The sequence below is a fragment of the Sphingomonas sp. genome, assembly GCF_965200135.1.
In the GTDB taxonomy this organism is placed as follows: Bacteria; Pseudomonadota; Alphaproteobacteria; order Sphingomonadales; family Sphingomonadaceae; genus Sphingomonas.
The window spans coordinates 330067-441088 of the sequence record NZ_CBDATK010000007.1 but is presented as its reverse complement, the minus strand read 5'-3'; the positions used below and the strand labels follow the sequence as shown (position 1 = coordinate 441088).

Genomic DNA, 111022 nt, shown 5'->3' with positions numbered 1-111022 from the left:
GCCACGGCACGATGCGCGGGCTGGTCGCGGGGCTGGAGGCGGTGCTGCCCGACGGCTCGATCCATCACGGGCTGCCGTCGCTCAAGAAGGACAATCGCGGTTACGACCTGAAGGAGCTGCTGGTCGGGGCGGAGGGGACGCTGGGCATCGTCACGGCCGCGACGCTGCGGCTGGCGCCGGCGGTGACCGCGCGCGCCGTGGCGTGGCTGGGGGTCGCGGACCCGGCGACCGCGCTGGCGCTGTTGCGGCGGCTGGAGGCGGCGACCGATGGGGTGGAGAGTTTCGAGCTGCTGCCCGCCGAGTCGCTGGCGGCGGTGCTGGCGCATCTGCCCGACGCGCGCGCGCCGCTCGCGGACACGCATCCGTGGCATGTGCTGGTCGAGGCGGTGGCGACCGCGCCCGATGACGAGCCGCCCGCCCGATTGCTGGAACGGCTGCTCGGCGACGCCCTGGCGGACGGCCTCGCGCGCGACGCGGTGATCGCTGCCAGCGAGGCGCAGGCGGAGGCGTTCTGGCGGCTGCGCGACTCGATCTCGGCGGGCGAGCGGGCGCAGGGGCCGGCGACGCAGCACGACATCTCGGTGCCGGTCGATGCGATGCCGCGTTTCCTGATCGACGGCGCGGCGACGGTCGAGGCGCGCTTTCCGGGCACGCACGCCTCGGGCTTCGGCCATCTCGGCGACGGCAACGTCCACTTCCATGTCCGCGCGCCCGCCGGGGCCGACCCGGAGCGCTGGTATGCGGAGGCGGCGCCGACCGTCACCCGGTTCGTCCACGACCTGGTCGTCGCGGCAGGTGGGTCGATCTCCGCGGAGCACGGCATCGGCCAGATGAAGCGCGACGAACTCGCGCGTCTGTCCTCGCCGGCGCGGATGGCGGTGCTGACCGGCATCAAAGGGGCGCTCGATCCGCACGGGCTGATGAACCCCGGCAAGCTCGTCCTTGCACCCGGTGCCGCGCGCCAATAAGGGTTGCGGTCTAGCGGCGGGCTTCACGGCCCGCCCTTTTCATATGTGATCGCGGAGAGTGATGTCATGGCCAGCGCGCCCCAGCTTCCCCTGTTCTACAAGGGTCTCGAGCCGCTTTCGAGCGAGACCCACGCCAATTATCGGGTCCGCCAGCAGGACAAGGCGCCGTGGCTCGCCGGGCAGCATGCGATCCCGATCACCGTGGACGAGTTCCCGATGGTGCAGCGCTACATGCCGATCGTCTTCTCGGTGGGCGACGAGGCGATCCCGCTGGCGCTGATGGGGCTGAACGAGGGGGTCAACGTGTTCGTCGACGACGAGGGCACGCTGACCGAAAACGCCTTTTATGTCCCGGCCTATATCCGTCGCTATCCGTACATGCTGGCGAAGCTGCGTCCCGAGGCGGACGAGCTGTCGCTGTGCTTCGACCCGACCAGCGATGCGATCGGCGCGTTCGACGACGGCGAACTGCTGTTCACCGACGGCCAGCCCAGCGAGCTGACCAAGAACATCCTCGCGTTCAACGAATCGTTCGAGCAGGCCGGGCAGCGCACGCACAACTTCATGAAGGAGCTCAGGGAGATGGAGCTGCTGATGGACGGCGAGGTGTCGATCCAGCCCGAGGGCAACCAGCAGCCGTTCATCTATCGCGGGTTCCAGATGGTGAACGAGGAGAAGCTGTCCGACATGCGCGGCGACCAGCTCCGCAAGATCGCCAAGTCGGGGATGCTGCCGCTCCTCTACGCGCACCTGTTCTCGCTCAGCCTGATGCGCGACGTCTTCGCGCGCCAGGTGCAGCTGGGCCAGCAGCCGCAGCCGACCCTGGGCTGAGCGCTCGCGCGCGATCGTGGTCCGCACAAAAATGTGCGGGGGGATTGAACCATCGCCGCGCTCGCCCATTTAGCTCTCGTACCGTTCGTGTCCCCCCTTTCACGAACGTGTACGGCACGCCGCGCGAACCCCCTTCCCGGCGTGTCTCCTCCCTGAACCTTGGCCACCCTGTGCGAAAGCACGGGGTGGTTTTTTAATAGGCGAAGCGCATTCCGCGACACGGCGCCGGGCACAACGTATATCCGGCGAAAACGGACTCCGGCTTGCCGGTCGGCTGTTCGACGATCGTCCACCTCCATCCGCCCGTCAGGCGGACGAAGCGGTTGACGTAGACGGCGTCGGCGAAGCGATACCGCTGGACGAAGCCGTCGGGCGTGGTCTCGCCCAGGCCGAGCGAGGGTTCGTACAAGCCGCCGAACGTGTCGGAGAAAACGGAGCCGAGCGCATCCGGCCGCTCGCCCGCGCCGTATGTGATGGCGGCTTCGTAGGGGCGCGGGCCTGTCGCGCGCAGATGGAGCGTGAAGTAGCGCCGTCCGAGATGCCATTCACCCTTGGCGATCGAGGCCGCGTCCCTGCCCCGCACCTGGCCGGCGACGCGCCAGCACCCGGCAAGTCCCGCCACCGTGGCCAGTCCCGGCGGCGGCACGTAGACGGGCAGGGTCGCCATCATCACCAAGGTCAGCATCATCGTCCTCCGCTATTCCGCCGCAAGGGGCAGCCCCGCCGCGAGCGCCTCGTTCGCCAACGCGGCCATGACATCGCGGATCACCCCTGCGATGCGGGTGAGCCCCGGACCCGGCCCACGCAACGCCGTGTCGAGGTAGAGGCTGCGATCGAGTTCCAGCTGGATAGCATGGATGCCTGCCGCCGGATCGCCATGACGGTCGAGGATGTGCCCACCGGCATAGGGGCTGTTGAGCGCCACGCAGAGCCCGGCGGCGGCGACCACCGCCTCCGCCCGCGCCACGAACCGCGTGCCCGCCGCGCGCGCCCAACGATCGCCCAGCACCACCCGCGTGTGGCGCGCGGCACCGGTCAGCGGTGGCATCGAGTGGAGGTCGACCAGCACCGCCACGCCCCACCGCGCGCGCGCCGCCGCCAGCGCATCGGCCAGCGCGGCGTGATAGGGCCGGTGATCGGACGCGATCCGCGCGTGCACCTCCGCATCGCTCCAGCGCCGCCGCCACAGGTCGTCCAACAAGCCGCTGCGGCGCGGGATCAGCCCGAGGCCGTGACCGACCTTGGCGGAGACGACCGGTCCCGGTGACGCGCCCTCGTCGACACGGGGATCGCGTTCGTCTTCGGCGCGATTGAGGTCGATCCAGGCGCGCGCGCGGCGCTGGACCAGCAGCGTCTCGTCGCCCCGCGCCGCCAGTGCCACCGCGTCGACGAAGCGGTCTTCCAGTGCCGCCAGCGTCGCGAGCGAACCTCGCGCCGCTGCCCGGATCGGCAGTGGATAGTCGCGTCCGGCGTGGGGCACGGAGAGTACGACCGGACTGGCCGGCACCGCGTCGCCCCAGCGTTCGAAGCCGCCGCTGTCCGCCATCGTGCCCGGCCTGTCCATCGCCGGGACGCTAACGGTGGGCGCGATCCGCCGCAACGCTCTCCCCTTTCTTAAGGAATAGGCGCATAGTCGGGCGGTTACACCCAGGGACGAGCGCCAAGATGATCCGGATTTTGCTGGCCGAGGACGACCAGGTGATGCGCGAGTATCTGACGCGCGCGCTGGAACGGTCGGGCTATGCCGTCACCGCCGTCGACCGGGGCACGGCGGCACTGCCGCTGCTGGAGACCGAGCGGTTCGACCTGCTGCTGACCGACATCGTCATGCCCGAGATGGACGGCATCGAACTGGCGCAGCGCGCGGGCGAGCTGGCGAGCGACCTGAAGGTCATGTTCATCACCGGCTTCGCGGCCGTGACGCTGAAGGCGGGTAAGGCGATGCCCAACGCCCGCGTCCTGTCCAAACCGTTCCACCTGCGCGACCTGGTGCTGGAGGTCGACCGCCTGTTCCAGGGCGCGAGCTTCGGCGAACTGTAACGGGGTTGCGCCCCTGCGTCGGCGCGGGTAGGGCGCGACACAGCGTGGGCGTGTAGCTCAGTGGTAGAGCACTGTGTTGACATCGCAGGGGTCGCAAGTTCAATCCTTGCCACGCCCACCATCTAAAATCCCGCCAGCCTGGTCGGTTGGCGGGATTTTCGTTTAGGGCGAAGGTCTGGGCGCGTGTCGACGTCCGTGCCGAAGCGTCGCTTGATCTTCCTCGGCTTGGCGACCCGCAGGGATTGGCCGACCAGGCGCTGCCGGGCTTCGTCGGGCGTCAGGCAGTCGAGGGCCGAGTGTATGCGGTGCCGATTGCGATAACCCTCGACCTGTTCGAACAACGCCTGCCGCGCTTGGACCTGCGTCGTCCATCGGCATTGATGGACGAGTTCGACACGGGGGTACGGAAGAGGCGTTCGATCCGGGCCTTACTGCGGCGGACTCCGGCGCGATCTACCGTGAGGTTTGCGAAGTTCCGCACCACCGCTCGCCGCTAATCAGATGCCCCAGTGTCGCATCGCCGCGAGCACCGCGGGCGCGTCCTCCCACGGCACGAAATGCCCGGCACCCTCGACGCGCGCGATCGTCAGGTCGGGGACCAGCGCCGCCAGCCCGTCCATCTGCACCGGCAACAGCGCCTTGTCCGCCATGCCCCAGATCACCAGCGTCGGCGGCGTGACGGGCGGGAAGGGGGCGTCGAGGAAGGCGGGGCGGGGCGGGTCCTCGCCGGGTTCGGGCACGACCACGGCGCTGGCGCGATACCAGTTGAGCATCGCGGTCATCGCGCCCGGCTGACCCCATTCGTCCAGATACGCGGCCTTGTCCTTGCCGACGACCGCGCTGGTCAGCACCTGCGCGAAGGTGGAGGAGAAGAACGCCTCCAGCCCCTTGCCGATCAGCCCGCCGTCCAGGCTCGTGTCGCGGAAGCGGCGGATATACTGGCTGGCGGCGCGCTGCGCGGGATCGTCGTAGAGCGAGCGCTGGAAGACCAGCGGGTGCGGCGCATTGACGATCACCAGCCGCGCGATCCGGTCAGGGTGCTGCAACGCCGCCATCCACGCGATCGCCCCGCCCCAGTCGTGACCGACCAGCGTGAACCGGTCGAGGTCGAAGACGTCGGCGAGTGCCAGCAGGTCGGCGACGATCCGGTCGGGCGCGTAGTGCTCGACCCCCGCCGGCTTCGACGACCGCGCATAGCCGCGCTGGTCGGGCGCGAGGACGAAATGGTCGCGCGCCAGTTCGGGCACGACGTCGCGCCACGTCCGGTGCGATTCGGGAAAGCCGTGGAGCAGGATCACCGCCGGCCGGTCGCGCGATCCGGCGACCTGCACGTCCAGCTCGACGCCGGTCGACAGGCTCACGCGCTGCAGGGCGTCGGTCATGGGCGGATCCTCCGGTGCGATGGGAAGGTTCGGGGCTTAGGGATAGCTCACGGTCAGCGGGCGGTCGGGCAGGGGGATGAACTCGTCATGGTCGTCGGGCACCGTCGGGAACTCGCCGGCGCGCCAGTCGCGCTTGGCCTGTTCGATCCGCTCGGGCCGGGACGAGACGAAGTTCCACCAGACATGGCGCGGCGTCGGATAGGCATCGCCGCCGCACAGCATCACGCGGCCGCCCGAGGTCGATGCCAGCGTCGTCGCGATCCCCGGCCGCAGCACATACAGCCGCTGCGGCATCAGCGGCATGCCGTCCAGCGTCGCCTCCCCCTCCGCCAGATAGACCGCGCGTTCCTCCGCGCCGTCGTCGACGGGGATGGTGCCGCCGGGGGCGAGGTCGATGGCGGCATAGATCGTGCCGGCATGCGCGGTGGTCGGCGCGGTCGCGCCCCATAGCGTCCCCATCACGACGCGGGCGCGCGCGCCGCCCTGGTCGATCACGGGCAGGGCGGCGGCGGCGATGTGCTGGAACGCCGGGTCGCTCTCCTCCAGCGCATCGGGCAGCGCCAGCCAGGTCTGGATGCCCGACAGCACCGGGCCGGTCGCCCGCTCGTCACCCGGCGAGCGCTCCGAATGGACGATGCCGCGCCCCGCCGTCATCAAATTGACCGCGCCCGGCTCGATCCGCTGGCGGGTGCCGAGCGAGTCGCGATGATCGATCGCGCCGTCGAACAGATAGGTGACGGTGGCGAGGTTGATGTGCGGGTGCGGGCGCACGTCCAGCCCTTGCCCCGCCGCCATCGTCCCCGGCCCCATCTGATCGAAGAACAGGAACGACCCGACCATCGTCCGGTCGCGCGCGGGCAGGACGCGATGCACCTTGAACCCGCCCAGGTCGTGGGTGACGGGGGCGAGGATCTGATCCACGAAATCATCGAGCATGGGCGGGTTCCGTCTGGTCGAGCAGGGCTTGCAGATCCTCGGGATAGACCCGTTCGTCGAGCGTCGCGAGGTCGGCGCGCGTGAACCAGCGCCACTCGCCCATCACGCGCCGTTCCAGTTCGGTATGACCCGCGCTGTCGACCTCGCACGCGCCCACGTCGACGCGGAAGTAGCGCTCGTCCGCGGTCACCTCGACGCCCTCGATGGTCAGGAAGTCGCACCAGCGCTGCGCCACCTGCGGCCCGCAATCGAGGTCGAGCCCGACCTCCTCGCGCAGTTCGCGGCGCGCGGCGACCTCATAGGTCTCGCCGTCGTCGACCTTGCCGCCCGGCGTGCACCAGAAGGCGGGGCGACCGTCATAGGGCGTGAACCGGAACAGCAGCACGCGGGCCTCGCCATCGACCAGCAGGATGCGCGCGGCGGGGCGGGGCTGTCTGGCGGTGGGCCGGCTCATGCCGCGTCCAATTCGGGATAGTGGCGGAAGATGCCGTCCTCGTTGAACGCGATCCGCCGGTCGCTCGCCAGATAGGCGCCGACGCCGGGCAGCGCCGCCACCGCATCGCGGATCGCGACGACGCGCGGATAGTCCGCCTCGATCGCCGCCATCCGCTTGGGGAACATATAGCGCAGCCCCTCGATCAGCTGGAACAGCGAGGTGTCGACGGGGCTCCAGCGATCGCCCGCGACGAAGACGCCCGGCACGGTGCCGGCGGCGGCCTCGAAATATGCGAGGAACTTGGGCAGCCGCTCGGCGCGGAACTGCTCTGCCGCGCGCGCCGCCTCGGGCTTCTGCTCGTCGTAATAGGCCATCGCGGCGACCGGGTGGTGGACGTTGTGGACCTCGGCGACGAGGTCGGTGACCGTCAGCTGCAGCTGGGTCAGCCACAGCTTCGTCGGCTCGTCTGGCGGCGTCAGCTCGTGGCGGTCGCTCAGCCAGGCGAGGATGTGCGCGACCTGCGCGACCGCGACGCCGTCGCCGACCAGATAGGGCGCCGCGAACGGGCCGCGCGGCCCCCGCGCCTTCAGGTCCGCCATCAGCGCCTCCGCGCCCTCGTCTCGCGCGCGGTCGCGATAGGCGATGCCTGCAGCTTCCATCGCCAGCCGCACGAACTCGCCGCGGCCCTGGATCGTCGGCCAGTACCAAAGGTCGTAGCTCACGCGGCGTCTCCCGGTGCGCGGGCGCGGATCGCCAGCGCGTGGATGCCGCCCGGCGCGAGCAGGTCGCCGACCGCCTTGTTGACCAGCCGCTGCCGCGCGACGCGCGACTGGCCGGCAAAGGCGGCGCTCTCCACCTCGACTTCGAAATGCGTCTCGCCCGAGCCGTCGTCGCCCATGTGCCCGGCGTGCTGCGCGCTGACGTTGCGGACGACGAGCGCGGTCGGCGACAGCGCTGCGCTAAGTCGTTGTTCTATCTGGTCGGTCATGCTGGAAGGGGTGGTCATCGCGCCTATATACGCGCTTTTGCGCGGGGAGCACGAGTGACGGACGGACAGCGCGCGGGCCCGCGGTTCCATGGCCGGATCGAGGCGGACGGACGGCTGTGCGCGGAGGCGGGGTGCGACGGGCCGGGCGAGTTCCGCGCGCCGCTGCTCGACGGCGCGCCCGATCGCCGGGACGGTCCGCCGCCGTTCCGCTGGCTGTGCCTGGACCATGTCCGCGCGTTCAACGCCGGCTATAATTTCTTCAACGGCATGAGTGCCGACGAAATCCACCTGGCGCAGCGGCCCTATGCCGGCTGGGAACGCGAGACGCGCGCGTTCACGGGCGAGCCGAGCGGCCCGCGCTGGGCCGATTTCGCCGACCCGCTGGACGCGATCGCCGCCCGCTATCGCCGCGAGCCCGCGCCCGAGCGCGGCGACGGCAAGCCGTTGTCGGGAGAGGACCGCGCGAACCTGAAGGTGCTGGGGCTGGCGCCGGACGCCGACCGTTCGGCGTTGCGCAAACGTTATTCGGCGCTGGTCCGCCGCTATCACCCCGACCGCAACGGCGGCGACCGCAGCCACGAGGCGGCGTTGCAGAAGGTCATCGCCGCGTATCAGAACCTGCGCCAGGCGCCCGCCTTCGCCTGAGTCGGCCGCCGGTCAGTCGCGGTCGGGGGCGCCCAGCGGGAAGAAGCCGCGATACGGCCGCGCCGCCTCGACGCAACGCGCGACCGAGGGTCGGGCGAGCAGTCGGGCGCGATGCGCGCGCAGCGTCGCTAGCCCGGCTGGGATCGGCCGGACCCAGTCGGCGTAGAACAGCGCCGGTGCCGCCGCGCAGTCCGCCAGCGTGAAATCGTCGCCCGCGGTCCACGCCCGCCCCGCCAGCCGCGCGTCGAGCCAAGCATAGATCGCATCCAGCTCGCCCGCCGCCTGCGCGACGCCGAACGGGTCCCGTGCGTCGGCCGGGCGGAGCGCATCGCCGACATGCTTGTTCATCGGCGCCATTACATAGTCGTCGAACAGGCGGGTCATCATCCGCGTCTCGACGGCGGCGGCGGCGTCGCCGGGCAGCAGGCGGACGGGGCCGGGATGGACGCGGTCGAGATGCTCGACGATCGCGTCGGTCTCCACCACCACCCGCCCGTTATCGACCAACACCGGCATCTTTCGGAGCGGCCACGCCTGCGTCCAGGCGGCGTCGTTGTCGGGCTGATCCGGGCCGAGCGTGCGGAAGGTGAACGGCGTCGCGTTCTCGTACAGCGCGATCAGCACCTTCCAGCAATAGGACGAGAAGGGGTGTGCGAAGAGTTCGATCACCAGCGGCCCTCCCGCATCGCCTGCTGGCGTGCCGCCTCGCGGTCGCTGGTCGCGGGCGGGCCGATCTCGCCGCTCGGGGCCGGGCCGTTCGGCTCATAGGTCGCGATCACCGCGCCGCCCGACGTCACCTGGTGCTCGACGAGGCGCAGCGAGGCGGCCGGGGTGCCGTCGCCGAACAGCCGCTTGCCCTGCCCGAGCACCAGCGGAAAGCTCATCAGCGTCAGTCGGTCCAGCAGCCCCGCCGCGAGCAGCGCCGGGTAGAGGGTGCTCGACCCCTGGATCAGCAGGTCGGGGCCGTCCGTCGCCTTCAGCGCGGCGACGTCGTCCATCCCCGACAGGCGATGGCTGTTCGCCCACGGCAGGTCCTGACCGCCACGGGTCAGCACATGCTTGCCCGCCGCGGTGAAGGCGTCGCCCATGATCGCGTTGTCGCCGGTCTGATACGGCCAATAGGCGGCGAAGATGTCGTAGGTGCGCCGCCCGAGCAGCAGGTCGTAGGGACGGTCGAAAAAGGCGCCGATCGCCGCCCCCGCCTCCTCGTCGAAGATGCCGCCCAGCCAGCCGCCATGGCCGAAACCGCCGGTCGGGTCCTCGGTCGGTCCGCCCGGCGCCTGCATCACCCCGTCGAGCGTCAGGAAGACGCTGCCGATGACCTTACGCATGCGCGTCGCCCCGGCGCGCCGCTGCGATGGCGGCGACGTCGATCTTCTTCATCGTCATCATCGCCGCGAACGCGCGCTGCGCTTCCTCCCCGCCCGCCGCCATTGCCTCGGTCAGGACCCGCGGGGTGATCTGCCACGACAGGCCCCAGCGGTCCTTGCACCAGCCGCACTCGCTTTCCGTGCCGCCATTGCCGACGATCGCGTCCCAATAGCGGTCGGTCTCCGCCTGATCGTCGGTCGCGATCTGGAACGAGAACGCCTCGCTGTGCCTGGCGTAGGAACCGCCGTTGAGGCCCATGCACGCGACGCCGCAGACCGTGAAGTCGACGGTCAGCACGTCGCCCGCCTTGCCGGCGGGATAGTCGCCGGGCGCGCGGTGGACCGCGGTCACCTCGCTGTCGGGGAAGACGCCGGCATAGAAGCGCGCCGCTTCCTCCGCGCCGCCGTCATACCAGAGGCAGATCGTGTTCCTGCTCATTGCCGCTCTCCCGACACGAACCCGACCGACGCGCCTTGCGGATCGACCGCCAGGATGATGCGCTGCCCGCCCGGTACGTCCATCGGCCCCATCACGATCTGACCGCCCAGCGTCTTCACCTGCTCGGCGGCGGCGTCGGCGTCGGGGACGTGGAAGTAGAAGGTCCATTTGAGCGGCTGGTCGGGACCGGCGCGGTTCATCATCGCGCCCAGCCGCACCTCGCCGGCGTCGACGAAGGTGTAGTCGCCCATCGCGCCCATCGGCATCGACTCGGTCGAGGTCCAGCCGAACAACTTGCTATAGAACGCCAACGCCGCCTGCTGGTCGCCGGTGACGAGCTCGTTCCACGAACATCGACCGGGCAGGACCGGCGAGAAGCTGGTGCTCTCCCCCTCCATACCCGGCGGGGGTGCGGGCGTCATCAGATAGAAGGGGACGCCCTGCGGATCGGCGACCAGCGCGATGCGGCCGACATTAGGCAGGTCGGTCGCGGGCATCAGCGTGGTGCCGCCCGCTGCCTCGACCTCGGTCAGCTTGCCGCCGACGTCCTCGACATGAAAATAGGCGAGCCAGCCGGGTGCCATCGGCGCTGTCGCAGGCGGCATCGCGAGCCCGGCGACGCCCGTCTCGCCGACGTTGAAGATGGTATAGGGCGTGCCGCCGGGCGACGGATGGACGATCGTGGTCCAGCCGACGATCTCGCCATAGAATTGCTTCGCTGCATCGACGTCGTCGGTCAGCAGCTCGTACCAGATCGGGGTGCCAGGGGGATTTGCCATGTCAGCCTCTCCTATCGATCGACGATCGCGCGGAACCCGCCATAGATCATGCGTGGCCCGTCGAACGGCATCGGGTCGCCGGGGTTCATGCGCGGGTCGTCCATCACCTTCTTCATGCCCGCGTCGCGCGTCGCCTTGTCGGGCCACTCGACCCAGGAGAAGACGACATGCTCGCCCTCCTTCAGCTGCACGGCGCGGCGAAAGTCGGTCGTCTTGCCGTCGGGCACGTCGTCTTCCCAGCATTCGACGACGCGGGTCGCGCCATATTCCCTGAAGATCGGCGCCGCCTTGTCGGCAAAGGCGCGGTACGCTTCCTCGTCCGAGGTCGCGAGGACCGGGGCGAGGAACCCGTCGACATAGGTCATTGCTTCTCTCCTTGGGTTGGTTCCTACCACCCTGCGGGCGGCGTGCCGGTGAACCCGGCCATCTGCGCGGCGAGCGCGCGCCGGAAGGCGGGGCGGTCGGTGCCGCGTGCGACATAGGCGACCAGCGTCGGGTGTTCCGCCAGCAGCGGATCGTCCTCGATGATGCGGAGCACCGCGACCATCATCAGGTCGCCGGCCGAGAAGTCCCCGTCGAGCCAGTCGGCGTCGCCGAGCCGGCGGGCGACTTCCTTCAGGCGACCGCGGATACGCTCTTCCACCGCCGGGCGACGCGGCTTCGACCAGGGCTTGTCGGCCTCGAACAGGTCCACATAGGACAGGTCCATGATCGGCGGCTCGACCGTGTTCAGCGCGGCGAAGACCCACTCGACCGCGCGGGCGCGGCCACCGGCATCGGCGGGCAGCAGCGTGCCTTGCCCCTCGGCGACATGCAGCACGATCGCGCCCGACTCGAACAGCTTCAGGTCGCCCTCCTCCAGCGTCGGCACCTGCCCGAACGGCTGCAGGGCGCGATGCGGCGGCGCCTTCTGCTCGCCCTGCGACAGGTAGCGCACGTGGTAAGGCCGGCTGACCTCCTCCAGCGCCCAGCGTACCCGCAGGTCGCGCACCTGACCCTTGGCGAAGTCGGGCACCCAGTCGAAGGCGGTGATCGTCACGGTCATCGGCGTTCTCCCTCGGGGTCTTGGGTTCAGGCGGCCGCCGGCGCGGCCTTCATCGCCTCGAACGCAGCCATGTCCATGGTCATCGCCTGCCAGCCATGCCCGTCGGGATCGGCGACCGCGCGGCTGTACATGAAGCCGTGATCCTCGGCGCCGTGCAGCTCGCTGCCGCCGGCACCCATCGCCGCTTTCGCAAAGGCGTCCACGGTAGCGCGATCGTCGAACGACAGGCACAACAGCGCGCCGCTCTGCCGGTGCGCGTCGATGATCTCCTTGTCGGTGAAGGTCGCATAGAAGTCGCGGTGGAGCAGCATCACGGTGATCGCGTCCGACCACACCATCGACGATGCCTTGTGGTCGTCGGAGAAGGTCGGGTTCCGCTCGAACCCTAGCGCCGTGTAGAAAGCGGTGGCGGTGGCGACGTCCGCGACCGGCAGGTTGACGAAGATCGACTTGGTCATCGCGAAGACTCCGTTTGCGACTCAATGTTTGTCTTTGGTGCGCTCACTGGTTATAAAAGACAACCATGAAGTCAGAAAAAGTGACAGAAGCTGGAAAGGACACGGAAAAGCGTTGGTACGACGATGCCTGCGGCACCGCGCTCGGGATGGAGCTGGTCGGCGAGCGCTGGTCGCTGCTGGTCGTGCGCGAGCTGATGTTCGGCCCGCGGCGCTTCGGAGAGATCAAGGCCAACCTCCCCGGCATCAGTGCCAACGTGCTGACGCAACGGCTGGACGGACTGGCCGTGTCGGGCATCGCCGTCCGTCGTCGGCTGCCGTCACCGGCCAACGTGCAGGTCTATGACCTCACCGACTGGGGTCGCGAGGCGGAGACCGCGATCCGCGCGCTCGGCCGCTGGGCGGCGCGGTCGCCGCGCCACGACCCGATGCTGTTCATGTCGCCCGCTTCCGCGATGGTGTCGCTCCGCACCCTGATCGATCCGGTGAAGGCGCGGACGCTGAGCGCGACGGTCGCGTTCCGGCTGCCGACCGACGGGTTCGTGGCGATGCTGGCGGACGGGGAACTCGCGATCGGGCGCGGCGTCGACAGGCCCGTCGACGTGATCTTCACCGGCGATACCATGGCGCTGCGCCGCAGCCTGTACGGCAAGGAGGGCTTCGACCGCGAAGGGCTGCTCGCCGTCGAGGGCGACGGTGCGGTGGCGCAACGTTTCGCCGATCTGTTCGCGTTACCCGCCAAGCTGGCGGCTTGACGCGGCCCCCATCCGTTCGCACTGAAAGGGCCAACGCTTTTTCCCAGGCCCGTTTCGATGACCGACATCTCCAACACCCAACCCGACAGCCGCGAGTCGACGATCCTCGACGCGCCCGACCGGACCGTCAGCGTGCGCGAGCTGTTCGGGCTGGACGTCGACATGAAGGTGCCCGCCTTCAGCGAGGCGGACGAGCGCGTCCCGGACCTCGACCCGGCCTATGTCTTCGATGCGGACACGACGCTGGCGGTGCTGGCGGGCTTCGCGCACAACCGCCGCGTGATGGTGCAGGGCTATCACGGCACCGGCAAGTCGACGCATATCGAACAGGTCGCGGCGCGGCTGAACTGGCCGTGCATCCGCATCAACCTCGACGCGCATATCAGCCGCATCGACCTGGTCGGCCGCGACGCGATCGTGCTGCGTGACGGGCAGCAGGTGACCGAATTCCGCGAGGGGCTGTTGCCGTGGGCGTTGCAGACGCCGACCGCGCTGGTGTTCGACGAATACGACGCGGGACGGCCCGACGTGATGTTCGTGATCCAGCGCGTGCTGGAGACCGAGGGCAAGCTGACGCTGCTCGACCAGAACCGCGTGATCCGGCCCAACCCCTGGTTCCGCCTGTTCGCGACCGCCAACACGGTCGGGCTGGGCGATACGAGCGGGCTGTATCACGGCACGCAGCAGATCAACCAGGGGCAGATGGACCGCTGGAACGTGGTCGTCACGCTCAACTACCTGCCCGCCGCGGTCGAGGCGCAGATCGTCCTCGCCAAGTCGGGCGAGTACGATCATGCCGGCGGCAAGAAGGAAGTGGACGCGATGGTCCGCGTCGCCGACCTGACCCGCAAGGGCTTCGTCAACGGCGACATCTCCACCGTGATGAGCCCGCGCACCGTCATCACCTGGGCGCAGAACGCGCTGATCTTCGGCGACGTCGGCTTCGCGTTCCGCCTGTCCTTCCTCAACAAGTGCGACGAGGCGGAGCGGCCGCTGGTGGCGGAATACTACCAGCGCGTGTTCGGCAAGGACCTGCCGGAGAGCGTGGTGGGGAAGGCTTGAGGCCGGGGGTGGACCAGGGTAGTTAGTCCACCTTGATGGAGGCGAGCATGGCCGAGGCCGACCCGCAGAAGACGTTCAACGTGCACGAGGCCAAGACGCAGTTCTCCCGGCTGGTCGATCGCGCCCATGCCGGCGAGGAGATCGTCGTCGCGAAGGCGGGCGTGCCATGGGTACGGCTCGTCCCCTATGCGCTGCCGACCAAGGTAAAGCGGCGGCCGGGGGGCTGGCCGCTCGCCGGCGATATTCCCGACTCCGTGTGGTTCGATCCGATGCCGGAGGAAGAGCTGGCGTTGTGGGAAGGCGAACGGCTGGAAAAGCACGGCTTGTGAGCGGCTATTTGCTCGACACACACACGGCGCTGTGGTGGTGGACCGATCTGCCCAAGCTCGGCGCCGATGCGCGTGCGCTGTTGGAGGAATCGGACGAACGCTTCGCGGTGAGCGCGGCGTCCGCGTTCGAGATCAGCCTGAAGTGGCGGCTGGGAAAGCTGCCCGACCTCGGCGATCCGCGGCTCAGCTTTGCGCCGCTGATGGCGCGAAACGACTTTACGGAGTTGCTGATCACCGGCGCGCATGCGGTGCGAGCAGGGACGCTGGATGGGGCGCATCGAGATCCGTTCGATCGCCTGATCGCAGCACAGGCCTTGGACGAGGAGTTGACGGTGGTGACCCGCGACAGGGCGATCGCGGACTTCGGCTGCAAGGTGGTCTGGTAATGGCAGCCGACACCCCTCTCGACCGCTTCAAGGCCGTGCTCGCCGGCACGGCGCGCGCGATCGCGGACGAGCCGGAGGTGGAGCTGGCCTTTACCGCCGACGCGCCGGTGCAGTCGGGCAAGCATCTGAAGGTGCCGATGCCGGCGCGGCAGTTGCCGGCCGATCAGGTGGCGGAGGCGCGTGGGTTCGCCGATGGCTTTGCGCTCAGGCTCAAGCACCACGATGCGGCGCTGCATGGGCGTGGCAGCCCGGACGACGCGGTGGCGCGGACGGTGTTCGACGCGATCGAGGGCGCGCGGGTCGAGGCACTCGGATCGCGCGGCTATCAGGGCATCGGCGACAATCTGCAGACCGCGCTGGACGTCCGGCTGCGCGCCGATCCGATCACGCGGGCACGGACGCGCGCCGAGGTGCCGCTGTCGACCGCGCTGTCGCTGCTGGTGCGTGAGCGGCTGACGGGACGGCCATCGCCGGCGGTGGCCGAGCCGGGGCTGGCGCTGGTCCGCGAGTGGGTGGAGGAGCGCGCCGACCTGGATGCGCTGGCGCTGGCGATCGACGACCAGCGCGCGTTCCAGACGCTCGCCACGCGCCTGCTCGAACAGCTGGAGTTGATCGAAGGCGACATGATCCCCGATCAGGCCGACGAAGGCGGCGCCGACGAGGAGGGCACCAGCGACGCCGAGCAGGAAGAGGGCGAGGAAGGCGAGGAGCAGAGCGGCGAGGGCGAGGCCGAGATGGACGCGCGCGGCGAGAGCCGCGAGGCGGAGGACGGCGACGGCGAGGGCGACGAGCAGGGCGAACAGCAGCCCGGCGAGATGGACGGCGAGCCCGGCGACGAGGGCGAGGAGGGGATGCAGCCGGTCCGCCCCAACCGGCCCTTCGCGGACCTGTCGCCGCAGTTCGACTACAAGCCGTGGACCACGCAGTTCGACGAGGTGATCGCCGCGACCGACCTGTGCGACGCCGACGAGCTGATCCGGCTGCGCGGCTATCTGGACCAGCAGCTGGTCCACCTCCAGTCGGTGGTGTCGAAGCTCGCCAACCGGTTGCAGCGCAAGCTGATGGCGCAGCAGAACCGGTCGTGGGACTTCGACCAGGAGGAGGGCCTGCTCGACGCCGCGCGGCTGGCACGGGTGATCGTGTCTCCGGGGTCGTCGCTGTCCTACAAGATCGAGCGCGATACCGACTTCCGCGACACGGTGGTGACGTTGTTGATCGACAATTCCGGGTCGATGCGCGGGCGCCCGATCTCGATCGCGGCGATCAGCGCGGACATCCTGGCGCGGACGCTGGAGCGGTGCGGGGTCAAGACCGAGATCCTGGGCTTTACGACCCGCGCCTGGAAGGGCGGACAGGCGCGCGAGACGTGGCTCGCCGCCGGCCGGCCGCCGCAGCCGGGGCGGCTCAACGACGTCCGCCACATCGTCTACAAGAAGGCTGACGAGCCGTGGCGGCGCGCCCGCGCCAATCTGGGCCTGATGATGCGCGAGGGGCTGCTCAAGGAGAATATCGACGGCGAGGCGCTGTTGTGGGCGCACGCGCGGCTGCTGGCGCGGCCGGAGGAGCGACGCATCCTGATGGTCATCTCCGACGGCGCCCCGGTCGACGATTCGACGCTGTCCGTGAACTCGGGCTCGTATCTGGAGCGGCATTTGCGGCAGGTGATCGGCTGGATCGAGGGCAAGTCGCCGGTCGAGCTGGTCGCGATCGGCATCGGCCACGACGTGACCCGCTATTACGAACGCGCGGTGACGATCATGGACGCCGACCAGCTGGGCGGCACGATCATCGAGCAGCTGGCGAGCCTGTTCGACGCGGACGCGCGCTGACGAAAGCGACGCTGCCGATGGGCGCAACGCCGCCTCGTTCGCGGGCGACGATCGGCCAAAGGTGAGCAAAGGTTACACCGAAACGGGTTTTCCGACGACCCGCCGTTGCGCGATCGTTCCTGCCTCTCGGGGACGATGACTCGGGTGCCGGCGATGCGAAGGAGCGCGACGGATCTAACGAGACCGCAGCCCTGTAGGACAGGCGTTTCGTCGCGCTTGATCGGCCCGGCGGAGGGCGTAGGCACGCGGCATGACGCCCACCCCCTTCGTCGGCCCCGTGAAGCGCTCGATCACGATCGCCGGGCATGCGACGTCGATCAGCCTTGAGCCGGTGTTCTGGGCGGCGCTGGAGGCGGCAGCGGAACGACGATGCGTGCCGCTGTCGGCGCTGGTCGCCGAGATCGACGCGCGGCGGGCGGCGCAAGCGACGGCGCCCAATCTAGCCTCGGCGTTGCGGAGCTGGCTGTTGCAAGAGAGTGACAATCATTCGCAACAAGGTTGACGCTGCGAACGACTCTCATTAGCGAGCCTCCCGACAAGGGGATTGTTCGTGACCACCAAGACCGTTTCGTTTCTGGCGCTATCGTGTGTCGGCGCCTTCACCACCGCGCCCGCGCTGGCCGCCACCGATCCGACCGACGTTGCCGCGCCGGAGGATCAGCAGCGGCCCGGCGACGTCGTCGTCAACGGCGATCGCGTGCAGGAGAGCGATGGTCCCAAGGCCGTCGCGCCGCTGGTCAACACGCCGCGATCGATCGTCGTGCTCCCCGCCGAGGTGATTCAGCAGACCGGCTCCAACAGCCTCCAGGACGCGCTCCGCACCGTGCCGGGCATCACCTTCGGCGCGGCGGAGGGCGGTAACCCGATCGGCGACCGGCCCTTCATCCGCGGCTTCGATTCGCAGGGCTCGATCTATGTCGACGGCGTCCGGGATCTCGGCGCACAGACGCGCGAGGTGTTCGCGATCGATCAGGTCCAGATCGTGCGCGGGTCGGACTCGACGCTGGGCGGACGCGGCTCGGCGGGCGGCACGATCAACATCATTTCGCGCCTGCCCCGCGTCGGCGACTTCGGCAGCGTCTATGCCAGCTATGGCGAGGCGGACTACAAGCGCGTGTCGGCGGACCTGAACCTGCAGGTCGCCCCGAACGTCGCGTTCCGGGTGCAGGGCGTGTGGCACGATCAGGACGTCGCCGGCCGCGACGCGGTCAACGCGCGCCGCTGGGGCGTGGCGCCGTCGGTGACGATCGGCCTGGGCGGCCCGACGCGGCTGACCGCGAGCTATTACCATCTGGAAAGCCACGAGCTGCCCGACAGCGGCATCCCCTATATCTACACGATCGGCAACGCGCCCGGCACCGGCGTCATCTATTCGCCGCCGGCGCTCGGGCGGGTGACGACCGCGGGCGGTGCGACCGGATTCGTCGATCGCTCCACCTTCTACGGGCTGCGGTCGCGCGATTTCCGCGATGCGACGGTCGACCAGGCGACGATCCGCGCGGAGCACGATTTCGGCGGCGTCACGCTGCGTAACACCGCGCGCTACACGCACAGCTCGCAAGCCTATATCTATACGCAGCCCGACGATCAGCAGGGCAACGTCTATGGCACCACCGCGGTCAACACGGGCGCCAACCTGACCAGCGGCGGCTATGTCTGGCGACGCGCGAATACGCGGTACGGCTATGTCGAGAGCATCATCAACCAGACCGATCTGTTCGGCACGTTCCGCACCGGCGGGATCGAGCACAGCTTTTCGCTCGGCACCGAGCTGGCGTGGGAAAAGGCGCGGCGCGGCACCTTCGTCACCCGCGGTTACCTGAACGCGGGCGGCACCGAGATCCTGTCGCAGGGTTCGACGATCAGTCCGCGCTGCAACACGACGACGGTGGCGCGCTACTATTGCACCAGCCTGTTCGCCCCCAACCCGTCCGACCCCTGGGTGAACTACGCCAGCGATACCTCGACCGTGCCGTCCCCGATCGTCCGCACGCTGCCGAGCGAGGAGACGCAGAACGACGGCAACACCCGCGCGCTGTACGCGTTCGATTCGATCACCATCGTGCCGGCGGTGATCCTGAACCTCGGCGCCCGGTACGACCGCTTCTCGTCGACCATCCGGCCGGCGGGCACGTTCACCACGCCCAACACGACGCGGCTGACCCGGACGGACGAGCTGTTCAACTGGCAGGCGGGCCTGATCGTCAAGCCGACCGCCGACACGTCGGTCTATGCGAGCTATGCCACCGCAGCGACGCCGCCGAACAGCCTGCTCGGCGAGGGCCAGGAGGCCAATGCGCTCCCGACCACCGGCACGGCGGCGAACCTGCTGCTGCTCGACTCGCTCAAGGTCGAGAAGAGCAAGACCTATGAGGTCGGCGCCAAGGCGAGTCTGTTCGGCAGCCGGCTCCAGCTGGGGCTGGCGGCGTTCCAGACCAAGACCGACAATGCGCGCGTCACCGGCGAGAACAACACCGTCGCGTTCATCGGCGAACGACGCATCCGCGGGATCGAGCTGAACGCGAACGGCACGATCCTGCCCGGCTGGACGGTGTTCGGCGGCTATACGCACCTCGATCCGACGATCGTCGACGGCGGCTTCACCGCGCTGACCGCGCCGGCGGTCGGCACGCAGCTGGCGCAGGTGGTGCTGGTGCCATCGGTCAACACCGGCAAGCAGGCGACGCAGACCGCGCGGGACAGCTTTACCGCGACCACCAACGTGACGCTGTTCCGTGCCTTCCAGATCGGCGGCTCGGCGCTTTATACCAGCCGCGTGTTCGGGGGTTACTCGGACAACCGCAGCGCGACGCAGACCGCGGCCGGCGTGGTGACGGTCAACCCGGCGACCAAGGTGCTGTACCGGACGATCCCCGGCTATTGGCGCTTCGACGCCCGCGCCAGCTATACGATCAACGATCGCGTGGAGTTGAGCGTCAACGCGCAGAACCTGACCGACAAGGTGTATTTCACCCAAGCCTATACCGCGCACTATGCCGCCATCGCGCCGGGGCGGACGGTGTTCGGGACGGTGGGGCTGAAGTTTTGAGCGTGTGGGCGACCATGTCGCCGGCGGCGGCGCGCGAGGCGCTGGCCGGGCCGGCGCGGGTCGCGCTGATCCGCGATGCGGCGGAGAGCGGGCTGGCGGAGGCGCAGGCGGTGCTGGGGCAGATGCTGCTCGACGGCACCGAGCTGCCCGCCGACGCGCGTGCGGGCTTCGGTTGGTTCATGCGCGCGGCGGCGCAGGAGTATCTGCCGGCGCTCAACATGGTCGGGCGCTGCTATGAGCTGGGGTGGGGCGTGACGCCCGATGCGGCGCGCGCGGCCGAATGCTATCGCGTCGCCGCCGAGCGCGGCTCGACGGAAGCGATGTACAATTACGCGACGCAGCTGGCGCTGGGGCGCGGTGCGGCGGAGGACAAGTCGGCGGCGCTCGCCTGGCTCCGCAGGGCGGCGGCGCGGGGGTTTGCGAAGGCGGAGAACTTCGTCGGCTCGTTCCACGAGGACGGCTGGGCGACGCCGGTCGACCTGCTCGCCGCGACGCAATGCTATGCGCGCGCCGCGCATGGCGGCGATTTTCGGGGCTGTTTCAACCATGCGCGGATGCTGGTCGGCAAGGGCCGGGTGCGCGAGGCGCTGGCGTGGATCGGCAAGGCGGCGATGCTGGGCACGCCGCGCTTTCGCGAACAGCTGCGCGACTGGCTGGCGGGGCAGGGTGATGCGGAGCTGCGGCTGCGCGGGGTGGCGGTGCTCGACCGGTGTTGACGGTCGTATCCGGGCTGCTCGATCAGGCGGGAGTGGCGCGGGTGCGCGCGCTGATCGACGCGGGGCCGTGGGCGGACGGTAACGCGACGTCGGGGCATCAGTCGGCACTCGCCAAGCGCAACGAGCAATTGCCCGAGGACTCCGACGCGGCGAACGCGGCTGGCGCGCTGGTGCTCGATGCGCTGGCGGCGTCGCCGCTGTTCGTCGCGGCGGCGCTGCCGCTGAAGGTGTTTCCGCCGCTGTTCAATCGTTATGGTGCGGGGCAGACCTTTGACACCCATGTCGACGCGGCGATCCGCATCCGGCGCGGCAGCGACTTCCGGATCAGGAGCGACCTGTCCGCGACGCTGTTCCTAGCCGACCCCGACAGCTATGACGGCGGCGAGCTGGTGGTGGAGGGGCAGTTCGGCGAAAACCGCGTCAAGCTGCCGGCGGGCGACCTGGTGATCTATCCGGCGTCCAGCCTGCACCGGGTCGAGCCGGTGACGCGGGGGACGCGGGTCGCGAGTTTCTTCTGGGTCCAGTCGATGGTGCGCGACGACGGCGCGCGCCGGATGCTGTTCGAGCTGGACGAGGGCGTGCAGGCGGCGGCAGGCGCGCTGGGCGCGGGCGATCCGGCGGTGGTCAAGCTGACCGGCGTGTATCACAATCTGCTGCGGCGCTGGGCCGAGCTGTAGGAAGACGGATGACCAAGGTGAAGTGGCGGCGGACCTGGTTTTCGGTCCACAAGTGGATCGGCCTGATCCTGGCGATCGCGATCCTGCCGCTATGCGTGTCGGGCGCGGCGCTGGTCTATGGCCACGCGCTGGACCGCGCGGTGAACCCGCAGCGCTATGCGACCAGCGGCGAGGCGCTGCTGACGCCGGACCGCTACGTCGCCGCCGCGCAGGCGCGCAGCCGGCCGGGCGAGCGGATCGCGCAGCTGAGCTATCCGGACGAGGGCGGGGCGGTGACCGTGGCGCTGTCCCCCGCACCCAAGCCGGGCGAGGCGGCCGGCCCGCCGCGTGCCGGCCCACCGCAGCGGACGGTGGTCTATCTCGATCCGCCGACCGCGCGGGTGCTGGAGGTGGCGGCGAGCGGCGGTGGGCTGGTGCGGTTCTTCCACGTGCTGCACGGCTCGTTGCAGATTCCCGGCGGCTGGGGGCGGTCGATCGTCGGCTGGATCGGGGTGGCGATGATGGTGTCGGCGTTCACCGGGCTGTGGCTGTGGTGGCCGACGGTGGGGTCGCTGAAGCGGGGATTGCGGTGGGGGCGGCATCGTAATGTCGACACCAACCTGCATCAGACCTTCGGTTTCTGGATCGCGCTGCCGTTGTTCGTGCTGTCGCTGACGGGCGCGTGGATCAGCTTTCCGCAGTTCTTCGGCGGGCTGGTCGGCGAAGGGCGGCCGCGCGGGCCCGACCGGATGGCGCAGGCACGCGCGCGGCCCGTGGAGGCGGCGCGCCTGTCCGCCGGGGCGGCGATCGATCGCGCGCGGGCGTTGACGGCAGGCACGGTGCGGCAGGTGACCTGGCCGACCGAGAAGAAGCCCGACTGGAGCGTCCAGCTGCGCCCGCAGCGCGGCGCGCCCGTAACGGTGTCGGTGGCGGACGACGACGGCGTCGCGGCGGTCGCGCCGGCGATGGGCGGGCAGGGCGGCGTCGGCCGCTTCATGCGCCAGCTGCACGAGGGCGAGATCGGCGGGACGGTCTGGGCGGCGATCGTGTTCCTGGGCGGGCTGATCCCGGCGATGCTGGCGGTGACGGGCATCGTCATGTGGTGGCGTGCGCGCGGGTGGAAGGCGCAGCTGGCGGCGCGGCAGCGGGCGCGGGCGGCCTGAGCTCCTCCGCCGGAACGGTGAGGTGACCGAAGGGACCGCGCGCCACCTCCCCGCAGGCGGGGAGGATCAGCGGCCGAGTAACACCCGCGCCTGGCCGGCGATCTGCGCCAGCATCGCCGCGTTGGGCTGCGCGGCGTGGCGGGCGCGGTCGACGACGGCCTTGAACTGCTGGACGCGCGCCGTGTTCGCGGCGAGCCAGGTGTCGACCGTTGTTTGCGGGTCCGCCGCGCGGCCAGTGGCGAGGAACTGGAGCCGCAGCTGCTGAAAGTCGCGCGCGAGGCCGGCGAGGAGCAGGCGCTCCCACGGGTCGCTCGATGCGATCCGCGCGGCGGTCGCCTGTGCCCAGTCGAGGCCCAGTGCCTGGCCGAGCGCGGTGAAGGCGCGGGTCAGCACCGTCTCATCGAGCCCGAGCCGCTCGCCCAGATCGGCGAGCCCGACCGCGCCGTCGATCTCGAACAGCCGCACCACCCGCGCCGCGAGGTCGGCGGGGGCACCGGCGGCCTCCAGCTCGCGGGCGATGCCGTCGCTCTGCGCGCGGCCCTCCTCCAGCAACAGCGCCTCGGTGGCGCTGTCCAGCGTCGCGATGCCGCGCGTCAGCCGGGCCAGCACCGGCCCGATCTGCGCGCCGGCGCCCGTCGCGCGGAGCAGGTCGGCGATATGCGAGCGCGTCGCCGCCGCGACCTCGTCGAACAGCGCGAGCCGCGCCGCCTCGGGCATCGGCGTGGTCTCGATCGCCGCCCATAGCGCGTCGAGCCCGAACAGCCGCTCGGCGACGACGAACATCGTCGCGATGTCGCCCAGCGCGGCGCCCTCCTCCTCGGCCAGCTCGAACGGGTAGAGTACGCCCATCCGGTTGACGAGGCGGTTGGCGAGCTTGGTCGCGACGATCTCGCGGCGCAGGCGATGTGCGTCGATCGCGGCGCCGAACCGTTCCTGCATCGCGCGCGGGAAGGCGGCGTGGAGGTCGGGGAGCAGTTCGGGCTGGTCGCCGAGCGCCGCGACCTCGATCGCGTCCTGCAACGCCAGCTTGGCGGTGGCGAGCAGCACCGCCAGCTCGGGGCGGGTCAGCCCGCGCCCCTCCTGCCCGCGCCGCAACAGCTCCTCGTTGGGGCCGAGCCCCTCGACACGGCGGTCGAGGCGGCCCGACGCTTCGAAGATCTCGATCGCGCGGACATAGCTCGGCACGGTGGTGGCGCCGTCCGATTGCATGACCGACAGGGCCAGCGTCTGGAGGCGGTTGTCCTCCAGCACCAGATGCGCGACGTCGTCGGTCATCGACGCGAGCAGCGTGTTGCGGTCGGCCTCGGCCAGCCGCCCCTCGGCCATCTCGCGGTTGAGCGCGATCTTGATGTTGACCTCGTTGTCCGAGCAGTCGACGCCCGCCGAATTGTCGATGAAGTCGGTGTTGATCCGGCCGCCCTTGCTCGCAAAGGCGATCCGCGCCGCCTGCGTGACGCCCAGGTTCGCGCCCTCGCCGATCGCGCGGACGCGCAGTTCCTCCGCATCGACGCGCAGGCGGTCGTTGGCGGGATCGCCGACCGCGACGTTGTTCTCCGCCGCCGCCTTCACATAAGTGCCGATGCCGCCGAACCAGAGCAGGTCGGCGGGCGCCTTCAGGATCGCGGCGATCAGCTGCGTCGGCTCCATTTCACCGGGCAGGATGCCGAGCGAGGCGGCGGCTTCGGGCGTGACGTGGATCGACTTGGCGGCGCGGCTGTGGACGCCGCCGCCCGCCGAGACGGGGGCGCTGTAGTCGGCCCAGGAGGAACGCGGCAGCGCGAACATCCGCGCCCGCTCGGTCCAGCTCGTCGCCGGATCGGGATCGGGATCGAGGAAGATGTGGCGGTGGTCGAACGCCGCAACCAGCCTGATCGCCTTGGATAAGAGCATGCCGTTGCCGAACACGTCGCCCGACATGTCGCCGCAGCCGACGACGGTGATGGGGTCGGTCTGCACGTCGATGCCGGCCTCGGCGAAGTGGCGCTGGACGGAGATCCACGCGCCCTTGGCGGTGATGCCCATCGCCTTGTGGTCGTAGCCGACGCTGCCGCCCGATGCGAAAGCGTCGCCCAGCCAGAAGCCGCGCTCCAGCGCCAGCGCGTTGGCGACGTCGCTGAAGGTCGCGGTGCCCTTGTCCGCGGCGACGACGAAATAGGGGTCGTCGCCGTCGTGGATGCGGATGCCGTCGGGGTGGACGACCGCGCCGTCGACGATGTTGTCGGTGATCGACAGCAGCGCGCGGATGAAGATGCGATAGCTCTCCGTCCCCTCCGCCAGCCAGGCGTCGCGGCTGGTCACCGGGGGCAGCTGTTTGGGATAGAAGCCGCCCTTGGCGCCGGTCGGTACGATCACCGCGTTCTTGACGCGCTGCGCCTTCATCAGCCCCAGCACCTCGACGCGGAAATCGTCGCGCCGGTCGGACCAGCGCAGGCCACCGCGCGCGACGGGTCCGGCGCGCAGGTGGATGCCCTCGACGCGGGGCGAATAGACCCATACCTCGCGCCACGGCACCGGCGCGGGCAGGCCGGGGATGAGGTGGCTGTCGAGCTTGAACGCGAGCGCCTCCTGCCCGGCGGGAGCGAAGGCGTTGGTCCGCAGGCACGCGGTGACGAGCGCGCGGTAGGCACGCAGAATGCGGTCGTCGTCGATCGCGGCGACCTGATTCAGGCCGATCTCGATCGTCGCGTCGGTGCCCGTCGTGTCGCCGCCGTCGGGACCGTGCGCGGCGGCGAAGCGCGCGATCAGCGCGGTGGCGACGCCGGGGGCGCGGCGCAGCGCGTCGACGACGGTGGACAGGCCATAGGGCAGCCCCGCCTGACGCAGATAGCGGAACCAGGCGCGGAACAGCAGCACCGCTTGCGGTGCGAGACCCGCGTCGACGATCAGGCGGTTGAACTGGTCGTTCTCGCTGCGTCCTTCGAGCACGGCGGCGATCGCATCCTCAAGGATTTGCTGTTCGCCGGTCAGCGGGGCGTCGGCCTCGACCAGGAATTCGTGGACGTAGGAGCGCGCCTCATCGGTCAGCGCGGTCGGGATCTCCTCGATGACGCGGAAACCGAAGTTTTCCAGCACCGGCACCGCGTCCGACAGCGCCAGCGCGCCGCCCTGACGATAGATCCGCAGCCGCGTCGTGGTCGCGTCGGTGGAGAGGCGGACCGAGCGAGTGCCGGCGTTCTCCAGCGTCGCCAGCCGGATCACGTCGGCGGCGGCCTCGTCGGCGGACACCGCGTTGCGGTAACCCTGCGGGAAGCAGTTGGCGTGGCGCAGCGTCAGGCGCGCGGCGCGGGCGGGGCCGACGCGCGCGGACAACGCCGCCTCCACCGCCGGTGCCCAGCCGCGTACCATCCGCTCCAGCCGCGTCTGCAACGCCGCCGTGTCCGGGACGCGACCGTCGTTGCGCAGATCGATCGTGTAGCGGATCAGCGCCAGCGCGGAATCCTCCATGGCGATCGACCAGTTGAGCACGGGGCCGTTCGCCGCCTCGGCGATCATCTCGCCGATCGCGACGCGGCGCGCGGTCGTCAGCTCGTCGCGCGGCAGCCAGCAGAACGCGAACAGATGCCGGCCCAGCGCCGAGCGGACCAGCACCAGCGCTGGACGCGGCCGGTCGGCGAGCGACATGGCGGTGAGCGTCAGCGCCTCCAGCTGTTCGGGTTCGAATGCGGTGGCGAGGTCGTGCGGCAGCGCGGCGAGCGCGTGGGTCAGCGCCTTGCCGGTATGACCCTTGGGATCGAAGCCCAGCTTCGCCTCCAGCGCGGCGAGGCGGGTGCGGAGCACGGGCACCGCGGCGGGCGCGGTGGCGAGCGCGGCCGACGTCCACAGGCCGGCATGGATCGACAGGCCGGTGACGCGATCGTCGGAGCGGACCGGGACCAGTACCAGATCGAGCGGCGTCGCGCGGTGGACGGGGGAGATCAGCGACGACTTGAGCAGCAGTGGCGCCTCGCCGCCCGCCTCGAACCAGCGGATCGCGAGATTGCGCGAATATTCGGCGAGGATCGGGGTCGGGTGCTCGTTGCGCGCGATGCCGAGCGCCTCTCCCGGTGCCCCGTCCGCATGCCAGCGCTGATGCCCGAGCAGCGTCAGTCGCCCATCGAGGAACCATTGCAACAGCGCCGCGCCCTCGCCGGTCGGCAGCGACGCCTCGTCGGCGGCGACCGCGCGCTGCAGCCGGGGCCAGTCGTCGACCGCCGCGCGGACGTCGGCGAGCACCGACGTCAGGTGCTGGAGCAGGTCGCGGCGCTCCTTCGCATCGGCGCGTTCCAGCTCGATATAGATCATCGATTCGGGCTGGCCGGCGCCCCCGACCGCCTCCAGCGTGCCGTCGGCGGTGCGGTGGGCGCGGATCACGGGATGGATGATCCGGTCGACCGCCAGCCCCGCCTCGCCGATCGCGGCGGCGATCGAGTCGACCAGGAAGGGCATGTCGTCGTTGACGATCGCGAGCCGCATCCGGCGGCGCGTGTCCTCGCCGCTCTGGATCGGCTCCAGCTGCAACGCCGCCTCGCCCGGCACGCGGCGCGCGGCGGTGGCGGCGACGAAGCGCGCGGCCTCCGCCACCTGCGCCGGTTCGAAACCGGCCAGCTCGCCGGGCAGCGCGCCGCGCGTCAGGCGGGCGGCGAGGTCGTCGGCGAGGGACGGGGGAGGGGAAAGGTCGGCCATGGCGGACCTATGCGCCCGGCGGTTTGGGGGCTCAACCCTTGTGGCGGTGCAACATCGCCGGCCCGGTCAGGCGGCGGCCTTGCGAACCGCCTGCTGGACGAACCCACCCTCGATCTGCGCCACCACGCTTACGCCATCGCCCTCGCGCCGGGCGAGCAGCACGACGAACTCGCCGTCGCCGGCGATGGGCAGCGCAAGCTGCGCCAGGACGGGGCGGGCACGCAGCTCGGCTCGCGCCTGTTCGTAGAGATCGACCGTGGGCGCGGGCCGGCGTGCGGCGCGCTCGGCGGCGACCACCGCCTTGATCCCGCCGCGGTGCAGCTCCAGGAACTGCGGCAGGGCACCCGCGCCGACGTCGCTGCGGCGGGCGTTGTCGAGGACGGCGGCGAACTCGGTCAGCCGCGTCTTGTCGTAGTCGGCACCGAAGACCAGCTTCACCACCGGCGTCATCGGCGCGCGCGCCTGTGCCTTGATGCAGGACTCGGCGAGCAGCGTGGCGAAGCCATCGGGATCGTCGGCGGCGGCGAGCACGAAGTCGTGGGCGCGGCCGAGCGCGCGATACAGCGCGGCGCGGCTGCGGGTGTCGGTGGCGCGGACGGCGGCGGCGGACTCGCGCGCCATGGCGAGCTGGTCGGCCAGCGTGCCGATCGTCGCGGCATGATCCGCGGCGGGGCCGTCAGCCCAGACCGGGATGTCGGCCGCGACCGGCTCCGGCACCACGCGGGCGGCGGCGAGTTCGGCCTCCAGACCCGCCTTGGTCGCGGCGTCGACCAGCTCCTTCCAGTTGATGACGCCGTAGATGAAGTCGATACGATCGCCGTCGGACGAGAAGGGCATCAGGATGCCGCGATACAGCGTCGGCTTGCCGCGCGTGCCGACGAACTCCGCCTCGAACCCGATCGGCGCGCGGTTGGCGATGATCTGGAGATAATGGTCGGTCAGCCGCGACAGCAGCGAGCGGCTGGGCACGTCGGCGACGCGCTCCGGCGACCCCTCCAGCCCGCATTCCTGTCGCAACGTCGCGCCGAGCCAGGCGATCCGCGGGTCGTCGAGGCCGTGGGTGAAGTCGAGCAGCACGCTGTGCGGGCCGAAATCGGCGATGTTCGACGGTTCCAGATCGTCGATCGCCGGATAGGGCCGCCCCTTCAGCAGCGACACCCAGTGATTGTAGGCGCGGACGTGCATCCGCCGTTCGTCGCCGCCGAGATCGAACATCTGGTCGGCGACGCCTTCGTCGGCGCCGTCGTCCGTGGTTTCCACCGACAGGGGGGCATCGACCTCCATGTCGTCTAGCGCTCGCATGTCCATCGTGCCGGGTGCCTTCATCTTTGGCCTGGGTGGTGCCCGACGGCGGTGTGGACCCGACATGGTAAAGACCGCGTAAAGGATGTGAGCACTGCCGACGGGTTGAAAGCCTGCGGCACCGCTGCTATCGCATCCCGACCTGACCGGGCGCGCCCCGGCCGGCCGCCTTAGCTCAGCTGGTAGAGCATCGCATTCGTAATGCGGGGGTCACAGGTTCGAGTCCTGTAGGCGGCACCACCTTCTTTATGACACTTACACAAGGGATGCGGCGGCGACTAAGGCCAAAGCGGCGCGGCGTGGGAAGCTGGGTGGGTCCTACATGGGGCACCTTCAGATGGGCGCGGCGCTGGGCTGGGCGCCAGTGCGGGCCTTGCATCATCAGCGCCGGGTGCCGGCGGCATGAAGTCTGCGTCCCGGAGAGTAGCGGTGACCTGCTCCCCGTTTTCAGGCCGCTGATAACTTAGCTTCAGTGTCCATATGCCCCTGGCGGGGGCAGTTGGTGAACTCGGCGGGTGCCAACCCGCCAAGGCTGCTGTGCGGACGCACGGTGTTGTAGTCCGTCCGCCATGCCTCGATGATCCGTCTTGCCGCGGCCAGCGATGGGAACAGGTGCTCGTTCAGGCACTCGTCGCGCAAGCGACCATTAAAGCTTTCGACGAAGCCGTTCTGCTGCGGCTTGCCCGGCGCGATGTAATGCCAGTCGACCCCGGTATCCTGGCACCAGGCAAGAACGGCGTGACTGGTCAGCTCGGTGCCATTGTCGCTGACCACCATGCACGGCAGCCCGCGACGTTCGGCGATAGCGCTCAGCTCACGAACGACCCGCCGACCGGACAGCGACGTATCGACGATGCAGGCCAGGCATTCCCGGCTGTAATCGTCGATGACGTTGAGCAAGCGGAACCGCCGGCCGCAGGCCAATGCATCCGATACGAAGTCGAGCGACCAGCGCTGGTTGGGCTCCTGCGGGATTGCCATCGGCGCCCGCGTGCCCAGCGCGCGCTTGCGCCCGCCACGCTTGCGTATCGTCAGCCGCTCCTCGCGATACAGCCGATACACCTTCTTCAGGTTCATGCCCTTGCCCTCACGCTGCAGCAGGATCGCCAGCCGCCGGTAGCCGAACCGACGACGCTCGTTCGCGATCTCACGCATCCGCTCGCGGACAGCATCGTCCTTCCCGCGAAGCGGCTCATATTGCCATGCCGACCGATTGACCCCGATCAGCCTGCAGGCGCGACGCTCGGAGAAGCCGTGATCGGCCATCAGCTTCTCCACCGCAGCATAGCGCTCTGCAGACCGGGTCAGTTTTTTCCCAGCAGATCCTTAAGCGCCGACACGTCCAGCATCGACTCCGCCAGCAGCTTCTTCAGGCGTCGGTTCTCATCCTCGAGCGCCCGCAACCGCGCCGCGTCGGACACCGTCAGCCCGCCGTACTTCGACTTCCAATTGTAGAACGTCGCATCGCTGATCCCGTGCTTGCGGCACAGGTCCGCCGTCTTCACGCCAGCCTCGTGCTCGCGCAGCACGCCAATGATCTGATCCTCGGTAAATCGGCTTCGCCGCATCGCTCGTCTCCATCTGACGAGCTAACTTACCAATGGCATGATTTCCGGGGAGCAGGTCACCGTTGGCCTAGATTCGCGCGTAGCGGAAGTACCACACCTCATGCCCGTGCCGCCGCGCCTTGCGTTCGTAGCGGGTTTCCGGCCAGTCCTCCGGCCGTTCCAGGAAATCGCGCGCGCTGTCGGCGGTCCAGCGAAAGTCGCGGCGCTGCCCCATCACCATCATCGCCCAGCGGCAATAGGTCGGGTCGTCGGTGCCCAGCCGGAACTCGCCACCGGATTTCAGCTTCGCCGCGATCGCGTCCAGCGAGCCGTGATTGACCATCCGCCGCTTGGCATGCCGCGCCTTGGGCCAGGGATCGGGGTGGAGCAGGTAGACGCGATCCAGGCTCGCGTCGGGCAGCCGATCGATCACGTCGCGCGCGTCGCCCATGTGCAGCCGGACGTTGCCCAGACCCCCGTCGCGCAGATGCCCCAGCGCCTGCACGACGCCGTTGAGGAACGGTTCGCAGCCGATGAACCCCGTGTCCGGCCGCGCCGCCGCCTGCGCCGCCAGATGCTCGCCACCACCGAAGCCGATCTCCAGCTCCAGCGGCATGCCAGTTCCGAACAGCGTCACGGCGTCCAGCGGCCCCGCCTCTGGCACGCTTACGGCCGGCAGCATCGCGTCGATCAGCGCCGCCTGCCCTTGGCGCAGCTTGTGGCCCTTGCTGCGGCCATACAGGCGGCGGCCGGAATGTTCGGGCGGGATCGCGGGCTCGTCCATCGCGCCGCCTTAGCCCCGGACCCATCGGCCCCGCCACCCGTTCGGGTGCGATGAGCGAGACCAGAACACGAAAGTCGGCGGTGAAGACCAAGGCGGCGCAGGTCGGCAAGCCCGCCACGGCGGCGGTGAAGGCGGTCAAGAAGGGCGGCACCAAGGTCGCGCGCGCCGATCGGCAGGTTACCCACGCCAGTGCGCGGTTCCGCGACCGCCCGGCGATGAAGCTCTTCGCCACGCTGATCGAGGCGGGCGACCAGCCGCCGCTGATCGTCGCGTCGGCGGGGACGTTGCTGGTGGGCTTGCTGACGCGGCGCGGCGACTTAATGCGCGGCGGCGTGCGGATGCTCGCCTCGCACCTGCTCGCGACCGGCGCGAAGCTCGCGATCAAGCACCAGTTCGATCGCACCCGCCCCAGCGAGGCGCTAGCGCACGGCCACCGCTTCGAGAAGGGCGATCGCGGCGGCCACGAGGAGAAGAGCTTCCCGTCCGGCCACACCGCCGGTGCGGTCGCGGTAGCGCGCGCCGCCGCGCACGAGATCGACGGCTCTGCGATCCCCGCGACGATCGCCACCGTCGCGATCGCGGCGGGGCAGGCGCCGACCGGCAACCACTATCTGTCGGACATCGTCGCCGGTGCCGCGATCGGCTGGGCGGCGGAGGCGGTGGTCGGGACGGCCTTCGACTGGTTCGATGACAAGCTGGCACCGGCCGTCGCGACGTCGCAGCCCGACTGAAGCGGCGCGATAGTCCGTTCCGTTCCCCGCTAGTCGCGGGCCGGCTGCAGCCGTAATGCCACGTCGTTCATGAAGCGGACGTCGTCCCCGTCCGCCAGCCACCCGGCCTCCGCCGCGACCGCGCCCAGCATGTCGGTCAGCGAGTCGATCTCCACCTTCGCGAAGCCGCCGAGCACATGGCCCGTTACCCGGTCCTTGTGCCCCGGATGGCCGATGCCCAGCCGCACGCGGCGAAAGTCCGCTCCCAGATGCTGGACCGTCGAACGAATGCCGTTGTGCCCCGCCGCGCCGCCGCCGACGCGCACCCTGACCTTGAACGGCGCCAGATCGAGCTCGTCGTAGAACACGGTCAGCGCGTCGGGTTCCAGCTTGTAGAAGCGCAGCGCCGCGCTCAGCGACTGGCCGCTTTCGTTCATGAAGGTCGCGGGCTTGAGCAGCAGCACCTTGTGTGCGCCGACGCGGCCTTCCTGCGTCCAGCCCGCGAACTGCTTCCTGACCGGCCCGAAGTCGTGCAGCGCGGCGATCGCATCGACCGCCATGAACCCGACATTGTGCCGGTGCATCGCATATTGCGGCCCCGGATTGCCGAGGCCCGCCCAGATCTGCATGCAATCCTCTCCCCTGTAGAGGAGAGGGAGGCGCGTAAGCGCCGGAAGGAGAGGGGCCGCCACCAGCGGCACCGCCCGGAACTGCCCCTCTCCCGGCGCTCTCCCCCGAGCGAGGGAGAGGGCAACAACTCAGCTCTCGGTCGTGTCCTCGTCGCCCTCAGCCGCAGCTTCGGCTTCGGCGGCCTCTTCTGACTCGGCGGCCTGCGCCTCGGCGACCTCGGCGTCAGCGGCATCGTCGGCGGCGGTCGGCACGGTCGGCGGCACGATCGTCGCGATCGCCTCGTCGGCGTCGAGCACGGCCACGGCGCCGGCCGGCAGCGACAGGTCGGAGACGTGGATCGCATCGCCCACGACGCGGCCCTTCAGGCTCACGGTCAGCTCGCTCGGGATGTCGGCGGCATCGACCGTCAGCGACAGCTCGTGATGCGTGACGTTCAGCACGCCGCCGGCCGCCAGGCCCTCGGACTCGTCCTGATCCGCGAACACGACCGGCACCGCGACGGTGACGGTGGTGTGCTCGCCGATGCGGAGGAAGTCGACATGGAGCGGACGGTCGGTGACGACGTCGAAGGCGACGTCCTTGGGCAGCGTGCGGACGCCGCCGACGGTCACGACCGTGTTCATGAAGTGCCCGGTGCCGAGCGCGCGGACGAGCGCCTTTTCCTCCAGATGGACGGCGGTCGGGGTCTGATTCTGGCCGTAGATCACGGCGGGGACGCGGCCTTGACGGCGCAGCAGGCGGGAGGCTCCCTTGCCAACCCGCTCGCGTGCCTCGGCTGCGAGCGTCAACTGGTCGCTCATTGCAGTTCCTTTGGGTGCGAGTGTGTTTTCCGGCCGCTCCTCCAGGGATGTAGCAGGGTCGGAAGCGGGCGCGCATAGCGGGAGAGGGCGGAAAAGGCAACCATCCGCGCCTCCCGCAAGCGACCGCGCGGCCTTGGCCGCGACCCCGCGCCTTAGTAGCGCACTCGCTGCGCGCGCACCCCGCGCCGCGCCAGTTCCGCCTGGACGCTCGCCGGCCCGGCCAGATGCCCCGCGCCGACCGCGACGAACACCGTCCCCGGTTGCGCCATCCGCGCCGCGATCCAGTCCGCCCAGCGCTTGTTGCGATCGGTCAGCAGCACGCGCATCGCCTCGGGCGAGCGGGTGATGCCGTCGTTCAGCTCCTTGGCGATCAGGTCGGTCTTGCCGCGCGCCCACTCGTCGACCATCCGCCCCATCGACCGTTGCAGCGTCGGCATCTCGTCCAGCGTCTCGTCCAGCATCGCTACCTGCGCGCCATCGGACAGCCCCGCGAAGAAGCCGATCTGCTGCTCGACGGTCTCCAGCCCGGTGACCGGCTTGCCCGCCGTCTTCGCCGCCGCGGTCAGCACCTGTTCGGGGCCGCTGGCGGGATCGTAGCCGACCTGCACCAGGCTCTGCACCTGCAACATGCTCGCCGCCAGCCACGGCCGCATCCGGTCATAGGCGGCGGGCGGCAGCCCGATCTGCTTCATCCATCGCGTCAGCACGGGGCGGTCGGCGGCGGGCAGCTTCTCCGTCAACGTCGGCCCGGTCGGGCTCAACCCCTGCGTCCTTACCAGCGTCGCCATCGTCGCCGGGTCCGCCTCGACGATCTCCAGCTTCAGCTCGTCCGACCGGTCGAACGCCTGACGCACCGCCTCGTCGAACCAGGTCAGGCCGGGCTTGAGCACATGGATCGTGCCGAACAGATAGATTGTCGTGTCCGCATCGCGCACCACCCACAACGCCGGATCGGCGTCCTGCACCGCGGCGGCGCGCGCGGTCGGCGCCGGCTGCGCGCAGGCGGGCAGGGGTGCGGCCAGCAGCAGCGTCGGCAGAACGGCACGGAGCAGGCGGGGAAGGCGGGTCATGGTCGCCTCCCTACACGCCCGCGCGGCCCTTGCCAGCGCCAATCCCATCCGCCAAAGCCCGCGCGCTTATGCCTGCCCCGCTCTCCTTTCAGCGCATGATCCTGACGCTGCACGATTACTGGAGCGATCGCGGCTGCCTGATCCTCCAGCCCTATGACATGGAGATGGGGGCGGGCACCTTCCACACCGCGACGACGCTGCGCGCGCTCGGCCCCGACCCGTGGAACGCCGCCTTCGTCCAGCCCTGCCGCCGCCCCACCGACGGTCGCTATGGGGAGAATCCCAACCGGCTCGGCCATTATTACCAGTATCAGGTCATCCTGAAGCCCAGCCCGCCCGACCTGCAGGAACTGTATCTCGGCAGCCTGGCGGCGATCGGCATCGACTTCACCACCCACGACATCCGCTTCGTCGAGGACGACTGGGAGTCGCCGACGCTGGGCGCCTGGGGACTGGGCTGGGAAGTGTGGTGCGACGGCATGGAGGTGACGCAGTTCACCTATTTCCAGCAGATGGGCGGCTTCGACTGCAAGCCCGTCGCCGGCGAGCTGACCTACGGGCTGGAACGGCTGGCGATGTATATCCAGAACGTCGACAGCGTCTACGACCTCGCCTTCAACGATGCGGGCGTCACCTATCGCGACGTGTTCCACGAGAACGAGGTCGAGCAGTCGACCTGGAACTTCGAGGTCGCGGACACCGACACGCTGTTCGACCAGTTCCGCAAGGCGGTCGCGGAGTCGGAGAACTGCCTCAACCGCGACACGCCGCTGCCGATCCCCGCCTACGAACAGGCGATCAAGGCCAGCCACACCTTCAACCTGTTGCAGGCCCGCGGCGTCATCTCGGTGGCGGAACGCCAGGCCTATATCGGCCGTGTCCGCGACCTCGCCAAAGGCGCCTGCGCCGCGTGGATGACGAAGCACGGGTGGGCAGCGTGATGGCGGCCCCTCAAAATCCTCCCCGGCACGGGGAGGGGGACCGCGCGAAGCGTGGTGGAGGGGGCTCGCGATCACTCCGTCGCCCCGAAACATACGAAGCGCGCACGGACAGGCGAGACATGACCCTGCCCGAAGTGCTCCTCTGGCAGCGTCTCAAAGGCTCCCCCAGCGGCATCGCCTTCCGCAAGCAGCACCCGATCGGCCCCTACCGCGCCGACTTCTACTGCGCCGCCGCGCGACCGGTCGTAGAGGTCGACGGCGCGGCGCACGACATGGGCGATCGACCGCCGCGCGATGAGGCCCGCACCGCGTATCTGACCGCCCAGGGCTACGCGGTCCTGCGCGTCGCCGCGCGCGAGGTGCTCCGCGACGCGGACGAAACGGCGAACGCGGTCGTGGCCCATGCCGCCCGCCCCCTCCGTCAGCCGCTGCGCGGCCGCCACCTCCCCGCGAGCGGGGAGGACCGCAAATGACCGACTTCCTCCTCGAACTCCGCTCGGAGGAAATCCCCGCGCGGATGCAGGCCCGCGCCCGCGACGACCTCGCCCGCCTGTTCGCGGCCGAGCTCGCCAGGGCCGGCCTCGTCGCGACGCAGACCGTCACCTACGCCACCCCGCGCCGCCTCGCGCTGATCCTGCGCGGTCTGCCCGACGCCACCGAAGCGTCGCGCGAGGAGGTCAAGGGCCCGCCCGCCGACGCCCCGGACGCGGCGGTGCAGGGCTTCCTCCGCAAGCTGGGCGGCGTGTCGCGCGACGTGCTGGAGACGCGGCCCGATGCGAAGGGTCGCGCGACGCTGTTCGCGGTGATGAGCACGCCCGGCCGCGCCACCGCCGCGCTGTTGCCCGCCGCGATCGAGGCGGTGATCCGCGCCTTTCCGTGGCCCAAGTCGATGCGCTGGGGCGCGGCGTCCGCCGCCGCCGACTCGCTGCGCTGGGTGCGCCCGCTCCACGGCATCGTCGCGCTGTTCGGCGACGATATCGTGCCGGTCGAGATCGCGGGCGTCACCAGCGGCGCCGCGACGCTCGGCCACCGCTTCCACCACCCCGGCCCGATCACGATCGGCTCGGCGGACGATTACGTCGAGAAGCTGCGCGCCTGCCACGTCGTCGTCGACCCCGACGAGCGCGCCGCGCTGATCCGCGACCGCGCCCACGCGCTCGCCGCCGAGGACGGGCTGGAGCTGATCGAGGACGAGGGCCTCGTCGCCGAGAACGCGGGCCTCACCGAATGGCCGGTGCCGCTGCTCGGCCGCTTCGACGAGGCGTTTCTGGATGTGCCGCCTGAGGTCATCCAGCTCACCGCGCGCGTCAACCAGAAGTATTTCGTCTGCCGAAATCCCATTCCTCCCCGGGACGGGGAGGTGGCAGCCCGAAGGGCTGACGGAGGGGGCGCCGATCCGGGCCTACCGCCTGCGGCTGCCCCCCCTCCGTCAGCCGCTGGCGCGGCCGACACCTCCCCGTCCCGGGGAGGATTGGCCAACGTCTTCATCTGCACCGCGAACATCGATGCGGCCGACGGCGGCGCGAAGATCGTCGAGGGCAACCGCAAGGTGCTCGCCGCCCGCCTGTCCGACGCGCGCTTCTTCTACGAACAGGACCGCAAGGTCTCGCTGCAAGAGCACGCGGCGAAGCTCCAGCGCATCGTCTTCCACGAAAAGCTGGGCACGGTCGCCGACAAGGTCGACCGCGTCGCCAAACTGGCGCGCTGGCTGGTCGAGGAGGGCATCGTCAAAGCCTCCCAATTCTCCCCGCACGGCGGGGAGGGGGACCAGCCGCAGGCTGGTGGAGGGGGGGCTGCCACGCGCGCTGCCGCCGGTGGAGAGCCCCCTCCACCACTCGCTACGCGAGCGGTCCCCCTCCCCGCGAGCGTGGAGGATTTGGCCACCCTCGCCGAACGCGCCGCGCGACTGGCGAAGGCGGACCTCGTCACCGGCATGGTGGGCGAGTTCCCCGAGCTTCAGGGCGTGATGGGCGGCTATTACGCGCTCGCACAAGGCGAAGACCCCCAGGTGGCCGCCGCCATCCGCGACCACTACAAGCCGGTCGGGCAGGGCGACGACGTGCCCACCGCGCCGGTGACGGTGGCGGTGAGTCTGGCGGACAAGATCGATACGCTGGTAGGCCTGTTTGCGCTTGCCGAATTGCCAAGCGGCTCAAAAGACCCCTTTGCACTTCGCCGCGCCGCCCTTGGTGTGCTCTCGATAGTTCTCGCGAACCGTCTCCGGTTCTCGCTTGAATCTGCAATCCTCAAATCGGCCGACTTTCTCCGACCGTTGCTACTTGATCGACGTAAGCACATCGATGAAGATATCATTCCTCGAACAATTGAGCATTTAACGGCTGCGGGAGATATTTTCGTTGGATTGGACACTGCTAGGTGGAAACCTTTAGAGTTTGTAATTCGGCGGGGTAATGAATTCCATCACGTTTTGTCGGCTCAAAGCCATATAATCGTGTTTTATCACTCAAAAGATAGTTTGTTTGATTTCGTCGACGCGCGGGGTATTTGGCTGCTAAATTTCTTCGCCGACCGCCTCAAAGTCCAACAACGCGAAGCCGGCGTCCGCCACGACCTCATCGACGCCGTCTTCGCGCTCGGCGGCGAGGACGACCTCGTCCGCCTCCTCGCCCGCGTCCGCGCGCTTCAGGCGTTCATGGCGACCGAGGACGGCGCCAACCTCCTCACCGGCTACCGGCGAGCCGCCAACATCCTGAAGAAGGAGGGGTACGGCGCAGCGGAAAAATCCCCTCACCCCGGCCTTGAGCCGGGGTCCATCGCGCCACAGGCGGCGACGCCCGAGGCGGCATGGATGCCGGGTCAAGCTCGGCATGACGATATTTCGCTGTTCTACACGCCCGAACCCGCCGAAGAGGCCTTGGCTGCCGCCCTCGACGCCGCCGAACCAAATGCCGCTCAAGCGGTCGCGGCGGAGCGGTTCGAGGACGCGATGGCGGCGCTCGCAAGCCTGCGTGCGCCGATCGACCGCTTCTTCGACGAGGTAACCGTGAACGATCCCGATCCCGCCAAGCGCACCGCCCGCCTCGCGCTGCTCGCCCGCATCCGCGACGCGGTCCACACGGTCGGCGACTTCTCGAAGATCGAGGGCGCGTAGATTCAACCCGTTGGGTCAACATGGTCAACGTCGCTCAGACGCGGCGCCGTCCGGGGATACTAGATATGGTGTACGTGTACAGGTTCGGCGGCGGCGTGTCCGACGGCGGGAGAGGCGACCGCAACCTGCTCGGCGGCAAGGGCGCGAACCTCGCCGAGATGGCGTCGATCGGCCTGCCCGTGCCCCCCGGCTTCACCATCTCGACCGACTTCTGCTCGGTCTATTACGACGAAGGCGGCAGCTTCCCGCAACGCCTGCGCGACGAGGTCGCCACCGGCCTCGCGCATATCGAATCGGTCACCGGCAAGCGCTTCGGCGACGCAGCGGACCCGCTGCTCGTCTCGGTCCGCTCGGGCGCGCGCGCGTCGATGCCGGGCATGATGGACACCGTCCTCAACCTCGGCCTCAACGACGAAACCGTCGCTGGCCTCGCTACAACCTCGGGCGACGCGCGTTTCGCCTGGGACAGCTATCGCCGCTTCATCCAGATGTATGCCGACGTCGTCCTCGAACTCGACCACGGCGCGTTCGAGGAGGCGCTGGAGATCGCCAAGGAGGACAACGGCTTCCACCTCGATACCGAGCTGACCGCCGATCACCTCCAGGCGCTGGTCGCCGAATACAAGCAGCTGGTCGAGGCCGAGTGGGGCAAACCCTTCCCGCAGGACGTCCACGATCAGCTGTGGGGCGCGGTCGGCGCGGTGTTCGGCTCGTGGCAGTCGGAGCGCGCCAAGGTCTATCGCCGCCTCAACGACATCCCCGCCAGCTGGGGCACCGCCGTCAACGTGCAGGCGATGGTGTTCGGCAACATGGGCGACACGTCCGCGACCGGCGTCGCCTTCACCCGTGATCCGTCGAAGGGCGACAACGCCTATTATGGCGAGTTCCTCATCAACGCGCAGGGCGAGGACGTCGTCGCCGGCATCCGCACCCCGCAATACCTGACCCGCGCCGCCCGCGAGGAAGCCGGCGCCAGGCCGGCCTCGATGGAAGAGGCGATGCCCGAGGTCTACGGCCAGCTCGCGCAGGTCTTCGCGACGCTGGAAAAGCACTATCGCGACATGCAGGACATCGAGTTCACGGTCGAGAAGACCAAGCTCTGGATGCTCCAGACCCGCGCCGGCAAGCGCACCGCCAAGGCGGCGCTGAAGATCGCGGTCGACATGGCGGAGGAGGGGCTCATCACCCGCGAGGAGGCGATCGCGCGGGTCGATCCCGCCGCACTCGACCAGCTGCTCCACCCGACGCTCGATCCCGACGCGCAGCGCGACGTGATCGCCAACGGCCTGCCCGCCAGCCCCGGTGCCGCGTCGGGTGCCGCGGTGTTCGACGCCGACACCGCCGAACGCTGGGCCGCCGACGGCAAGGCCGTGATCCTGATCCGCACCGAGACCAGCCCGGAGGACATCCACGGCATGCACGCGGCGAAGGGCATCCTGACCGCGCGCGGCGGCATGACCAGCCACGCCGCCGTCGTCGCGCGCGGCATGGGCCGGCCGTGCGTGTCGGGCGCCGGCTCGCTCGCCATCTCGGCGAAGGACAAGGTGATGCGGGTGGCAGGGCGAGAGGTGCGCGAGGGCGACACGCTGACCATCGACGGCGCCACCGGCGAGGTGATGGCGGGCGAGGTCGCGACCGTGCTGCCCGAGCTGTCGGGCGACTTCGGCACGCTGATGGGCTGGGCCGATGCGATCCGGCGGATGAAGGTCCGCACCAACGCCGACACCCCCAACGACGCCCGCACCGCGCGCGATTTCGGGGCGGAGGGCATCGGCCTTTGCCGCACCGAGCACATGTTCTTCGACGCCGAGCGCATCACGGCGGTCCGCCAGATGATCCTCGCGTCGGACGAGAAGGGCCGCCGCGTCGCACTCGACAAGCTGCTGCCCGAACAGCGCGCCGACTTCGCCGCGATATTCGAGGTAATGGCCGGGCTGCCCGTCACCATCCGCCTGCTCGACCCGCCGCTGCACGAGTTCCTGCCGCACGAGGAGGCCGAGTTCGCGGAGGTCGCGAGGGCGTCGGGGCTCGACGTCGAACAGCTCAAGCGCCGCGCCGCCGAGCTGCACGAGTTCAACCCCATGCTCGGCCATCGCGGCTGCCGGCTGGGCGTCACCTATCCCGAGATCTACGAGATGCAGGCCCGTGCGATCTTCGAGGCCGCGATCGACGTCGCGGACAGGACCGGCGACGCGCCGATCCCCGAGGTGATGATCCCGCTGGTCGGCACCAAGCGCGAGCTGGAGCTGATGAAGGCGGTGGTCGACCGCGCCGCGCAGGCTGTGTTCGCCGAGCGCGGCCGCGAAGTCGAATATCTGGTCGGAACGATGATCGAACTACCCCGCGCCGCACTACGCGCGGGTGAGATCGCCGAAGCGGGCGCGTTCTTCTCGTTCGGCACCAACGACCTGACCCAGACCACGCTCGGCGTCAGCCGCGACGACGCCAGCCGCTTCCTCGCCGCCTATGTCGAACAGGGCATCTACGCCAAGGACCCGTTCGTCAGCCTCGACGTCGAGGGCGTCGGCGAGCTGGTCAGCCTTGCGGTCGATCGCGGCCGCGCCACGCGCCCCGACATCAAGCTAGGCATCTGCGGCGAACATGGCGGCGATCCCGCCAGCATCGCCTTCTGCGAAGAGGTCGGCCTGGATTACGTCAGCGCCAGCCCCTACCGCGTCCCGATCGCTCGGCTGGCGGCAGCGCAGGCGGCGCTGAAGCGGCGGGGCTAGCTCCGGCGGTTGCCCCAATCGAACCACCCGCGCCGCTCACCCGGCGCATAGACCGGGCGCGTCACGACGGTCCGGGTCGGCGCCACGGTAGCGGCGGTCACCGGCGCCGCCGCGGCGAGCCGGGCGTGATCCCGCTCGATCTCGCGTGCCCGCGTCTCGGCCGCGGCGACGCGCGTGTCGGCATCCGCTCGTGCGGCGGCGACCCGCGCCTCGTCGTCGCGGCGATAGGTGGCATGAGCGTCGCGCTCGGCGGCGTAGCGCTCGCGCCACTTGCGGCCGCCCGCGTGGCTGGCGAGCCCCAGCAGCCAGCCGGCGACGAACACCAGCGCCAGGATCGCCCATTGGGTGACGGTGAACGGCTGCATCGACAAACCTCCTGTTACGCAGGCTCAACGATCCGGACCGGTCACGTATCCATCAATGGATCAGCGCGTCCTTGATCGAGCAGGCGGCGGGGCCGAGGATGACGATGAACAGCACCGGCAGGATGAACAGGATCAGCGGGATGGTCATGATCGCCGGCAGCCGCGCCGCCTTTTCCTCAGCCCGCATCATCCGCTCGTTGCGGAACTCCGCCGACAGCACGCGCAACGCGCTAGCGAGCGGCGTACCGTATTTCTCGGTCTGGATCATGGTCGTGACCACGCCCTTGACCGCGTCCAGGTTGACGCGGTGCGCCAGGTTCTCGAACGCCTGGCGCCGCTCGGTCAAGAAGCCCAGCTCGATCGCGGTGAGGGTGAACTCGTCGCCCAGCTCCGGATAGGCGCGACCCAGCTCGCGGGCGACGCGGTGGAACGCGGCGTCGACGGTCAGACCGGCCTCGGCGCAGATCACCAGCAGGTCGAGCGCGTCGGGCAGGCCCTTGCGGATCGCGTCCGAGCGTTTTGAGATCTTGTTGTTGAGGAAGATGTCCGGCGCCTTGTAGGCGAGGATGAACACGCCAGCGACCAGCCCATAGCGCTTGAGCGGTCCCCAGGTGGGAAAATAGTCGTGAACGTAGACCAGCCACAGAATGAAGGCGCCGAACACGATGGGCAGCACCAGTCGGCCGAAGATGACCGCGACCGCCCATTCCTTGGACCGGATGCCGGCCTGCAACAGCTTGCGCTGCGCGACCTTGACTTGGCTGTCCTGCAGCACCTTCATCGACGACAGCAGCGTCCGCATGCGGTCGGCGGTGTCGTTGCGCTGGACCAGCTTGGCGCGGCGCTTGGTCGACGCGGTGATGCCCGCCTTCAGCTGCTCGCGGCGATCGTTCAGCGCCTTGACGCGCTTCGCCATCGGATCGCGGACGGTGGTGACGGCATAGAGCGCGACCAGCACCGCGAAGGCGGCGACGCCCGACAGCAGCGTCGCGACCCAGATCACGTCGATACCGAGCAGCGTCGGATGGGGAGGGGTCATCATCTGCCGCGCCTCAGATTTCGAAGTTGACCATCTTGGCCATGATGAAGGCGCCGAGGCTCATCCACACGAGCCCGCCGATGCCGGCGATCATCAGCCGCTGATCGATAAAGAAGTTCTGCATGTATTCGGCGTTGATGAACCAGATCAGCGTGAACACGATGAACGGCAGCGACCCGACGATATAGGCAGACGCCTTCGACTCCGACGACATCGCCTTGATCTTCAGCTTCATTTGGCCGCGCATCCGCAGGACGTTGGCGAGGTTGGCCAGCGTCTCCGCCAGATTGCCGCCGGTCTCGCGCTGGATGGCGATGGTGATGACGAAGAACTGGAACTCGGGCGTGCCGAGCTTGTCGGCGGTATCCTGTAGCGCCGCGTCCATCGAGCGGCCGATCTTCATCCGATCGGACACCGCGCGGAACTCCTCGCCGACCGGGCCGTCGACCTCGGCGCCGACGACCTGCATCGTCTCGGAGATCGGCAGACCCGAGCGCAGGCCGCGCACCAGCAGCTCGATCGCATCGGGGAACTTGGCGGTGAACTTGCCGACCCGCCGACTGATCACCTTGCTCACGAAGAAGTGCGGCAAGCCCAGCCCCATCGCGAGGCCCGCCGGCGCCGCCAGCATCAGCGGCATGCCCTTGAGGCGCAGCAGCAGTGTCAACACGACGAGTAGCCCCGCCGACGCGCCGCCATATTGCCCGACGGTCCAGCTCTTGCCGGTCATCGCCAGCCGCTTCTGCAGCAGCGCGCGATTGGGCAGGATGCGACCGAACGCCAGATCCCAGCTCGTGGCGCGATTGGCGGTGATCCGCCGCATCCGCTCCGCCTGGATCATCGGCATGCTGCCGTGCCGCTCGCGCAGCACGCCCATCCGCCGGGCCTGCGCGCGGGCCGGAGAAGGACCCGCAAAGGCGAGCCACACCAGCAGCACGATCAGCGAGGTGCTGCATGCGAGGAGGATGACAGGCAACATCGGAGGCTACTTCTTCTTGCTCAGGAGTGCCTTCAGGTCGAACTTGCCGAGGAGCGAACCGCCCTTGCCGACGACCTTCTTGCCCTTCTTGTCGTCGGGCGCGGGCGCCGCCTCGTCGGCGGTGGCGAGGAGGAAGTCGGAGAGCGCGACCAGCGGTGCGACGGTCTTGGTGTTCTTGCCGGCTTCCGCGAACGGCTTGCCCAGCTTCGCCGCCTGCGCCGCGAGCTTCTGGTCATAGGGGATCGCATGATCGATCTTGCGCTCGATCGAGCTTTCGAAATCCTTGCGGCCGATCTCCAACTGCCCGCCGGACGCCTGCATCCGGTTGACGACGACCTGCACCACCGTGTTGGGCGCGTTGCTCTTCAGCCACGACAGAATGCGGATCGTGTCGCGCGCCGCCGCCAGCGTCAGGTCGGTGACGACCACCGCCAGCTGCACGTCGCCGACCAGCGACGGATGCTGCACCAGCATGCCGCGCGGCAGGTCGATGACGGTGCATTCGAACGCCGTCCGCATTTCTTCCTGTAGCTGGTAAAAGGCGGCGCCGTCGGTCAGCAGCGGCGAGTTGATCGGCGCCTCGGCCGACAGCACCGCCAGCTTCTCCGACGCCTTGACCATGGCGCGTTCGATGAACAGCCCGTCGATGCGGCTGGGATTCTCGATTGCGTCGGTCAGCCCGCGGCCCGGTTCCAGATCGAGCGCCAGCGCCCCCGTGCCGAAATGAACGTCCAGGTCGAGCAGCGCGGTCGAGCGCCCTTCCTTGGCCGACAGCAGCCAGGCGAGCGAGGTGGCGACCGTCGACGCGCCGACGCCGCCGCGCGTGCCGATCACCGCGATCGAGCAATGCGGCCGTTCGACGCTCGCCTCGGCCAGCTTGGGCGCGTTGATCATCGCCTGCGCCGACGAGAACGCCTCGCGCAGCATATCGGGGTTGAGCGGCTTCAGGAGGTAATCCTGAATGCCGGACGCGACCAGGTCGCGGTACAGCCGGACGTCGTTGACCTGTCCCGACGCGATCACGACCGTGCCGGGTTCGCAAACCTCGGCCAGCCCGTTGATGTCGTTGAGCGGATCGCCAGACTCGGCCAGGTCGACGAACAGCACCTGCGGGCTGGCGGAGACCGACAGGGTCTGGACCGCATTACGCAGGCCGCCCTTGTGGATCTTCTCCACCGACCAGCCGAGTTCCGCGACGACGGGCCGCAGCGACTCCGCGGTGGTGTCGTCGCAGACATAGGCGACGAACGGCTCGCGCGTGCCGGCGCCCGCGGCTTTCCAGGGTGCGTTCATGCTCAGTTACCTCCCGGACTTGCGACCGTGGTGCCGCCGCCGCCGGACGGCGGTGCCTTGCGATAGGCGTCGATCGTCTTCACGGCGCGCCGCGTGTCGTTGGCGCCCGGGCCGGTGCCGTGGACCAGGTCCTCCGGCTGCGCGATCATCGCGGCCAGGCTCGAATTGACGGCGCAACCATAGTTGGACGACGTGTTCTGATTGTAGTCGACACTGGAGTCGCGGCTCCAATCCGGACAACCGGGGACCGTGGCCCGGCTGTGGCTGACGACCACGCGCACCGTTCCCGGCGCGATCGGCGCATTGGTCACGGGATGCTGGTCGGACAGCAGCACGCCGAAGTTGGCGACGCTCTGCGCCACGTCGTCCCGCACGCCGCCGTCGTTCCCAGGATCGTCGATCGAAACCCGGTCGCCATAGCTCAGCCGCAGAGCGGCTAGCCACCCGTTCAGCCGCGCCTGTTCGCCGGCGCCCAGTCGGTTGCCAGCGGTCTGGAGGTCGAGGAGATAGTCCTGGCGGGTAACCACCGGCTGGTGAACCGATTCCACGCCTCGGTTTTCGGTCCCCCCCATGCACCCGCCGAGCAGCAGCGAGGGCGCGACGAAGGACAGGAGCAGCGAACGCTTGAGCATCGGGTGAGTCCTCTGCAGCATCAGTTGGAGAAGCCGGGCACCGGCGTGGCATTGCGCCGGACCGGCGGGGCGCTACGTGCGCCGACCGAGCTCCCGCCCTGCATGGGCATCGGCTCTCGCGGCGCCATCGGCGTCGCCGCGCCGGATGAGGGCGCCATTGTCGGGACCGGTCGGCGCTGACCGCTGACACCCGAGCCGAGTTGGCCCAACAGGATGCGCTGAGCATCGGTGGTAGTCTGCGCGCCGTCGGTCGGCAGCACGATATCGCCGGGATTGTCGACCGGCCGCACGAGATAGGGCGTGATGACGATCATCAGCTCCGTTTCGTTGCGCCGCCATCCATTGGACCGGAACAGCGCGCCGAGGACGGGCACGTCGCCCAGCCCCGGCGTCTTGTCGATCGAGTTCTGGTTGTCGTTCTGAAGCAGTCCCCCGATCACCATGCTCTGGCCGGACCCGAGTTCCAGCGTCGTTTCCGCCCGCCGGGTCGTGATCGCCGGGATCGTGGTGCCGGCGATCTGAACAGCGCCCTGCGCCGACAATTGCGACACCTCGGGCCGGACATGCAAAGCGATGCGACCGTTGGAGAGGACCGTCGCGGTGTAGGCGAGTCCGACACCATAGGATTTATAGTCGACCGAGACAGCGCCCAATCCCTGGCTGACGGGGATCGGGATCTCGCCGCCGGCGAGAAAGGTGCAGGTCTCGCCCGACAGGCAGGTAAGGTTGGGGTTTGCGAGCGTGGTGACCTGGTTGATTGTTTCGCCGAGATCGAGTGCGCCGAGGATGTCCAGCCCCAGCAATCTGGTCAGACCGCCGATGGTGGTGCGCTGGGTGCCCGGTGTGATCGTGGTGCCGGGGCGCTGAACGATCAGACCGGTGATGGGGTCGCGCGTGAACCCCTGGACGGCTTGGCCGACACCCAGCGGCAGGTTGGGGTCCGTCGTGTAGGTGCTCGCGGGCGACCGACCGCTGCCGATTCCGAACTTGAAGCCTCCCGACCCGTCGATCGTCGTCAGGTTCGCGCCGACGTTCTTGACGAAGCTGCGGCTCACTTCCGCGATCCGGACCTGCAGGTTGACCTGCAACGGCGTCGCGGTCTTCAGTCGGCTGACGACGGTGATCGGCAGGGCGGTGGTGCTCGCCGGGTCCGCGCCCGGATTAAGCATGGAGGTCACCAGGCGCTGGGCCTCCGCGGCATCTTCCGGCGTGCCGACGGTGCCGACCAGCACCGCGATGCGGCCGGCGGTGACGACGCGGATGTTCGCTTCGGGCATCGCCAGCTTCAGCATCGCGTCGACCGAGTTGATGTTCGGGCTGACGCGGACGCTGGTGGCGTAGATCACGGCGCCGTTGGCGCTGGTCGCGAAGATCGTCGTCTCGCCCAGCCCCTTGCCGAACAGATTGATCTGGCGGGAATTGGTGATGTAGACGTCGGCGGCGTCGGGGTTGGATACCCAGATGTCAGCGACGGGCGAGGGGAGCGTGATGAGCTCGCCCTGGCCGACCGAGAGCAGCACCTCGGTGGTGGGCCGCTGCACGCCGGGGGGCTGCTGCGCCAGGTGACGGCTGACCGAGGGCCGGCTGGCGGGCCGAGCCTTGCGCGGGGCACCGGCGGAGGCCGCCGGGCCGGCGATCAGCGCCACCGCCGCAGAGGCGACGAGCAGGCGGTGGATGGAACGAGGCTTGAGCATCTTAGCGAGACCCCCCGACCGGAACGGCCGTCATGGAATTGCCGCGTGCGACCCGCACGATGGGACCGGTGGGCGCAGGACCCCCACCCGGGAAGCTGGAGCCCGTGCCGGGCGTCGGCGCACCGGCCGGGGCACCGCTGGGTGCGACCGGCGTCTTGCCGGGCACGGTGCGGCGCTGGTAGCGGGACACGTCGGCACCGGTGGCGAAGCTGGGGTTGCCGCTGGCGGGCTGCGTCGCGAGCTGGACCATCATGGCGTGCTCGGCCTTGGGATCGGCGCCATCGGGCACATGGATCGAGCCGGACGCGATCGCCTGTTCCAATTCGGTCGAATTGTCGGCCAGCGAGCGCAGCGACAGCGACAGCGACCCCAGCGTCTGGGCGACGGCGATCTGCTCCGCGATCTTAGGCGTCGCCTCGACGGTGACGGAGGTGAAGGTCTTGACCACTGTCTTGCCGTCCTCGCCGACGACGTTGTCGGTCCGCTGGTCGGTGGCGAGCACGCGCATGTTCCGCACGATCGTCTCGGATACCTTGAGCGGCGGACCATCGCCGCCGCCCGGCACCGCCTGGGTCAGGACGAGATCGATCCGGTCGCCCGGAAAGACGAAGCCGGCGACGGCCGCCTGTGCCTGCACCGGCACGGTGACCGCGCGCATGCCCGGTCCGAGTGCGGCGGCGAGGAAGCCTCGGTCGCCCGGCTTGACCAGCGCACCCTGTGTCAGCGGTTGGCCGGCGGTGATCGCGGTGCGGACCACCGTGCCTTGCAGCGCCTGGATGTTGGTGCCGGTCCGCAGGAAATAGGCGTTATCGACCAGTTCCTTGGGCCATGGCTTGAACGCCAGCGCCGTGGCGTCGATGATCGTGCCGACCGGCAGCGCCTTGGTGGCGACGAGCACTTCCGGTCCGTCGACGGGCGCGGCGACGGGCATACCCATCGCGACGGCCTGCGGCGAGCCGCTGCCCATCAGCAGCGTGCGGGCGAAGAAAGCGGTCAGCGCGGCGACGATCAATGCGCCGACCAGCAATACGACCTTGCGACTATCCATGCTTCACTCGCGCCTTTCCGGGGATGGCATCGGTTGATGTGCGGTTAAGCATCACGCCAAATGGTTAAGGATCGGTTCGCGCAGGCTGAGCAGCCCGGCAAAGGCGATCGCGACGCCGTAGGGGATCTCCAGCGCGCCGGTCTTTCGGCGTAGCCGCCGCTCGATCATCATCACGACCGTCACCGCACCGCCGGCGATCGACATCACCAGCAGCAGCGTCACCAGCGGTCCGATCGGCAGCCACAGCGCCAGTGCGCCGATCAGCTTGACGTCGCCGCCGCCCATCTGGCCGAGCGCGAACGCGCCGACGAACAGCAGGAACACGACGCCCGCGAGCAACAGCTGCAACGGCACGTCGGGCCAGGGCGCATAGCCCTGTGCCCACCACCAGGCGGGCGCGAGCGCCGCGACCGCGAGGTTCGTCCAGTTGCTGATGGTCCGTCGATGCGCGTCCTCGATGCCCGCCGCCAGCAGCAGCAGCACCAGCGTGCCGAGCAGCACGAGCGGCAAGACGGTATTCCCCATCAGGCTGGGTCTAGACGTGCACCCTTGCGAAAACGTAACCGGCGCGGGCACCATGACCCACGTCGCGCCCCTCCCGACCGAACTGCCCGCCGGCACGCGGCTGTCGCGCTGGCACGCGGGGGACGGGTGGGATCACCGCCGCTTCGATTCGGGCGACGGTCGGCGAGGGCGCGTTCTGATCCTGGGCGGGCGTGCCGACGTGATCGAGAAATATGCTGATGTGGTCGGGCACCTCAACGCGCGTGGCTGGGGCGTGACGTCGTTCGAGTGGCGCGGGCAGGGTGGCTCGGGGCGGCTGGTCGCGGGCGATGTCGGTCATGTCGAACGGTTCGATGGGTGGGAGGACGATCTCGCCGCGTTCTGGACGATGTGGCGCGATGAAGGTGCGGGGCCGCTGGTGATCCTGGCGCATTCGATGGGCGCACACATCGTACTGCGCGCACTGGCGGCCGGGCGGATTTCGCCGGACGCGGTCGTGCTGAATGCGCCGATGGTGCAGGTCCGTTCGCCGCTGGGGCAGGTGGTCGGCGGCCGGGTGGCGCGGTGGATGTGTGCGACGGGCGCGGCGAAGCGGGCGGCGTGGCGGCTGTCGGACGAGCCGGCGGCGGTCAACCGCCGGCTGCGTCGGTTGACGGTGGACAGCAGTCGCGGGCAGGACGTGCGCTGGTGGGAGGCGGACGCCAGCCTGCGGCTGGGTGCGCCGAGCTGGGGATGGCTCGCCGAGGCGTTCCGATCGGGCGCGGCGTTGCGCGCCGACCCCCGGCTGGACGCGGTGCCGGTGCCGGTGCTGTTCCTGGTGCCCGAACACGACCGGCTGGTCGATGCGCGCGCGGCGCTGGCGGTGGCCGCGCGGATGCCGGCGGCGGAGGTGGTCCGCTTCGGCGCGGAGGCGGGGCATGAGGTGCTGCGCGAAGGACTGGCGGTGCGCGAACGGGCGTTCGACGCGATCGACCGCTTTCTCGATCGAAAGGCTTTAGGGTGAGCAGGTACGATTTCGCCATCGTCGGCGCGGGCATCGTCGGCGCGACGCTCGCCGCCGAGGTCGCGCCGCATGCGTCGGTGCTGTTGCTGGAGGCGGAGGACCAGCCGGGGTATCATTCGACTGGGCGCTCGGCGGCGTTCTGGTCGGAGACATATGGCGGACCGGGCATCCAGCCGCTGACGGCGGCGTCGACCGAGGCGTTCCGGGCGGGCGGGTTCCTGCAACCGCTCGGTTCCCTCCATATCGGGCGCGCTGAGGACGAAGGCGCGATCGATGCGTTCATCGCAGCGTTCGCGGACACGTCGGTGGTGCTGGAGCGGGTCGATCCCGCGCGCTTCGTGCCAGGGCTGCGGCCCGATTGGGTGCATGGCGTGTTCGAGCCGAGCTGTGCCTACATCGATGTTGGTGGGCTGCACGCGGCGGCGCTGAAGGCGGCGAAGCAGGCGGGTGCGGTGCTGGCCACGCGGGCGGGGCTGGAGCGGGCCGAGCGGCGCGGCGACGGCTGGCGACTGACGACCGGCGCGGGCGAGTTCACGGCGGGCGTGCTGGTGAACGCGGCGGGCGCGTGGGCCGATCCGGTGGCGACGCTGGCGGGCGTGGCGCCGCTCGGTATCCAGCCCTATCGCCGCACGGTCGTGCAGCTCCGCACCGAACCCGCTCCGCCGGAAGGGATGCCGCACATCGCCGACATCGCCGGACGCTTCTATTTCAAGCCCGAAGCCGGCGGCCGGCTATGGCTGTCGCCGCACGACGAGACGCCGGTGGACCCGCACGACACGGCGCCCGAAGAGCTGGACGTCGCGATCGCGATCGATCGGTTCGAGGGCGTGGTCGACTGGCGCGTCGCGGCGCTGGAGCGGCGCTGGGCGGGGCTGCGCTCGTTCGCGCCGGACCGGCTGCCGGTCTATGGCTACGACCCGGACGTGCCCTCGTTTTTCTGGGCGGCGGGGCAGGGCGGCTTCGGCATCCAGACCGCACCGGCCGCGGCGCAGCTGGCGGCGGCGCTGTTGCTGGGACGCGGCGAGATGCCGGCGGGAGTCGAGGCTGCACGCTATGCGCCAAAGCGATTTAGTGGTAACCCAAGTTAATCCAAGAGGAGAGGCGATCATGGCGCACAAGTTCACGATCAAGAAGAACAAGGCCGGCGAGTACGTCGCCCGCTTCGTCTACAACAGCGAGACGATCTTCTGGACGGAAGGCTATTCGTCCAAGGCGAGCGCCCGCAACGCGATCGCCTCCGTGCTCAATAACGGGCCGGGCGCGGCCATCGACGAAACCGACGAATAACCCAACCGCGGCCGACGCGACGCAGATGCGCGGCCGACGTCAGACGGCCCCGAACCCCAGGTCGGCAGGTCCGAAGGCGTGGGGTAAGAGGGCCGAAAGGCGATGTTCGGCCAAGGCGTCGCCGGTCAGGCCGGCGCAATAGATCGGCAGGTCCCGCCCGCCGAGCTGCGCCGCTTCATTGAGTACCTGACGGCACCGCCCGCACGGGCTGACGGGGGTCTCGCCACCCCCGTCCATCGGCCCGCCGACTACGCCGATCGCGACCACGTCGGCGAGGCGACCCTGAGATGCGGTCGTGGCGATCGCCACCGTCTCGGCGCAGAGCGACAGGCCGTAGCTGGCGTTCTCGACATTGGCGCCGGTGACGACGCTGCCGTCGGTCAGCAGCACCGCCGCGCCGACGGCGAAGCGCGAATACGGTGCGTGGGCGTGACGCGCGGCGGCACGGGCGGCGGCGATCAGTTCCTCCGGTGTCACGGCGCCACCACGTCCCAGTTCACCGCACCCTCCACGCCGTCGATCCTTCGCATGTCGCTCGCCCGCCACAGCCGCCAGGGCCGCGCCGCATAGCCGGGGCGGAAGAAATTGCCCTGGAGCCATAGCGGCCGGACGAGCGCGGTCGAGAAGCCGTAGCGACGCTCGACGGCACGCGACAGGCGCAGCAGCACGGGCTTGCCGGTATGCGTCTCCACCCGCGTCACGAACGTGCGGAGCGCGTTCGTCGCGGCCGGGCCGGGCGCGGGCGGATCGCAGCCGTCGCGATCGTCGATATCGACGGTGGCGGGGAGTGCATCGGCGGTACGCGGCACGACCGCGTTGAAGGCGTCCGCCTGCGCCGCGCCGTCCTCGCACAGTGAATAGAGGTGGACCGCGCCGCGCCGCAGTCCCGCGTCGGGCAAAGCCTGCCAGTTCGCCTCGAAACCGGGGTCGCGCCCACGCGCGCCGCTGGTGGCGACGAGATAGGCGAAGTCGGCGCCGGCGGCGCGGACGCTGCCCCACTCGACGGCGGGTGGCTGCTCGCCGAGGTCGATGCCCTGCAGGGGGTAGGTAGCGGGCGAGGGACGCCAGTGGACCGCCGCCGCATGGCCGCCGATCGCCAGCCCGACCGCGAGCACGGCCCCGACCGCGAGCCGCCAGTCAGCCACGGATGTGGAGCACGCAGATCAGCGTGAACAACCGACGCGCGGTGTCGAAGTCGACCTCGATCTTGCCCGCCAGCCGCTCCTGGAGCAGCTCCGCCGCCTCGTTGTGGATCGCGCGTCGGGCCATGTCGACCGTCTCGATCTGTTGCGGCGTGGAGGCGCGGATCGCCTGGTAATAGCTGTCGCAGATCGCGAAATAATCGCGGATCGGCCGGCGGAAGCGGCCCATGGCGAGGATCAGCACCTCCAGCGGGGTGTCGTCCGCGCGCTTGATCTGGACCGCCAGGCGGCCTTCCTCCACCGACAGCGCGATCCGGTAGGGCCCGGCATAGCCGTCGGGATGCTCGCGTTGCGGCGCGAAGCTGTTGCCCTCGATCAGGTCGAAGATCGCTATCCGCCGCTCCTGTTCGACATCGGCCGAGCGCCACAGGATGGTGCGGTCGTCCAGCTGGACGTCGATGATGCGCGGGTCGGGCACCGTCTTGCGATAAAGCGCTTCCATGCTCCCGTCACCCCGGCCTTGAGCCGGGGTCCCGCTGCCCGGCAAGAGCGCAAGAAGAAGCGGGATCCCGGCTCAAGGCCGGGATGACGGGAAGATATCCACGGGTTACTCGTTTGAGCGGATCGGCTCAGCAGGTAAGAACAGGCCCATGGCCACGCTCGCATTCCCCACCCCCGCGCCGCAGCCCGAGCCGCAGCTGCTGCCGCGCAACGTCGAGGCGGAGGCGGCGATGCTGGGCGCGATGATGATCGACAACCGGCTGGCCGACGACCTGCTCGACCGGCTTGACCCGGCGCATTTCTACGAGCCGCTGCACGGCCGGGTGTTCGCCGCGATCCGCACGCTGCGGTCGAACGACATGCTGGCGACCCCCGTCACGCTGCGTCCGATGTTCGAGGCGGACCAGGGGATGAAAGAGCTGGGCGGGCCGGCCTATCTGGCGGGGCTGACCGGATCGGGCGCCGGGCTGATCGGTGCGCGCCAGTTCGCGACGCAGATCTACGATCTCGCGATGCTGCGCGCACTGGTGACCGTCGGCCGGACGCTGGTCGACCGGGCGATCGACACCAGCGAAGAGGTCAACCCGCGCGCGCAGATCGAGCTGGCCGAGGAGGAGCTGTACAAGGTCGCCGGCGACGGTGGCGCCGAGTCCAGCGTCAAGACCTTCGCGCAGGCGACGACGATGGCGGTCAAGATGGCCGAGCGCGCGTTGCAGTCGGGCGGCAACCTGTCGGGCGTCACCACCGGGCTCGATTCGCTGAACGGCAAGATCGGCGGCATGCATCATTCCGATCTGATGATCCTCGCCGGGCGACCGGGCATGGGCAAGACCTCGCTCGCCACCAACATCGCGTTCAACGCGGCGCAGCGCTGGATGCGCGACATGCGCGACGGCATCGCGCCCGCCGACTCGGTGGGCGCGAAAGTCGCGTTCTTCTCGTTAGAAATGAGCGCCGATCAGCTGGCGACGCGCATCCTGTCCGAACAGTCGGGGATCAGCTCCGAGGCGCTGCGGATGGGCAAGATCAGCAAAGCGGACTTCAGCCGCCTGGCGACCGCGGCGGCGGAGCTGGAGAACCTGCCGCTGTTCATCGACGACACCGGCGGGCTGTCGATCTCCGCGCTGCATACCCGCGTGCGGCGACTACAACGGCGGCACAACAACGAGATCGGGCTGGTGGTGGTCGACTATCTCCAGCTGCTGACTGGCTCGGGCAAGCAGTCGGACGGCAACCGCGTGCAGGAGATTTCCGAAATCTCGCGCGGGCTGAAGACGCTGGCCAAGGACCTGAACGTACCGGTGCTGGCGCTGTCGCAGCTGTCGCGCGCGGTCGAGCAGCGCGAGGACAAGCGGCCGATGCTGTCGGACCTGCGCGAATCGGGCTCGATCGAGCAGGACGCGGATATGGTCTGGTTCGTCTATCGCGAGGACTATTACGTCGCGGCCAAGGAGCCGAAGCGGCCGAGCGAGGGTGACGATTCACGTACCTTCGACGATCACGCGAAATGGGCGGCGGATATGGAGCGGGTCTATGGTCTGGCCGAGCTGATCGTCGCCAAGCAACGCCATGGCGCGACGGGCAAGGTGACGATGAAGTTCGATCCGACGGTGACGAAGTTCAGCGATTACGCGGGCTATTAGCGCTGCCGTTCGGCGACGGTTCAGGTCAGGGCGCTCAGCCTTGCACCTCGTTCTGGAGGACTCATGCCGAGATTGATCTTGCTGGTGGCGGTGTGGCCGGGCGTGGTGGCCGCACAGATCGCAGGTCCGCCGAATATCCCGCAAGGCCGGGCGCCTCAGAGCTACCGGATCGAGGTCGATCGCGGACCGTCGGATATCCGTGAGCGCATTCGAGACGGGCGCCGTTCGGGACAGCTCAGCCGGACCGATGCTCGGCAAGCGCGGCGCGAGGCGGGGCAGATCGACACGCTAAGCGAGCGGTATGGTGCGGGCGGTCTGTCCGATGCCGAGGCACGCGAGTTGCAGACTCGTGCTCTGGTCCTACAGGACCAGGTGGATAGTCGGCGAACGCAGGGATTCGGGCAGGGCAGCACGCGTCGGCGCGGACGATAGGCTTTCGCCTACCACCTCTCGCCGAGAACGCGGCGATGGTCGACCCTGAAGGCAAGGTGGCTGTCGGCGTCGCCGCCGCCTCGATGGTGGCACCGCCGGGAGTAACGAACGATGGGCACCGCACCCACGGCCATTGCGGTCAGCACCGGCGCCGCCGTCACCATCGGTGCAGCCGCAGCGCTGACATTCTCCACAGCGTCCAGTGCCCCGGCGGCGATCACAAATTCTCGACGCAATCTATGTATCGCGGGCGAGCAGCCGCTGTTCGCCTGCCCGATCGGACGCAAGCTGGTGTCGGTGTGCGGCGACGGCCGGGGGGCCACCTATAGGTTCGGCGTGCCGGGCCGGGTCGAGCTATCGTCCAACCGGCTGACCACCGCCCACGCGATGTATTCCGGTGGCGGCGAGCGGCAGGTCTCGTTCGCCAACAACGGCTTTTCCTATATCGTGTTCGACCGGGCGGTTCGGCAGATGTCGGGCGGCGAGTTGGGTGGAACCGGGTTCAGCGCGGGACTGCTCGTGCGCAGGGGCGAACGAACGGTGTCGGAGGCGCGCTGCTTGGGCGATGCCACCATGAGTTCGGACGTGGAGAAGTTGCTGCCGGCGGGCCCGCTCGTCTACCACAATTAAGGGGCAGCGCCGGTTAGTGTGGTCGGTAGGCGATCGTCGCCGCGCCGCTCGCGCGGACGGGCAAGAACAGGCCTTGGCCAGTGACCGCCAGCGTGCCGGTCTCCACCTGCGTCACGCGCGCCGACAACAGGAATGCGCCCTCCTGACGTGACGCGATCGCGTCCTTCGCCTTGCCCAGCACGCGGGTGTAGTCGGGGGCGAAATCGTGGCGCAGGCCCTGCGCGATCGAGTCGCGCACGCTGCCGTCGCCGAAATATTGGATCAGCAGGTTGGCGATGCCGTTGTCGGTATCCGCCGCGAGCTGCACGTCGCGGGCCTCGATCAGCTGCGAATTGGGGCGATTGAACGGCAACGCGGTCAGCCAGACCCGACCGGTGGTGTTGAGCGACGAGTGATCGCGCGACGTCACCTTGGCCTCGACGCCGACCGCGAGCCGACCGTTCTGCGTCGCGTAGATGGTGACTGCCCCGATCTGTGCGTCGACCAGTCCGACGCCGGACAGGTTGATGCCCCTAGTCGCGCGCTTGAGCAGGGCGCGGCGCACGACGGGTTCGAGCTGGTGGAAGTCGGCGAGGACGGGGACGAAGAAGCGCAGGCCGCGCTCAGGCGGGATCGGTGACGGCGGTGGCAGCGCCGTCGCTGGCGGATCGGCTGGGCGCGGCCCGACGAAAGTCTCGGTCAGTGCCTCCGCCGCCAGCGTCAGCTGGAGCGTGCGACCCTGGACGCGGTAGCCGCCGAAGCCGAGCCGGCGCGGCGTCACCCGCATCCAGGCGGGCGGGTTGTCACGATTGAGGCTGAGCACCGTGAAGCCCTGCCGCCACACCGCCGCCAGCCGGTCGCGCAGCCGCAGCGTCGCCAGCTTGCTCGGCAACGTCCGTTCCAGCTGCGCGACGATCGGCTGGAGGCGCTGATCGGCCTTGTCGGTGAACTTGATCCGTTGGCCGAGGAAATCGATGCCGGGTTCCTGCCGCCAGTCGTAATCGATCGTGACGCGCGCCGTCGGTTGCCAGTTGCCGGTGATCGAGAGCCGTGCGTTGGCGTGGACGATCGCCGCGCCGGTCGCGGTCTTCGACGCTAGGCCACCGACCTTGTCGGCCTTGATCGTCGCGGTGACCGGGATGGTGATGAGCAGCCGGTCGCCACGCCCGGACAGCCGCAGCCGCCCGCGCGTGACCTGGCCGACCACCTGACAGCCCAGCGTCGGCAGCACCTTCACCCTGGCGATGCCGAGGTTGATCCGCTGCGCGGGCACGCAGCGATCTATGTGCTGGTTGATCGCCCACAGCCGGCGCGGGATCTCGCGATCGAGCGCCGCCTCCAGCTCACCCAACGGGGCGGCGAGCGGCACCACCAGCGTGGAGCTTTCGGCGGGTAGGTCGGCGGGGCTGTCGACGCGCGGCGGCGCAGGCACGACGACCGCTCGGTTACAACCGGCGAGAAGCAGGGCGAGCAGCAGAGCGCGGCGCATCGTCTGCCTGATACACGTCCGATCAGCCGCCGTAACGCAGTTTCCACACCGGCACGGCATCGTCGGCGGCCGTTTGATAATGCTCTTGGTAGCGGCCGAGCGCACGTTCCAGCGTCGCGGAGTCGATCGGTGCCTCGGGCGCGAAACTGTCGAACCCGCAGCGGCGCATGAAGGGCAGCTGGTCGACCAGCACGTCGCCGGCCGCGCGCAGCTCACCGGTATAGCCCGCCTCGCGCAGGATGCGCCCGGCGGAATAGCCGCGCCCGTCGCGGAAGCTGGGGAAGCTGACCTCCACCAGCGCGAGTTGCTCCAGATGCGGGACCAGCGCGCGGGCATCGTCGCCGGCCTCCAGCCGGACCGCGTTGGCGTTGGTCTGGCCGTCGAGGAAAGCGTCCAGCGTGACGGCGGGCTCCTGATGCTCGACGTCGTCGCGGAAGCGGAGCGGTGCGTCGCCGCCGCCGGACTGGGTCATCGTGCTGCGATCGGGATCGGTCATGCGGGCTCAGCCATAGATCGCCGCCTTGAACGGCTCCATGCCGACGCGGCGGTAGGTGTCGAGGAAGCGCTCGCCCTCGCTGCGCTCGACGAGATAGCGGTCGGTGACGCGCTCGATCGCGTCGACGATACCATCCTCGTCGAAGCCGGGGCCGGTGATCTTGCCGAGCGAGACGTCTTCCGCGCCCGAGCCGCCGAGCAGCAGCTGGTAGTTCTCCGTCCCCTTCCGGTCGACGCCGAGGATGCCGATGTGGCCGGCATGGTGGTGACCGCAGGCGTTGATGCAGCCGCTGATCTTGAGCTTCAGTTCGCCCAGATCGCGCTGCCGCTCGGGCGAGGCGAAGCGGGTCGCGATCTTCTGCGCGATCGGGATCGAGCGGGCGTTCGCCAGTGAGCAGTAATCGAGGCCGGGGCAGGCGATGATGTCGGTGATGAGGTCGAGGTTCGCTTCGGCCAGCTCGGCGTCGCGCAGCGCCGACCACACCGCATGAAGGTCGGCGGCGCGGACGTGCGGCAGGACGATGTTCTGTGCGTGCGTGACGCGCAGCTCGTCGAAGCTGTAGCGCTCGGCGAGGTCGGCCATCAGGTCGATCTGATCCGCCGAAGCGTCACCGGGAATACCGCCGATGGGTTTAAGGCTGATGTTGACGATCGCGTAGCCCGGCTGTTGATGCGCGATCGTGTTCTGGTCGAGCCAGACCGCGAAGTCGGGGTCGGAACGGTCCGGCGTGGCGGGCGCGGCGGTGTCGAAGGCAGGCGCGCCGAACATGGCGGTGATCCGCGCCAGCTCGGCGGCGGGCGGGTCGATGCCGAGCTGCTTGACGGCGGCGAACTCGTCTTCGACCTGACGGCGGTATTCCTCCGCGCCGAGCTCGTGGATTAGGATCTTGATCCGCGCCTTGTAGATGTTGTCGCGGCGACCGTAGCGATTGTAGACGCGCAGGCACGCCTCCAGATAGCTCATCAGGTCGTCGGCGGTGACGAAATCCCTGATCTCCGGCGCGATCATCGGGGTGCGGCCCATGCCGCCGCCGACGAAGACGCGCGCGCCGAGCACACCTTCGCGCTTTACCAGTTGCAGCCCGATATCGTGGAGCCGCATCGCCGCGCGATCTTCGTCGGACGCGATCACCGCGATCTTGAACTTGCGCGGCAGGTAGCTGAACTCGGGATGGAAGGTCGACCATTGCCGGATCAGCTCCGCCCACGGGCGCGGATCGGCGACCTCGTCGGCGGAGGCGCCGGCGAACTGGTCGGACGAGATGTTGCGGATGCAGTTGCCGCTGGTCTGGATGGCATGCATCTCGACCGTCGCCAGGTCGGCGAGGATGTCGGGCGCGTCCTCCAGCTTGATCCAATTGTACTGGATATTCTGGCGCGTCGTGAAATGCCCGTAGCCGCGATCGTACTTCCGCGCGATGTGGCCGAGCATCCGCATCTGCCGAGAATCCAGCGTGCCATAAGGCACCGCGACGCGCAGCATGTAGGCGTGGAGCTGGAGATAGAGGCCGTTCATCAGCCGGAGCGGCTTGAACTGGTCCTCGGTCAGCTGTCCGGCAAGGCGACGCGCCACCTGATCGCGGAACTCGTCGACGCGGGCGTCGACGATCGACTGGTCGTATTCGTCGTATCTGTACATCAGATCACCCAGCTTCCGGCGGTGGGATCGCTCGGCTTGAGCGTCAGGTCGAGGCGCACGGTGGGGCCGAGCGCGCGGATGCGGTCCTTGATGTGCGCCGGACGGGGGCCGTCCGGGGTTCCGGTCGCGTCGATCACGTACGGCCCGGTGACGCGGCGCGCACCCTCCTCGGCCTGGGCGATCGGGTCGCCCTCGGCGCCGACGTCACCGGCGTCCTCGACATGGCGCGACCAGCCCGTACCGGTCCACCAGATCACGTCGCCGCTGGGCAGGTCGTTGCCGGTCAGGAGTTTCATACCGCCACCGCCTCCGCCGCGCGTGCCCAGCGGGCGAGCTTGTCCTGTGCGTCCGACAGCTCGACGACCTCGCCGACGACGATCACCGCCGGGCTGCACACCGCCTCGCGCTCGACCATCGGGCCGAGATCGGCGAGCAGCGTTCGAAGCGCGCGCGAGCCGGGGCAGGTGCCGCGTTCCAGCACCGCCACGGGCATGTCGGGGGCGACCCCGTCGGCCATCAGCTTGTCGGCGATCGCCGATGCGGTCGCGACGCCCATGTAGATGACGAGCGTGCGGCCCTGACCGGCGAGACCGGACCAGTCCTGTTCGCTCAATCCCTTGCACTGGCCGGCGACGAACGAGACGGCGGAGCTGTGATCGCGATGCGTGAGCGGCAGCATCGCCTCCGCCGCCGCCCCGAGCGCGGCGGAGATGCCGGGCACGACCTCCACCGGCAGGCCGGCGGCGCGCACCGCCTCCACCTCCTCGCCGCCGCGTCCGAAGATGAACGGGTCGCCGCCCTTCAGCCGCACCACGATCGCGCCCGTCTTCACATGCGCGACGATCAGCGCGTTGATCGCCTCCTGGGGCAGCGTGTGGCGCGCGCGCTGCTTGGCGACCGAGATGCGCTGCGCCTCCGGACGGGCGAGGTCGAGCACGCGCGGATCGATCAGCCCGTCGTGGACGACGATATCGGCGCTCGCCAGCGCCTTCACCGCGCGCACCGTCAGCAGTTCCGGGTCGCCCGGACCCGCGCCGACCAGGACGACGCGCCCGCGCGCGGTGGGATCGAGAAGGCTGACCATGTGGGTAGCGATGCGCGCCCTATCGCCTCGGCGCAACAACAGCCGTGCTTCGCGACGCGGTAGAGGAAATTGTGATCAGCTCACCACGGCCGTGAACCGCCTGCCTGTCCGCAAGGCGCGGGCGATGCCCAGTCGACGCTGAAGCCGTGTGCGTACCGGCCCATTGTGGGGAACGCCCATGTCCATGACGCGACCGCGATCGTTCAAGTAGCGGAACCACTCCTGCTCTCCGCCGCAATCATTCGCGTAGCCGGGGTCAACGGCACAGGCATAGCCAAGCACGACGTAACTTGCTCCGGTCACGCCCTTCACGCAGCCCCAGTTGGCCAGAAAACGATTTCGGACCTGGCGCTCCTCTACATCCACGATGCGCGTGGGTTCCAGGGGAACACTCCTGCGTGTCTTGGCGACGGTGACGCTGAGCGACTGCGTCGCGGGCGCGAGCGGTGCCTGGTCGCCAGCCCAACGCCGACTTTCCGCGATGAACGTCCCCGCGCCGCACGCCAGCGTGGCAGTCTGAGGCGCGCGGAGGTTCGCATCCGCCATCGCCAGCAGGATCAATGCGATCATGTCTTGAGTGTACCCCCGTAACGGACGAACGCCGCCTCGGCGATCGCCATGGTCATCCGGCTCTGCGACCCACCCGGTAGCGAGACCCACTCCCGCACCAGCTTGCCGCAGGCTCCCCTTACGTCTCCGGCGCAAACGAAGTCACGCGCGCCGCGCGTGCCGATCTTCCAAAAAGCGAAGCGGTCCTGCGACGCAGGCGTGAAATCGGTCATGATGCCGCGGCTATGCGCGTCATTGTAGGTGGCGATGAGGATCTGGTACGCACCCGCGGCCGTTGATGTCTTTCCCCATCGTGTCTGAGGACTGTTTGGGTGTGTTTGGTACCCCACGAACCTCTTGCCGCCATAGAGCGAGTCGTACCAATTGTCGCTCTCTACCGGGTAATGCTCCGCATAGCGGATCAGTTTCAAGAACGCCTTCACGTTCGGATCGTCGACACCACAAGTCATGGTCGCGCCCTCCCTTTCCGCCGCAACGCGCGACTGGGTCGGGAGTTCACGCGTCGCGCAGCCCGATGCCGATGCTGGCGCGCGCCGCGTCCGCCTCGTTGCTGACGACCGGATAGGCGCAATAGTCGGCGGCGTAATAAGCGGACGGGCGGTGATTGCCCGACCAGCCGACGCCGCCGAACGGCGCGTTGGAGGGCGCACCGTTGGTCGGGCGGTTCCAGTTGACCACACCCGCACGAACCCCGGACCAGAAGCGGTCGAACAGCGACGGCGTCTGGCTGATGAGCGACGCGGCGAGGCCGTAGCGGGTGCGATTCGCCTCCGCGATCGCCTCGTCGAACTCGTGAGCGCGGACGACTTGCAAGATGGGGCCGAACAGCTCGATGTCCGGCCGTTCCGCGACCTCGGTCACGTCGATCAGCGCGGGCGACAGGAACGGCTGGTCGGGATCGGTGCGCTCCAGGTGACGGATCGGGCGGCCGCCGCGGGTCAGCAGGGCGACGAACGCCTCCTGCAACTGGTCGGCGGCGGCATTGTCGATCACCGGGCCCATGAACGGGAACGGGCTGTCGTGCGGCGCGCCGACGATCAGCCGACCGGCGAGCGCGGTGAGTTCGGCCATCAGCCCGTCGTACAGGGAGTCCTGGACGATCAATCGCCGCGCGGCGGTGCAGCGCTGGCCGGCGGAGAGGAACGCCGATTGTGCGACGATCGTCGCGGCAGTCGAAACGTCGGGTGTGTCCCAGACGACGATCGGGTTGTTGCCGCCCATCTCCAGCGCCAGGATCTTTTCGGGTGTGCCCGCGAACTGGCGGTTGAGCGCGAGCCCGGTACGCGCCGAGCCGGTGAAGAGCAACCCGTCGATGCCTGCGTGTCCCGCCAGCGCCTTACCCGTTGCCGGTCCACCCGTCACCAGCCGGATACAGGCCTCGGGCACCCCGCCGGCACGGTAGCAGTCGACCAGGAACGCACCGGTGGCGGGCGTCTTCTCCGATGGCTTGAAGATCACCGCATTGCCCGCGATCAACGCGGGCACGATGTGACCGTTGGGGAGGTGCGCGGGAAAATTATACGGCCCCAGCACCGCCAATACGCCGTGCGGCTTGTGCCGGACGGCGACACGGGCGCCCATCGGCGAGTCGTGGCGACGTTGGGCGCTTCGCTCGGCGTAGGCGGTGACGGATATGTCGACCTTGCCGATGACGGACTCGACCTCGGTCTTGGCTTCCCACAACGGCTTGCCGGTCTCGCGCGCGATCAGGTCGGCGAAGTCGTCGGCGCGGGCGCGGACGATGTTGGCGAAGCGGCGCAGCGTCTCGATGCGGAAGGCGAGCGGTCGCGAGGCCCAGGTCGCCCAGCCGGCGCGTGCGGCGGCGACCTCCGCGTCGACGTCGGACTCCTCGCCCTCCCAGAGCAGCGCCCCGGTGGCGGGTTCGTGGGATTGGAGGAGCGGCATGGCGGACCTATCGCTTGACAAGTGTTACAGGGCAAGCGGCTCGGTCATCGTAGCGCGTCTCCCATCGCCCTGATCGCCGCGACCTTGGCGTGGAGGGCGGACCAGTCGTCATCCGCCGCGATCCGCGACCAGATCGCTTCGACTTCGTCGATCAACATCGCGCAGGGTTCGCCGAGCCAATAGGCGTCGTCGCGAGGCTTGCGCGATGCATAACCGTCGAGCGCGGCGCGTAGGTCCGCCCATTCGTCACCGTAGTGTGCGGGCAGCGTGCCGCCGAATGCGTCGAAGAAGAAGCGGTCGAGCGGAGCCGCCGTCGTCCGCAAGGTGCGTTCGACGGCGCGGGCGAGTTCGCGGTCGCTCGCCTCGTCGCGCGCCGTCACGCCGAGCCGCCACAGGATCGCCTCGGTCAGCGCCGCCTGGAACGCGGGACCGAAGCCGTCGAGTGCCGCGATCAGCGGCTCGCTGTCGACCAGCAGGCGGAGCGACGCCGCGAGCTGCGACACGTCCCAGCCGATCGCTTCCGGCTGGCGGCCAAAGGCGTACAGGCCCTGCTGGTCGAAATAGGCGGCGGTAAAGCCTGGGTCCCAGGTCGGCGCGAACCGCCACGGGCCATAGTCGAAGCTTTCGCCCGTCACGTTGATGTTGTCGGAATTGAGCACGCCATGCACGAACCCCGCCGCCATGTAGCGCGCCGCCAGCGTGGCGGTGCGGCCGACGACGAGGTGGAGCAGGCGGATAGGGTCGTCGCCGTCCTCGCCGTAGAGCTGCCGCAGGACGTAGCCGACGAGACGGCGCATGTTCGCCTCGTCGCGCTCGAAGGCGAGACGTTGAAACGTGCCGATGCGGATGTGACCGTGGCTGAGACGAACCAGCACGGCAGCGCGGGTGGGGGAGGGCTCGTCGCCGCGATCCAGCGCCTCGCCCGTCTCGATCAGCGACAGGGTGCGGCTGGTCGGCACGTTGAGCGCCTCCAGCATCTCGGTCGCCAGGATCTCGCGAACGCCGCCCTTCAGCGTCAGCCGCCCGTCGCCGAAGCGGCTGTAGGGCGTCTGGCCCGACCCCTTGGTGCCGAGGTCCATCAGGCGCCCCGATCGATCGTGCAGTTGCGCGAAGGTGAAGCCGCGGCCGTCGCCGATATCGGGGTTATAGTTGCGGAACTGATGGCCGTGATAGCGTAGCGCGAGCGGCTGCGGCAGCGTGTTCGGCAGCGGCGCGAACCGGCCGAAATGGGCGATCCACTCGGCATCGTCCAACCCGTCGAGACCGACCTGCGCGGCGGCGCGATCGTTGCGGAAGCGCAGGCGGGTCTCGGGGAAGTCGGCGGCCGCGACCGGGTCCCAGAAGGCGGAGCCGAGGCCCAGCAACGCGGTAGACGGGCGGTAAGCTTGCGGGGGCGGCGGCATCCGGCGATATGGGGGAAGGGAGACGCACGGCGCAATGGCTTCGGCATATCAGGACCGTTTCGTCACCGCTGCCGACGGCGTGCGCCTTCACGCGCGCGACTATCCCGGCGACCCGGCGCGGCCGGCGCGGCCGGCGCTGGTCTGCCTGCCCGGCCTGACGCGTAATGCGCGCGACTATGCGGCGCTGGCGGAGCGATGCGCGGGCGCGTGGCGCGTGGTCGGCGTCGACTTTCGCGGCCGGGGCGAGAGCGGGCGGGCGGAGGACTGGTCGAGCTATGCGCCCGCCACCTATGCCGAGGATACCCGCGTGCTGCTCGCGGCGCTGGAGATCGACCGGTTCGTCGCGATCGGCACCTCGCTGGGCGGGATCATCACCTTGATGCTGGCGGCGGACGAGCCGGCACGGTTGGCGGGTGCGGTACTCAACGACATCGGGCCGACGATCGAGGCGACGGGAATGCAGCGCATCCGCGGCTATGTCGGCCGACCGTCGAGCCACCCGACCTGGCTCCACGCGGCGCGCGCGGTGCAGGACGGCAATCGCGACGTCTATCCCGACTGGGAACTCGACGACTGGATCGCGATGGCGAAGCGGGCTTATCGGCTGACCGACAAGGGCAAGGTCGTGCTCGACTACGACCTGCGGATCGCCGAGCCGTTCAAGGTGACGGGCGAGGAAGCGCCGCTGGATCTGTGGGCGGCGCTGGACGCGCTGGCGGCAGTGCCGGTGCTGCTGGTGCGGGGCGAACGGTCCGACGTGCTGGCGCCGGCGACGGCGGCCGCGATGGTGACGCGGCTGCGGCAGGCGGAGCTGGTGACCGTGCCTCGCGTCGGACACGCGCCCACGCTTCAGGAGCCGGTGGCGATCGCAGGCATCGACCGGCTGCTGGCGCGCGTCGGGGAACCGGCGCGCGTCTGAGGCGCTACGCGGGGCATGACCGATCCCGCCAGCGAGGCCCATACCGCCGTCAAGCCGCTCAAGGGCCGTCGCGCCCTCATCACCGGCGGCACCACCGGCATCGGCCGCGCGATTGCGGTGCTGCTGGCGAGCGAAGGCGCGCGGGTCTTCGTCTGCGGTCGCGACCCGGCGCATCTCGCCGACGCACTCGCCCATATCCGCGAGGTCGGCGAGGGCGACGGCGTCGCGATCGACCTGGCGGAGGCGGACAATGTCGGCGCGTTCGTGACGCAGGGTTGCGGGTGGCTAGGCGGGCTCGACATCGCGGTCGCCAACGCGGCGGTCGGCGCGGAGGGGCTGGGCGACACCGACGAGGCGGCGTTGCGCCGGGCGATCGCGACCGACTTCACCGCCTATCTGCTGTTCGCGCACGCCGCGCTGCCGAGGCTGGGCGGGAAGGGCGATATCGTACTAACCGGCTCCATGAGCGCGCATGTGCTCGGGCCGGGCTCTACCGTCTATGCCGGGATGAAATACGGCATCCAGGGTTTCGCCGAGGCGCTGCGGCGCGAGCAGGGGCCCAAGGGCGTTAGGGTGACGCTGGTCGAGCCGGGGCTCACGGGCTCGGACATGATCGAGAAAAGCGACGACGAGAAGCGCGAGGCGATCGTCAAGGAGGAGATGCTGCGCGCCGAGGATATCGCGGTCGGCGTCCATTATGCGCTGACCCAGCCGAACCGGGTGGTGGTGCAGCAACTGACGATCGCGCCGCGCGGAGTGGGCTCCGAATGACGCCTTCCGTCATTCCCCCGAAAACGGGGACCCATCGCCGGCCTTCTGTCGCCACGCCAGCGCTGCGAATGCTCGACGGGTGGGAGTTCGGTCTTCGCTTCCGCGGGGCTGACGAGGAACAGCGTCACGGAGGAAAGTTCGCGGGCCGTAACCAATGGTGTTTGGCATGACCGCCTCTTCCCTCGACCACCTGATCTTCACGCCCGACGACGTCGACCTTGCGCGCTCGCCGCTGGCCGGAAGGATCGACGCCGAAACCTATGTGCTCGGCGCGTTCAATCCCGGCATGACGCGGCTGCCCAATGGGAACCTGCTGCTGATGGTCCGCATCGCCGAAGCGCTGAGGCAGCCGAAGCATGACGGGCATGTACATTCGGTGCGGTGGGATCAGGGTGCCTACCACCTCGATGCCTGGCCGCTGTCGCTGGTCGACACGTCCGATCCGCGCGCGTTCACCATGGCGGGGGGTGGCTGGAAAGCGCAGGCGCTGACCAGCCTGTCATGGCTGCTGCCGGTCGAGCTCGATCCGGAGGGTCGCCGCATCGAGCAGGTCCATTACGACCGCGCGATCGCCCCCGCCGCCTCCTATCAATGCTATGGCATCGAGGACGCGCGGATCAGCCGGGTAGGCGAGCGCTGGCTGATGACCACCTGCTCGGTCAGCCCGGAGCGGCAGTGCACGACGCTCTATACCAGCGACGACGCCCGCGACTGGCGGCTGGAGGGAATCGTCCTGGATCACCAGAACAAGGACATGCTGATCTTCAACGGGCTGATCGGCGGCGAATATTGGGCGCAGACGCGGCCGCTGGGCGACGGCTGGTTCGCCTATCCGCCCGACAGCGTGTGGCGCGCGGGGCCGTCGATCAATCTGGCGCGCTCGCCCGACGCGCTGCACTGGAAGCCGCACGACCGTCCCGGCCTGCGTCCTCACGCGCGCACCGTCTCGACCGCGCGGATGGGCGGCGGCGCGCCGCCGGTGCTGACCGATGGGGGGTGGTTGTCGCTGTGGCACGGCGTCGAGCCGTCGGGCGCGGTGGGCATCTATCGCACCTACTGGTCGCTACTCGACCGCGACGCGCCCGACACGGTGGTCGCGACCGCGCACCCGCCACTGATCGAGCCCGCGCCGCACCTGACCGAAAGGCTGAAGCACCAGATGTACGTCGACGACGTCGTCTTCACGACGGGGCTGGTCGATGGGGGGGATCACTGGATCGTGGCGAGCGGTGAGGCGGACATTGCCTGCCGGGTGACTTGGCTAGACAAGACAGAAGTTGGTTAGGTATTTGCGATGCGGGCCTCTCCGGCACCGTGAGGCGATCGCGACCAATGTCTTTCTGGATTAGAGATATCCCGGCCGTGATGCGTGGTCGCGGCTGGCGCGTCGGGGCGGACTGTATGGAGCGCTGGTTTCGAACCCCTGCCCGAGAGATGTCGCGTTTGGAGAAGATCGGCAGTGTTGACTATCGGATTCTACCTGCCAGCGCCTTGGAGCTTCGCCTAGTAACGATGGATTGGGCGCTGAGCTTCCCTCGCGTGTTTTCCACTGCCTATCGGCTCCACGGGAGTGGATCACGCAGGCATCGGCCAATGTCCTGCGCGGTAGGATAGCGACGTGGCAGGCGGCGCACGGTGTAAGGAAGAGCGAATTTCGCTTTGGGGACCTCTCCGCGCCGACTCCTGTCGTAAATGCTACCTGTCAGGCGAATAGCCGCAGCGTTGGATCGCCATTTGATCCATTTGACGATTTCTATGCCGCTTTGGGACGTGCAACGATGCATCTTGCAGTCGCTGGCACATACCACACGAGTCTACGCGGGAGGGCTACCTTGGTGGTCGATCAGATGGGTGTCTACCTGCGGGACAGTTATGATTTCACCGGGGATCAGGGCTTGGGCTTTTGGAACAAGGGTGGTGTGACGACTTATGCCAGCAACACTCTCGACATTCCCATCGAGCGTCCAGCCGCTGGGAACGATGCAAACTGGACGATCGGCATCGGCTCGTTAAGCGTGAACAGGCCACGGTATTTCAGCGTCAGCAACGGCTCGTTTGACCAATACCGTAACGCGACCAAACACGGGGGGGATTTCACGATTTTTAGCGACGTTCACCGGCTAGCGATGCTTCCACAGAACGTTGAGATTTATTTGTGAGGTCGAAGAGCCGCTGGATCGGCGTGATCGTTGCGCTTGCCTTTGCCATCACCACCTCGGGACTAGTAGTATATAGTTGCGGCGGCTGGAATTATTCACACTCTTCGGTATCGCCGGATGGCAAGTATCGTGTCGATCTTTATACCGCCAATCGTTGGCAGTGGATGACGCATATCCTGTCCTACGAGGAGCCCGGCTTTGCCAGGCTCTCCCGAACCAGTGACAATCGCATGATCGATACGTCAGGTGTGATCACCCTAATGGACAGTAATGTGACATGGCTGCCCGATGTCGTGGTGGTGGGCACGCAAACGCGGCATAAGTTGCCGGAAGGTAGATGGGAGTAGCGGAGGCTTGCGCGTCTGCTAAATCGCGTCATGCCCGCGCCGGTCCGCATCCTCCACCTCCACTCGTCGTTCGATCTCGGCGGCAAGGAAGCGCGCGCGGTGCGGCTAATGACGGCGTGGGGTGATCGGGCGCGGCATGTGATCGTGTCCGGCGTGTCCGATGCGCTCGGCGCGCGCGATGCGATCCCGGCGGGGGTCGCATACGAAATCGCGCAGGACCCGCCGCCGTTGACCGGCAAGCCTTCCGTCGCGCGCTACGAGGCGATCGCTAAGTATATGCGGCGCTTCGACCTGGTGCTGACGTATAATTGGGGTGCGATCGACGGAGTGATGGCGCGGCGAGCGTTTCCCAAGGGGATGCCGCCGGTGGTGCATCACGAGGACGGGTTCAACGCCGACGAGGCGGGCGGGCTGAAGGTGCAGCGCAACGTCTATCGCCGCATCGCAATGGCGGCGGCGGACGCGCTGGCGGTGCCGTCGCGGACGCTGGAGCGGATCGCGCTGGAGATCTGGAAACAGCCGCGCGCGCGCGTCCACCGCATCGTCAACGGCATCGACACCGCCGCCTATGCACGGCCCTGCGCGCCCGATGCGATTCCGGGATTGGTCAAGCGCGACGACGAGGTGGTGATCGGTGCGCTGGCGGGGCTGCGGACGGTCAAGGACCTGCCGATGCTGGTGCGCGCGGTCGGCGGGCTGGCGTCGCGCGTGCGGCTGGTGATCGTCGGCGACGGACCGGAACGCGCGCGGATCGAGGGCGCGGCGTTCGCGATGGGGCTATCCGACCGGCTGGTGATGCCTGGCTTCCTGCCGGCGCCGCACCGCTATGTCGGGCTGTTCGACCTGCTCGCCTCCTCCTCGTTGTCGGAGCAGTTCCCGATCTCGGTGGTCGAGGCGATGGCGGCGGGGCTGCCGATCGCGGGCACGAGCGTCGGCGACGTGCCGGCGATGGTCGCGCCCGAGAACGCGGGCTATCTGATCCCCGCGCACAACGAGGTCTTCCTGCGCGACGCGCTGGACACGCTGGTCCGCGAACCAGCGCTCCGGCGGTATATCGGCGACGCGAACCGACGCCGCGCGACGGCCGAGTATGACGAGACGCTGATGATCGCGCGTTATCGGGCGTTGTACGAGACGGCGCTCGGTCGCCCCGGTGCGCTGAGCGGCTGATCTAGGTTTCTCTCGCGTCGCGGCACGGTTTGGCTATACCGGCGTTCATCCATCCGAAAGGTAGTTCCGCCCGTGTTCAAAGGCCTGAAGCCCATCACCTATGCCGGTCGCGAAGTGTGGCCGTTGGTCGAGGGCGGCAAAGGCGTGGCGGCGACGAACCATGCGTCGGCGGGCGCGTGGGCGGCGGCGGGCGGCATCGGCACGGTCAGCGCGGTCAATGCCGACAGCTACGACCCCGACGGCAAGATCATCCCGCAGGTCTATCATGCGCTGACGCGGCGGCAGCGCCACGACGAGCTGGTCGAATACGCGATCGAGGGCGCGGTGCAGCAGGTCAAGCGCGCCTGGGACATCGCCGGCGGCAAGGGCGCGATCAACATCAACGTGCTGTGGGAAATGGGCGGCGCGCCGCGCGTGCTCCACGGCGTACTGGAGCGGACACGCGGGCTGGTCTCCGGCGTCACCTGCGGCGCCGGCATGCCGTACAAGCTGAGCGAGATCGCGGCGTCCTACAATGTCAGCTACCTGCCGATCATCAGCTCCGCCCGCGCCTTTTCGGCGTTGTGGAAGCGTGCCTATTCCAAGGCGGCGGAATGGCTGTCGGCGGTGGTGTACGAGGACCCGTGGCTGGCGGGTGGACACAACGGCCTGTCGAACGCCGAAGACCCGCTGAAGCCGCAGGACCCTTTCCCCCGCGTCAAGGCACTGCGCGACACGATGCGCGCGGGCGGCATCTCCGACGACACGCCGATCGTGATGGCGGGCGGCGTGTGGTATTTGCGCGACTGGAACGAGTGGGTCGACAACCCCGAACTGGGGCAGATCGCGTTCCAGTACGGCACCCGGCCGCTGCTGACGCAGGAAAGCCCGATTCCGCAGGACTGGAAGGACCATCTGACGCGGATCGAGGCGGGCGAGGTGCTGCTCCACCGCTTCTCGCCGACCGGCTTCTATTCCAGCGCGGTGCGTAATCCCTTCCTGCGCGCGCTGGAGGCGCGGTCGGAGCGGCAGATCGCGTTCTCGACGCAGGAAGCGGGGGACCATGTCTTCCAGCTGGACGTCGGCGTGAAGGGCAAGAACTTCTGGGTGACGCGCGGGGACCTGTTGCGTGCGCGCGAGTGGTTCGGGCACGGCTTCACCGACGCGCTCAAGACGCCCGACAACACGCTGGTGTTCGTGTCGCCGCCCGAAAAGGCGGAGATCAGGAAGGACCAGGCGGACTGCATGGGCTGTCTATCGCAATGCCTGTTTTCGAGCTGGGCCGACACGGAGACCAACTCGACCGGGCGGCTGGCCGATCCGCGCTCCTTCTGCATCCAGAAGACGCTGCAGGACATCGCGCATGGCGGCGACATCGAGCAGAACCTGATGTTCGCCGGGCACGCGGCGTACAATTTCAAGCGCGATCCGTTCTATTCGAACGGGTTCGTGCCGACGGTGAAGCAGCTGGTCGACCGCATCCTGACCGGGGATTGAAACCACCCCTTGTGAGTAGCGCGCGAGCGGCGCAGTCTTGCCGACAGGGAGAACGGGTATGAGCACGATCAGGCCGCCGATGTGGTTCTGGGTCCTCGCGTCCGTGCTGCTGCTCTGGAATCTGCTCGGTGCCTATGTGTGCGTCCAGCAATTCAGGCTTGGCGCCGACGCCTATCCGCCCGCGACCGATTACGACCGCCAGCTGTTCGCGAGCATGCCCGGCTGGTACGATTGGAACTTCGCCTTTGCAGAGGTCACCGGCGTCGGCGGGGCCGTCGCGCTGCTGGCCCGCCGGTCGATCGCGGTGCCGTTGTTCGTACTGTCGCTTATCGGGGTGGTGATCCAGTTCGGCTATGTGTTCACGCAGACCGACGTGATCGCCCACAAGGGCCTCCGGACAAGCTATTTCCCGCTGTTCATCGCCGCCGTCTGCCTTTTCCAGATCGCGGTGGCGCGGCTGGCGCGGCGGCGGGGGTGGATCGGCTGACGCGCGAGGCGTAGACGCCCACGCATGTCCACGACCTTCACGCTCGACACCTCCACCAGCCGCGCGACGCCGGTCGCCGCGCCGATGAAGCGGCTGACGGTGCCGGCGGTGCGCCGACGCAAGGCGGAGATCGCGGGCGGCACGGGTGAGCCGCTGGTGATGCTGACCGCCTACACCGTCCGTACCGCGCAGCTGCTCGACCCGCATTGCGACCTGTTGCTGGTCGGCGACAGCCTGGGGCAGGTGGTCTACGGTCTGCCCTCCACCGTGCCGGTGACATTGGAGATGATGGCGGCGCACGGGGCGGCGGTGGTACGCGGCAGTTATCATGCTGTGGTCGTGATCGACATGCCGTTCGGCAGCTACGAAGCCTCGCCCGAGCAGGCGTTCGGGAGTGCCGCGCGGCTGTTGAAGGAGACAGGCGCGGCGGCGGTGAAGATGGAAGGCGGTGCCGCGATGGCGCCGACCGTCGCCTTCCTGACCGAACGCGGCATTCCGGTCATGGGCCATGTCGGGCTGACCCCGCAGGCGGTGAACATGCTCGGCGGCTATGGCGCGCGCGGCCGGGCGCCCGAGGAAGCCGCGAAGATCGTCGACGACGCGCAGGCGATCGCGCGCGCCGGCGCCTTCAGCCTGGTGGTGGAAGGCGTGGTCGAGCCGGTCGCGCTCACGATCACCCGGTCGATCGATTGCCCGACGATCGGTATCGGTGCGTCGGCGCAATGCGACGGCCAGGTGCTGGTCGCCGAGGATATGCTGGGGATGTTCGAGCGGGTGCCGCGCTTCGTGAAGCGGTTCGACGATCTGGGCGCGCGGATCGGCGCGGCGGCACAGACCTATGCCGCCGATGTCCGGTCGCGCGCCTTTCCGGGACCCGAGCAGGTCTACGCGCCGAAGGCGTGAGGCTTCCGTTTGCGGCGGCCCGCCGCTAAGGACCGGGGCCTCATCCTATTTCCGGAGCATTTCTTGGCTCGTCCGCCCGCCACCGATCAGGCCTTCCTACGCGAAGTCGACGAAGAATTGCGCCGCGATCAGGTCGCCGCCGCCGCCCGCCGCTGGGGGCTCGGCGCCGCGATCGCGATCGTCGCGGCGTTGCTGCTGTTCGGCGGCTGGCTGTATTGGCAGCACCGGCGCGAGCAGGCAGCGGGCGTCGAGGGCGAGCAGCTCGCCGCCGCCTATGACCAGATCAACGCCGGCAGCATCCCGCAGGCGACGACATCGCTGGCCGCGCTCGCGCAAGCGGAGGGTAAGGGCACCCGTGCGATGGCGCTGATGACGCAAGGCGACCTGCTGCTAAAGAAGAACGACGTGCGGGGCGCGGTGGCCAAGTTCGCGGCGGTCGCTGGCGATGCTTCGTACGGTCAGCCGTTCCGCGATCTCGCGACGCTGCGTCAGACCGCGATCGAATTCGACACGCTGCCGCCGCAGCAGGTGATCGAGCGGCTGCGGCCGCTGGCGGTGCCGGGCTCGCCCTGGTTCGGCAGCGCCGGCGAGATGACCGCGATCGCCTATCTGCGCCAGAACCGCCGCGACCTGTCCGGCAAGCTGTTCGGCCAGATCGCACGCGCCGACGACGTGCCCGAAACCATCCGTCAACGCGCGGTTCAGATGGCCGGCGGCATGGGCGTCGACGCTGCCCCGTCCGCCGCCGTTTCGCCCGCAGGAGCTACCCCGACCCCATGAGCAGATACTTTCGCGCGCCCGTCATGGTCGCGGCGCTGGTGGCGTTGGCCGGGTGCGGCATCTTCACCGGCAAGGGTGGCAAGCGCACCCCGACCGTCGGCAACCGCGTGCCCATCCTGGTCGCCGAGAACGCGATCGAGAACGACCGCACGATCGCCGACGTTCAGGTGCTTCTCCCCGCCGCCGCCGCCAACGACAGCTGGACGCAGCCGGGCGGCAACGCGGCGAAATCGATGGGCCAGCTGGCGCTGGGTGCATCGCCCGCGCAGCTGTGGACCGCGCAGATCGACGCCGGCTCCAACCGCGAGCGGTTGGCGGCGACGCCGGTCGTCGCGGAGGGCAAGCTGTTCGTCGTCGACGTTCAGGCCAACGTCCGTGCGTTCGACGCGACGACCGGCGCGGTGTTGTGGACCGTTGCGATCCCGAAGGACGGAGAGAACCGGCCGTCGCGCTTCGGTGGCGGCGTCAGCTATGACGAGACGAGGGTCTATGCGACCGACGGGCTGGGCGAGGTGGTCGCGTTGCAGGCGGCGGACGGCAAGGAGCTGTGGCGCGCCAAGCCCGGCGGCCCGCTGCGCGGCGCGCCGACGGTCGCGAACGGCGTCGTCTATGTCCTGAGCCAGGACGATCAGCTGTTCGCGCTCGATCAGGACAAGGGCACCGTCAACTGGTCCGGCCAGGGCACCGCCGAGTCGCAGGGCGTGTTCGGCGTCGCGGCACCGGCCGCTGGGCAGGGGTCCGTCGTCGCCGGTTTCTCGTCGGGCGAGCTCAACGCCTATCGCTACGAGAACGGCCGCCAGTTGTGGCAGGACGCGCTGTCGCGGACATCGATCTCTACCTCGGTGTCGTCGATCGCCGACATCGACGCGGCACCGGTGATCGACAACGGCCGCGTCTATGCGGTCGGACAGGGCGGCCGCATGGTCGCGCTCGACCTCGGCACCGGTCGGCGGTTGTGGGAGCAGAACCTGGCCGGGATCGCGACGCCGTGGCTGGCGGGCGAGTGGCTGTTCGTCGTCACCGACGATGCCCGGCTGATCTGCCTGTCGGGATCGAGCGGCAAGGCGCGCTGGATCGCGCAGCTGCCGCGGTTCCGCAACCTGAAGAAGCGTAGCGGGCCGATCATCTGGTTCGGACCGGTGCTGGCGGGCAACCGGCTGGTGCTGACCAACAGCCGGGGCGAGATCGTCTATGCCAACCCGAGCGATGGCGCGGTGACGACGACGGTCAAGGGCAAGGACGCCTTCGCGCTCGGACCGGTGGTGGCGAACTCGGTGATGTACACGGTCGATCAGAAGGGGCGGCTGACCGCCTGGCGTTAGGGTTGTTCCTGGTCGTGGACGGGGAGAGGGAAGACGTGGGCCGCCTATCCTGCTAGCAGGCGCCCATGTCCCTACCCACCGTCGCGATCATCGGCCGGCCCAATGTCGGCAAGTCGACGCTGTTCAACCGTCTGGTCGGCAAGAAGCTGGCGCTGGTCGACGATCGGCCGGGCGTCACGCGCGACCGGCGCGAGGGCGACGCGCATCTGGTCGGCCTCGACTTTCGCGTCATCGACACCGCCGGGTATGAGGACGAGGACCCGCAGTCGCTACCCGGCCGGATGCGTCGCCAGACCGAGGCGGCGGTGGCGGAGGCCGACGTCGCGCTGTTCCTGTTCGACGCGCGCGCCGGGCTGGTGCCGCTGGACGAGGAGATCGCCCGCTGGCTGCGCGGGTCGACGACGCCGGTCGTGCTGGTCGCCAACAAGGCCGAGGGCCGTGCGGGCGAGGCGGGCATCCTCGACTCGCTGTCGCTGGGTTTCGGCGATCCCGTCCAGCTTTCCGCCGAACATGGCGAGGGCATGGGCGACCTGTTCGAGACGATCCTGCCGCTGCTCGACGGCAAGGAGACGGTCGAGGAGCCCGAGGACGACGAGAGCCCCGACGCGCCGCTGAAGCTCGCGATCGTCGGCCGCCCCAACGCGGGCAAGTCGACGCTGGTCAACCGGATGCTCGGCGAGGAACGGATGATAACCGGGCCGGAAGCCGGGATCACGCGTGATTCGATCGCGGTCGACTGGCTGTGGTCCGATCCCAAGGGCGGCACGCGGCGTGTGCGGCTGATCGATACCGCCGGTATGCGCAAGCGCGCCAAGGTGCAGGACAAGCTGGAGAAGCTGTCGGTCGCCGACGCACTGCACGCGGTCGATTTCGCCGAGGTCGTGGTGCTGCTGCTCGACGCGACGCTGGGGCTGGAAGCGCAGGACCTGCGGATCGCCGACCGGGTGCTGGAGGAAGGCCGCGCGCTCGTCATCGCGCTCAACAAATGGGACGTGGCGGAAAACGCGTCGTCCTTGTTCAACGGCGTCAAAAAGGCGCTGGAAGACGGGCTGAGCCAGGTGAAGGGCGTGACGGTGATGACCGTCTCGGCCGCGACCGGCAAGGGCATCGACCAGCTGATCGGCGCGGCGTTCGACACGCGGGAGGCGTGGTCGAAGCGGGTCGGCACCGGCGAGCTGAACCGCTGGTTCGAGCGTGCGATCGAGGCCAATCCGCCACCCGCGCCGGGCGGCAAGCGGATCAAGATGCGCTACGTCACCCAGATCAAGTCGCGGCCGCCGTCGTTCGTGATCTTCGGCACCCGCGTGGATCAGCTGCCCGCCAGCTACGAACGCTATCTGGTCAATTCGATGCGGCGCGAACTGGGGTTCGGGGCGGTGCCGGTGCGGCTGACCTTCCGCGCGCCGAAGAACCCGTTCGATCAGACCAAAGTCGCAGATCGCGGCCGTTCGCGCGGTTGACGCGAAACCAACTGTTTACCGGCGGACCTTAAAGAGGGGGCTGGACGCGGCCGCCCCGACGGGTGGAGCGCGCGGAGGAGTCGCCGGTGGGTTTCGAGGGCAGCACGTTGGTGGACTGGGACGCATTCGGACAGGCGCGCAGCGAACTGGGCGCCGGCTTCGTTCGCATTCTGGGCTATTTCCGCGAGGACGGCGTCAAGTCGGTCGCCGCGATCGAGCAGGCGATGCGCGCCGAGAGCGCGGCCGCGATGGTCATCCCCGCGCACACGCTGAAGGGCGAGGCGCGGCAGTTCGGGGCGGAACCGCTGGGCGCGCTGGCCGAGACGATCGAAGCGATCGCGCGCGATTGCGTCGAGCTGCAGGATACGCCCGAAGTCGCGCTGGAGCACATCGTCAAGCTGCGGCCGCTCTTCTCGGAGACACTGACGCTGCTGGAACGCGAAGCCAATCCGCTGGTGGCGCGCAAGCCGCAGGGCGGGGGGTTCGGACGCAAGACGGCCCATTACTGACCGACCCGGATTGCGTCGCCGTTCAGGCCGCGTCGGCTGGTCAAAGGTAACGAAAGGTAACGCCCAAACCGGCCGTCGGACGCCGTCGGGTATATGCTGGAAAATAGAGCGGACCGACGGGTCGCCATCCGGGCGGCAGCCCGATCGACGACCCGCCGAAGATTATCCCAAGCTCTCCCGTGTAGGACAGCCTTCTCGCTCGGATCGCTCGGATCGCTCGGAAATCAGCCCTTCAGATAGGGAGCGGCCCCGCTCTTCGGCTTGTCGTCTTCCGAGATCGAGTTGAGCTGGATATAGTTGTGGATGCCCATCCGGGCGATCATCTCGAACTGGCGTTCCAGCGTGTCGACATGTTCCTCCTCGCTGGCGAGGATGCGGGCGAACAGTTCGCGGCTGATGAAGTCCTTGGCCGTCTCGCAATAGGCGATCGCGCCGCGGAGTTGCTCCACCGCCTCGACCTCCATCGCCAGGTCGGACCTGAGTACCTCTTCCACCGTCTCACCGATCCGGAGCCGGCCGAGCAGCTGGAAGTTGGGCAGACCGTCGAGGAAGAGGATGCGCTCCGACAGCCAGTCGGCGTGCTTCATCTCGTCGATCGACTCCTCGCGCTCGTATTTGGCGAGCTTGTAGACACCCCAGTGATCGAGCATGCGATAGTGCAGCCAATACTGGTTGATCGCGGTCAGTTCGTTCTTGAGCGCTTCGTTAAGCAGCTCGATGACCCGTGGGTCGCCCTTGATCGCCATAGCAAACTCCTTTGCAGGGGCTGTAGAGTCACCGACAATTGCTGGGCAAGCGCGAACGACTCGCGCGAGTCACTCTCAAGTCCGTCCGTCCGTCAGGCGGCGGCGCGTTCCTGATCGATGATCTGGCGGGCGGCGACCGAGCATTGGCCGCATTTCGCCTGGCACCCGAGCGCGGAATAGGCCTGGCACGGTGTCTGACACTGACGCGCCACGCCGCGGATCTGATGTTCGCGAATGGCATTGCAGATGCAGACGACCATGAAGCGCTCCCTCTCGCGAAAGCGCCTAACGCCAGTGCGAACGATTCGCAACTGTTTTGTGAATGTGTCGCAATAACAATCAGGCGAGCGCGGCGTCGGTGCCCATCAGCTTCGGGAAGAACGCCTCATGTGCCTCGCGCAACGTGGCGAGCGACACCGCATAGTCGGCGTGCGCGCGTTCGAAGATGAGGCGGCTCCCGCCGGTGCGCCCGAGCGGCTCGGCCTCGACGCCGGCGGCGTGGGCGGCGTGGAGGAATTCGATCAGCGCGTGGTCGTGGACGGTCAGCACGTACACTCCCTGGTCCTCGCCGAAAAAGGCGCGGGCGCAGCCGAAGGGTTGCGGCCGGTCGATCATCGCGCCGATATCGCCCGCCAGCGCCATCTCCGCCAGTGTCACCGCGAGGCCGCCATCGGAGACGTCGTGACACGCGGTGACGTGACCCGCCTCGATCTGCGCCCGGACGAAGTCGCCGGTGCGGCGCTCGGCGGCGAGGTCGACGGGCGGCGGCGGCCCTTCCTCGCGGCTATGCACCTCGCGCAGCCACAGCGACTGGCCGAGATGGCCGGTGCGGGTGCCGATCGCGAGGATGATGTCGCCGCGCTCCTTGAACGCGATCGTCATGTTGCGCCGCCAGTCGGCGAGCAGCCCGACGCCGCCGATCGCGGGGGTGGGCAGGATGGCGCTGCCGCCGCCCGTCGCCTTCGATTCGTTGTAGAGGCTGACGTTGCCGCTCACGATCGGGAAGTCGAGCGCGCGGCACGCCTGCGCCATGCCGTCGATACAGCCGACGAACTGGCCCATGATCTCGGGCCGCTCGGGGTTGGCGAAGTTCATGCAGTCGGTCGCCGCCAGCGGCGTCGCGCCGACCGCGGTCAGGTTGCGCCACGCCTCCGCGATCGCCTGCTTGCCGCCCTCGACCGGGTCGGCGAAGCAATAGCGCGGCGTGCAGTCGGTGGTGATCGCCAGCGCCTTTTGCGTGCCGTGGACGCGCACCACGGCCGCGTCGCCGCCGGGCCGCTGGACGGTATCGGCGCCGACCATCGAGTCGTACTGCTCCCAGATCCATCGGCGCGAGGCGAGATCGGGCGACCCCATCAGCCGCAGCAGGTCGGCGGCGATGTCGGTCTCTTCGCCGACGCCGGTCAGCGGCGCGGGGGCGGGGGTGGGCGTCGACGGCCGGTCGTAGCAGGGCGCGTCGTCGGCGAGCGGGCCGAGCGGGATGTCGCACACCGTCTCGCCGTGATGCTTCAGGACCATGCGGCCGGTATCGGTGACGCGGCCGATGACCGCGAAATCGAGTTCCCATTTGCGGAAGATCGCCTCCGCCTCGCCCTCGCGGCCGGGCTTCAGCACCATGAGCATGCGCTCCTGGCTCTCCGACAGCATCATCTCATAGGCGGACATCCCCTCCTCGCGCTGGGGCACGTCGTCCATCGTCAGCTCGATCCCGACGCCACCCTTGCTGGCCATCTCGACCGAGGAAGAGGTGAGGCCGGCGGCGCCCATGTCCTGGATCGCGACGATGACGTCGGTCGCCATCAGTTCCAGACACGCCTCGATCAGCAGCTTTTCGGTAAAGGGGTCGCCGACCTGCACGGTGGGGCGCTTGGCGTCCGCATCCTCGCCGAAATCGGCCGATGCCATGGTCGCGCCATGGATGCCGTCGCGACCGGTCTTCGACCCGACATAGACGATCGGGTTGCCGATGCCCGACGCGGCGGAGAGAAAGATCTTGTCCTGATCGGCGACGCCCACCGTCATCGCGTTGACCAGGATGTTGCCGTCATACGCGGAATGGAAATTGACCTCGCCGCCGACCGTCGGCACGCCGACGCAATTGCCATAGCCGCCGATGCCGTGGACGACGCCGGCGATCAGGTGGCGCATCTTCGGATGATCGGGCCGGCCGAAGCGCAGCGCGTTCAAGTTGGCGATCGGCCGCGCGCCCATCGTGAACACGTCGCGCAGGATGCCGCCGACCCCGGTCGCCGCACCCTGATACGGTTCGATATAGGACGGGTGGTTGTGCGACTCCATCTTGAAGACGACGCACTGGCCGTCCCCGATATCGACGACGCCCGCGTTCTCGCCGGGACCGTGGATCACCCGCGGCCCGGTGGTAGGCAGCTTGCGCAGGTGGAGGCGCGAGGATTTGTACGAGCAATGCTCCGACCACATCACCGAGAAGATGCCGAGCTCGACCAGGTTCGGCTCGCGGCCGAGCGCGTTGAGGACGCGGTCGTATTCGTCCGCATTGAGGCCATGCTCGACGACGATCTGGGGAGTGATGGCGGTCATGCGGAGGGCGATAGCCGTGCGTCGTCACCGTGCACAGATACATGGTGTGGAAAGTTGACGCGGATTCGCACAAAGCGGTGAAGTTGGTACTACGTTAAGACGTGACGGGTCCGAACCCGCCTCAGCACCGGCTGAATGCCCCATTGACGTGAGCGATTATCGGCGGGTCGGCCTTGACTTCTCGATGGGACTGCGATCGATCCAGGGGCAGCAGCTCCGACCCGGCCTACTTTGGACACGTTGATCTTCGCCTTCATCTGAACCAGTCGAGAATCCAGTACGCCCCGCTCGGGACTGACCCAGTCACCACCGCCTGGCGCGGGCCGGATGGTGGCCAGTTGCGGCGGAAAGGCTATGTCTGCGGCGGTGTATACGCCTTCCGTTGTCGGAAATAAATGCGGTTTGGCGGTATAGTTCTTCAAAGAACCAATCCCGTGAGGTGTATAACGATCCCAGATGCGGTAGCTCTCTTTAACACTTACTTCACCGCAGATGTTGCGCATTTGATCCATGGTGAAACCGCGAAATGCAATGTAAAATCCTATTAGGTCCGATGCGAGATCTTCTACGCTGAAACCACTGTCGGTTCTCCAACGATATGGAACGCTGCTTTGCATTCGTTCAAATTCATATGATGCTTTAAGAAAGATGCCGAGAGCTACTTCTTCGCGTACAGCCGGTAGCAGCCCTTTCTTGACCACCCATGCATGTTCCGTCGAAGCGCGCAGCGTCATGCCAAAGGCGGTGGTTCTCATTTCCTCACCGAAAGATAGCACATATGCTGGCGCGCCTTCTAGCGTGAGATCGACCGACCGCAGTTCGACGTCATCGCCCTGCTCGGTTTCCATTTGGCGCTTCAGCGACAGTGCTGCGCCAGGGCGAGCATGGCCCCAATCGACCCATCCGCAGCGTCGAGTGTAACTCAGCCGGCGATCGTCACGCCGCGGCTCGATGTCACTCCTCTGGCTCATCTTTTTCCGTTCCCACCTTCGTCAGTTCAGTTCGGCTGTAACCGTCGCTTTACAACGTCCGGCGCAGTCGGTTCGCAGGCCCACCGTCGCGAACTGATCGTGCCATTGTCCCATGCATACCGCAGACGGGTCGGAACGCTGCGCCATCGGGTCGGGCGAGTCGAGGCCGAGCGAACGGCATGCATGCCGCACCGCCGCAGTGATTGACGCCGATGGTTGGTCAACGTGCAGCGTCTGGCGCGCCGTGTCAGGCGTCGTCCCGTCGGCGCTGATCGTCTCCACGGCATCCGCGTACTCGCCGGAAAGACCTGACTTCTCAACGACGCCTTTCAGCAATGCCGAGGCTCCGGGGTCACCGACCGAGATGCTGAAATCGTAGCGGTGAGTATGCACCCACATAGCCACCGTGCCGACCAAAATAAGTAAAATCGCAGGGATCACCCAAAGGATGGTGCGCCCGCGTCGTCTGCCAGTTGATCGACGCATAATATCCATCAGCAATTAGGTAGCGTCCGGGGAATGACGTGCGTCATAATCGCTGAGCGTGAAGATCTCGCAGCCGTCCTCGGTGATGCCGACCGAGTGTTCGAACTGCGCCGACAGCGAGCGGTCGCGCGTGACGGCGGTCCAGCCGTCGTCGAGCAGCTTCACGTCGGGGCGACCGATATTTATCATCGGTTCGATCGTGAAGATCATGCCGGGCCGAAGCTCCGGCCCGGTGCCGGGCTTGCCGACATGCACCACCTCCGGCGCGTCGTGGAACAGGCGGCCGAGACCATGGCCGCAGAAATCGCGGACGACGCCATAGCGGTGGCGCTCGGCGTGACGCTGAATGGCGTTGGCGACGTCGCCCATGTGATTGCCCGGCCGCGCCTGTTCGATACCGAGCATCAGGCACTCATAGGTGACCTCGACCAGGCGGCGTGCCTTCAGCGGCACGTCGCCGATCAGGAACATGCGGCTGCTGTCGCCGTGCCAGCCGTCGAGGATCGGGGTGACGTCGACGTTGACGATGTCGCCGTTCTTGAGCGTCTTGTCCGACGGGATGCCGTGGCAGACGACGTGGTTGATCGAGATGCAGGTCGAGTGGGTATAGCCGCGATAGCCGAGCGTCGCAGGCACGCCGCCGGCGGCGGTGATGAAGTCGTAGACCAGGCGGTCAACCGTCGCCGTGGTGACGCCGGGCACCATGTGCGGCACCAGCATGTCGAACGTTTCCGCCGCGAGCCGGCCGGCCGCGTGCATCCCGGCGAACGCGGCCGGCCCGTGCAGCTTGATCGCGCCGGTGCGGGTCAGCGGGGTGTCGGCGGCGACGGAGAGATAGTCGGTCATCGCGAGCGGATATAACGTGGCGGCGACGCTTTTGCGAGGCTATGCCGGACCGATGGGCAGCATGGATTTGGGCGAACGTATCTGGACCGCCGCGCTGGTCGTGATCGGCGACGAGATCCTGTCGGGGCGAACGCAGGACAAGAACGTCGCGCAGGTGGCGGCGTGGCTCAACGTCCAGGGCATCCGGCTGGCCGAGGTGCGCGTCGTCGCAGACGACACGGCCGCGATCGTCGAGGCGGTGAACACGCTGCGCGCGCGCAACGACTATCTGTTCACCACCGGCGGCATCGGCCCGACGCACGACGACATCACGGTCGATGCGATCGCGGCGGCGCTGGAGGTGGGCGTCGAGCACCATCCCGATGCGATGGCGACGCTGGAGCGCTATTATGCGACGCGCGGCGGGATTACCGAGGCGCGGTCGCGGATGGCGCGGGTGCCGGCGGGCGCGTCGTTGATCGTCAACAAGGTGTCGGGCGCGCCGGGTATCCGCTGGGGCAACATCTTCATCATGGCGGGCGTGCCGCATATCACGGCGGGGATGCTCGACGCGCTGACCGGCACGCTGGAGGGCGGACGGCCGGTAGTGTCGAAGAGCGTCGGCGGCTGGGTGGCGGAAAGCGAGGTCGCCGACCTGCTGCGCGGGACCGAGAAGGCGCATGAGGGGGTAGCGATCGGCTCCTATCCGTTCTTCCGCGAGGGCCGGGTCGGGGCCAACTTCGTGGTGCGGAGTCCCGACGAGGCGTCGGTCGATCACTGTATCGCCGACCTGACGGCCCAGCTGGAAGCGGCCGGTTACTCGATCGTGGCCGGCGGCATCTGAGCTGCGTCGGCGACGGCGATCAACGCCACAGCGCCTTTCGCTCGGCCAGATCGTTCCGCATCGTCGTCGCGGCGACCCCGCCGCCGCCCATCGCGTGGCTGATCTGGTCCAGCCCTTTCACCACGTCGCCTGCGGCATAGAGGCCGGCCACGCTGGTCCGCTGATGCTCGTCGACGACCAGGCAGCCGTCGGACGAGCGCTCCGCGCCCAGCGCCATCGCCAGCTCCGACCGGATCACCGATCCCAGCGCCGGATAGATGCTGTCGAACGCCAGGTCGCCCTTCGGCGTCGGCGCGACGATGCGGTCGCCGTCGATCCGCAGCGCCGCACAGGGTCCGCCGACCGCCTCGATGCCGAGCTCGCGCAGCTTGGCATGTTCCTCGTCCGACAACTCGATGTCCTGGTCGGGCGCGATCAGCGTGACGTCGCGGGTGTAGGTACGGAGGAACACCGCCTCCTTGAAGCCGTGGGTGCGGTTGCCGATCACGCCCACGCGCTTGTCGGTCACCTCGTAGCCGTCGCAGATCGGGCAATAGCGGAGCAGTCCGCGCCGCATCGCCGGATCGTGCAGCTCGGGCGAGATCGGCGGCGGATTGTTGACCACGCCCGTGGCGAGCAGCACCGTGCGCGCCCGGATCGGCCCGCCGTCGGTGAGGTGCGCCTCGAAGCCGTACTCCAGCTTCGCCAGCCGTTCGACGACGCCACGCTCGACCGCTACGCCGAACTCCGCCGCCTGCTCGCGCATCCGATCGAGCAGCTCCGTGCCGGGAATGCCGCCGGGATAACCGGCGTGGTTCTGGGTGCGCGGTATCCAGGTGACCCGGCTCTGCCCGGCGTCGACGACGCGGACCTCGAGGTGAAAGCGGGCGAGATAGATGGCGGCGGTTACCCCGGCGGGGCCGCCGCCGATGATGAGGCAGTCGATCATGCGCCTTGCAAACTCCAGTGAAGTATATACGTCCTGTATCTACAGGAGCACCGCGATGGGTAACGAATACAAGGCCAAGGTGTTCAAGTCCGGCAACTCTGTCGCGCTGCGTCTGCCCAAGGCGCTTGGCCTCAAAGAAGGCATGGAGATGACGGTGCGTGAGGAGCATGGGAGCTTCATCGTGGAACCTAGCATGCCGTCCAGTGAGTACATCGACCTGACCGGCATTTATGGGTCCGTGCCCGGCATCCGCCGGCCGCCCGCCGTCGATAGCCCGCGCGAATGGGAAGCTGTCGCCCGCGATGCCTGAGCCGCTGTTCCTGGTCGATACGAACATTTGCATCTATCTGCTCGATGGTCGGGGCGAACATGCCGCCCGCCGCTTCCAAACGCGCCGACGTGGCGAGGTGGTCACCTCCGCGATCGTGCGTGCGGAGGTGATGCTCGGAGCGAAACTGCGAGAACAGGTCGATCGGGCCGAAGCGCTGTTCGCGCAGATCGAGGCACTGCCGTTCGATGGCCGAGCGGCGGACAGGTATGCCGGACTGCCTTTCTCTCGTGGCAATCTGGATCGGTTGATCGCGGCGCACGCGCTCGCGCTCGGTCTGACGCTGGTGACGAACAACGAGCGCGACTTCGCCGACATTCCCGACCTCCGCATCGAGAACTGGACCCGGTGACCTTCGCCGCCACCGTTCTGACCCTCTATCCGGAGATGTTTCCCGGCCCGCTCGGCGTGTCGCTCGCCGGGCGGGCGTTGCGGGAGGGGCGTTGGTCGCTCGACGCGGTGCAGATGCGCGACTTCGCGACCGATCGGCACCGTACGGTCGACGGCAGTCCGGCGGGCGGCGGGGCGGGAATGGTGCTGCGCGCGGACGTGGTCGCGGCGGCGCTGGACAGCGTCGCCGACGCGCGGCCGGTGCTGGCGCTGACCCCGCGCGGCGCGCCGCTGACCCAGGCGCGCGTCCGCGCGCTCGCTGCGGGACCGGGCGCGGTGCTGTTGTGCGGGCGGTTCGAGGGATTCGACGAGCGGTTGTTCGAGGCGCGGGGCGTCGAGCCCGTGTCGATCGGCGACTATGTGCTGTCGGGCGGCGAGCTGGGCGCGCTGGTGCTGCTGGATGCTTGCGTTCGGCTGCTCCCCGGCGTAATGGGCGCGCCCGATAGTGGACTGGACGAGAGCTTCGAAACGGGGCTGCTCGAATATCCGCATTACACCCGACCGGTCACCTGGGAGGGACGCACGATCCCCGAAGTGCTGCGATCTGGGGATCATGCGCGGATCGAGGCGTGGCGACGAGCCGCTGCCGAGACCGACACAAGGCTAAGGCGGCCGGACCTTTGGGAACGCTATGACAGCGTTCGGGTCGGGTCGCCCTCTGGCGCGCGGCGCGAAACGGATGTTGAGACATGAACCTGATCCAGCAGCTCGAGGCCGAGCAGATCCAGAAGCTGACCGCGGTCCGCGCGATTCCCGAGTTCCGCCCCGGCGATACGTTGCGCGTCGGCGTCAAGGTGGTCGAGGGCGAGCGCAGCCGCGTCCAGGCCTATGAGGGCGTGTGCATCGCCCGCGCCAACAAGGGCATGGGCTCCTCCTTCACCGTCCGCAAGATGAGCTTCGGCGAGGGCGTCGAGCGCGTCTTCCCGCTCTATTCGCCGTCGATCGATTCGATCGAGGTGGTCCGCAAGGGTGCGGTCCGGCGCGCCAAGCTGTATTACCTGCGCGGCCGCACCGGCAAGTCGGCGCGGATCGCCGAGCGCCGTGATCCACGTCCGCCCAAGGGCAGCGTCGCCGCCGAGTAGGCGATCCGTACAGGCTTTAAATGGGGCGTCGCGGCGTTGGCCGCGGCGCCCCACTTGCGTTGGGCTTGCGGGCCGTGTGTTGCTGGAGTAAGACGGTTGTTGCAAGCCGACGCGGGGAGCGTTGGCCGGAACGGGGGGAACCGATGTCCGACGCCATGACCACCGCGGTGCCGACGCCGCAGGAACCGGACGGCGCACCGCGCCTGCCCGTGATCGACATCCTGCGCGGGATCGCGATCCTCGGCATCCTGTTCATGAACATCAACGACATGGGCGCCTCGCTCTACCGGTCGCAGTCCGGCGAGCCGTGGGACCTGGGATGGTCGGGCGCGGACCAGATCGCCTGGTGGTTGCGTCAGGTGCTGGCCGACGGCACGGCGCGCGCGATGCTGGAGATGCTGTTCGGCGTCGGCATGGTGATTCTGACCGATCGCGCCGCCACCGCCATGAGCAAGTGGCAGGTGATGCGCGCCTATCAGGTCCGCAACGTCGTGCTGTTCCTGTTCGGGCTCGTCCATGTCTTCATCCTGCTGTGGCCGGGCGACATCCTCCACACCTATGGCCTGGCGGCGCTGCTCGCGGTGCTGTTCCGTCGCTGGCGGCCGCGCTGGCTGCTGGTCGCCGGTCTCGCCGGCGCCATGTTGCAGCTCACCATCGGTGGCTTCTTCACAATCCAGTCGATCGACCGTCGTGCGGCGGCGGCGCAAGTCGAAAGCAAGCAGCGCGCCGGGCAGGCGATCACCGCCGCCGATCGCAAGACGCTCGCCGATCGTCGCCGTCGCCTGGCAGAACGCGACAAGGGTCGCGCCGAAACCGCCGCGAAGGTGGCGGCCGAGGACCAATGGCGCACCGCCGGCACCGCGACCGTGCGGACCTGGATCTGGGCGGCGTGGGAGCCGTTCATCTGGCTCCAGAAACAGTTTCTCGAGGTCCTGTTCGTCTGGGAAGCGCTTGGCACGATGCTGATCGGCGCCGCGCTGTTCAAGCTGGGGATCATCCAGGGTGCGCGGAGCCGGCGCTTCTATGCCGGCATGACCGTGGCGGCCTATGCCGTCGGGCTGAGCTGTCGGGCGTGGACCGCCTATGTGATGACGCACTATGCTCATCAACCCAGCCTCGCCTACCCGACCGGCGAAGTGGCGCGGCTGGCGACGACGCTTGGACATATCGGCCTCGTCAACCTGCTGATCGCGACGGGCGTGGGCGCGCGGCTGCTGCGGCCGTTCGAGGCGGCGGGCAAGACGGCGCTGTCGATCTATATCGGGCACACGCTGGTGTGCCTGTGGGTGCTGTATCCGCCCTGGGGCCTAGCGCTGTACGGGAAGCAGGGCTGGGCGGCGTTGATGCTGACGGCGGTGGCGGTCGATGCCGCGTTGCTGATCGGCGCGAACTGGTGGGTCAGGAACTATCGGATCGCGCCGGTCGAATGGGCGTGGCGATCGATCATCGCCCGGCGCGCGCTGCCGTTCCGGCTGCGTGAGCGGGTGGGACAGGGCGGGGGTGTCGCCGTGCCGGCGTGACGTGCGCCTTGTGTCGAGCGGCCGGGCAAGCCATTTAGGCGGCTTATGACTTTGCCGACACTCCCGCCGCCTCTGGCCGAGGCGCTCGCCGCGCGCGGTTACGACACGCTCACCCCGGTCCAGGCCGCCGTGCTGGAGGCCGACGCGGACGGGCGCGACCTGATCGTCTCCGCCCAGACCGGGTCGGGCAAGACGGTGGCGTTCGGCCTCGGCTTTGCGGCGCAGTTGCTGCCCGATGGCGCGCTGCCGCCGCCCGCGCTGCCGCTGGCACTGGTCGTTGCCCCGACCCGCGAACTGGCGTTGCAGGTCAGCCGCGAGCTGGCGTGGCTCTATGCGGGCGCGCAGGCGCGTATTTCCACCTGCGTCGGCGGCATGGATGCGTCGAAGGAGCGGCGCTCCCTCAACCACGGCACGCACATCGTTGTCGGCACGCCGGGGCGGTTGCGCGACCATCTGGAGCGCGGCGCGCTCGACCTCTCGGCGTTGCGCGTCGTCGTGCTCGACGAGGCGGACGAGATGCTCGACATGGGCTTTCGCGAGGATCTGGAGCAGATCCTCGACGCGACGCCCGGCGAGCGGCGGACGATGCTGTTCTCCGCGACGATGCCCAAGCCGATCGTCGCGCTCGCCAAACGGTATCAGCGCGATGCGCTGCGAATCTCGACGGTGGGCGAGGATCGCGGCCATGGCGACATCGCGTATCAGGCGGTGACGGTGTCCCCGTCGGAGATCGAGCATGCCGCGATCAACCTGCTGCGGCTCCACGAGGCGGAAACGGCGATGCTGTTCTGCGCGACTCGCGACAATGTCCGCCACCTCCACGCCAGCCTGATCGAACGCGGCTTCGCGGCGGTGGCGCTGTCGGGCGAGCATAGCCAGACGGAGCGCAACGGCGCGCTGCAGGCGCTGCGTGACGGGCGGGCGCGGGTGTGCGTCGCGACCGACGTGGCGGCGCGCGGCATCGACCTGCCGACGCTCAGCCTCGTCGTTCACGTCGAGCTGCCGCGCGATGCGGAGACGTTGCAGCATCGCTCCGGGCGGACGGGTCGCGCGGGCAACAAGGGGACGGCAGTCCTGATCGTCCCTTACCCGCGCCGGCGTCGCGTCGAGATGATGCTGAAGGGCGCGCGGATCGCGGCCGAGTGGATGGGCGTGCCGACCCCCGACGATATCCGCGCGCGCGATCGCGAGCGGATGCTGGCGGCGCTGCTGGCCCCGATCGAGGTCGACGACGAGGATCGCGAGCTGGCGAAGCGCCTGCTGGCTGAACGCAGCCCCGAGGAGATCGCCGCCGCGCTGGTCCAGGCGCATCGTGCCAAGCTCCCCAACCCCGAGGAACTCATCGAGGCGACGCCGGAGGCGCGGCGCGCGCAGGCGGATGGCCATCGTCCCGGCTTCGACGACACGGTCTGGTTCCGGATGGATATCGGCCGGCGCCAGAATGCCGAGGCACGCTGGGTGCTGCCGCTGCTTTGCCGGCGCGGGCACATCACCCGCAACGAGATTGGCGCGATCCGCATCGGGCCGAGCGAATCCTGGTTCCAGGTGCCGCGCGCCGTCGCGACCAAGTTCGCCGCCGCTGTGGCGCGGACCGGGCGCGCGGGCGCCGAGGACGAGAGCGGCGTCAGGATCGAGCGGGCGGAGGGTGCACCGCCGCCGCAGCGCGCACCGGGCGGTCCGCCGCGTGGCGCGCCAGCACGCCGCGGGCCGCGCGCGTAGTGAGCCTGCGCGTGCTGGTCGACGCCGATGCCTGTCCGGTCAAGGACGAGGTCTATCGCGTCGCCTTTCGCCGCGACGTGCCGGTCAGCATCGTCAGCAACAGTCGGATGCGCGTGCCCGAGCATCCGCTGGTCGAGCGGGTGGTGGTGAGCGACGGCTTCGACGCCGCCGACGACTGGATCGCCGAGCGCGCGGATCGGGAAGCGGTTGTGGTGACCGCCGACATTCTGCTCGCCGACCGCTGTCTGAAGGCGGGCGCGGCGGTGCTCTCGCCCACGGGCAAGCCGTTCACGCCGTCGTCGATCGGCGCGGCGATCGCGACACGGGCGATCATGGCCGACCTGCGCGCGGGCGGCGATCAGCTCGGCGGGCCGGCGCCGTTCGCGAAGACCGACCGATCGCGCTTCCTGCAGGCGTTGGACGAAGCGCTCGTGCGGCTGGCGCGCTAGGCTCGCGCGAGGCTCCATCCCGTCGCGATCGTTATGCCGAAGGTCGTCGAGCAACTCGGGCCGTGGCTGCGGTTCCGCTTACCCATAGCAGGGAAAACTAGCCGACCCCCGCCCGTCAACGCGCGCAACTCCTCCAAAATGGCTAGGGTTTGTCGCGACAGCGGCACGACGTGCTCGCGCCGCTTCTTCATCCGAGCCGCCGGAATGCGCCAGACCTTCGCCTCGATATCGAATTCTTCCTATTCGGCCTGGCGAAGCTCGCCCGGCTGGACAAACACATGCGGCGACAGCGCCAGCGCTAGCCGCGTCACTGGCGCGCCGCCGTAAGCGACCATTGCCCTTAGCAGCTCGCCAATCCGCTTAGGTTCGACAATCGCCGATAAATTTCGCGGCTTTGGGGATGCTACCGCACCCAAAAGCAGCCCCGCTGGGTCCGCCTTGGCCCGCGCCGTGGCGACCGCGTAACGGAATACCCGGCTGGCGAAGGCGCGCGTCCGTCGCGCCGTCGCCAAATTGCCGCTGGTTTCCTGCTTTTTCAGCACGGCCAACTGCTCGTGCGATTCGACCTGATCTATGGGCCGATGGCCGATGGCGGGTTGGAGCCAACCGCGCGCCCAGCGCAGCTTTGTGATCGTGGCAGGCGCGCGGCCTTCCCGTTCGGCTTTGTCGATGTATTCGAGCGCAAACGCGCCAAAGGTGGCGCCGACCGCGAGCTTCGCCGCTACCCGTTCGCGACGCTTTGCCGCCGCCGGATCGTCGCCAGATACCGCTTTGACGCGTGCTTCATTGCGCGCCTTTCGCGCGGCGCTGAGCGAAATGTCCGGATATTTGCCGAGGGCGCGTTTCCGTTCGACACCGTGCGACCGATATTTGAGCCGCCACAGCTTGCCCCCTTCCCGGCGTAACCAGCAGGTAGAGGCTCCCGCCGTCCGCCAGCTTCTATTCCCGATCCCGTGGCTTCGCGGCCCGTATCGCCGTGTCGGTAAACGCTATACCCGCCTCCAGAGAAGGCCCCCGGAAAGGCCCCCAACTGTGCTGGCTACAGGCGAACAACGGCGAATGCCGCGACCAGACCAGGGCGAAATTGTCAAAAAAACGCCGCTTTGTCGACTTATGGGGGTCGCCTGCGAACAGGTAAATGGTGCCCCACAGGGGACAAAGCTGGGCACTCAGACTACTGGACAATCTCCCTAGGCCGTAGGTAACCAAGGAGTGCGTTAATTCGTATCCTGCGCCAGTCGCGCGCCGTTCTCACGAGCACTGATCAGCGATATCGTCGACGCCGAGGGATGAGGAACAGCCAGACGATCAGGCAGACGAGGCGCGCGACGAAAACACAGCGGGTTCGTCCGGGCAGCGCGTCAGCTTCGTGCCGGAATATACGTCATGGTCGCGCAGCCGATGGCGCATCCGGCAGTGGATCAACGACGCCAACGAACGCCGGATGCTCTCGCTGTTCAGCTCGCTGGAGGTGAAGGATCCGATCGTCACCTATATCGACGATCCTGATGATGAAGGCGAGATCGGCTTCCATCGTCAAAAGAAGCGCGAGGCCGAAGCCTTCAACATCGTTCCGGCCGACTTCCTTGCCAACGCGCGTCGACGGCCTCCAGTCGATCCACAGCCGACTGCCTCGGGCTTCTCGTCGTGGATTTACTCGCTCTACAGCAGCGCGATCGGCAAGGATGAGGACCGTGAGCGCGGCAAGGAAGTCGAACAAGAAGTGCTAGATCGCAGGCGTGCCATCTACATGGGCGTCGACAACGCCTATCTGCGCAAGGTCGTTTCGAACTGGGCGTTGATCCACAACGGAATCGAGCAACCGGATGGCCAGCCGGTGGACTATCTGACTGTGGATCACCTGCGGGTCGGCGGCATGCCGTTGCGGGTCTCGCCGGACCTGATGTATCAGAACCAGTCGCTTTCGAAGGTGCTGATCGTCGAGATCAAGCACACTAAGATGTTCGTGCCGACCAACCTGTGGCCGAACGTTTGGGCGCAGCTATGGTGCTATTCCCAGACAGATGTTGCCCGCCAAGCGGACGATGTGTGCGTCATCGGCGAGGTATGGTGCGATGAATTCGTGCGTGTCGGTCGCGGCCAGCCTCGTGAACGCCACGTCACCTTGCGGGCGTCGGTGAGGCGTGATCCGCGTCTGCGCGGCTATGACCGCTTTTTCCGCGAGCTGTTCGAAATATACAGCGGCAGCCCAGTCCCACCGACGTGCTGATCTAACAGGTCACCTGCCAGATCGACAAGCGCGCGCGCCGCAGAACTCGTGCGCATTACCCGAACCGGTGTTCAGGTTTGCGGTCAATCAAACCCGCATAGCAGGTTCCAAGGCTGGATACATCCGCGATATATCACCAAATCCTTCGCCTCGATTTTCAATGGCCAAGTCGCCATCCCAATCAACGATGTCTGTAAGCGCGCCATATGCTACGGATAGCTGATCCCTGTCGCGCGACCCAATTCGCTTCGGACGTTGAGCGACTTTCGGCAAAAGCCGATGTGCCAGACGCTGTAACGCGACGATTGCGGCATCGCCATTCTCGCGATCCGAGCCTCGCACCAATCCAACCCATCGCTCGCGCGGCACATTGCCATCCTGCTCGACGAGGCTGGCGATATACCAGTCTACATTGCGGTAGACTGCGACGAATTGCTCGCGACCTGGCCGTCGGCGTGCCTCGGCGGACAACACCAGCAGGGGCCCCTCGTCGCCGCCAGCCTCGAGCTGCTCTCGGATGTTAAAATCTTCGTAGTCATGCGAGATGGGCCAATCGATTTGAATTGCCGTCGGCTTCATTAGTTATCTCCAGATTGTAGCCGGCCATGCCGACCCGCAAATTCAGGCTGAGGTCAGCCGCCGCGCCAGCACGATCATCGCTTCGGTATCCCGCTGGCAATAGGCGCGTAGCGCAGCGTCGAGCGCCAGCCGGCGTTCGGCCGAGCAACCCTTGGCGATCGCCTCAGCATAGGCTTCTTGCGCGCTGCCGCCGTCCTTCACCTCGAGGGCCGCGTAGTCCATCTCGGCGGCGATCGTCGGTAGCACGGACTTGAGCGACCAGCTGCCGCGCTGGTCGCGATGATACCAGTTGGCGCGGGTGACCGGCAGCAGATCGACGACGCGCGCCGCCATCGCGGTCAGCGCGTCCGCAAGGTCCGGGAACGCGGCGGCCAAGTCGAGGATGCGTCCCTTTTCGAAGCTGGCGTTGTAACCGATGACCGCGCCCGTGGGCGGCACCATCTCGACCAGCGCCTCAGCGCACGCGCGGCGCGGATCACTTCCATCAAGGCTAAGGAATTCGCGGTGCGTGATGACGCCCTCCTCGGTCTCGATATGGGCCGAGAACTGGAACGGCACTTGGCTGTACGGCCGCGTGCCGATCCAGCGCGGCACCGCGAAGCCGATCGTCTCGAAATCGAGCCAGGTGCGCGGGAACGCCCAGCCGGCCATCGCTGCGCGGGCGCCCTCGACATCGTGATACACCTCGCCCGACACGGTTGCGCGGTGGACCCGGGCGTGGACGGCGCTGGTAAGCGCCGCGGGGTCGACGGCCAGCAGATCGACGATACCCTGCTCGACCCACCGTTTGCCGCCGCCGTGTGGCAGGACTGTCACCAGCCATTCCGGTCCGATCGGCAGCGACCCGTGGCAATGATCGGCGAATTCGCACGGAAACGGCGCGTCGCAATGGGCGCCGGGTGCGGTCCCCGGCTCAGCACCGGCCAGCGTCACCCGCGCTGCGGCAACGACTTCTCCCCGGCCCGCGGCGACCGGCTCGGCTGCCGCTATCAGATCGGCGTCGGCGAACAGGCCGTCGAAATCGCCTTCGCGTTCGAGGACGAAGCTGCTGTCGACATGGCGGATCGCCGCGCTGCTAATCGGCACACCCGCGTTGCGCGCGACCCAGAGCTGCGTGGCGAGATCGCCGACGTGATAGTCCTTCGCCTTGGTCGAGCTCTTCACTTCGGCCATGTGCCAGCCGCCGGCGCCGTCTGGTTCCAGCACGTCGATGCGCACGAGCACGCCGTCATGCTGGAGCGTCGCCTCGAAGATCGGCCGGTCATGGCCGTCGTCGAGCAGCGCCTGCGTCGTGGCGAGCGCGGCCGCTAGGTCCGGCTCGGCCTCGACCGTGACACCGTCCGGCAGCAGAGCGCAGGCAATCGCGCCGACTTCGTGACCGGTGGCGAAGCGAGCCTCAGCGCCCGCGTCCTGCTCGGCCAGCTCCGGGCGATGGGCGGACAGCCACAATCGCTTGGGACATTGCTCGAACATCGTGATCTTCGACTTGGACAGGCCGAAGCGGCGCGGACGATCGGTCATGGCGTTTCTCCAGCCATCGCCCGCACTTCGTTGAGGAATGCGGCCACTTCGGCACGAACTGACGGATCGTTGAGCTTTGTGACGGCAAAGCCGGGGAACCCGTTCAACGTCTTGGTGGTCAGCGGGCCGACGATTTCTGTGAAGCGATCATAAAGCCGCCGGCGAACATCGACGTCGGCGAACGCTGGCCGATTCATCAGATAGCCGAGGCATAGCTGGACACCGCCCTTGCTGTAGCGCGTCAGCGCGAACGGATAGAGCCAGCCGCCCGGGGCATCGAACTCCGCCACGATCGATCCCTGCGTTGACGCCACGGTTGCGCGACCCCCCGCCTCCTCGATCATCGCTACATAGGCGTCCGCGCCCGAGGTCGTCGCAGGACCGAATTTCGCGAGATGTTCCTCGATCCACGCCTCACGCGCGATCGGCGGCAGCGCTCCACGCGCTGCCTTCTCGGTCTGCGCACGCTCGGTCTCGCCGATGATCCGGGGCGTCAGCGCGGTGACGCCGCCCTCGCTCTCGAACCAGGACAGCTCGACCGCCCGCACATCGGCCTTCATCTGTTCGTTCAGGAACTCCACGATCCGGGCCAGCTCGCGCGGGATGGTGTCGGCGACGAAGACCATCTTGATGCGGCCGGCCGAGAAATTGGCATCCACCTGCTGCCAGAACTCCTCCGGCTCGGTCGTGCCGGCAAGGAAGGTCGCCAACTCGGCATCGGCGTCGCGGCCCTGCTCGTTCATCGCCGCGGCGAAGCTCTCGGCGATACGGCCGCCCTGCCAGTAGGCGGTGCCGTTCGCGGCATAGTCGAGCATCTGGCCGATCACCTCGCGCCGCAGCCGCGTGTCGACCGCGCGCTTCAGTTCGACCAGCACCGGCACGCCGCTGCGGGTTACGAACAGGTGGTCGAGCGACCAGCGCCCACTGCCGTCTTCGCGGTCGGCTATCGGCTGCTCGCGGCGGATCAGCAGCAAGGCGCCATCCTGATCGGCGATCAGCTCGGGATGGGCGGCAACCAGCCTCTGCATGAAATCCTCGCTGCGGGGTTCCGACGGGCGCATCGCGGTGAGCGTGCCGGCGGCATCGACGGTGTAGATGGTTGTGCGGGACAAGGGCGATCTCCGGATCAGGGTTGAAAGCGCTCGGTGAGCGCATCGGCGTGCTCGCGGGTATCGCCGGTCCAGCCGGCCAGCCACTCGCGCCACGAACAGGCGGCGAAGCGGACTTCGGCACCCGCCACTGCGGCAGCGAGGTCAGCGATCTCGGCGCGATGGCGCTCGATCGCAGCGGCCGGAATGGGCGTGGCGCCACGACTGGTCGGTTCGGCGTAGAGATATAGTAGGACCGGCGCCTTGCCGAGCCGCCGTCCCTCGGTGACCAGCCCGAGGGCGTGCTTGACCAGCTGGGAGGCATCCAGATGGTGATAGCCGCCATCACCGGCACGCAGTCGGTCGCGCATGACGGTGAACGGCGTCATCCGATCGCCCCACACGTCGCGGTCATAGGCATCGGACAGGCTTACGGTCTTGGCGTCGCGGAACGGCTCAAACCGCTTGGACTCGACGCCGATGACATGACCGCCGGTCTCAACCGCTGCATCGAGCCAAGGGTGTCGTCCGCCGCGCCATGGGAACCGCATCTGCCGCTCGACATCGACTCGCACGGCGGGCCAGTCCAGATCGGCGAGGCAGGGAAAATGCGGCAGGTCGCCAGCGCGTTCAATGAACCAACCGAATGCGTTGACCGCCAGCGCCGCGCTGCTCTCCGGGCTGTCGAGCTTGCCGCTCTCGATCTCGTTGCCGCCGGCGTTCGCCAAGGCGGCCCGGACGAGATGCTCCGGCACACCGTGCAGGAAGGTGGGAGGGCGAATCGTCATGACGCACCTTTCGCGGTGTCCTGCGACAGGATCGGTCGCATATCACCTGTTGGCAGCATCATGGTCGCCGCCGCGATGCGTTCGCGCATCACCGCGACGAGGACGTCCGGTCCCTCGATCACGAGTTCGCCGCCCCAAGTGAACAGATGCTCGGCGAGCTCACGCATGCCGCCGGTGGTGAACCGGACGCGAAGGCCGCCGTCGCCTAGGTCTTCGATCTGTTGCTGACCGTGGAACCGCCAGTGCCGCGCGCGGTCGGCGGAGGAACGCGGCACAAGCAACACCACATCCTGTTTCTCGTCGCGCCACACCGCGAAACTGTCGGCGAGCCAGGCGTCGATATCCCAGTCGTCCGGCGCGCAGCCGATAGTATCGCTCACCATCGCCCCGGACATCCGGTCGAGCCGGAAATAGACGGGCTGGTCTTCGCGCCCCGGCATCTTCCCGAGCAAGTACGTCAGCGGTCCGTGAACGAGACCATAGGGGATCACGCGCCGCCAGCGCGGTTCCGGCCGTTTATCGGTCGCATAGTGGAACTCGACGCATTGGCCGCAGAGAATGGCTCTCTGGATGGTCGCGACGGTTTCCGGCGCAACAGTGGCAATCGGCCCGGCTACCACCATCGTTCGCTGGAGCCGGGCGAGGGCGTCGAGATCAGGATCGAGCCGCCGCTTCTCGCGGTCGTCGAGCGCACCCTTCACCTTGGCGAGCAGGCTGGCCAGCTGCTCGGCGCGGGCATTCTGTCCCGCCAGCGTGCGGCCATCGACCTCGGCCTGCAGAGCTGCAACTTCGGCCGGCGTCGGTCGCGTATAGACGCGACGCAGGCTGTCGCGGATCAGAAAGCGCTTGCGGCGATCGTCGACGACCTCATCCAGATCGAAGTGATGCGAGATGATGTCCCGCATCCGTTCGGCGGTGCGCCGATTGACGCCGAGCCGCTCGGCCATTTCGTCGAGCGTCAGCCCGTCGGTCGCTTCCGATAGCGCGTGGACAAGGGCGAGCAGCCGGTCCAGCTTGGCCATTCTTTCGGTCATCCGCCTCTGCGTCCGATTTTGTCGCATCGTGCTTACAGCTATGGCTCGTGCCAAGTACCAAACTGATTATTTGGTCTGAATATCGAGGCTTGACGAGGCACGGCGTGCACGGGAGCATCGCGCTGCGGCAAATTTACGAGAATAGATTTTGAGGGGGCTGGATGTTTACGGTGGGGACGATCGCTCAACTGCACAGCGACCCGTCCTGTGCTGGCCAAATTATCAAAGTATCGGCGATCAGGGGGGGGCGCGTTTTGTATGAAGTCCTGCTGGAGGATGGCAGCGACAGGAGGATGTTTACGGAGGCGCAGCTAGACGCCAGCATCTGCGCGCCAAATCCATCGGGTAATTTGGCGGCCGACCGAGGCGCGCACCAAGGGCTTTTGCGCAACACGCCGCTTCGTAACCGTCCGGTTGATCGACTGCCGTGACGTCCGTGTCCCTTGGCGCCGCGTCGATGACTGAAGAGGAACGGGCTTACCGCGCGTCGCGCGAACCCGCTCATCTTGTCGAAGTGGACGCAGCCGGACGATCGCATCTCCACCTCGCTGCGATGTCCGGCAGGGCAGCCGTCTGCCGCATCTACATCGCTGCGGGGTGCGACCCGTCGATGCGCGACAATTCAGGGCGTACAGCGGCGGAGCTTGCAAAGGCTGCGGGCTATGCTGCGCTCGCGCGTTCACTCGAGGCGACGCCCGCCCGGCCCGAAGCGAGCCCCCCGAAACAGGCCCCCAGCCGCCCGGATCTGCTGGAAGCAGCCGAGCAGCGCGGACTGGTCTCAGGTGACGAGCGCGTCGTTGCCGCGATCATCGCGGATGGGCGTCTTGGCTGCCGTAACCCGAAAGGAGATACTCCGCTTCATCTTGCAGCTGCGGGCGGCCACCTGACCGCGTGCCACGCGCTCTATGAAGCCGGCGCCGATCCGGAAGCCCGGAACGACGCCCGGCAGACTCCGGCGGAAATGGCGGCAGAATCTGGTCATTTGGGCCTTGCCCGCCTACTTGGCGGCCCCGAACCGGAAGCAACTGCCCCTGTTCCCTCCTCCCCGCCCCACCCCGAGCCGCAACCCCGAGTGAACGAACTGCAGCCGTTTGCAGACGCTGGTGTCGATCTGCTCGATTTCGATGCGCTCGAAGAGCCCGCCGAATATCATACGCGACAACAGATCGGCACAGTGTCGGCCATTTTCACCGCCATATCCCCCCGGTCCGGAATGCGCAGTGGCGGACCGGAGGAAAATGACGACTGGGAACTCCCGGCGAGCCTTGCCAAGGCAGGCGCAGCTGGCTCCTCACAATACCAGGCCGTCCGGCCCGCGGACCTCGACGACGCTGCCGATTTCTCGCATTCCTCCGGCACTCGTCGGTCCCGCCGGCCCCGGAAGCTCAGGGATACAAGGTTCGCGCTGTCCGAGGAATTGGCGGAGACCTGGGCGGTCGAGGCGCTCGCCACCGGCACGGTGGATGAGCAGGCAATCCGGGATTTGGTGGGCGCATGCCGGGGAAACCCGAGCCGGACAGATCTCGAGGCCAATGTCCGGAAGGTACTCGCAGCTGCCGGAATCCATGTAATCCGTGACGCTAGAGACTTTCGTCCCTTTCCCGACGCAGCCCTCGACCTGATCGATGTGACGGTGCTGAGCGAGGCGATCGTCGCCGCCTGCTGCCGCAATACCGTCGTTCCCGGCAACGGCCCGTTTATTATCGACCGGGCGACCGAGGAAAGAATCCTTCGCGAGATAGCAAATGCCCGTCGGAACCTGCTCGACGGAATTCTGGATACACCCGGCGTCTTGGCCGAGGTCGTCCGGCGTGGTGAGCTTATTTTGGCAGGCGAACTTGCACCGGACGAGTTCACCGACTTGGATATTGATATCGACGCCCAAGATGGGGATGCCGACGACTTCGCGCGCAATATCGAGGCTCTGCGCGATGCCGTCGAGGGCGGCGTCGAAAGCGGAGGCCGGGCACGACGCAATACGATCCAAGCGCTCGAGGACTTGGAAACCCGTCAGGACTGCTTGGCGGGGCTCGCGGCCAGCTTGGGCAAGGCGGCGGAGGGGTCCATCCGCAGGCTGACGGACACCTGCGACCGTGCGACCGAGGAGCTCGTCCTTGCGCACCTTTCCTTCATGCGGCGCGAAACCGCGAAGATGGCGAAAGCCGACGAGGATGCGGAAGAGCTGTTCCAGGAAGCATATTTCGGCCTCCGCAGGGCTTCGGAACGCTTCGACCCCGAACGCGGGGTGCGCTTCTATCTGTACGCACTGCTCTGGATCAGACAGCGGATAAGCCGCTGGCGAGCAGACCAAGGATCCATGATCCGTGTCCCCGTGCATCGCGTGCAGCTCAATACCAAGATCACGACACACTCGGAGGAGTTCGAACGCTCGCATGTACGCTCCCCAACAGAGCTGGAGCTTGCGGCAGCTACCGGCGTCGAAGTCGCAACGATCAGGTCGCTGGCATCTGCGCTTTCGCCCCTCGTTCCGCTTCATCGAGTGGAAGGGACCATCGCATTGCGCTGGGAAGGGCAGGACGAGATCGTTTCGAGATCGCAGGCCGCCCGCGTCATCAGTCGGGAGCTCAACAGCCTGCCAGCGCGCGAGGAGGCGATTCTCCGCATGCGGTTCGGCATCAATCTCGAGAGTGACATGACCCTAGAGGAGATCGGCCAAGTCTTCGGTGTCACACGCGAACGAATCCGACAGATTGAATCCAAGGGACTTCAGAGACTGAAACACCCGACCCGACGACGTGCCTTGCGGAGGCTTCTCTGAATGGGGACCACCAGAAACGTTCCGCCGGCGGCCGGCGCGATGCTCGAATCGCTGCGTGGGCTCGGCTATACTACCGCGACTGCGATCGCCGATCTGGTCGATAACTCCGTCAGTGCGGAGGCTGATCGCGTGGACGTGCTGTTCGAATGGAACGGTCCGGACAGCTGGGTCAGGATCGCGGACAACGGTCGGGGAATGACCGACGCGGAACTTGAAGCCGCAATGCGTCTCGGCGCCCGCGATCCGCGAGCACAACGACGCGCCGGCGATCTCGGCAGGTTCGGCATGGGCCTGAAGACGGCAAGTTTCTCGCAGGCGCGAATCCTAACCGTTGCCAGCAGCAAGGCAGGCCATGAACGGTGCTGCCTTCGCTGGGATCTCGACCAGCTCGGTGGAGCGGAGGGAAGCTGGCTGCTTCATGAGGGTGCGCGGACTGGTTCAAGGGAGCGGGTCGAAGCCGGACTGACCGACGACACGGGTACGGTCGTATTGTGGGAGAACCCAGACCGCATCGTGACAGACGGCTTCACCGCACAGGACCTGATCGACCTGATCGAACAGGTCGACAGCTATCTGGCGATGACGTTCCACCGTCTGATCGATGACGGACTGGACATACGGATCAATGGTCGGCGCGTGCGGAGTTGGGATCCGTTTCTCACCGGCCATCCGGGCAAGGCCATGCAAAGCGTGGAATACCGGCTGCAGAACGCAGCGGGCGTTGTGGCGCAATGCCATGTGCTCCCGCACAAGGACTTGCTGAAGCCTGCAGAATACGAAGCGGCGGCCGGTCCGCTCGGCTGGCCGGCACAGGAAGGGTTCTACATCTACCGGAACCGCCGCCTGCTTCTTGCAGGAGGATGGCTCGGACTGGGCGAACGTGGACGACGCTGGACGCGCGACGAGGCACACCGCCTTGCGAGGATACGTCTCGACATACCGAACACGGCCGACGCCGAATGGAAGATCAACATCCTGAAATCGACGGCCAGCGTGCCGGTCCGCCTGCGGAGCCAGCTAATCCGGCTTGCATCGGATACCCGCGACGTCGCCAAGAGGGTCTTTGCGCATCGCGGCAGGCTGGTCACGGGACGGGGAGAAGCCGGCGGCGGCATCCAGGACGTATGGGCTGTTCATCACTCCGCGAAGGGAAACTCCTACCGGATATCGAGACAGCATGATCTGGTCGCCTCGATCTTGGACCGTGCGGGGCCGCTGAGGTCGGACATACTTTCGCTGCTCAGCCTGATCGCGGAAACCGTGCCGGTGCAGAGGATATGGCTCGATACCGCCGAGCAGACGAACGCATCCAGGGGCGGTTTTGCAGCGGCACCCGACGAGATGGAAACAACACTGACCAGCCTATTCGAGGCACTGGTCGAGTTCAGAGGTCTCAGCCCCGATGAAGCGCGGCTGCGACTGTCACGCACCCCCCCGTTCGATCAGCACCCCGATATTGTACAGAGAATTGGCGGAAACAGAAAATGACGACGACAGACCAGCGCGCCTTCGACTCCATCCTGAGCATGGCGCAGAACCTTCTGCGGCGGACCGTGGCCAATACGGGCGACGCGGTCACACCCGAAATGATCGACTCCGAACTGAACAAGCTCGAGGCGATCATGGAAGCGGACTTCGCGCTCGTGGACCGCGACCAGCTCGTTGACGAACTGATCCGCCGCTACAGCCACACGATCGGCCGGAACGCGACCCTCTCGGATGATACCGACCACGTTCCTTGGCTGACGGCCGAGCGGAAGAAGGACTGGCTCTACTGGCGACGCTATTCGGAATACATGGAGGCAAAGCTGCCGCTTGTCGCGCTGGATGCGCTGGACGAGGCGACCGACGAGGTGCTGGGGCATCTCGAGGATCCGCGACGCGCCGGTACATGGGACAGGCGCGGGCTCGTCGTGGGTCACGTCCAGTCCGGCAAGACCGGAAACTATACGGGCCTCATCTGCAAGGCGGCAGACGCGGGATACAAGATTATCATCGTCCTTGCGGGGCTTCACAACAACCTGCGGGCGCAGACGCAAATCCGGCTCGACGAGGGTTTTCTCGGCTTCGCTACCCTGGCGAACGTTGAGGACCTTCCCCCTGTCGGTGTCGGTCTCATCGATGCGGACCACTCGATACGACCCAACTACGCGACCAACCGCACGGAGAACGGCGACTTCACGAAACAGGCAGCAGCAAAGCTTGGCGTCACTCCGGAACAGCGTCCTTGGCTGTTCGTCATCAAGAAGAACAAGACGGTTCTCGAACGGCTTCTCAGCTGGATCCGCAACCGGGTGGCAGACCATACCGATCCGGTTACAGGCCGGAAGCTGGTGACCAACTTGCCGATCCTAGTCATCGACGACGAGTCGGATCACGGATCGGTCGACACCGGAGAGGACGTGGTCGATGAGTTCGGCAAGCCCGATCTTGAGCACCAGCCCACCACGATCAACCGCCTGATCCGGTCCGTCCTCAATCACTTCGCCCGGTCGGCCTATGTGGGGTATACTGCCACACCGTTCGCCAACATCTTCATCCACGACAAGGGTGCCACGGACGAACACGGTCCCGATCTCTTCCCGTCGGCGTTCATCACCAACCTCGCGGCCCCGTCCAATTATATCGGCCCTGGAAGGGTCTTCGGTTCAGCCTCTTCAACTTCGGCAGACCTGCCGCTGACGAGGCCGCTCGCCGAGAACGAGTACTCAGCCTGGATGCCGCAACGCCACAAGAACGGCCACCGGCCGCGATGGGACGGGGAGGCAAGGTTGCCGGACTCGCTTGAAGAGGCGGTCCGCTCCTTCATGTACGCATGCGCCGTCAGGAAGCTCAGGGGTCAGGGAAGCCGCCATGCGTCCATGCTGGTCCATGTGACGCGGTTCACGTCGGTACAGGCGGAAGTGGTGTCGCAGGTCGCCGAATACGTGCGGCAGCTGAAAGGGCGGTACCAGCGCGGCATCGATCTCGCGGATACGGAAGCACGAATGCGGCGCGAGTATGAGGAGAACTTCCGACCGGGAATGGCCCGCATTCGGGCGGACTTGGTTGCGGACGAGAAACTGGAGGATTTCGACTGGGCGCAGATCCGCGAAGTGCTTCCCGACGTGATTGCCGACATCAAGGTCAGGGAGATCAACGGCACGGCCAAGGACGCCCTCGATTATGCCGAGAACGAACAGACCGGCCTGAAGGTTATCGCGATAGGCGGCGACAAGCTTGCGCGGGGCCTGACCCTAGAAGGATTGTGCACGAGCTACTTCCTGCGCTGTGCACGGATGTACGACACACTCATGCAGATGGGGCGTTGGTTCGGCTACCGGGACGGTTATCTTGACGTCTGCAGGCTGTACACGACGACCGAACTTGTCGAGTGGTTCGGTCACATCGCGGACGCTGCCGAGGAACTGAGGCAGGAGTTCGACAACATGGTCGCCGCCGGCGGCACGCCCAAAGACTTCGGGCTGCGTGTCAGGTCGCATTCAGTGCTGACGATCACGTCACGAGCGAAGATGCGAAATGCCCGGCCGGTGTCGTTCACCTATTCCGGTGACCTGCTCCAGACGATCGTGTTTCCCAACAGGGCTGAGGAGATCGAAGCCAACTTCAACACGACCGAGCGGTTTGTCTCCGGTCTCGGACCTGCCCTAGATCTTAGCGACCAGCATTATGTGCCCGAAGGCCAGCGCTGGGCGGGGCATCTGTGGCGGGCAGTGCCTTCGGATCAGGTGACGGCGTTCCTGCGGCAATATCGGACGCACCCCGCGAGTTTCCGCATCATGAGTCCGCTGATTGCCGACTTCATCGACGAGATGAACAAGGACGGCGAACTAGTGAAATGGACAGTGGCGCTTGTTTCGAAGGACAATCCCAATCCGGAGGACAAGCACCTCATCGCCGGTCTCGAGATGGCGATGCTCACCCGCAAGAAGACCGTGGACCATGAGGATCGCTATTCCATCAAGACCCTCATCTCGCCACGCGACCAGGCGATCGATCTGACGAGGACGCAATGGGAAGCGGCGCTCGCGCTCAGCCGCGAAACCTGGCGGCAGGACGCTGAACGGAATGACGGGCGGGAGCCGCCGGCCGAGCCGAGAGGCCCTGCAATCCGGAAGACACTGGGCGAGGGCAATCCGGCCACGGGGCAGCCCGCGCAACGCGAACGCGGCCTGCTTCTCCTCTATCTGCTGAACCCGGCGGTGAGCGGCGTCGCCGCGATCAAGGATTCCGGTCCGGTAGTTGCCTTCGCGGTCAGCTTCCCAGGCAGCACCTCGACGAGAAGGGTGAGCAATGCCGCCTACATGGGGAACAGCGTGATGTGGGAGGCCCTGAATGTCTGGGTGGACTGAGGAAGGACTCATCCGCTCTTGGCGAGCCCTTGCCGAACAGCAGGCGGACGAAGACTGGCGGCTGGTCAGTCTCACGACAATCGGTCTGGTCTCCGTCCAAGCGGGCCGACACTTCCCCGACAGCAGGGAGGCGCTGATCGTCGCATTTCCGTCGGGGTGGCTGGGCAAATCGACAGGGTTGCCGGACGGACGCGGCTTCGAGGCGGCAATGATCGAGGGGCACGCCGCCTTCATGGGCAAGGACGTGATCGCGCTTATCCGTCGCGTGGAAGGCGCGTTCGACATCTTCGCCATCATGGCCGTCGATCTGTTGCGTTTTCTCGACGATCGGAAGACACAGGACGGCCGGGCCCTCGTCGCAGCATTCCTCCAGCGTGTGAGGGAGTGGCAGGCCTTCATGTCCCGCGGCTCAAGGCCGCTTTCGCAGGAAGCGCAGGCAGGACTTTACGGCGAACTCGCCACCTTGCGGCTTCTGACCGAGGTCATGCCCGGCAGCCTGTCATTCGATTCATGGAAAGGACCCATGCATTCGGCGCAGGATTTCCATCTCGGCTCGGGTGCCCTCGAAGTAAAGACAACCTCGACCAGCGATGCTTTCAAGGCGCGCATCAACAGCATCGAACAGCTCGATTCCGAAAGGCAACCGATGTTCGTGGGCGCGGTTCGCCTTACGGACGATCCGAGCGGCACCAGCCTGTCAGCATTAGTGGCCCTGATGCGCGACCTCGCCGAAAGTCGGGGCCGGCGGAGGGCATTCGACGCATTGCTCGTTCTGGGCGGATATTACGACGAGCATGCCTCGTTGTACGCGCGTCCGTTAGCCGTCTGCGAATTCAGGTGCTATGCCGTCGACGAGGAATTTCCTGCGCTCAGGCGCGCGGCCTTGCCGGCGCAAGTCACTGCGGCAACATACACCCTCGATCTTAGCTCCGTTCCGCAGCCCGATGTGGGACTGCCGGGAGCCCTGTCCGCGCTGGGAATCACTCAATGAGCATCGAGGAATTTCACCGCAGCCTGCGCGCCGAGTTGCACGCGGTTGTCGCCGAAAGGCTCAGCAGCGATGAAGGCAGCTTTCCCTCCGAGGAACTGATCTACGCAGAGCTTGCGATGGAGCAGATCGCAAATGCCAACATCTGCGAGTCTCCGACCGTATGCCACTGGACCGGCACGATCGGGAATGCCCGGCTGCGAATAACTGGATATGCGCAGTCGGCGGACGAGACCTGCCTCGACCTGTTCGTCACGCGCTACTTCGGCACCGACGAGATCGAAACTCTGCGCGACTCGGAAGCGGCATCGACGGCCAAGGAAGGGATCAAGTTTCTTTTCGAAGCGGCCAGTGGCCGGCTTGGCTCGAGGATCGAGACGAGCGGCGAAATCTACGAGCTAGTCCTCTTCATCCGAGAACAGTGGGCGAACCTCCAGCAGCTGCGGGTGTTCGTGGTCACGGACGGGCTAACGAAATCGAAGCGCTTTGCCCCAAAGGAAGTTCAGGGAAAAATCGTCGCGATCGAGGCGATGGATATCGAGCGGCTCTACCGGCACACCTCCGGCAAGCCGCGCGAGGAGGTATCGATAAGTTTTGATCAGACGCTCGGGCGACCGCTGCCATGCATCCATGTCCCCGATCCTGACGCCGACTATGAATACGCACTGACGGCAATTCCGGGCGAGATCATCCGCGAGCTCTACCTGCGCTACGGACCTCGACTGCTGGAAGCCAATGTCCGCACGTTCCTCGGCTACCGGAGCAAAGTTAACCAGGGCATCGCCGACACCCTCCTCAGGGAGCCCGAGCATTTCATGGCGTTCAACAACGGCCTCGTCATGGTCTGCGACAGCGCACAGTTGAGCCGTTGCGAGGATGGCGGGCTCGGGTTCTCGCTGATGAGCGGGCTGCAGATCGTGAATGGCGGCCAGACCACCTCCTCGATCTTCTTTGCCTCGCGAGACCGCAAGGAGATCGACCTCAGTCACGTGATGGTCCCAGCCAAGATCATCATTCTCAAGGGCGACGATGACGATGCGCGCGAAAGACTGATCGCCAACATTTCCCGGTTCGCCAACAGCCAGAACGCCGTGAAGACTTCCGACCTTTCCGCCAACCGGCCGTTCCATGTTCAACTGGAGAAACTGTCGGAGGAGGTCTGGTGCGCCGACGGTGCGAGCCGCTGGTTCTACGAACGGGCTGCGGGCGCCTATCAGGTCAGACTGCTGCGCGAGCGTACCGACGCCAAGCGGCGCGAATTTCAGCGCATGGTACCGACGCGGCACAAGCTGTCGAAGAACGATATCGCAAAATTCCACGAGGCGTGGAGGGGCAGGCCGACGCAAGTCGCTCTTGCCGGGGAAAAGAACTTCGCAGCGTTCATGGCAGCGCTCGACGAGAACCCTGAGCTCGTGCCCAATCCCCTTACGCCCGAATGGTATCGCGCCATGATTGCCAAGGTCATCATCTTCAGGGCAATCGAGGGCGCCATCAAGAAAAGGGACGCCAAGGAAGTCTTCCGCCAAGGCTGGGTGAACATCGCGACCTACACGGTCGCAGCCCTGTCCGAAGCGCTGGCCGGTCGGATCGACTTCGAACTGGTGTGGCAGCAGCAGGGCATCTCAGACGAGTTCGCGCGTCTCCTCTGGGACTGGGCAAAGATCGTCAACGCGACCTTCGAGAAGATCGCGCCGGGCCGGCAATTCTCTGAAGTGGCGAAACGGGCGGACACTTGGAAGGCGGTCAGAGCTGCTTCATTCCCCGAGCCTTCAGAAGCAATTCCCGAAATCGGGGGCGACTGACCCGTCAGATCTCGCCATCGATGAAGTCGTGCACGACGTGCGCGATCTGGCGGGCGAGGAACGCCGGAACGGCATTGCCGACCTGCTTGTACTGTTCGGTTCTCGGGCCGCAGAAAAAGTAGTTGTCGGGGAAGGTCTGGAGACGGGCGGCTTCCCTGACGGTCAGCGACCTGCACTGCGCCGGGTCCGGATGGATGAAATAGTGGCCGTCCTTCGCGATATGGCTCGTGACGGTGGTTGATGGTGCGGCAGCTAGCTGCACCCGGAACCTGTCTGCGAACGCGCCGGTCTGGCGATTCGCGTGACGTGGTTGAAGATAGTCCGGAAACTCGACAAGGGTCGGTGACCGACCATTGATTTTGCCGAACCCCGCCGCAAAGAGGTACCGTCCCAAGTCTTCGGGGATGTGTCCGCGTGTCTCGTGATCGAGGAGCACGTCCAGTCCCGGGTCCTCCAGCCACAGCGCCAAAGGTCCGGGGCGGATCGCCGAAGCCTGCTTGCCAGTTGCCCGGTTCAGTGCGCGTGCTCGGCGCGTGCCGGTGAGGTCCTGGAACTCTGACCGGAGTTTGGATGGCAGGGCCGCATCCCCGGACAGGCGTTCTGCCCACCCTTCCACGGTTTGTCTCCATGCCGCGCCGCCATCGTTGCGGCTGAGACCACTTCGGAGTTTCGGCATCCCGCCAATCGTCGAGATCACAGAATTGGCAGCGGAAGGCCGCGACCTGACCAGCAAAGGTCCCTCGAAGCTGCGGCCGTGTGCGAGGTCGGACCGCAGCCCGACGATGATCACCCTGTGTCGTGACTGGGGGACACCATGCTCCTCGGCACGCACGACGAACTCGCGCGGGTCGCGGTGATCGAGGAGGTTTCCCTCCGCAGTGAGGGGCAGCAACACGTAGCCGTCGCCCGCCATGCGCAGATCATCGAAAACTCTGTCTGCAATTGCCCCGCCTGATACCCGGCTCGACAGCATCCCCTTCACGTTCTCCATGACGAAGACGGCCGGCCTGAGGCGGTCGAGTATCGAAACATACTCGCGATAGAGGAAATGACGATTGTCGCTCTCCGCGACATAACCCCTGTTTCCAGCGTTGCGGGATCTGCCCGCGAGCGAATACGCCTGACAGGGTGGACCTCCGATGAGGATCGTGCGCCCGGCGCGCTCCTCCCGCGCGCGGTCCAGCTCGACTGAAAGCTGCTCGAACACGCCTGGCGAACCCAGTTCGAGTTGCTGTGCCTCCCGTAACGCATGCTTCCAGTTCGCCGGATGAAGACTGTTCCAATCCGGCAAAGGACGTGCGCCATTGAGCGCGTCATAATAGCATGAGGGGAATTCGCCCTCGAAACTACGCAGGAAGGCACGTAGCCGAAGCGTCCGAATCGCATACGGATCCTTTTCGACCGACAGCCTTATCGTCATCGGACTGGCCGTTTCCCGCCCGGCCACAGCAAAACCCTCGCCAAGTCCGCCGGGGCCGGCAAACAGATCTATTATCTCAATCGCGCTGCTCACATGGCCTCCCTCAGATCAATTCCTATATGTCTTCCGGCGGCCCTGACCAGGCCGAAACCGCTGGAGCATGCTGTTGGCCGACATAGTTTCACCGGAAACCCGGTCGCGGATGATGTCAGGCATCCGAGGCCGGAATACCCGGCCCGAACTCGTCGTGAGGTCAGCGCTGCATGCGCGGGGGTTCAGGTTCCGCTTGCACGTCAGTGACCTTCCCGGAAAACCCGATCTGGTGTTTCCGAAACATCGAGCCGTCATTCAGGTACATGGATGTTTCTGGCATCGTCACGGCTGCGCGAAGACAACAACTCCCTCGACCAATGTCGAGTTCTGGGAAACCAAGTTCCGCCAAAACATCGAGCGCGACATGAAGACCGAGGCCAACCTTGAGAAGCTCGGCTGGCGCTTCGCACTTATATGGGAATGCGCGTTGGGTAAAAAGGCAGAGGCGACACTAATCGACCGGGTTGAGGAGTTCTTGCTGGATCCGTCAATCCGACGCTTCGAATGGCCGCCACGCTTGGCGGAATGAATGAACGGTCTCACGCACCGGTGCACTCACGCTCGCGACCGACGCGGGAAGATCCCTAGTCTCGGAAGTCTAGAACAGTCCGAGCGAAACAAACCGCAGTGAGCAGCCTGACATCAATCTCTGGCTGAACGTGGAAGCGACAGACGATTATCGTCGGAAAATAGAAGCAGCAGCTCTACATCATCTGCAACCGCCGCCACAGGTCGATCGACCGCGTAGATCATGGTCCGCGTCGGGAACATCAACCAGACGGAACTGGTCATGGCGCAGAACGTCGCGGCGATATCCGACAGATCCGCGCCACTGGCCCGCAGGAATTCGTAAAAGGCGAGCCGCGCATGGTCTGCGATCAGACCCATGTAGTCGAAGCCTGGCTGGACACCGCGAGCGACAATCATGTCGAGCATAGCGCGTTGTGTATCATACCCCAAGGACGCGCCGGTCAGCCGCCACACCGCATCCTGGACAGCGGTGCCGCAGCCCTTGTGCCATACGGCATGACCGCAAACGGCGAGGCTGCCGTTCAGCCTTACGGTCGTTTCCTGATCAAAATTGAAAAGCGGTCGATCGCGGAGGTCTCGCTTGAGATTGCCGTATCCGGTTTTCGCGGCAGACAACGCGTCCAAGGCGGCGTCGGGGCTCGCGAACCAGAGTACCGGCGGAGGATCGGACCAAGGGCGACAGGCCTTCAAGTGCGCGGCGATCGCCGCGGCGGCGGCGGCGCGATCGGTGGGGTGCGTGGCTAGAATGTCGGCGGCTATGGCCGCGGCGCGGGGTGCGAACCGCTCCACGGCGCCGGAAGGCATGTGCAACGGCGGGACGGGCGCGGGCAGGTCCCATTCGTCGGTATCCCAGACCGTATCATCGAACGGTGCATTCGCGTGGCTGCCGACTATCGCGTCGTCGCCCCACCGATCCGCCATTTCGAGCACGCCGGTTGCACTCATGCGGATCCGAACACCCTCAAGGCTGGTGCCCCAAGGACCGAAGCCAAACACCCCGCCATCACCATCGATGTCAGGATCGCCGATCAACGGGCGGAACCGCGCGGCGGAAAGCGGAACGCTCTCTTGCGATTTGTCGAAAGGGTCCGGCCGGCGATAAACGCGCCGGCTCCGACGCACTTTCAAATCTGCCAGGAATGCGAGGATCGCCTCGCGATTGGCGTGGTCGTTACGGGCGGGGACACCACGTAGGTCTTCAGGACGCTCAGCGGGTGGCCCGAACCAGGCGATTGCCGCCCGGAGCGCGGGATGCCCGCGGATCGTTCTCGAACGAGAGCGTGTCACGTAGTCACCGGCCCTCGCATCTCATTCGCGCTTCTGGGATAGAAGCGCGACATCCCCCGCAGCGACCAGTCCTTATTGTACCAAGCCCGACAAAGGTCGCCAATCAGGAACCGAAATGTCTCGGGTGCATATTCTAAGCAGGTATGTCCGTGCTCGGAAGATAGCAAGAAAGCACATCCCGAGTACCTCGCTCCTGGTCCGGCAGTTTGCCAACAGATGCGATGGTATGAGTATCGCCGTTGATGCGGCGATTATCGATGACGCACGAACCAATCGATTCGCTCGGTAAGTGGTCGAATCGAGCCGGCCAGGCCCTTCAACCAACTGTGCTCGTTGGCGATCCGCTCGGGGTCGCCCTCTATCCACCAGGCTCTGCGTTCGGGCGACCAGCGGTAGCCGGCGGCCTTCAGCATATCCTTGCATTCGAACGGGGCACGGGTCGCATAGAGCCGCTCGCTTTGTCGCCGCGCCGTCTCGACCATCTGCGCCGCGATCGCGCGGCCATCAGGCGCGGTGGAGGCGAGCAGACACGTCGTCGCCCAGACATCAGCGGCGGCGCGATGCGCGTCGGGCAGAAAAAAGCCGGCTTCTGTCAATAGAGCGTTGATGCCGCGACCGCCGGTAAAGCCCAGAGCCGGCCAGTCGACCTCGTCCATCGAACAAATCCAAGGCGGGCTGGAGAGCGCCGGGAAGCGCTTGGTTGCGAAACCGCGGTCGAATTTAGCGTTGTGCGCAACCACAGCTGTGATGCCCGCCATAGCTTTCATGATTGCGGCTTCCGGAAACCATTTCCCAATCAGCATTTCGGACGTGATGTGGGTCAGCCGCTCGATCTCGATCGGCAGATCCTCGGCCGGATCCTCGAGCCACGACTGCGGCGGGGTCACGTCGATCACGTCGCCCATCTCGGCGTCGATCGTCAGCATGCCGACCGCGAACTCGATCATCTTGTTGCGTTTGGGATCGAGTCCGGTGGTTTCGCAGTCGACGATCGCAAGTCGGATCTCGTTGTTCGAGACGGGCATGGACCGGCACCACATTTCATCGGGCCGCGGCAGACGGCGCAGTACGCGATAATCGTCGAGCTGCTCGATCCGGCGTGCCATACGCTCGCCACGGCGGCTAGGATTGAGATGATAGAAAGACATAGGCTGTTCCTGGAAAAGCGAACGCCCGCCGCTCGGGGGAGCGACGGGCGTTTGGGATGAGTCTGGGGTTTGGGTCAGGCGGCGATCGCGGGTCGCAGCCCGATCAGGCGGAGCCAGTCATCCTCTGCGGTGCGAATCTGGTCGGCGTTGGCGAGCCATTGCCACTGACGCGACCCGAACCGGCCGGTCGGACGCCAGAACCTTGCCGTGGCGAGCAGGTGAACGTGTGGCGGAGCCGGCGGCTTGTCACCGCTACCCTTGGGCGCGTGGATAGACCAATCGACGATCATGCCCTTGTCGACCAGATGGTCGAACGCATACTTCTCGACCAGCCAAGTCCAGCGCGCGGGGTCGGCGCCGGTCGGCAGGTCGGCGACGATGTGGGTTGCCGAGATAGCGCGCGGTCCTTCGAGCGCCGCCGCATCATCGGCTTCGCGCCACAGCGTATCGCCCGAACGCAGCCGCGGCGGCAGCCTCTGCGGATGGCACCGTCCGCTGGCGACCAGATCGCCGCGCATGACGTAACTGTCGGGCACGGCGCCGAACCGGTCGCTTCCGCTGATCCGGTTCATGTAAAGATACGAGGCGGTCGAGGTGTAGTGCGTGGCATACGGTCCTTCTGTTGACCGGCTCTCGCGCCCGGCGGCACAGACCGGCCGTGCGTTGAACGGCGGACGCACGCGCAGGACACTCGGTCCCGCCTCGCGGGCGCGAGGCATGGTGGCGATATTGGACATGTTCATTCCTTCAGGCTGAGATCGCGCGTCGCCATTGCGACGCGCGGAGCCGTCAGGGACGGGTCAATGCTATCTGCATTTTTCCCATCACCTTCTGGCTCACTTCAACCTGCTCTCCACTCTGATCCTGAGCGCCGGCCGGTGCGGATGCGCTTTTCCACGCTGGAAACATGCGGGGCGCGACGACGAGGTA

General features: G+C 67.7%; 112 protein-coding genes, 2 tRNA genes and 1 pseudogene (1 of these 115 cut by a window edge). 56 read left to right on the top strand and 59 right to left on the bottom strand.

Going from position 1 to position 111022, the window contains the following annotated elements:
• A protein-coding gene (locus ACOFKS_RS10320; RefSeq protein ID WP_419809147.1) for an FAD-binding oxidoreductase crosses the window boundary here: on the top strand, nt 1-968 show its 3' portion. 457 nt of this gene lie to the left of the window's left edge; 968 of the gene's 1425 nt are visible here — the last part of the coding sequence; its start codon lies off the left edge, out of view; the stop codon is at nt 966-968.
• A gap of 66 nt (nt 969-1034) precedes the next feature.
• Nucleotides 1035-1799, top strand: coding sequence for a SapC family protein (locus tag ACOFKS_RS10315; RefSeq protein ID WP_419809146.1), 765 nt, complete (start codon nt 1035-1037; stop codon nt 1797-1799).
• A gap of 193 nt (nt 1800-1992) precedes the next feature.
• Here ACOFKS_RS10315 and ACOFKS_RS10310 read toward each other — a convergent pair whose 3' ends face one another.
• Both ACOFKS_RS10310 and ACOFKS_RS10305 read right to left on the bottom strand, forming a co-directional pair.
• Nucleotides 1993-2487: a hypothetical protein gene (locus tag ACOFKS_RS10310; protein WP_419809145.1), complete on the bottom strand. Its 495-nt coding sequence runs from the start codon at nt 2485-2487 to the stop codon at nt 1993-1995.
• Between the two features lie 9 nt (nt 2488-2496).
• Nucleotides 2497-3363: an N-formylglutamate amidohydrolase gene (locus ACOFKS_RS10305; RefSeq protein ID WP_419809144.1), complete on the bottom strand. Its 867-nt coding sequence runs from the start codon at nt 3361-3363 to the stop codon at nt 2497-2499.
• Nucleotides 3364-3464: 101 nt separating this feature from the next.
• Here ACOFKS_RS10305 and cpdR point away from each other — a divergent pair, with 101 nt between their 5' ends.
• Both cpdR and ACOFKS_RS10295 read left to right on the top strand, forming a co-directional pair.
• Nucleotides 3465-3839, top strand: a complete 375-nt coding sequence (cpdR, locus tag ACOFKS_RS10300; protein ID WP_419809143.1) for a cell cycle two-component system response regulator CpdR — start codon at nt 3465-3467, stop codon at nt 3837-3839.
• A gap of 46 nt (nt 3840-3885) precedes the next feature.
• Nucleotides 3886-3960: transfer RNA gene (locus tag ACOFKS_RS10295), tRNA-Val, on the top strand.
• Between the two features lies 1 nt (nt 3961).
• Here the strand turns inward: ACOFKS_RS10295 and ACOFKS_RS10290 are convergent.
• Nucleotides 3962-4180 carry a hypothetical protein gene (locus ACOFKS_RS10290; RefSeq protein WP_419809142.1) on the bottom strand — a complete coding sequence of 73 codons (219 nt, stop codon included), beginning with the start codon at nt 4178-4180 and terminating at the stop codon, nt 3962-3964.
• Between ACOFKS_RS10290 and ACOFKS_RS10285 the strand changes: the two genes are divergently transcribed.
• Entirely contained in the window at nt 4082-4336 is a 255-nt protein-coding gene (locus tag ACOFKS_RS10285) for a hypothetical protein (protein ID WP_419809298.1), read from the top strand. The two genes, ACOFKS_RS10290 and ACOFKS_RS10285, sit on opposite strands and share 99 nt — an antisense overlap.
• On the opposite strand, the gene ACOFKS_RS10280 is transcribed toward ACOFKS_RS10285, so the two are convergent.
• The 5 genes from ACOFKS_RS10280 to ACOFKS_RS10260 are packed head-to-tail and all read right to left on the bottom strand — an operon-like array spanning nt 4337 to nt 7599.
• The gene (locus ACOFKS_RS10280; protein ID WP_419809141.1) at nt 4337-5221 is read right to left on the bottom strand and encodes an alpha/beta fold hydrolase; all 885 of its coding nucleotides are present in this window, start codon (nt 5219-5221) and stop codon (nt 4337-4339) included. It lies immediately after the preceding gene.
• Between the two features lie 36 nt (nt 5222-5257).
• Nucleotides 5258-6157: a pirin family protein gene (locus ACOFKS_RS10275; RefSeq protein ID WP_419809140.1), complete on the bottom strand. Its 900-nt coding sequence runs from the start codon at nt 6155-6157 to the stop codon at nt 5258-5260.
• Nucleotides 6147-6611, bottom strand: a complete 465-nt coding sequence (locus ACOFKS_RS10270) for an NUDIX hydrolase (RefSeq protein ID WP_419809139.1) — start codon at nt 6609-6611, stop codon at nt 6147-6149. The genes ACOFKS_RS10275 and ACOFKS_RS10270 overlap by 11 nt, the downstream gene beginning before the upstream one ends.
• Nucleotides 6608-7315 (bottom strand): glutathione S-transferase, encoded by a 708-nt coding sequence (locus tag ACOFKS_RS10265; RefSeq protein WP_419809138.1) that lies wholly within the window; start codon nt 7313-7315, stop codon nt 6608-6610. Before ACOFKS_RS10265 ends, ACOFKS_RS10270 begins: the two co-directional genes overlap by 4 nt.
• Nucleotides 7312-7599 (bottom strand): BolA family protein, encoded by a 288-nt coding sequence (locus ACOFKS_RS10260; protein ID WP_419809137.1) that lies wholly within the window; start codon nt 7597-7599, stop codon nt 7312-7314. The genes ACOFKS_RS10265 and ACOFKS_RS10260 overlap by 4 nt, the downstream gene beginning before the upstream one ends.
• A gap of 36 nt (nt 7600-7635) precedes the next feature.
• Between ACOFKS_RS10260 and ACOFKS_RS10255 the strand changes: the two genes are divergently transcribed.
• Entirely contained in the window at nt 7636-8226 is a 591-nt protein-coding gene (locus ACOFKS_RS10255; protein ID WP_419809136.1) for a J domain-containing protein, read from the top strand.
• 12 nt (nt 8227-8238) lie between these two features.
• Here the strand turns inward: ACOFKS_RS10255 and ACOFKS_RS10250 are convergent, their stop codons facing one another.
• From ACOFKS_RS10250 to ACOFKS_RS10220, 7 genes are read right to left on the bottom strand one after another with little or no spacing between them, the layout of a single operon-like run.
• Nucleotides 8239-8898, bottom strand: coding sequence for a glutathione S-transferase family protein (locus ACOFKS_RS10250; RefSeq protein ID WP_419809294.1), 660 nt, complete (start codon nt 8896-8898; stop codon nt 8239-8241).
• Nucleotides 8892-9557: a dihydrofolate reductase family protein gene (locus ACOFKS_RS10245; protein ID WP_419809135.1), complete on the bottom strand. Its 666-nt coding sequence runs from the start codon at nt 9555-9557 to the stop codon at nt 8892-8894. Before ACOFKS_RS10245 ends, ACOFKS_RS10250 begins: the two co-directional genes overlap by 7 nt.
• Nucleotides 9550-10035: a VOC family protein gene (locus tag ACOFKS_RS10240; protein ID WP_419809134.1), complete on the bottom strand. Its 486-nt coding sequence runs from the start codon at nt 10033-10035 to the stop codon at nt 9550-9552. Before ACOFKS_RS10240 ends, ACOFKS_RS10245 begins: the two co-directional genes overlap by 8 nt.
• Nucleotides 10032-10814, bottom strand: a complete 783-nt coding sequence (locus ACOFKS_RS10235; RefSeq protein ID WP_419809133.1) for a VOC family protein — start codon at nt 10812-10814, stop codon at nt 10032-10034. The genes ACOFKS_RS10240 and ACOFKS_RS10235 overlap by 4 nt, the downstream gene beginning before the upstream one ends.
• 11 nt (nt 10815-10825) lie before the next feature.
• Nucleotides 10826-11179 carry a DUF1428 domain-containing protein gene (locus tag ACOFKS_RS10230; protein WP_419809132.1) on the bottom strand — a complete coding sequence of 118 codons (354 nt, stop codon included), beginning with the start codon at nt 11177-11179 and terminating at the stop codon, nt 10826-10828.
• Between the two features lie 23 nt (nt 11180-11202).
• Nucleotides 11203-11859, bottom strand: coding sequence for a glutathione S-transferase family protein (locus ACOFKS_RS10225; RefSeq protein WP_419809131.1), 657 nt, complete (start codon nt 11857-11859; stop codon nt 11203-11205).
• Nucleotides 11860-11885: 26 nt separating this feature from the next.
• A complete protein-coding gene (locus ACOFKS_RS10220; RefSeq protein ID WP_419809130.1) occupies nt 11886-12317 on the bottom strand; it encodes a VOC family protein in 432 nt (143 codons plus the stop codon).
• A gap of 65 nt (nt 12318-12382) precedes the next feature.
• On the opposite strand from ACOFKS_RS10220, the gene ACOFKS_RS10215 reads away from it, so the two are divergent.
• The 10 genes from ACOFKS_RS10215 to ACOFKS_RS10170 all read left to right on the top strand — a co-directional run bounded on the left by ACOFKS_RS10215 (nt 12383) and on the right by ACOFKS_RS10170 (nt 22259).
• Nucleotides 12383-13069: a winged helix-turn-helix transcriptional regulator gene (locus tag ACOFKS_RS10215; protein WP_419809129.1), complete on the top strand. Its 687-nt coding sequence runs from the start codon at nt 12383-12385 to the stop codon at nt 13067-13069.
• Nucleotides 13070-13126: 57 nt separating this feature from the next.
• Nucleotides 13127-14131 carry a cobaltochelatase subunit CobS gene (gene cobS, locus ACOFKS_RS10210; protein WP_419809128.1) on the top strand — a complete coding sequence of 335 codons (1005 nt, stop codon included), beginning with the start codon at nt 13127-13129 and terminating at the stop codon, nt 14129-14131.
• Between the two features lie 47 nt (nt 14132-14178).
• A complete protein-coding gene (locus tag ACOFKS_RS10205) occupies nt 14179-14460 on the top strand; it encodes a type II toxin-antitoxin system Phd/YefM family antitoxin (protein ID WP_419809127.1) in 282 nt (93 codons plus the stop codon).
• Complete coding sequence (locus tag ACOFKS_RS10200) at nt 14457-14846, top strand: type II toxin-antitoxin system VapC family toxin (RefSeq protein WP_419809126.1); 390 nt, start codon at nt 14457-14459, stop codon at nt 14844-14846. Before ACOFKS_RS10205 ends, ACOFKS_RS10200 begins: the two co-directional genes overlap by 4 nt.
• Nucleotides 14846-16675 (top strand): cobaltochelatase subunit CobT, encoded by a 1830-nt coding sequence (gene cobT / locus ACOFKS_RS10195; protein ID WP_419809125.1) that lies wholly within the window; start codon nt 14846-14848, stop codon nt 16673-16675. Before ACOFKS_RS10200 ends, cobT begins: the two co-directional genes overlap by 1 nt.
• Before the next feature lie 250 nt (nt 16676-16925).
• A complete protein-coding gene (locus tag ACOFKS_RS10190; RefSeq protein ID WP_419809124.1) occupies nt 16926-17177 on the top strand; it encodes a ribbon-helix-helix domain-containing protein in 252 nt (83 codons plus the stop codon).
• Between the two features lie 48 nt (nt 17178-17225).
• Nucleotides 17226-19724, top strand: a complete 2499-nt coding sequence (locus tag ACOFKS_RS10185; RefSeq protein ID WP_419809123.1) for a TonB-dependent receptor — start codon at nt 17226-17228, stop codon at nt 19722-19724.
• Between the two features lie 2 nt (nt 19725-19726).
• Nucleotides 19727-20440, top strand: coding sequence for a tetratricopeptide repeat protein (locus tag ACOFKS_RS10180; RefSeq protein ID WP_419809122.1), 714 nt, complete (start codon nt 19727-19729; stop codon nt 20438-20440).
• Between the two features lie 14 nt (nt 20441-20454).
• Nucleotides 20455-21117 (top strand): Fe2+-dependent dioxygenase, encoded by a 663-nt coding sequence (locus tag ACOFKS_RS10175; protein WP_419809293.1) that lies wholly within the window; start codon nt 20455-20457, stop codon nt 21115-21117.
• A gap of 8 nt (nt 21118-21125) precedes the next feature.
• Nucleotides 21126-22259, top strand: coding sequence for a PepSY-associated TM helix domain-containing protein (locus ACOFKS_RS10170; protein WP_419809121.1), 1134 nt, complete (start codon nt 21126-21128; stop codon nt 22257-22259).
• 66 nt (nt 22260-22325) lie between these two features.
• On the opposite strand, the gene ACOFKS_RS10165 is transcribed toward ACOFKS_RS10170, so the two are convergent.
• On the bottom strand, nt 22326-26921 hold the full coding sequence (locus tag ACOFKS_RS10165) for an NAD-glutamate dehydrogenase (protein ID WP_419809120.1): 4596 nt from the start codon (nt 26919-26921) through the stop codon (nt 22326-22328).
• Between the two features lie 66 nt (nt 26922-26987).
• A complete protein-coding gene (locus tag ACOFKS_RS10160; RefSeq protein ID WP_419809119.1) occupies nt 26988-28247 on the bottom strand; it encodes a hypothetical protein in 1260 nt (419 codons plus the stop codon).
• 140 nt (nt 28248-28387) lie between these two features.
• Between ACOFKS_RS10160 and ACOFKS_RS10155 the strand changes: the two genes are divergently transcribed.
• A tRNA-Thr gene (locus ACOFKS_RS10155) sits at nt 28388-28463 on the top strand.
• Between the two features lie 207 nt (nt 28464-28670).
• Here ACOFKS_RS10155 and ACOFKS_RS10150 read toward each other — a convergent pair.
• Both ACOFKS_RS10150 and trmB read right to left on the bottom strand, forming a co-directional pair.
• Nucleotides 28671-29791 (bottom strand): IS3 family transposase gene (locus ACOFKS_RS10150; protein WP_419807427.1). Its coding sequence is split into 2 segments (ribosomal slippage): nt 28671-29542 and nt 29542-29791, totalling 1122 coding nucleotides; the frame shifts between segments, so codons are not numbered across the junction.
• 67 nt (nt 29792-29858) lie between these two features.
• Complete coding sequence (trmB, locus tag ACOFKS_RS10145; protein WP_419809118.1) at nt 29859-30554, bottom strand: tRNA (guanosine(46)-N7)-methyltransferase TrmB; 696 nt, start codon at nt 30552-30554, stop codon at nt 29859-29861.
• 50 nt (nt 30555-30604) lie between these two features.
• Here trmB and ACOFKS_RS10140 point away from each other — a divergent pair, with 50 nt between their 5' ends.
• Nucleotides 30605-31285, top strand: coding sequence for a phosphatase PAP2 family protein (locus ACOFKS_RS10140; RefSeq protein WP_419809117.1), 681 nt, complete (start codon nt 30605-30607; stop codon nt 31283-31285).
• 29 nt (nt 31286-31314) lie between these two features.
• On the opposite strand, the gene pth is transcribed toward ACOFKS_RS10140, so the two are convergent.
• From pth to ACOFKS_RS10125, 3 genes are all read right to left on the bottom strand, one after another.
• A complete protein-coding gene (gene pth, locus ACOFKS_RS10135; RefSeq protein ID WP_419809116.1) occupies nt 31315-31893 on the bottom strand; it encodes an aminoacyl-tRNA hydrolase in 579 nt (192 codons plus the stop codon).
• A 129-nt stretch (nt 31894-32022) separates the two neighbouring features.
• Nucleotides 32023-32694, bottom strand: a complete 672-nt coding sequence (locus ACOFKS_RS10130) for a 50S ribosomal protein L25/general stress protein Ctc (protein ID WP_419809115.1) — start codon at nt 32692-32694, stop codon at nt 32023-32025.
• 152 nt (nt 32695-32846) lie between these two features.
• A complete protein-coding gene (locus ACOFKS_RS10125; RefSeq protein ID WP_419809114.1) occupies nt 32847-33764 on the bottom strand; it encodes a TraB/GumN family protein in 918 nt (305 codons plus the stop codon).
• A gap of 68 nt (nt 33765-33832) precedes the next feature.
• Here ACOFKS_RS10125 and ACOFKS_RS10120 point away from each other — a divergent pair, with 68 nt between their 5' ends.
• From ACOFKS_RS10120 to ppdK, 4 genes are all read left to right on the top strand, one after another.
• The gene (locus ACOFKS_RS10120) at nt 33833-34705 is read left to right on the top strand and encodes a glycine--tRNA ligase subunit alpha (RefSeq protein WP_419809113.1); all 873 of its coding nucleotides are present in this window, start codon (nt 33833-33835) and stop codon (nt 34703-34705) included.
• Nucleotides 34705-35178 carry an endonuclease domain-containing protein gene (locus ACOFKS_RS10115; protein ID WP_419809292.1) on the top strand — a complete coding sequence of 158 codons (474 nt, stop codon included), beginning with the start codon at nt 34705-34707 and terminating at the stop codon, nt 35176-35178. The genes ACOFKS_RS10120 and ACOFKS_RS10115 overlap by 1 nt, the downstream gene beginning before the upstream one ends.
• On the top strand, nt 35175-37817 hold the full coding sequence (locus ACOFKS_RS10110) for a glycine--tRNA ligase subunit beta (RefSeq protein ID WP_419809112.1): 2643 nt from the start codon (nt 35175-35177) through the stop codon (nt 37815-37817). The genes ACOFKS_RS10115 and ACOFKS_RS10110 overlap by 4 nt, the downstream gene beginning before the upstream one ends.
• 65 nt (nt 37818-37882) lie before the next feature.
• Nucleotides 37883-40546, top strand: a complete 2664-nt coding sequence (gene ppdK, locus ACOFKS_RS10105) for a pyruvate, phosphate dikinase (protein ID WP_419809111.1) — start codon at nt 37883-37885, stop codon at nt 40544-40546.
• Here the strand turns inward: ppdK and ACOFKS_RS10100 are convergent.
• Genes ACOFKS_RS10100 through ACOFKS_RS10065 form a run of 8 tightly spaced genes read right to left on the bottom strand, consistent with a single transcriptional unit; the run spans nt 40543 to nt 48121 of the window.
• On the bottom strand, nt 40543-40911 hold the full coding sequence (locus tag ACOFKS_RS10100; RefSeq protein ID WP_419809110.1) for a hypothetical protein: 369 nt from the start codon (nt 40909-40911) through the stop codon (nt 40543-40545). The genes ppdK and ACOFKS_RS10100 overlap by 4 nt on opposite strands.
• A 52-nt stretch (nt 40912-40963) precedes the next feature.
• On the bottom strand, nt 40964-41950 hold the full coding sequence (locus tag ACOFKS_RS10095; protein ID WP_419809291.1) for a type II secretion system F family protein: 987 nt from the start codon (nt 41948-41950) through the stop codon (nt 40964-40966).
• Nucleotides 41951-41963: 13 nt separating this feature from the next.
• On the bottom strand, nt 41964-42929 hold the full coding sequence (locus ACOFKS_RS10090) for a type II secretion system F family protein (RefSeq protein WP_419809109.1): 966 nt from the start codon (nt 42927-42929) through the stop codon (nt 41964-41966).
• 6 nt (nt 42930-42935) lie between these two features.
• Nucleotides 42936-44222 (bottom strand): P-loop NTPase, encoded by a 1287-nt coding sequence (locus ACOFKS_RS10085; protein WP_419809108.1) that lies wholly within the window; start codon nt 44220-44222, stop codon nt 42936-42938.
• Between the two features lie 2 nt (nt 44223-44224).
• Nucleotides 44225-44854, bottom strand: a complete 630-nt coding sequence (locus ACOFKS_RS10080) for a CpaD family pilus assembly protein (RefSeq protein WP_419809107.1) — start codon at nt 44852-44854, stop codon at nt 44225-44227.
• A gap of 20 nt (nt 44855-44874) precedes the next feature.
• Nucleotides 44875-46548, bottom strand: coding sequence for a type II and III secretion system protein family protein (locus tag ACOFKS_RS10075; RefSeq protein WP_419809106.1), 1674 nt, complete (start codon nt 46546-46548; stop codon nt 44875-44877).
• A 1-nt stretch (nt 46549) separates the two neighbouring features.
• The gene (cpaB, locus tag ACOFKS_RS10070) at nt 46550-47596 is read right to left on the bottom strand and encodes a Flp pilus assembly protein CpaB (protein WP_419809105.1); all 1047 of its coding nucleotides are present in this window, start codon (nt 47594-47596) and stop codon (nt 46550-46552) included.
• A 51-nt stretch (nt 47597-47647) separates the two neighbouring features.
• On the bottom strand, nt 47648-48121 hold the full coding sequence (locus ACOFKS_RS10065; RefSeq protein WP_419809104.1) for an A24 family peptidase: 474 nt from the start codon (nt 48119-48121) through the stop codon (nt 47648-47650).
• Between the two features lie 52 nt (nt 48122-48173).
• Between ACOFKS_RS10065 and ACOFKS_RS10060 the strand changes: the two genes are divergently transcribed.
• Genes ACOFKS_RS10060 through ACOFKS_RS10050 form a run of 3 tightly spaced genes read left to right on the top strand, consistent with a single transcriptional unit; the run spans nt 48174 to nt 50390 of the window.
• The gene (locus ACOFKS_RS10060) at nt 48174-49103 is read left to right on the top strand and encodes an alpha/beta fold hydrolase (RefSeq protein ID WP_419809103.1); all 930 of its coding nucleotides are present in this window, start codon (nt 48174-48176) and stop codon (nt 49101-49103) included.
• Nucleotides 49100-50191, top strand: a complete 1092-nt coding sequence (locus tag ACOFKS_RS10055) for an NAD(P)/FAD-dependent oxidoreductase (RefSeq protein WP_419809102.1) — start codon at nt 49100-49102, stop codon at nt 50189-50191. The genes ACOFKS_RS10060 and ACOFKS_RS10055 overlap by 4 nt, the downstream gene beginning before the upstream one ends.
• A gap of 19 nt (nt 50192-50210) precedes the next feature.
• Nucleotides 50211-50390: a YegP family protein gene (locus tag ACOFKS_RS10050; RefSeq protein ID WP_419809101.1), complete on the top strand. Its 180-nt coding sequence runs from the start codon at nt 50211-50213 to the stop codon at nt 50388-50390.
• A gap of 39 nt (nt 50391-50429) precedes the next feature.
• Here ACOFKS_RS10050 and ACOFKS_RS10045 read toward each other — a convergent pair whose 3' ends face one another.
• Genes ACOFKS_RS10045 through ACOFKS_RS10035 form a run of 3 tightly spaced genes read right to left on the bottom strand, consistent with a single transcriptional unit; the run spans nt 50430 to nt 52010 of the window.
• On the bottom strand, nt 50430-50867 hold the full coding sequence (locus tag ACOFKS_RS10045; RefSeq protein WP_419809100.1) for a cytidine deaminase: 438 nt from the start codon (nt 50865-50867) through the stop codon (nt 50430-50432).
• Entirely contained in the window at nt 50864-51535 is a 672-nt protein-coding gene (locus tag ACOFKS_RS10040) for a glycoside hydrolase family 25 protein (RefSeq protein WP_419809099.1), read from the bottom strand. Before ACOFKS_RS10040 ends, ACOFKS_RS10045 begins: the two co-directional genes overlap by 4 nt.
• A complete protein-coding gene (locus ACOFKS_RS10035) occupies nt 51528-52010 on the bottom strand; it encodes a UPF0262 family protein (protein ID WP_419809290.1) in 483 nt (160 codons plus the stop codon). Before ACOFKS_RS10035 ends, ACOFKS_RS10040 begins: the two co-directional genes overlap by 8 nt.
• Nucleotides 52011-52182: 172 nt before the next feature.
• On the opposite strand from ACOFKS_RS10035, the gene ACOFKS_RS10030 reads away from it, so the two are divergent.
• The 3 genes from ACOFKS_RS10030 (at nt 52183) to ACOFKS_RS10020 (ending at nt 54738) form a co-directional block, all read left to right on the top strand.
• Nucleotides 52183-53676, top strand: coding sequence for a replicative DNA helicase (locus ACOFKS_RS10030; RefSeq protein WP_419809098.1), 1494 nt, complete (start codon nt 52183-52185; stop codon nt 53674-53676).
• A gap of 63 nt (nt 53677-53739) precedes the next feature.
• Complete coding sequence (locus ACOFKS_RS10025; RefSeq protein WP_419809097.1) at nt 53740-54108, top strand: hypothetical protein; 369 nt, start codon at nt 53740-53742, stop codon at nt 54106-54108.
• Between the two features lie 111 nt (nt 54109-54219).
• Entirely contained in the window at nt 54220-54738 is a 519-nt protein-coding gene (locus ACOFKS_RS10020; protein WP_419809096.1) for a hypothetical protein, read from the top strand.
• A 13-nt stretch (nt 54739-54751) separates the two neighbouring features.
• Here ACOFKS_RS10020 and ACOFKS_RS10015 read toward each other — a convergent pair whose 3' ends face one another.
• The 9 genes from ACOFKS_RS10015 to ACOFKS_RS09975 form a co-directional block, all read right to left on the bottom strand.
• Complete coding sequence (locus ACOFKS_RS10015; protein ID WP_419809095.1) at nt 54752-56206, bottom strand: DUF4403 family protein; 1455 nt, start codon at nt 56204-56206, stop codon at nt 54752-54754.
• Nucleotides 56207-56228: 22 nt separating this feature from the next.
• Nucleotides 56229-56678, bottom strand: coding sequence for a DUF934 domain-containing protein (locus ACOFKS_RS10010; RefSeq protein WP_419809289.1), 450 nt, complete (start codon nt 56676-56678; stop codon nt 56229-56231).
• Between the two features lie 30 nt (nt 56679-56708).
• The gene (locus ACOFKS_RS10005; protein WP_419809094.1) at nt 56709-58340 is read right to left on the bottom strand and encodes a nitrite/sulfite reductase; all 1632 of its coding nucleotides are present in this window, start codon (nt 58338-58340) and stop codon (nt 56709-56711) included.
• On the bottom strand, nt 58340-58636 hold the full coding sequence (locus ACOFKS_RS10000) for a DUF2849 domain-containing protein (protein ID WP_419809093.1): 297 nt from the start codon (nt 58634-58636) through the stop codon (nt 58340-58342). Before ACOFKS_RS10000 ends, ACOFKS_RS10005 begins: the two co-directional genes overlap by 1 nt.
• Nucleotides 58633-59424 (bottom strand): uroporphyrinogen-III C-methyltransferase, encoded by a 792-nt coding sequence (cobA, locus tag ACOFKS_RS09995; RefSeq protein ID WP_419809092.1) that lies wholly within the window; start codon nt 59422-59424, stop codon nt 58633-58635. Before cobA ends, ACOFKS_RS10000 begins: the two co-directional genes overlap by 4 nt.
• A gap of 75 nt (nt 59425-59499) precedes the next feature.
• Nucleotides 59500-59994 (bottom strand): hypothetical protein, encoded by a 495-nt coding sequence (locus tag ACOFKS_RS09990; protein ID WP_419809091.1) that lies wholly within the window; start codon nt 59992-59994, stop codon nt 59500-59502.
• Nucleotides 59991-60443, bottom strand: a complete 453-nt coding sequence (locus tag ACOFKS_RS09985) for a hypothetical protein (protein WP_419809090.1) — start codon at nt 60441-60443, stop codon at nt 59991-59993. Before ACOFKS_RS09985 ends, ACOFKS_RS09990 begins: the two co-directional genes overlap by 4 nt.
• 46 nt (nt 60444-60489) lie before the next feature.
• A complete protein-coding gene (gene astD, locus ACOFKS_RS09980) occupies nt 60490-61899 on the bottom strand; it encodes a succinylglutamate-semialdehyde dehydrogenase (RefSeq protein ID WP_419809089.1) in 1410 nt (469 codons plus the stop codon).
• A 44-nt stretch (nt 61900-61943) separates the two neighbouring features.
• A complete protein-coding gene (locus tag ACOFKS_RS09975; protein WP_419809088.1) occupies nt 61944-63302 on the bottom strand; it encodes a protein adenylyltransferase SelO family protein in 1359 nt (452 codons plus the stop codon).
• Between the two features lie 34 nt (nt 63303-63336).
• Between ACOFKS_RS09975 and ACOFKS_RS09970 the strand changes: the two genes are divergently transcribed.
• From ACOFKS_RS09970 to ACOFKS_RS09910, 13 genes and pseudogenes are all read left to right on the top strand, one after another.
• Nucleotides 63337-64221: an alpha/beta fold hydrolase gene (locus ACOFKS_RS09970; RefSeq protein ID WP_419809087.1), complete on the top strand. Its 885-nt coding sequence runs from the start codon at nt 63337-63339 to the stop codon at nt 64219-64221.
• Between the two features lie 15 nt (nt 64222-64236).
• Entirely contained in the window at nt 64237-64992 is a 756-nt protein-coding gene (locus ACOFKS_RS09965; RefSeq protein WP_419809086.1) for an SDR family oxidoreductase, read from the top strand.
• Nucleotides 64993-65158: 166 nt separating this feature from the next.
• Nucleotides 65159-66277, top strand: coding sequence for a glycosidase (locus tag ACOFKS_RS09960; protein ID WP_419809085.1), 1119 nt, complete (start codon nt 65159-65161; stop codon nt 66275-66277).
• Nucleotides 66278-66324: 47 nt separating this feature from the next.
• A pseudogene (locus ACOFKS_RS09955) lies at nt 66325-67151 on the top strand (DUF6402 family protein).
• Nucleotides 67152-67174: 23 nt separating this feature from the next.
• On the top strand, nt 67175-67498 hold the full coding sequence (locus ACOFKS_RS09950; RefSeq protein WP_419809084.1) for a hypothetical protein: 324 nt from the start codon (nt 67175-67177) through the stop codon (nt 67496-67498).
• Nucleotides 67499-67528: 30 nt separating this feature from the next.
• Complete coding sequence (locus tag ACOFKS_RS09945) at nt 67529-68668, top strand: glycosyltransferase (RefSeq protein ID WP_419809083.1); 1140 nt, start codon at nt 67529-67531, stop codon at nt 68666-68668.
• A gap of 72 nt (nt 68669-68740) precedes the next feature.
• Nucleotides 68741-70144 (top strand): NAD(P)H-dependent flavin oxidoreductase, encoded by a 1404-nt coding sequence (locus ACOFKS_RS09940; RefSeq protein WP_419809082.1) that lies wholly within the window; start codon nt 68741-68743, stop codon nt 70142-70144.
• 58 nt (nt 70145-70202) lie between these two features.
• Nucleotides 70203-70631, top strand: coding sequence for a hypothetical protein (locus ACOFKS_RS09935; protein ID WP_419809081.1), 429 nt, complete (start codon nt 70203-70205; stop codon nt 70629-70631).
• Between the two features lie 24 nt (nt 70632-70655).
• On the top strand, nt 70656-71534 hold the full coding sequence (gene panB, locus ACOFKS_RS09930) for a 3-methyl-2-oxobutanoate hydroxymethyltransferase (protein WP_419809080.1): 879 nt from the start codon (nt 70656-70658) through the stop codon (nt 71532-71534).
• A 63-nt stretch (nt 71535-71597) separates the two neighbouring features.
• Nucleotides 71598-72314 carry a tetratricopeptide repeat protein gene (locus ACOFKS_RS09925; RefSeq protein ID WP_419809079.1) on the top strand — a complete coding sequence of 239 codons (717 nt, stop codon included), beginning with the start codon at nt 71598-71600 and terminating at the stop codon, nt 72312-72314.
• Nucleotides 72311-73636 (top strand): PQQ-binding-like beta-propeller repeat protein, encoded by a 1326-nt coding sequence (locus ACOFKS_RS09920; protein ID WP_419809078.1) that lies wholly within the window; start codon nt 72311-72313, stop codon nt 73634-73636. The genes ACOFKS_RS09925 and ACOFKS_RS09920 overlap by 4 nt, the downstream gene beginning before the upstream one ends.
• A 65-nt stretch (nt 73637-73701) precedes the next feature.
• Entirely contained in the window at nt 73702-75096 is a 1395-nt protein-coding gene (gene der, locus ACOFKS_RS09915) for a ribosome biogenesis GTPase Der (RefSeq protein ID WP_419809077.1), read from the top strand.
• A gap of 86 nt (nt 75097-75182) precedes the next feature.
• The gene (locus tag ACOFKS_RS09910) at nt 75183-75605 is read left to right on the top strand and encodes an Hpt domain-containing protein (RefSeq protein ID WP_419809076.1); all 423 of its coding nucleotides are present in this window, start codon (nt 75183-75185) and stop codon (nt 75603-75605) included.
• A gap of 224 nt (nt 75606-75829) precedes the next feature.
• Here the strand turns inward: ACOFKS_RS09910 and bfr are convergent, their stop codons facing one another.
• The 6 genes from bfr to map all read right to left on the bottom strand — a co-directional run bounded on the left by bfr (nt 75830) and on the right by map (nt 81213).
• Nucleotides 75830-76345, bottom strand: coding sequence for a bacterioferritin (gene bfr / locus ACOFKS_RS09905; protein ID WP_419809288.1), 516 nt, complete (start codon nt 76343-76345; stop codon nt 75830-75832).
• Nucleotides 76346-76443: 98 nt separating this feature from the next.
• On the bottom strand, nt 76444-76611 hold the full coding sequence (locus ACOFKS_RS09900) for a (2Fe-2S)-binding protein (RefSeq protein ID WP_419809075.1): 168 nt from the start codon (nt 76609-76611) through the stop codon (nt 76444-76446).
• A gap of 79 nt (nt 76612-76690) precedes the next feature.
• The gene (gene purL / locus ACOFKS_RS09895) at nt 76691-78910 is read right to left on the bottom strand and encodes a phosphoribosylformylglycinamidine synthase subunit PurL (protein ID WP_419809074.1); all 2220 of its coding nucleotides are present in this window, start codon (nt 78908-78910) and stop codon (nt 76691-76693) included.
• 89 nt (nt 78911-78999) lie between these two features.
• Nucleotides 79000-79758, bottom strand: a complete 759-nt coding sequence (locus tag ACOFKS_RS09890; RefSeq protein WP_419809073.1) for a hypothetical protein — start codon at nt 79756-79758, stop codon at nt 79000-79002.
• 144 nt (nt 79759-79902) lie between these two features.
• Nucleotides 79903-80376: a hypothetical protein gene (locus ACOFKS_RS09885; protein WP_419809072.1), complete on the bottom strand. Its 474-nt coding sequence runs from the start codon at nt 80374-80376 to the stop codon at nt 79903-79905.
• Nucleotides 80377-80382: 6 nt separating this feature from the next.
• Nucleotides 80383-81213, bottom strand: a complete 831-nt coding sequence (map, locus tag ACOFKS_RS09880; RefSeq protein ID WP_419809071.1) for a type I methionyl aminopeptidase — start codon at nt 81211-81213, stop codon at nt 80383-80385.
• A gap of 61 nt (nt 81214-81274) precedes the next feature.
• Here map and ACOFKS_RS09875 point away from each other — a divergent pair, with 61 nt between their 5' ends.
• Nucleotides 81275-82036, top strand: coding sequence for a competence/damage-inducible protein A (locus tag ACOFKS_RS09875; RefSeq protein ID WP_419809287.1), 762 nt, complete (start codon nt 81275-81277; stop codon nt 82034-82036).
• Nucleotides 82037-82055: 19 nt separating this feature from the next.
• On the opposite strand, the gene ACOFKS_RS09870 is transcribed toward ACOFKS_RS09875, so the two are convergent.
• Nucleotides 82056-82964, bottom strand: a complete 909-nt coding sequence (locus tag ACOFKS_RS09870; protein WP_419809070.1) for an NAD(P)/FAD-dependent oxidoreductase — start codon at nt 82962-82964, stop codon at nt 82056-82058.
• Nucleotides 82965-83019: 55 nt separating this feature from the next.
• Here ACOFKS_RS09870 and ACOFKS_RS09865 point away from each other — a divergent pair, with 55 nt between their 5' ends.
• The 7 genes from ACOFKS_RS09865 to ACOFKS_RS09835 all read left to right on the top strand — a co-directional run bounded on the left by ACOFKS_RS09865 (nt 83020) and on the right by ACOFKS_RS09835 (nt 88452).
• Entirely contained in the window at nt 83020-83274 is a 255-nt protein-coding gene (locus ACOFKS_RS09865; RefSeq protein ID WP_419809069.1) for an AbrB/MazE/SpoVT family DNA-binding domain-containing protein, read from the top strand.
• Nucleotides 83267-83644, top strand: coding sequence for a type II toxin-antitoxin system VapC family toxin (locus tag ACOFKS_RS09860; protein WP_419809068.1), 378 nt, complete (start codon nt 83267-83269; stop codon nt 83642-83644). Before ACOFKS_RS09865 ends, ACOFKS_RS09860 begins: the two co-directional genes overlap by 8 nt.
• Complete coding sequence (trmD, locus tag ACOFKS_RS09855) at nt 83641-84375, top strand: tRNA (guanosine(37)-N1)-methyltransferase TrmD (RefSeq protein WP_419809067.1); 735 nt, start codon at nt 83641-83643, stop codon at nt 84373-84375. Before ACOFKS_RS09860 ends, trmD begins: the two co-directional genes overlap by 4 nt.
• Entirely contained in the window at nt 84372-84764 is a 393-nt protein-coding gene (rplS, locus tag ACOFKS_RS09850) for a 50S ribosomal protein L19 (RefSeq protein WP_419809066.1), read from the top strand. The genes trmD and rplS overlap by 4 nt, the downstream gene beginning before the upstream one ends.
• A gap of 143 nt (nt 84765-84907) precedes the next feature.
• Nucleotides 84908-86284 carry a DUF418 domain-containing protein gene (locus ACOFKS_RS09845; RefSeq protein WP_419809065.1) on the top strand — a complete coding sequence of 459 codons (1377 nt, stop codon included), beginning with the start codon at nt 84908-84910 and terminating at the stop codon, nt 86282-86284.
• A gap of 45 nt (nt 86285-86329) precedes the next feature.
• Nucleotides 86330-88003 carry a DEAD/DEAH box helicase gene (locus tag ACOFKS_RS09840; RefSeq protein ID WP_419809064.1) on the top strand — a complete coding sequence of 558 codons (1674 nt, stop codon included), beginning with the start codon at nt 86330-86332 and terminating at the stop codon, nt 88001-88003.
• Between the two features lie 5 nt (nt 88004-88008).
• Nucleotides 88009-88452: a YaiI/YqxD family protein gene (locus ACOFKS_RS09835; protein WP_419809286.1), complete on the top strand. Its 444-nt coding sequence runs from the start codon at nt 88009-88011 to the stop codon at nt 88450-88452.
• Nucleotides 88453-88691: 239 nt separating this feature from the next.
• Here ACOFKS_RS09835 and ACOFKS_RS09830 read toward each other — a convergent pair whose 3' ends face one another.
• On the bottom strand, nt 88692-89336 hold the full coding sequence (locus ACOFKS_RS09830) for a tyrosine-type recombinase/integrase (protein WP_419809285.1): 645 nt from the start codon (nt 89334-89336) through the stop codon (nt 88692-88694).
• Between the two features lie 485 nt (nt 89337-89821).
• Between ACOFKS_RS09830 and ACOFKS_RS09825 the strand changes: the two genes are divergently transcribed.
• Nucleotides 89822-90682, top strand: coding sequence for a hypothetical protein (locus ACOFKS_RS09825; protein WP_419809063.1), 861 nt, complete (start codon nt 89822-89824; stop codon nt 90680-90682).
• A gap of 87 nt (nt 90683-90769) precedes the next feature.
• Here the strand turns inward: ACOFKS_RS09825 and ACOFKS_RS09820 are convergent, their stop codons facing one another.
• The 5 genes from ACOFKS_RS09820 to ACOFKS_RS09800 are packed head-to-tail and all read right to left on the bottom strand — an operon-like array spanning nt 90770 to nt 95680.
• Nucleotides 90770-91261, bottom strand: coding sequence for a hypothetical protein (locus ACOFKS_RS09820; RefSeq protein WP_419809062.1), 492 nt, complete (start codon nt 91259-91261; stop codon nt 90770-90772).
• A 42-nt stretch (nt 91262-91303) separates the two neighbouring features.
• Nucleotides 91304-92782, bottom strand: coding sequence for a DUF2779 domain-containing protein (locus ACOFKS_RS09815; protein ID WP_419809061.1), 1479 nt, complete (start codon nt 92780-92782; stop codon nt 91304-91306).
• On the bottom strand, nt 92779-93978 hold the full coding sequence (locus tag ACOFKS_RS09810; RefSeq protein ID WP_419809060.1) for a hypothetical protein: 1200 nt from the start codon (nt 93976-93978) through the stop codon (nt 92779-92781). Before ACOFKS_RS09810 ends, ACOFKS_RS09815 begins: the two co-directional genes overlap by 4 nt.
• Nucleotides 93909-94658, bottom strand: coding sequence for a PGN_0703 family putative restriction endonuclease (locus ACOFKS_RS09805; protein ID WP_419809059.1), 750 nt, complete (start codon nt 94656-94658; stop codon nt 93909-93911). Before ACOFKS_RS09805 ends, ACOFKS_RS09810 begins: the two co-directional genes overlap by 70 nt.
• Entirely contained in the window at nt 94655-95680 is a 1026-nt protein-coding gene (locus tag ACOFKS_RS09800) for a helix-turn-helix transcriptional regulator (RefSeq protein ID WP_419809058.1), read from the bottom strand. The genes ACOFKS_RS09805 and ACOFKS_RS09800 overlap by 4 nt, the downstream gene beginning before the upstream one ends.
• Nucleotides 95681-96149: 469 nt before the next feature.
• Here ACOFKS_RS09800 and ACOFKS_RS09795 point away from each other — a divergent pair, with 469 nt between their 5' ends.
• From ACOFKS_RS09795 to ACOFKS_RS09775, 5 genes are read left to right on the top strand one after another with little or no spacing between them, the layout of a single operon-like run.
• Nucleotides 96150-98471 carry a sigma-70 family RNA polymerase sigma factor gene (locus ACOFKS_RS09795; protein ID WP_419809057.1) on the top strand — a complete coding sequence of 774 codons (2322 nt, stop codon included), beginning with the start codon at nt 96150-96152 and terminating at the stop codon, nt 98469-98471.
• The gene (locus ACOFKS_RS09790; protein WP_419809056.1) at nt 98472-99959 is read left to right on the top strand and encodes an ATP-binding protein; all 1488 of its coding nucleotides are present in this window, start codon (nt 98472-98474) and stop codon (nt 99957-99959) included.
• Nucleotides 99956-102823 carry a Z1 domain-containing protein gene (locus tag ACOFKS_RS09785; protein ID WP_419809055.1) on the top strand — a complete coding sequence of 956 codons (2868 nt, stop codon included), beginning with the start codon at nt 99956-99958 and terminating at the stop codon, nt 102821-102823. The genes ACOFKS_RS09790 and ACOFKS_RS09785 overlap by 4 nt, the downstream gene beginning before the upstream one ends.
• Nucleotides 102807-103814, top strand: coding sequence for a PD-(D/E)XK motif protein (locus ACOFKS_RS09780; RefSeq protein WP_419809054.1), 1008 nt, complete (start codon nt 102807-102809; stop codon nt 103812-103814). The genes ACOFKS_RS09785 and ACOFKS_RS09780 overlap by 17 nt, the downstream gene beginning before the upstream one ends.
• On the top strand, nt 103811-105613 hold the full coding sequence (locus ACOFKS_RS09775) for an AIPR family protein (protein WP_419809053.1): 1803 nt from the start codon (nt 103811-103813) through the stop codon (nt 105611-105613). Before ACOFKS_RS09780 ends, ACOFKS_RS09775 begins: the two co-directional genes overlap by 4 nt.
• 4 nt (nt 105614-105617) lie before the next feature.
• Here the strand turns inward: ACOFKS_RS09775 and ACOFKS_RS09770 are convergent, their stop codons facing one another.
• Nucleotides 105618-107126 (bottom strand): DNA cytosine methyltransferase, encoded by a 1509-nt coding sequence (locus tag ACOFKS_RS09770; protein ID WP_419809052.1) that lies wholly within the window; start codon nt 107124-107126, stop codon nt 105618-105620.
• A gap of 67 nt (nt 107127-107193) precedes the next feature.
• Here ACOFKS_RS09770 and ACOFKS_RS09765 point away from each other — a divergent pair, with 67 nt between their 5' ends.
• Nucleotides 107194-107655 (top strand): very short patch repair endonuclease, encoded by a 462-nt coding sequence (locus ACOFKS_RS09765; RefSeq protein ID WP_419809051.1) that lies wholly within the window; start codon nt 107194-107196, stop codon nt 107653-107655.
• A 113-nt stretch (nt 107656-107768) separates the two neighbouring features.
• Here ACOFKS_RS09765 and ACOFKS_RS09760 read toward each other — a convergent pair whose 3' ends face one another.
• The 3 genes from ACOFKS_RS09760 to ACOFKS_RS09750 form a co-directional block, all read right to left on the bottom strand.
• Nucleotides 107769-108944 carry a hypothetical protein gene (locus tag ACOFKS_RS09760; protein ID WP_419809050.1) on the bottom strand — a complete coding sequence of 392 codons (1176 nt, stop codon included), beginning with the start codon at nt 108942-108944 and terminating at the stop codon, nt 107769-107771.
• 251 nt (nt 108945-109195) lie between these two features.
• Nucleotides 109196-110092 carry a 3'-5' exonuclease gene (locus ACOFKS_RS09755; RefSeq protein ID WP_419809049.1) on the bottom strand — a complete coding sequence of 299 codons (897 nt, stop codon included), beginning with the start codon at nt 110090-110092 and terminating at the stop codon, nt 109196-109198.
• A gap of 74 nt (nt 110093-110166) precedes the next feature.
• Complete coding sequence (locus ACOFKS_RS09750) at nt 110167-110829, bottom strand: MobA/MobL family protein (protein WP_419809048.1); 663 nt, start codon at nt 110827-110829, stop codon at nt 110167-110169.
• Between the last annotated feature and the right edge of the window lie 193 nt (nt 110830-111022).

Excerpts from the sequence above, each read along its gene's own strand:
- ACOFKS_RS09870 (WP_419809070.1), bottom strand. The coding sequence starts at position 82,964 with ATGATCGACTGCCTCATCATCGGCGGCGGCCCCGCCGGGGTAACCGCC.
- ACOFKS_RS10215 (WP_419809129.1), top strand. The coding sequence starts at position 12,383 with ATGAAGTCAGAAAAAGTGACAGAAGCTGGAAAGGACACGGAAAAGCGT.
- ACOFKS_RS10000 (WP_419809093.1), bottom strand. The coding sequence starts at position 58,636 with ATGAAACTCCTGACCGGCAACGACCTGCCCAGCGGCGACGTGATCTGG.
- ACOFKS_RS10015 (WP_419809095.1), bottom strand. The coding sequence starts at position 56,206 with ATGCGCCGCGCTCTGCTGCTCGCCCTGCTTCTCGCCGGTTGTAACCGA.
- der (WP_419809077.1), top strand. The coding sequence starts at position 73,702 with ATGTCCCTACCCACCGTCGCGATCATCGGCCGGCCCAATGTCGGCAAG.
- ACOFKS_RS10315 (WP_419809146.1), top strand. The coding sequence starts at position 1,035 with ATGGCCAGCGCGCCCCAGCTTCCCCTGTTCTACAAGGGTCTCGAGCCG.
- ACOFKS_RS09795 (WP_419809057.1), top strand. The coding sequence starts at position 96,150 with ATGACTGAAGAGGAACGGGCTTACCGCGCGTCGCGCGAACCCGCTCAT.
- ACOFKS_RS09860 (WP_419809068.1), top strand. The coding sequence starts at position 83,267 with ATGCCTGAGCCGCTGTTCCTGGTCGATACGAACATTTGCATCTATCTG.
- ACOFKS_RS09935 (WP_419809081.1), top strand. The coding sequence starts at position 70,203 with ATGAGCACGATCAGGCCGCCGATGTGGTTCTGGGTCCTCGCGTCCGTG.
- ACOFKS_RS09800 (WP_419809058.1), bottom strand. The coding sequence starts at position 95,680 with ATGGCCAAGCTGGACCGGCTGCTCGCCCTTGTCCACGCGCTATCGGAA.
- ACOFKS_RS09845 (WP_419809065.1), top strand. The coding sequence starts at position 84,908 with ATGTCCGACGCCATGACCACCGCGGTGCCGACGCCGCAGGAACCGGAC.
- ACOFKS_RS10270 (WP_419809139.1), bottom strand. The coding sequence starts at position 6,611 with ATGAGCCGGCCCACCGCCAGACAGCCCCGCCCCGCCGCGCGCATCCTG.
- ACOFKS_RS09960 (WP_419809085.1), top strand. The coding sequence starts at position 65,159 with ATGACCGCCTCTTCCCTCGACCACCTGATCTTCACGCCCGACGACGTC.
- ACOFKS_RS09820 (WP_419809062.1), bottom strand. The coding sequence starts at position 91,261 with ATGAAGCCGACGGCAATTCAAATCGATTGGCCCATCTCGCATGACTAC.
- ACOFKS_RS09970 (WP_419809087.1), top strand. The coding sequence starts at position 63,337 with ATGGCTTCGGCATATCAGGACCGTTTCGTCACCGCTGCCGACGGCGTG.
- ACOFKS_RS10005 (WP_419809094.1), bottom strand. The coding sequence starts at position 58,340 with ATGTACAGATACGACGAATACGACCAGTCGATCGTCGACGCCCGCGTC.
- ACOFKS_RS10115 (WP_419809292.1), top strand. The coding sequence starts at position 34,705 with ATGGCGGCCCCTCAAAATCCTCCCCGGCACGGGGAGGGGGACCGCGCG.
- astD (WP_419809089.1), bottom strand. The coding sequence starts at position 61,899 with ATGCCGCTCCTCCAATCCCACGAACCCGCCACCGGGGCGCTGCTCTGG.
- ACOFKS_RS10060 (WP_419809103.1), top strand. The coding sequence starts at position 48,174 with ATGACCCACGTCGCGCCCCTCCCGACCGAACTGCCCGCCGGCACGCGG.
- ACOFKS_RS09945 (WP_419809083.1), top strand. The coding sequence starts at position 67,529 with ATGCCCGCGCCGGTCCGCATCCTCCACCTCCACTCGTCGTTCGATCTC.
- cobA (WP_419809092.1), bottom strand. The coding sequence starts at position 59,424 with ATGGTCAGCCTTCTCGATCCCACCGCGCGCGGGCGCGTCGTCCTGGTC.
- ACOFKS_RS10310 (WP_419809145.1), bottom strand. The coding sequence starts at position 2,487 with ATGATGCTGACCTTGGTGATGATGGCGACCCTGCCCGTCTACGTGCCG.
- ACOFKS_RS09900 (WP_419809075.1), bottom strand. The coding sequence starts at position 76,611 with ATGGTCGTCTGCATCTGCAATGCCATTCGCGAACATCAGATCCGCGGC.
- ACOFKS_RS10245 (WP_419809135.1), bottom strand. The coding sequence starts at position 9,557 with ATGCGTAAGGTCATCGGCAGCGTCTTCCTGACGCTCGACGGGGTGATG.
- ACOFKS_RS10260 (WP_419809137.1), bottom strand. The coding sequence starts at position 7,599 with ATGACCACCCCTTCCAGCATGACCGACCAGATAGAACAACGACTTAGC.
- ACOFKS_RS10120 (WP_419809113.1), top strand. The coding sequence starts at position 33,833 with ATGCCTGCCCCGCTCTCCTTTCAGCGCATGATCCTGACGCTGCACGAT.
- ACOFKS_RS10220 (WP_419809130.1), bottom strand. The coding sequence starts at position 12,317 with ATGACCAAGTCGATCTTCGTCAACCTGCCGGTCGCGGACGTCGCCACC.
- ACOFKS_RS10170 (WP_419809121.1), top strand. The coding sequence starts at position 21,126 with ATGACCAAGGTGAAGTGGCGGCGGACCTGGTTTTCGGTCCACAAGTGG.
- ACOFKS_RS09815 (WP_419809061.1), bottom strand. The coding sequence starts at position 92,782 with ATGACCGATCGTCCGCGCCGCTTCGGCCTGTCCAAGTCGAAGATCACG.
- ACOFKS_RS09840 (WP_419809064.1), top strand. The coding sequence starts at position 86,330 with ATGACTTTGCCGACACTCCCGCCGCCTCTGGCCGAGGCGCTCGCCGCG.
- ACOFKS_RS10205 (WP_419809127.1), top strand. The coding sequence starts at position 14,179 with ATGGCCGAGGCCGACCCGCAGAAGACGTTCAACGTGCACGAGGCCAAG.
- ACOFKS_RS09920 (WP_419809078.1), top strand. The coding sequence starts at position 72,311 with ATGAGCAGATACTTTCGCGCGCCCGTCATGGTCGCGGCGCTGGTGGCG.
- ACOFKS_RS10085 (WP_419809108.1), bottom strand. The coding sequence starts at position 44,222 with ATGAACGCACCCTGGAAAGCCGCGGGCGCCGGCACGCGCGAGCCGTTC.
- ACOFKS_RS10075 (WP_419809106.1), bottom strand. The coding sequence starts at position 46,548 with ATGCTCAAGCCTCGTTCCATCCACCGCCTGCTCGTCGCCTCTGCGGCG.
- ACOFKS_RS10025 (WP_419809097.1), top strand. The coding sequence starts at position 53,740 with ATGCCGAGATTGATCTTGCTGGTGGCGGTGTGGCCGGGCGTGGTGGCC.
- ACOFKS_RS10235 (WP_419809133.1), bottom strand. The coding sequence starts at position 10,814 with ATGGCAAATCCCCCTGGCACCCCGATCTGGTACGAGCTGCTGACCGAC.
- ACOFKS_RS10160 (WP_419809119.1), bottom strand. The coding sequence starts at position 28,247 with ATGAAGGCACCCGGCACGATGGACATGCGAGCGCTAGACGACATGGAG.
- ACOFKS_RS09765 (WP_419809051.1), top strand. The coding sequence starts at position 107,194 with ATGCTGTTGGCCGACATAGTTTCACCGGAAACCCGGTCGCGGATGATG.
- panB (WP_419809080.1), top strand. The coding sequence starts at position 70,656 with ATGTCCACGACCTTCACGCTCGACACCTCCACCAGCCGCGCGACGCCG.
- ACOFKS_RS10275 (WP_419809140.1), bottom strand. The coding sequence starts at position 6,157 with ATGCTCGATGATTTCGTGGATCAGATCCTCGCCCCCGTCACCCACGAC.
- trmB (WP_419809118.1), bottom strand. The coding sequence starts at position 30,554 with ATGGACGAGCCCGCGATCCCGCCCGAACATTCCGGCCGCCGCCTGTAT.
- pth (WP_419809116.1), bottom strand. The coding sequence starts at position 31,893 with ATGCAGATCTGGGCGGGCCTCGGCAATCCGGGGCCGCAATATGCGATG.
- ACOFKS_RS09965 (WP_419809086.1), top strand. The coding sequence starts at position 64,237 with ATGACCGATCCCGCCAGCGAGGCCCATACCGCCGTCAAGCCGCTCAAG.
- ACOFKS_RS09865 (WP_419809069.1), top strand. The coding sequence starts at position 83,020 with ATGGGTAACGAATACAAGGCCAAGGTGTTCAAGTCCGGCAACTCTGTC.
- ACOFKS_RS10065 (WP_419809104.1), bottom strand. The coding sequence starts at position 48,121 with ATGGGGAATACCGTCTTGCCGCTCGTGCTGCTCGGCACGCTGGTGCTG.
- ACOFKS_RS10130 (WP_419809115.1), bottom strand. The coding sequence starts at position 32,694 with ATGAGCGACCAGTTGACGCTCGCAGCCGAGGCACGCGAGCGGGTTGGC.
- ACOFKS_RS10140 (WP_419809117.1), top strand. The coding sequence starts at position 30,605 with ATGAGCGAGACCAGAACACGAAAGTCGGCGGTGAAGACCAAGGCGGCG.
- ACOFKS_RS10030 (WP_419809098.1), top strand. The coding sequence starts at position 52,183 with ATGGCCACGCTCGCATTCCCCACCCCCGCGCCGCAGCCCGAGCCGCAG.
- ACOFKS_RS09775 (WP_419809053.1), top strand. The coding sequence starts at position 103,811 with ATGAGCATCGAGGAATTTCACCGCAGCCTGCGCGCCGAGTTGCACGCG.
- ACOFKS_RS10110 (WP_419809112.1), top strand. The coding sequence starts at position 35,175 with ATGACCGACTTCCTCCTCGAACTCCGCTCGGAGGAAATCCCCGCGCGG.
- ACOFKS_RS10240 (WP_419809134.1), bottom strand. The coding sequence starts at position 10,035 with ATGAGCAGGAACACGATCTGCCTCTGGTATGACGGCGGCGCGGAGGAA.
- ACOFKS_RS10280 (WP_419809141.1), bottom strand. The coding sequence starts at position 5,221 with ATGACCGACGCCCTGCAGCGCGTGAGCCTGTCGACCGGCGTCGAGCTG.
- ACOFKS_RS10090 (WP_419809109.1), bottom strand. The coding sequence starts at position 42,929 with ATGTTGCCTGTCATCCTCCTCGCATGCAGCACCTCGCTGATCGTGCTG.
- ACOFKS_RS09785 (WP_419809055.1), top strand. The coding sequence starts at position 99,956 with ATGACGACGACAGACCAGCGCGCCTTCGACTCCATCCTGAGCATGGCG.
- ACOFKS_RS10190 (WP_419809124.1), top strand. The coding sequence starts at position 16,926 with ATGACGCCCACCCCCTTCGTCGGCCCCGTGAAGCGCTCGATCACGATC.
- ACOFKS_RS09805 (WP_419809059.1), bottom strand. The coding sequence starts at position 94,658 with ATGACGATTCGCCCTCCCACCTTCCTGCACGGTGTGCCGGAGCATCTC.
- ACOFKS_RS09755 (WP_419809049.1), bottom strand. The coding sequence starts at position 110,092 with ATGTCTTTCTATCATCTCAATCCTAGCCGCCGTGGCGAGCGTATGGCA.
- ACOFKS_RS09975 (WP_419809088.1), bottom strand. The coding sequence starts at position 63,302 with ATGCCGCCGCCCCCGCAAGCTTACCGCCCGTCTACCGCGTTGCTGGGC.
- ACOFKS_RS10080 (WP_419809107.1), bottom strand. The coding sequence starts at position 44,854 with ATGCTCAAGCGTTCGCTGCTCCTGTCCTTCGTCGCGCCCTCGCTGCTG.
- cobS (WP_419809128.1), top strand. The coding sequence starts at position 13,127 with ATGACCGACATCTCCAACACCCAACCCGACAGCCGCGAGTCGACGATC.
- ACOFKS_RS10095 (WP_419809291.1), bottom strand. The coding sequence starts at position 41,950 with ATGACCCCTCCCCATCCGACGCTGCTCGGTATCGACGTGATCTGGGTC.
- map (WP_419809071.1), bottom strand. The coding sequence starts at position 81,213 with ATGACCGACTATCTCTCCGTCGCCGCCGACACCCCGCTGACCCGCACC.
- cpaB (WP_419809105.1), bottom strand. The coding sequence starts at position 47,596 with ATGGATAGTCGCAAGGTCGTATTGCTGGTCGGCGCATTGATCGTCGCC.
- ACOFKS_RS10010 (WP_419809289.1), bottom strand. The coding sequence starts at position 56,678 with ATGACCCAGTCCGGCGGCGGCGACGCACCGCTCCGCTTCCGCGACGAC.
- ACOFKS_RS10305 (WP_419809144.1), bottom strand. The coding sequence starts at position 3,363 with ATGGACAGGCCGGGCACGATGGCGGACAGCGGCGGCTTCGAACGCTGG.
- ACOFKS_RS10050 (WP_419809101.1), top strand. The coding sequence starts at position 50,211 with ATGGCGCACAAGTTCACGATCAAGAAGAACAAGGCCGGCGAGTACGTC.
- purL (WP_419809074.1), bottom strand. The coding sequence starts at position 78,910 with ATGACCGCCATCACTCCCCAGATCGTCGTCGAGCATGGCCTCAATGCG.
- rplS (WP_419809066.1), top strand. The coding sequence starts at position 84,372 with ATGAACCTGATCCAGCAGCTCGAGGCCGAGCAGATCCAGAAGCTGACC.
- ACOFKS_RS09885 (WP_419809072.1), bottom strand. The coding sequence starts at position 80,376 with ATGGATATTATGCGTCGATCAACTGGCAGACGACGCGGGCGCACCATC.
- ACOFKS_RS09780 (WP_419809054.1), top strand. The coding sequence starts at position 102,807 with ATGTCTGGGTGGACTGAGGAAGGACTCATCCGCTCTTGGCGAGCCCTT.
- ACOFKS_RS09990 (WP_419809091.1), bottom strand. The coding sequence starts at position 59,994 with ATGATCGCATTGATCCTGCTGGCGATGGCGGATGCGAACCTCCGCGCG.
- ACOFKS_RS09790 (WP_419809056.1), top strand. The coding sequence starts at position 98,472 with ATGGGGACCACCAGAAACGTTCCGCCGGCGGCCGGCGCGATGCTCGAA.
- ACOFKS_RS10225 (WP_419809131.1), bottom strand. The coding sequence starts at position 11,859 with ATGACCGTGACGATCACCGCCTTCGACTGGGTGCCCGACTTCGCCAAG.
- cpdR (WP_419809143.1), top strand. The coding sequence starts at position 3,465 with ATGATCCGGATTTTGCTGGCCGAGGACGACCAGGTGATGCGCGAGTAT.
- cobT (WP_419809125.1), top strand. The coding sequence starts at position 14,846 with ATGGCAGCCGACACCCCTCTCGACCGCTTCAAGGCCGTGCTCGCCGGC.
- ACOFKS_RS09890 (WP_419809073.1), bottom strand. The coding sequence starts at position 79,758 with ATGGAAACCGAGCAGGGCGATGACGTCGAACTGCGGTCGGTCGATCTC.
- ACOFKS_RS10125 (WP_419809114.1), bottom strand. The coding sequence starts at position 33,764 with ATGACCCGCCTTCCCCGCCTGCTCCGTGCCGTTCTGCCGACGCTGCTG.
- ACOFKS_RS10020 (WP_419809096.1), top strand. The coding sequence starts at position 54,220 with ATGGGCACCGCACCCACGGCCATTGCGGTCAGCACCGGCGCCGCCGTC.
- ACOFKS_RS09875 (WP_419809287.1), top strand. The coding sequence starts at position 81,275 with ATGGATTTGGGCGAACGTATCTGGACCGCCGCGCTGGTCGTGATCGGC.
- ACOFKS_RS10100 (WP_419809110.1), bottom strand. The coding sequence starts at position 40,911 with ATGCAGCCGTTCACCGTCACCCAATGGGCGATCCTGGCGCTGGTGTTC.
- ppdK (WP_419809111.1), top strand. The coding sequence starts at position 37,883 with ATGGTGTACGTGTACAGGTTCGGCGGCGGCGTGTCCGACGGCGGGAGA.
- ACOFKS_RS09750 (WP_419809048.1), bottom strand. The coding sequence starts at position 110,829 with ATGTCCAATATCGCCACCATGCCTCGCGCCCGCGAGGCGGGACCGAGT.
- ACOFKS_RS09985 (WP_419809090.1), bottom strand. The coding sequence starts at position 60,443 with ATGACTTGTGGTGTCGACGATCCGAACGTGAAGGCGTTCTTGAAACTG.
- ACOFKS_RS10230 (WP_419809132.1), bottom strand. The coding sequence starts at position 11,179 with ATGACCTATGTCGACGGGTTCCTCGCCCCGGTCCTCGCGACCTCGGAC.
- ACOFKS_RS10165 (WP_419809120.1), bottom strand. The coding sequence starts at position 26,921 with ATGGCCGACCTTTCCCCTCCCCCGTCCCTCGCCGACGACCTCGCCGCC.